This window comes from Halorubrum lacusprofundi ATCC 49239, assembly GCF_000022205.1.
GTDB lineage: Archaea > Halobacteriota > Halobacteria > Halobacteriales > Haloferacaceae > Halorubrum > Halorubrum lacusprofundi.
Genome location: NC_012030.1, coordinates 57672 through 173014, shown reverse-complemented (window position 1 = coordinate 173014; position 115343 = coordinate 57672). Strand labels below are relative to the sequence as shown.

General features: G+C 54.1%; 93 protein-coding genes, 11 pseudogenes and 1 CRISPR repeat array (2 of these 105 cut by a window edge). Of the genes and pseudogenes, 51 read left to right on the top strand and 53 right to left on the bottom strand.

The annotated features are described in order from the left end of the window. Positions 1-70: the 5' portion of a hypothetical protein gene (locus HLAC_RS16600; protein ID WP_012660143.1), read on the bottom strand. It extends 443 nt beyond the left edge of the window; 70 of the gene's 513 nt are visible here — the first part of the coding sequence; the start codon lies at positions 68-70; the stop codon falls past the left edge of the window. Positions 71-203: 133 nt separating this feature from the next. Between HLAC_RS16600 and HLAC_RS16595 the strand changes: the two genes are divergently transcribed. Next, a complete protein-coding gene (locus HLAC_RS16595; protein WP_012660142.1) occupies positions 204-797 on the top strand; it encodes a hypothetical protein in 594 nt (197 codons plus the stop codon). 272 nt (positions 798-1069) lie between these two features. Next, a complete protein-coding gene (locus HLAC_RS16585; protein WP_012660140.1) occupies positions 1070-2341 on the top strand; it encodes a PD-(D/E)XK nuclease family protein in 1272 nt (423 codons plus the stop codon). Here the strand turns inward: HLAC_RS16585 and HLAC_RS16580 are convergent. Beyond that, positions 2338-2517 (bottom strand): hypothetical protein, encoded by a 180-nt coding sequence (locus HLAC_RS16580; protein WP_012660139.1) that lies wholly within the window; start codon positions 2515-2517, stop codon positions 2338-2340. The genes HLAC_RS16585 and HLAC_RS16580 overlap by 4 nt on opposite strands. Positions 2518-2572: 55 nt before the next feature. On the opposite strand from HLAC_RS16580, the gene HLAC_RS16575 reads away from it, so the two are divergent. The 8 genes from HLAC_RS16575 to HLAC_RS16550 all read left to right on the top strand — a co-directional run bounded on the left by HLAC_RS16575 (position 2573) and on the right by HLAC_RS16550 (position 8944). Beyond that, complete coding sequence (locus HLAC_RS16575) at positions 2573-3016, top strand: SWIM zinc finger family protein (protein ID WP_241211170.1); 444 nt, start codon at positions 2573-2575, stop codon at positions 3014-3016. 68 nt (positions 3017-3084) lie between these two features. Beyond that, positions 3085-4014: a transcription initiation factor IIB gene (locus tag HLAC_RS18385; RefSeq protein WP_012660137.1), complete on the top strand. Its 930-nt coding sequence runs from the start codon at positions 3085-3087 to the stop codon at positions 4012-4014. Between the two features lie 116 nt (positions 4015-4130). Continuing rightward, entirely contained in the window at positions 4131-4604 is a 474-nt protein-coding gene (locus HLAC_RS19885) for a hypothetical protein (protein WP_321163928.1), read from the top strand. Positions 4605-5159: 555 nt separating this feature from the next. After that, entirely contained in the window at positions 5160-5447 is a 288-nt protein-coding gene (locus HLAC_RS19725; protein WP_394296237.1) for a DUF7389 domain-containing protein, read from the top strand. A 167-nt stretch (positions 5448-5614) separates the two neighbouring features. Then, positions 5615-6553, top strand: coding sequence for a transposase (locus HLAC_RS16570; protein WP_015911568.1), 939 nt, complete (start codon positions 5615-5617; stop codon positions 6551-6553). Between the two features lie 10 nt (positions 6554-6563). Continuing rightward, positions 6564-6794, top strand: a complete 231-nt coding sequence (locus HLAC_RS19720; RefSeq protein WP_012660134.1) for a DUF8129 domain-containing protein — start codon at positions 6564-6566, stop codon at positions 6792-6794. Positions 6795-6942: 148 nt separating this feature from the next. After that, on the top strand, positions 6943-7944 hold the full coding sequence (locus HLAC_RS18365) for a DUF6610 family protein (RefSeq protein WP_012660133.1): 1002 nt from the start codon (positions 6943-6945) through the stop codon (positions 7942-7944). 70 nt (positions 7945-8014) lie between these two features. Next, the gene (locus HLAC_RS16550) at positions 8015-8944 is read left to right on the top strand and encodes an ArdC-like ssDNA-binding domain-containing protein (RefSeq protein WP_012660132.1); all 930 of its coding nucleotides are present in this window, start codon (positions 8015-8017) and stop codon (positions 8942-8944) included. A 196-nt stretch (positions 8945-9140) separates the two neighbouring features. Here HLAC_RS16550 and HLAC_RS16545 read toward each other — a convergent pair whose 3' ends face one another. The 3 genes from HLAC_RS16545 to HLAC_RS16535 all read right to left on the bottom strand — a co-directional run bounded on the left by HLAC_RS16545 (position 9141) and on the right by HLAC_RS16535 (position 12037). Continuing rightward, positions 9141-9701 (bottom strand): TATA-box-binding protein, encoded by a 561-nt coding sequence (locus HLAC_RS16545; RefSeq protein WP_012660131.1) that lies wholly within the window; start codon positions 9699-9701, stop codon positions 9141-9143. 174 nt (positions 9702-9875) lie between these two features. Further along, positions 9876-11084 (bottom strand): outer membrane protein assembly factor BamB family protein, encoded by a 1209-nt coding sequence (locus HLAC_RS16540; protein WP_012660130.1) that lies wholly within the window; start codon positions 11082-11084, stop codon positions 9876-9878. Positions 11085-11140: 56 nt separating this feature from the next. Next, entirely contained in the window at positions 11141-12037 is an 897-nt protein-coding gene (locus HLAC_RS16535; RefSeq protein ID WP_241211169.1) for a hypothetical protein, read from the bottom strand. Positions 12038-12276: 239 nt separating this feature from the next. Between HLAC_RS16535 and HLAC_RS16530 the strand changes: the two genes are divergently transcribed. From HLAC_RS16530 to HLAC_RS16520, 3 genes are all read left to right on the top strand, one after another. Then, the gene (locus HLAC_RS16530) at positions 12277-13527 is read left to right on the top strand and encodes an outer membrane protein assembly factor BamB family protein (protein WP_169304939.1); all 1251 of its coding nucleotides are present in this window, start codon (positions 12277-12279) and stop codon (positions 13525-13527) included. A 448-nt stretch (positions 13528-13975) separates the two neighbouring features. After that, on the top strand, positions 13976-14437 hold the full coding sequence (locus tag HLAC_RS19030) for a hypothetical protein (RefSeq protein WP_141104814.1): 462 nt from the start codon (positions 13976-13978) through the stop codon (positions 14435-14437). Positions 14438-14652: 215 nt separating this feature from the next. After that, the gene (locus HLAC_RS16520; RefSeq protein WP_049933934.1) at positions 14653-15066 is read left to right on the top strand and encodes an adenine nucleotide alpha hydrolase family protein; all 414 of its coding nucleotides are present in this window, start codon (positions 14653-14655) and stop codon (positions 15064-15066) included. A gap of 172 nt (positions 15067-15238) precedes the next feature. On the opposite strand, the pseudogene HLAC_RS16515 reads toward HLAC_RS16520, so the two are convergent. The 5 genes and pseudogenes from HLAC_RS16515 to HLAC_RS18345 all read right to left on the bottom strand — a co-directional run. Then, positions 15239-16162, bottom strand: a pseudogene (locus HLAC_RS16515) (site-specific integrase); the annotation flags it as partial. Between the two features lie 143 nt (positions 16163-16305). Next, positions 16306-17244: a transposase gene (locus HLAC_RS16510; protein WP_015911568.1), complete on the bottom strand. Its 939-nt coding sequence runs from the start codon at positions 17242-17244 to the stop codon at positions 16306-16308. Positions 17245-17477: 233 nt separating this feature from the next. After that, positions 17478-17651 (bottom strand): hypothetical protein, encoded by a 174-nt coding sequence (locus HLAC_RS19025; protein ID WP_154018586.1) that lies wholly within the window; start codon positions 17649-17651, stop codon positions 17478-17480. A gap of 59 nt (positions 17652-17710) precedes the next feature. Continuing rightward, a complete protein-coding gene (locus HLAC_RS18355; protein WP_009488261.1) occupies positions 17711-18532 on the bottom strand; it encodes an IS5-like element ISHla2 family transposase in 822 nt (273 codons plus the stop codon). Positions 18533-18982: 450 nt separating this feature from the next. Further along, positions 18983-19456 (bottom strand): hypothetical protein, encoded by a 474-nt coding sequence (locus HLAC_RS18345; RefSeq protein WP_012660124.1) that lies wholly within the window; start codon positions 19454-19456, stop codon positions 18983-18985. A gap of 165 nt (positions 19457-19621) precedes the next feature. Between HLAC_RS18345 and HLAC_RS16500 the strand changes: the two genes are divergently transcribed. Beyond that, positions 19622-20251 (top strand): vWA domain-containing protein, encoded by a 630-nt coding sequence (locus HLAC_RS16500; RefSeq protein ID WP_012660123.1) that lies wholly within the window; start codon positions 19622-19624, stop codon positions 20249-20251. Between the two features lie 86 nt (positions 20252-20337). On the opposite strand, the gene HLAC_RS16495 is transcribed toward HLAC_RS16500, so the two are convergent. Further along, positions 20338-22713, bottom strand: coding sequence for an MBL fold metallo-hydrolase (locus tag HLAC_RS16495; protein WP_012660122.1), 2376 nt, complete (start codon positions 22711-22713; stop codon positions 20338-20340). 132 nt (positions 22714-22845) lie between these two features. Beyond that, positions 22846-23175, bottom strand: coding sequence for a hypothetical protein (locus tag HLAC_RS18340; RefSeq protein ID WP_014053128.1), 330 nt, complete (start codon positions 23173-23175; stop codon positions 22846-22848). A 900-nt stretch (positions 23176-24075) separates the two neighbouring features. Between HLAC_RS18340 and HLAC_RS16490 the strand changes: the two genes are divergently transcribed. After that, on the top strand, positions 24076-25242 hold the full coding sequence (locus HLAC_RS16490) for an ISH3-like element ISHla1 family transposase (protein WP_009486633.1): 1167 nt from the start codon (positions 24076-24078) through the stop codon (positions 25240-25242). Between the two features lie 340 nt (positions 25243-25582). Here HLAC_RS16490 and HLAC_RS16485 read toward each other — a convergent pair whose 3' ends face one another. The 16 genes and pseudogenes from HLAC_RS16485 to HLAC_RS16410 form a co-directional block, all read right to left on the bottom strand. Beyond that, the gene (locus tag HLAC_RS16485) at positions 25583-26806 is read right to left on the bottom strand and encodes an RNA-guided endonuclease InsQ/TnpB family protein (protein ID WP_012660121.1); all 1224 of its coding nucleotides are present in this window, start codon (positions 26804-26806) and stop codon (positions 25583-25585) included. Positions 26807-27133: 327 nt separating this feature from the next. Continuing rightward, positions 27134-28384, bottom strand: a complete 1251-nt coding sequence (locus HLAC_RS16480) for a phage integrase SAM-like domain-containing protein (protein ID WP_012660120.1) — start codon at positions 28382-28384, stop codon at positions 27134-27136. Between the two features lie 9 nt (positions 28385-28393). Beyond that, positions 28394-28999 (bottom strand): hypothetical protein, encoded by a 606-nt coding sequence (locus HLAC_RS16475; RefSeq protein WP_012660119.1) that lies wholly within the window; start codon positions 28997-28999, stop codon positions 28394-28396. Next, on the bottom strand, positions 29000-29311 hold the full coding sequence (locus HLAC_RS16470) for a DUF8065 family protein (RefSeq protein WP_012660118.1): 312 nt from the start codon (positions 29309-29311) through the stop codon (positions 29000-29002). Positions 29312-29406: 95 nt separating this feature from the next. After that, positions 29407-29904, bottom strand: coding sequence for a nucleotidyltransferase domain-containing protein (locus tag HLAC_RS16465; RefSeq protein ID WP_049933932.1), 498 nt, complete (start codon positions 29902-29904; stop codon positions 29407-29409). A gap of 144 nt (positions 29905-30048) precedes the next feature. Further along, positions 30049-31296, bottom strand: coding sequence for an RNA-guided endonuclease InsQ/TnpB family protein (locus tag HLAC_RS16460; RefSeq protein ID WP_012660117.1), 1248 nt, complete (start codon positions 31294-31296; stop codon positions 30049-30051). A gap of 365 nt (positions 31297-31661) precedes the next feature. Further along, a pseudogene (locus tag HLAC_RS19710) lies at positions 31662-31865 on the bottom strand (DUF7342 family protein); the annotation flags it as partial. Between the two features lie 561 nt (positions 31866-32426). Further along, positions 32427-34101 (bottom strand): annotated as a pseudogene (locus HLAC_RS16450) (transposase). 96 nt (positions 34102-34197) lie between these two features. After that, on the bottom strand, positions 34198-34626 hold the full coding sequence (locus tag HLAC_RS19705) for a DUF8036 family membrane protein (RefSeq protein WP_237583087.1): 429 nt from the start codon (positions 34624-34626) through the stop codon (positions 34198-34200). After that, positions 34613-34903 (bottom strand): ArsR/SmtB family transcription factor, encoded by a 291-nt coding sequence (locus HLAC_RS16440; RefSeq protein WP_008308706.1) that lies wholly within the window; start codon positions 34901-34903, stop codon positions 34613-34615. Before HLAC_RS16440 ends, HLAC_RS19705 begins: the two co-directional genes overlap by 14 nt. 68 nt (positions 34904-34971) lie before the next feature. Further along, positions 34972-36018, bottom strand: coding sequence for an alpha/beta hydrolase family protein (locus tag HLAC_RS16435; RefSeq protein ID WP_012660114.1), 1047 nt, complete (start codon positions 36016-36018; stop codon positions 34972-34974). A 241-nt stretch (positions 36019-36259) separates the two neighbouring features. Continuing rightward, a complete protein-coding gene (locus HLAC_RS16430; protein ID WP_012660113.1) occupies positions 36260-36610 on the bottom strand; it encodes a type II toxin-antitoxin system PemK/MazF family toxin in 351 nt (116 codons plus the stop codon). Further along, the gene (locus HLAC_RS16425) at positions 36607-36978 is read right to left on the bottom strand and encodes a MarR family transcriptional regulator (protein WP_012660112.1); all 372 of its coding nucleotides are present in this window, start codon (positions 36976-36978) and stop codon (positions 36607-36609) included. The genes HLAC_RS16430 and HLAC_RS16425 overlap by 4 nt, the downstream gene beginning before the upstream one ends. A gap of 238 nt (positions 36979-37216) precedes the next feature. Further along, positions 37217-37633 carry a DUF8160 family protein gene (locus HLAC_RS16420; RefSeq protein WP_012660111.1) on the bottom strand — a complete coding sequence of 139 codons (417 nt, stop codon included), beginning with the start codon at positions 37631-37633 and terminating at the stop codon, positions 37217-37219. Then, complete coding sequence (locus HLAC_RS16415; protein WP_012660110.1) at positions 37630-38448, bottom strand: ParA family protein; 819 nt, start codon at positions 38446-38448, stop codon at positions 37630-37632. Before HLAC_RS16415 ends, HLAC_RS16420 begins: the two co-directional genes overlap by 4 nt. A gap of 413 nt (positions 38449-38861) precedes the next feature. Beyond that, positions 38862-39587, bottom strand: coding sequence for a DUF726 domain-containing protein (locus tag HLAC_RS16410; RefSeq protein WP_049934018.1), 726 nt, complete (start codon positions 39585-39587; stop codon positions 38862-38864). A 342-nt stretch (positions 39588-39929) separates the two neighbouring features. Between HLAC_RS16410 and HLAC_RS16405 the strand changes: the two genes are divergently transcribed. The 6 genes and pseudogenes from HLAC_RS16405 to HLAC_RS20130 form a co-directional block, all read left to right on the top strand. Next, positions 39930-40376 carry an FKBP-type peptidyl-prolyl cis-trans isomerase gene (locus HLAC_RS16405; RefSeq protein WP_049933930.1) on the top strand — a complete coding sequence of 149 codons (447 nt, stop codon included), beginning with the start codon at positions 39930-39932 and terminating at the stop codon, positions 40374-40376. A 182-nt stretch (positions 40377-40558) separates the two neighbouring features. Beyond that, a complete protein-coding gene (locus HLAC_RS16400; protein WP_012660107.1) occupies positions 40559-41908 on the top strand; it encodes a bacterio-opsin activator domain-containing protein in 1350 nt (449 codons plus the stop codon). 47 nt (positions 41909-41955) lie between these two features. Next, on the top strand, positions 41956-42258 hold the full coding sequence (locus HLAC_RS16395; RefSeq protein WP_012660106.1) for a HalOD1 output domain-containing protein: 303 nt from the start codon (positions 41956-41958) through the stop codon (positions 42256-42258). 574 nt (positions 42259-42832) lie between these two features. Beyond that, a pseudogene (locus HLAC_RS19700) lies at positions 42833-43012 on the top strand (DUF8062 family protein); the annotation flags it as partial. Between the two features lie 177 nt (positions 43013-43189). After that, positions 43190-44428, top strand: coding sequence for an RNA-guided endonuclease InsQ/TnpB family protein (locus HLAC_RS16390; protein ID WP_012660103.1), 1239 nt, complete (start codon positions 43190-43192; stop codon positions 44426-44428). A gap of 215 nt (positions 44429-44643) precedes the next feature. After that, a pseudogene (locus HLAC_RS20130) lies at positions 44644-44721 on the top strand (DUF8129 domain-containing protein); the annotation flags it as partial. 135 nt (positions 44722-44856) lie between these two features. Here HLAC_RS20130 and HLAC_RS16385 read toward each other — a convergent pair. Both HLAC_RS16385 and HLAC_RS16380 read right to left on the bottom strand, forming a co-directional pair. Beyond that, positions 44857-46455, bottom strand: a complete 1599-nt coding sequence (locus HLAC_RS16385) for an aldehyde dehydrogenase family protein (protein ID WP_012660102.1) — start codon at positions 46453-46455, stop codon at positions 44857-44859. 54 nt (positions 46456-46509) lie between these two features. Beyond that, positions 46510-46725 carry a hypothetical protein gene (locus HLAC_RS16380; RefSeq protein ID WP_012660101.1) on the bottom strand — a complete coding sequence of 72 codons (216 nt, stop codon included), beginning with the start codon at positions 46723-46725 and terminating at the stop codon, positions 46510-46512. Between HLAC_RS16380 and HLAC_RS19695 the strand changes: the two are divergent. From HLAC_RS19695 to HLAC_RS16365, 4 genes and pseudogenes are all read left to right on the top strand, one after another. Then, positions 46702-46902 (top strand): annotated as a pseudogene (locus HLAC_RS19695) (DUF955 domain-containing protein); the annotation flags it as partial. The gene HLAC_RS16380 and the pseudogene HLAC_RS19695 overlap by 24 nt on opposite strands. Positions 46903-47140: 238 nt before the next feature. Then, positions 47141-47356, top strand: coding sequence for a HalOD1 output domain-containing protein (locus HLAC_RS16375; protein ID WP_237583086.1), 216 nt, complete (start codon positions 47141-47143; stop codon positions 47354-47356). 233 nt (positions 47357-47589) lie between these two features. Then, a pseudogene (locus HLAC_RS19430) lies at positions 47590-48079 on the top strand (RNA-guided endonuclease TnpB family protein); the annotation flags it as partial. Between the two features lie 1048 nt (positions 48080-49127). Then, positions 49128-50507 carry a Cdc6/Cdc18 family protein gene (locus tag HLAC_RS16365; RefSeq protein ID WP_012660098.1) on the top strand — a complete coding sequence of 460 codons (1380 nt, stop codon included), beginning with the start codon at positions 49128-49130 and terminating at the stop codon, positions 50505-50507. Between the two features lie 122 nt (positions 50508-50629). On the opposite strand, the gene HLAC_RS16360 is transcribed toward HLAC_RS16365, so the two are convergent. Both HLAC_RS16360 and tnpA read right to left on the bottom strand, forming a co-directional pair. After that, a complete protein-coding gene (locus HLAC_RS16360; RefSeq protein ID WP_012660097.1) occupies positions 50630-51865 on the bottom strand; it encodes an RNA-guided endonuclease InsQ/TnpB family protein in 1236 nt (411 codons plus the stop codon). Next, positions 51862-52251: an IS200/IS605-like element ISHla21 family transposase gene (gene tnpA, locus HLAC_RS16355; protein ID WP_012660096.1), complete on the bottom strand. Its 390-nt coding sequence runs from the start codon at positions 52249-52251 to the stop codon at positions 51862-51864. The genes HLAC_RS16360 and tnpA overlap by 4 nt, the downstream gene beginning before the upstream one ends. A 407-nt stretch (positions 52252-52658) precedes the next feature. Between tnpA and HLAC_RS16350 the strand changes: the two genes are divergently transcribed. From HLAC_RS16350 to HLAC_RS16340, 4 genes and pseudogenes are all read left to right on the top strand, one after another. Then, positions 52659-53336 (top strand): hypothetical protein, encoded by a 678-nt coding sequence (locus HLAC_RS16350; protein WP_012660095.1) that lies wholly within the window; start codon positions 52659-52661, stop codon positions 53334-53336. Between the two features lie 374 nt (positions 53337-53710). Beyond that, a complete protein-coding gene (locus tag HLAC_RS16345) occupies positions 53711-54964 on the top strand; it encodes an RNA-guided endonuclease InsQ/TnpB family protein (protein ID WP_012660094.1) in 1254 nt (417 codons plus the stop codon). A gap of 209 nt (positions 54965-55173) precedes the next feature. Then, a pseudogene (locus HLAC_RS19020) lies at positions 55174-55302 on the top strand (RNA-guided endonuclease TnpB family protein); the annotation flags it as partial. Between the two features lie 569 nt (positions 55303-55871). Continuing rightward, entirely contained in the window at positions 55872-57038 is a 1167-nt protein-coding gene (locus tag HLAC_RS16340; protein WP_009486633.1) for an ISH3-like element ISHla1 family transposase, read from the top strand. 504 nt (positions 57039-57542) lie between these two features. Here the strand turns inward: HLAC_RS16340 and HLAC_RS16335 are convergent. The 3 genes from HLAC_RS16335 to HLAC_RS16325 all read right to left on the bottom strand — a co-directional run bounded on the left by HLAC_RS16335 (position 57543) and on the right by HLAC_RS16325 (position 58614). After that, positions 57543-57761 carry a hypothetical protein gene (locus HLAC_RS16335; protein WP_012660093.1) on the bottom strand — a complete coding sequence of 73 codons (219 nt, stop codon included), beginning with the start codon at positions 57759-57761 and terminating at the stop codon, positions 57543-57545. Between the two features lie 176 nt (positions 57762-57937). Continuing rightward, entirely contained in the window at positions 57938-58345 is a 408-nt protein-coding gene (locus HLAC_RS16330) for a hypothetical protein (protein ID WP_012660092.1), read from the bottom strand. A gap of 2 nt (positions 58346-58347) precedes the next feature. Then, positions 58348-58614 (bottom strand): hypothetical protein, encoded by a 267-nt coding sequence (locus tag HLAC_RS16325; protein WP_049933928.1) that lies wholly within the window; start codon positions 58612-58614, stop codon positions 58348-58350. A 222-nt stretch (positions 58615-58836) separates the two neighbouring features. Between HLAC_RS16325 and HLAC_RS16320 the strand changes: the two genes are divergently transcribed. Next, complete coding sequence (locus HLAC_RS16320) at positions 58837-59112, top strand: PadR family transcriptional regulator (RefSeq protein WP_012660090.1); 276 nt, start codon at positions 58837-58839, stop codon at positions 59110-59112. A 143-nt stretch (positions 59113-59255) separates the two neighbouring features. Here HLAC_RS16320 and HLAC_RS20125 read toward each other — a convergent pair whose 3' ends face one another. Then, complete coding sequence (locus tag HLAC_RS20125; protein WP_012660088.1) at positions 59256-59411, bottom strand: DUF7837 family putative zinc-binding protein; 156 nt, start codon at positions 59409-59411, stop codon at positions 59256-59258. 228 nt (positions 59412-59639) lie between these two features. Between HLAC_RS20125 and HLAC_RS16315 the strand changes: the two genes are divergently transcribed. The 3 genes from HLAC_RS16315 to HLAC_RS16305 all read left to right on the top strand — a co-directional run bounded on the left by HLAC_RS16315 (position 59640) and on the right by HLAC_RS16305 (position 65346). After that, positions 59640-60776, top strand: coding sequence for a hypothetical protein (locus tag HLAC_RS16315; RefSeq protein WP_012660087.1), 1137 nt, complete (start codon positions 59640-59642; stop codon positions 60774-60776). Next, complete coding sequence (locus HLAC_RS16310) at positions 60776-62743, top strand: hypothetical protein (RefSeq protein WP_012660086.1); 1968 nt, start codon at positions 60776-60778, stop codon at positions 62741-62743. Before HLAC_RS16315 ends, HLAC_RS16310 begins: the two co-directional genes overlap by 1 nt. A gap of 74 nt (positions 62744-62817) precedes the next feature. Beyond that, the gene (locus tag HLAC_RS16305; protein WP_237583099.1) at positions 62818-65346 is read left to right on the top strand and encodes an AAA family ATPase; all 2529 of its coding nucleotides are present in this window, start codon (positions 62818-62820) and stop codon (positions 65344-65346) included. A gap of 319 nt (positions 65347-65665) precedes the next feature. On the opposite strand, the gene HLAC_RS16300 is transcribed toward HLAC_RS16305, so the two are convergent. Further along, positions 65666-66832: an ISH3-like element ISHla1 family transposase gene (locus HLAC_RS16300; protein ID WP_009486633.1), complete on the bottom strand. Its 1167-nt coding sequence runs from the start codon at positions 66830-66832 to the stop codon at positions 65666-65668. A 48-nt stretch (positions 66833-66880) separates the two neighbouring features. On the opposite strand from HLAC_RS16300, the pseudogene HLAC_RS16295 reads away from it, so the two are divergent. Next, positions 66881-68107, top strand: a pseudogene (locus tag HLAC_RS16295) (hypothetical protein); the annotation flags it as partial. Positions 68108-68119: 12 nt separating this feature from the next. Here the strand turns inward: HLAC_RS16295 and HLAC_RS16290 are convergent. The 6 genes from HLAC_RS16290 to HLAC_RS16265 form a co-directional block, all read right to left on the bottom strand. Beyond that, entirely contained in the window at positions 68120-68974 is an 855-nt protein-coding gene (locus tag HLAC_RS16290; protein WP_012660082.1) for a DNA adenine methylase, read from the bottom strand. Between the two features lie 122 nt (positions 68975-69096). Further along, a complete protein-coding gene (locus HLAC_RS16285) occupies positions 69097-69495 on the bottom strand; it encodes a DUF8076 family protein (RefSeq protein ID WP_012660081.1) in 399 nt (132 codons plus the stop codon). Positions 69496-69573: 78 nt separating this feature from the next. Continuing rightward, the gene (locus HLAC_RS16280) at positions 69574-72210 is read right to left on the bottom strand and encodes a DUF1156 domain-containing protein (protein ID WP_012660080.1); all 2637 of its coding nucleotides are present in this window, start codon (positions 72208-72210) and stop codon (positions 69574-69576) included. Positions 72211-72215: 5 nt separating this feature from the next. Further along, positions 72216-73106: a hypothetical protein gene (locus tag HLAC_RS16275; RefSeq protein ID WP_012660079.1), complete on the bottom strand. Its 891-nt coding sequence runs from the start codon at positions 73104-73106 to the stop codon at positions 72216-72218. Then, positions 73090-75594, bottom strand: coding sequence for a DUF499 domain-containing protein (locus HLAC_RS16270; RefSeq protein ID WP_012660078.1), 2505 nt, complete (start codon positions 75592-75594; stop codon positions 73090-73092). The genes HLAC_RS16275 and HLAC_RS16270 overlap by 17 nt, the downstream gene beginning before the upstream one ends. Before the next feature lie 98 nt (positions 75595-75692). Next, complete coding sequence (locus tag HLAC_RS16265; protein WP_012660077.1) at positions 75693-77117, bottom strand: argonaute/piwi family protein; 1425 nt, start codon at positions 77115-77117, stop codon at positions 75693-75695. Positions 77118-77308: 191 nt separating this feature from the next. On the opposite strand from HLAC_RS16265, the pseudogene HLAC_RS19005 reads away from it, so the two are divergent. Further along, a pseudogene (locus tag HLAC_RS19005) lies at positions 77309-77497 on the top strand (ISH3 family transposase); the annotation flags it as partial. A 718-nt stretch (positions 77498-78215) separates the two neighbouring features. Here HLAC_RS19005 and HLAC_RS19000 read toward each other — a convergent pair. Continuing rightward, positions 78216-78374 (bottom strand): annotated as a pseudogene (locus tag HLAC_RS19000) (IS1595 family transposase); the annotation flags it as partial. Between the two features lie 732 nt (positions 78375-79106). Between HLAC_RS19000 and HLAC_RS16260 the strand changes: the two are divergent. Next, complete coding sequence (locus HLAC_RS16260) at positions 79107-80411, top strand: tyrosine-type recombinase/integrase (RefSeq protein ID WP_049933923.1); 1305 nt, start codon at positions 79107-79109, stop codon at positions 80409-80411. On the opposite strand, the gene HLAC_RS18995 is transcribed toward HLAC_RS16260, so the two are convergent. From HLAC_RS18995 to HLAC_RS18990, 5 genes are all read right to left on the bottom strand, one after another. Further along, on the bottom strand, positions 80408-80851 hold the full coding sequence (locus HLAC_RS18995; protein ID WP_049933921.1) for a DUF7970 domain-containing protein: 444 nt from the start codon (positions 80849-80851) through the stop codon (positions 80408-80410). The genes HLAC_RS16260 and HLAC_RS18995 overlap by 4 nt on opposite strands. Then, positions 80851-81708, bottom strand: coding sequence for a ParA family protein (locus tag HLAC_RS16250; RefSeq protein ID WP_012660072.1), 858 nt, complete (start codon positions 81706-81708; stop codon positions 80851-80853). The genes HLAC_RS18995 and HLAC_RS16250 overlap by 1 nt, the downstream gene beginning before the upstream one ends. 271 nt (positions 81709-81979) lie before the next feature. Next, positions 81980-82549: a hypothetical protein gene (locus HLAC_RS16245; RefSeq protein WP_012660071.1), complete on the bottom strand. Its 570-nt coding sequence runs from the start codon at positions 82547-82549 to the stop codon at positions 81980-81982. After that, positions 82542-83408, bottom strand: a complete 867-nt coding sequence (locus HLAC_RS16240) for a hypothetical protein (protein ID WP_049933918.1) — start codon at positions 83406-83408, stop codon at positions 82542-82544. The genes HLAC_RS16245 and HLAC_RS16240 overlap by 8 nt, the downstream gene beginning before the upstream one ends. Before the next feature lie 378 nt (positions 83409-83786). After that, positions 83787-84107 carry a hypothetical protein gene (locus HLAC_RS18990; RefSeq protein ID WP_143054156.1) on the bottom strand — a complete coding sequence of 107 codons (321 nt, stop codon included), beginning with the start codon at positions 84105-84107 and terminating at the stop codon, positions 83787-83789. A gap of 219 nt (positions 84108-84326) precedes the next feature. Here HLAC_RS18990 and HLAC_RS18985 point away from each other — a divergent pair, with 219 nt between their 5' ends. Further along, entirely contained in the window at positions 84327-84692 is a 366-nt protein-coding gene (locus tag HLAC_RS18985; RefSeq protein WP_089672961.1) for an Ig-like domain-containing protein, read from the top strand. A gap of 125 nt (positions 84693-84817) precedes the next feature. On the opposite strand, the gene HLAC_RS18290 is transcribed toward HLAC_RS18985, so the two are convergent. Next, entirely contained in the window at positions 84818-85333 is a 516-nt protein-coding gene (locus tag HLAC_RS18290; protein WP_012660069.1) for a hypothetical protein, read from the bottom strand. 180 nt (positions 85334-85513) lie between these two features. Here HLAC_RS18290 and HLAC_RS16235 point away from each other — a divergent pair, with 180 nt between their 5' ends. The 12 genes from HLAC_RS16235 to HLAC_RS16175 all read left to right on the top strand — a co-directional run bounded on the left by HLAC_RS16235 (position 85514) and on the right by HLAC_RS16175 (position 109591). After that, positions 85514-86851: an ISH6-like element ISHla10 family transposase gene (locus HLAC_RS16235; RefSeq protein ID WP_012659191.1), complete on the top strand. Its 1338-nt coding sequence runs from the start codon at positions 85514-85516 to the stop codon at positions 86849-86851. A 347-nt stretch (positions 86852-87198) separates the two neighbouring features. Continuing rightward, on the top strand, positions 87199-87984 hold the full coding sequence (gene cas6 / locus HLAC_RS16230; protein ID WP_012660068.1) for a CRISPR-associated endoribonuclease Cas6: 786 nt from the start codon (positions 87199-87201) through the stop codon (positions 87982-87984). Continuing rightward, positions 87981-90134 (top strand): type I-B CRISPR-associated protein Cas8b/Csh1, encoded by a 2154-nt coding sequence (cas8b, locus tag HLAC_RS16225; protein ID WP_012660067.1) that lies wholly within the window; start codon positions 87981-87983, stop codon positions 90132-90134. The genes cas6 and cas8b overlap by 4 nt, the downstream gene beginning before the upstream one ends. 21 nt (positions 90135-90155) lie before the next feature. After that, positions 90156-91178 (top strand): type I-B CRISPR-associated protein Cas7/Csh2, encoded by a 1023-nt coding sequence (cas7b, locus tag HLAC_RS16220; protein WP_012660066.1) that lies wholly within the window; start codon positions 90156-90158, stop codon positions 91176-91178. A gap of 24 nt (positions 91179-91202) precedes the next feature. Then, on the top strand, positions 91203-92000 hold the full coding sequence (gene cas5b, locus HLAC_RS16215; protein WP_012660065.1) for a type I-B CRISPR-associated protein Cas5b: 798 nt from the start codon (positions 91203-91205) through the stop codon (positions 91998-92000). A gap of 22 nt (positions 92001-92022) precedes the next feature. Beyond that, positions 92023-94842: a CRISPR-associated endonuclease Cas3'' gene (locus tag HLAC_RS16210; RefSeq protein ID WP_012660064.1), complete on the top strand. Its 2820-nt coding sequence runs from the start codon at positions 92023-92025 to the stop codon at positions 94840-94842. Positions 94843-94930: 88 nt separating this feature from the next. Next, complete coding sequence (gene cas4 / locus HLAC_RS16205; protein WP_012660063.1) at positions 94931-95500, top strand: CRISPR-associated protein Cas4; 570 nt, start codon at positions 94931-94933, stop codon at positions 95498-95500. Positions 95501-95502: 2 nt separating this feature from the next. Beyond that, positions 95503-96498, top strand: a complete 996-nt coding sequence (gene cas1b / locus HLAC_RS16200) for a type I-B CRISPR-associated endonuclease Cas1b (protein WP_012660062.1) — start codon at positions 95503-95505, stop codon at positions 96496-96498. Between the two features lies 1 nt (position 96499). Next, entirely contained in the window at positions 96500-96760 is a 261-nt protein-coding gene (gene cas2 / locus HLAC_RS16195; RefSeq protein ID WP_012660061.1) for a CRISPR-associated endonuclease Cas2, read from the top strand. Positions 96761-96861: 101 nt separating this feature from the next. Next, positions 96862-105590: direct repeats of the CRISPR family, unit length 31 nt; unit sequence CTTTCAGCCGAACCCCTCGTGGGTTTGAAGC. A gap of 70 nt (positions 105591-105660) precedes the next feature. After that, entirely contained in the window at positions 105661-106827 is a 1167-nt protein-coding gene (locus HLAC_RS16190) for an ISH3-like element ISHla1 family transposase (RefSeq protein WP_009486633.1), read from the top strand. Positions 106828-107459: 632 nt separating this feature from the next. Next, the gene (locus HLAC_RS16180) at positions 107460-108482 is read left to right on the top strand and encodes a DUF7961 domain-containing protein (RefSeq protein ID WP_012660059.1); all 1023 of its coding nucleotides are present in this window, start codon (positions 107460-107462) and stop codon (positions 108480-108482) included. Positions 108483-108553: 71 nt separating this feature from the next. After that, on the top strand, positions 108554-109591 hold the full coding sequence (locus tag HLAC_RS16175) for a restriction endonuclease (protein WP_049933913.1): 1038 nt from the start codon (positions 108554-108556) through the stop codon (positions 109589-109591). A gap of 15 nt (positions 109592-109606) precedes the next feature. On the opposite strand, the gene HLAC_RS16170 is transcribed toward HLAC_RS16175, so the two are convergent. Both HLAC_RS16170 and HLAC_RS16165 read right to left on the bottom strand, forming a co-directional pair. Continuing rightward, entirely contained in the window at positions 109607-110476 is an 870-nt protein-coding gene (locus tag HLAC_RS16170; protein WP_012660058.1) for a DNA adenine methylase, read from the bottom strand. A 97-nt stretch (positions 110477-110573) separates the two neighbouring features. Beyond that, on the bottom strand, positions 110574-111842 hold the full coding sequence (locus HLAC_RS16165) for a Cdc6/Cdc18 family protein (protein WP_012660057.1): 1269 nt from the start codon (positions 111840-111842) through the stop codon (positions 110574-110576). 373 nt (positions 111843-112215) lie between these two features. Here HLAC_RS16165 and HLAC_RS16160 point away from each other — a divergent pair, with 373 nt between their 5' ends. Continuing rightward, a complete protein-coding gene (locus tag HLAC_RS16160) occupies positions 112216-113169 on the top strand; it encodes a DUF4268 domain-containing protein (RefSeq protein ID WP_012660056.1) in 954 nt (317 codons plus the stop codon). A gap of 97 nt (positions 113170-113266) precedes the next feature. Here the strand turns inward: HLAC_RS16160 and HLAC_RS16155 are convergent, their stop codons facing one another. Continuing rightward, positions 113267-114052, bottom strand: a complete 786-nt coding sequence (locus HLAC_RS16155; RefSeq protein ID WP_079892137.1) for a metallophosphoesterase family protein — start codon at positions 114050-114052, stop codon at positions 113267-113269. A gap of 329 nt (positions 114053-114381) precedes the next feature. Between HLAC_RS16155 and HLAC_RS16150 the strand changes: the two genes are divergently transcribed. Next, positions 114382-115343: the 5' portion of an ISH3-like element ISHla1 family transposase gene (locus tag HLAC_RS16150; protein ID WP_009486633.1), read on the top strand. Its footprint extends 205 nt past the window's final position; only the first 962 of its 1167 coding nucleotides appear in the window; it begins with the start codon at positions 114382-114384; the stop codon falls past the right edge of the window.

Below are 115343 nucleotides of genomic sequence, written 5' to 3'. Positions count from 1 at the left end.
TGAGGAAATATATCTGCCATGGTTTGTGGGTGCTCGCTTCGATTCGCTGGTGAATTTCGGTGAGTTTCATATACACCCTACATCACCGTTTTAACAACTATACCCGTCGCTCAGTGGCCGGTTGGGAACCGCCAAGCCAGGGTTGGCAGCCGACCACTCAAAGAGATATTTAATATTATATCAGTTCTGGTGAAGAATGACATATGACCGATACAGAACTCCCCGAGTTCATAGAACAAGATCTCTTAGTCGACATGAAAGACGTCGAAGTTCCCGATCAGGCATTCCTGAAGTGTTTCGTACAGGCGAAAAAACCGTTCCTCTCTAAATCGGCCGTCGCAGAGGTGACTGGACTTAGCGGTGAGGCGACTCGAAACCGATTAAATTCACTCGTCGACCGAGGCATCTTGTTGAGCGCAGAAGCCGGAAAGCAGACCAAAATCTACTGGCTCAACGATCCACGATCCCGGTGGCCAGTCCCAAATGATATCGAGCCCGCCGGATCTGATAGTAACGATTCGCTGGCTCAGACTATCGTTCGAATCAACCGTTTGTCGACGTTCGCAATGTTGTACGCCGTCACATTCGCCAGTCTCTATGTTCTTGAGTGGCTGAGTGGACTTGCAGTCACTGATGGCATATTCGAGGTTACGTTGAACTGGGATCTAATGGCACTCCTTGCGTTCGCACTCATGGGGGTAGTATTCTACATTGGCCTCCAGACATCTCTACTCGTGGAGAATGAGGATGCAGGCTGGCCAACCATTCGGCGAGTGTACCGACACGTTGCAGAGTAACCAATCACTCTATTTTCAACGGAATCCCCGATGACATCCGTCGACAAACTCCGTGACTGTCTGGCGAGTGTCTTGAGGCAGGTCGTTGATAAGGAAGGGCGACAGCAGGTCGACCAAGCGATTGCTTTGATCAATGAACTCTCTGGGCCCGAATTGCTGGAGTGTCTAGTGTATGGGTGCACGGGGCTGCCAGAGCGGAATCTCGACCACGATTGCCGGCGTGGGTCACCTGAGTCGACTGCACGATATCCAGACGACGATTTGCAGGCTCTGTGAACCCCTCAGAAATAGATGGCAAAGCGATTCAGTCGTTCTCTGCCTACAGCCCCAGTACTTTGTATGTTACAGTATTCGACAACACTGTGCCTGAGACCACAATAGAGGCCCACCTGCAAGAAATTGAGGAGCGACTGGCTGATGTTAACCGACCACCAGCAACCACATTAGACATTCTTGGGGAAGCCAAACGCGAACGATACTGGGAGAACCTGCTTGTCTATTTTCTTGACCCCGAAAACCCTCATGGATTCGGAACAGATGTTCTTAGAGTATTCCTACAAGCACTTGCTGAACACGAGGAGACTGTGCTTCCACTTCAACAGTCCAAGCTCGGAGAGGTCAAGGTTCAATCGCAGGTTCCTACCGGCAAGGGGCCTTTTGATATCTTCTTGTGGAGCAAAGATGCCTGGTACGTCGTTATCGAGTTGAAAGTCGCTGCAGCTGAAACGAGAACTCAAACAAAACGATATGCCCAGGCCTCAAAGCTGGGCGACCTCAACGTGAGCCGACACGATGGGACGAGTGAGTACGTTTACCTCGCCCCCCGAAGTGCAGGTGCATCGACATCTGAGACATTCGTCGATGTATCATGGGAGCACATCGTCCCCTATCTCGAAGATGTACTGACGACAAGTCATGGCCAATATCCATCGAAAAGTCACGCCCAGCTCGCTGATTACCTCGACACAATAAGACAGACACTCAATATGGACGATTTCACCACCATCTCAGAAGAGACGAAACTGTACACCGAATACTCCGATACGATTGATCGACTCGTTAAGGCCTACAAAAACGATAAAGCCAAGATTTTCAATCACCTTCAGACGGCTTTTCTCGATGCACTAGACGGCCCCAAAAAAGACTGGACAGTAAACAATCGACCGAAGACGTACATCAACTTCGCCAAAATAAACTGGGAGAACGTGGCGGGTAATGTCCGAATCGAATATGAACCCCATGTCCATCTCAACCGCGATCATCCAGAAATTCGGCTCCGCCTCGATATCGAAAATTCAGGAAATCAGCAAATAAGAGAAGAGTTCAGCGAGAAACTAGGTCAGGAAGACTGGGAAGCATTAGAAGACGCCGACTGGGAAGTCGTTGATGGTAGCTACGCGTATCTCGCAAAATCAGTTCCGTTCGATACGGAACATCCAGCGGACTCAATTCGTCGTACTATCCAAGAACTCAATGGTCTCCGTGCAATCGTTGAGCCATATATCGACGGAATCGTGCAAGAACATCAGAATAGCACCCACTAGGACCCGTCGACGAACTGCGTGATCGGTTGTCCGTCGCCGCAACCAGTGCCGTCGACGCTGCTACGCGTGAGCATATCGAGACAGCGATCACACTGGTTGAGGACCTCTCGGGACCAGACCTGTTGGAGTGTCCCGTGTGTGGGCGTGTGGGTCTCCCAGCACGGATCGTCGACCACGATTTATCTACCGCCAGAGAATTTTTTCGTGCCCCAAGGGGTGCGGACACTCATCATGAGTGTCCCATCCCAAATGACTCAAACCGCACTTGAGAGACTCAGTCCAACGAATCGCGTCCTCAAACGAGCCCAGTACGAAGCCTTCGCGTTCTCGCTGTACGACGGTGATGTCCTCATTCGTAATGAGAGCCATCTCAACCCTGCGGATCACGAATACCGTGTCACCATCGTCGACGGGATACCAACGACCTGCGAATGCCCTGCAGACAAGCGATTTGAAGGCCCGTGCAAGCACCGAACAGCAATCGCGATCCGACCAACCATCCTGGATGTGGCTACCCAGATGCAGTTGGTCGCAGACGGCGGGGTGACTACCAAGAAGGCACCACTCGAACCAGAAGACGACACTGAACTCCAGGAGTGCGACTGCCAGTACCTCAACGACGACTTTCCGTGTTGGGACTGTGTGAAGACTGGTCGACGCGAACTTCCTGAGTAGACCGCCCCGCGTATTTTTTCACCCCCTGAGGTGTGCGGGGTGTGCAGAAAGCACTTCGCGTGTTTAGGATGGCTACCAGAGAAATCTACGGACAAACGTTCGATGAGGATGTATCGAGTGATCAATCTGCTACCTGTGTTGAATGCGGTGGTCAGATACGCACAAACAGCATTGAAACGGCCTGCGAGGACTGTGGCCTCATTATCGATGAACAGCGGATTGACCACGGCCCAGACTGGCGGAGCTACAACGAGAAGACAGACTCACAAAGTCGAGTGGGGCCACCGCGTACAGTGGCGCGTCACGACAACGGCTTGTCGACCGAGATTGGCCGATGGAGAGATGGAAACGGTAACCAGCTCGCTGGATCGAAGCGCAGTCGACTCTCCAGGATGCGCCGGGAGCACAGCCGTGGCCGATTCGGGTCGAAATCAGAACGGAACCTTGCACACGGGCTCGGTGAGGTCCGTCGAATCACGAGTGTCCTTGATCTCGCTGAGTCGATCCGTAACCAAGCCTGTCAGCTCTTCCGAAGTGCTCAAAACGAGGATCTCCTTCGCGGTCGGTCAATCGAAGCGATAGCCGCAGGAAGTGTGTATAGTGCTTGCCGGTGCAACGGGCTCGGACGAACAATCGACGAGATCGCGGCGTTGGCCCGAGTGAATCAGCAGCGAGTGATGAACGCGTACAAAGTACTGAACCAGGAACTCGGACTGCCCACCCAACCCATTCGGCCAAGTGGGTTCGTCCCACGGCTTGCATCCGAACTCGGCGTTTCGGATCAGGTTCGACATCGAGCCCAGCGGTTGGCAGAACACTCGGAGACAGTCGACAAGACTGTGGGTGTCCGTCCTTCTGGGTTCGCAGCAGCGTGTCTCTACTGTGCTAGTCAGGAATACGGACATCCGCTCACACAACGGTCAGCCGCCGATGCTGCAAATGTGACGCCAACAACTGTCCGAGCACATCGAGATACGATTGAAGGACTACCTCTCTGAACGAGTTTCTGAGAGTGCGAAACTGATTCACTTCTATGCGATGTATTCGGCTACAATGAATGGGTTTGAGTCTCAAGTATATACGCGAAGACGGACCAACCACTGTCAGACTACGTATGAAGGATCATCAATCTGATTTTGAGGAGCTCCGACCGCTTGGCGAATCGACGTCGACTCCTGATGCTGAACTGGCAGAGCGTGTCGACAATGAGGTCGACGATTCTACTACCGAATACCCTCCAGGATACCCAGACGAGATCGCTCCAACCGAGTGTGAATGTGCTTCTTGTGGAACCTCGACCCCCGCTACGCAAACGAAGTGCGAATTCTGTCTCACCTATCACCTCGATGGATCTGATGACGAGCAGAACCGCTCAACAGAAGAGTCGACACTCCTCCACGTGGTCCATCTGCTCGTCGAGGCCTCAACGTTCTATGCTGCGGTGGCAAAGGGATCTGCAGCAGCAACGCTGCTTTCCAAGCCTGACAAAGACCCCGCAGTCGACGATTGCGAAATGATCTACGATCTCGATGAAGCACCTGCGGTACAGATAGCTGACCGCTGGCCCTCACTTCCCGAGGCAGTATGAATCACGTCTAAACAGGGCCAACAGTTGCTCGCTGCTGCTCGTGATCGGACCATGTGGACAAATGAACCACAGTCGCCTCGTGAGGACCGACATGGGACGTTTCTGTACGATGAGGCTGGATATGCGATCACCGAGACAAGCCAGCTCACGAGTAAGCTAGAGGATCCAGACGATCTTTGGTTAGTCCCCGCAATTGCCCTTCAGGACTCTGTCGACGACACTCACGCAGAGAGCCACCAACCGAGTGTCCCAACGAAACACCGTATGGAGTGCTGGGAGTGTGATCGAGTGACTGAACACCTCTTCAACGAGATCGAGTCCCTACCCTCTGAGGACTGGAGTGGCCAACCGATCTGGGAGTGTCGAGTATGTGGTAAACCTCGCTACGGACCACAGCCAGAATAGAACACTCGACTGGCCCAATCTTAACCTACAATAGCCGTCTCTTCTCAACGTTGTTGGTTAAGATAGTAGAACAACCACTGAGAGACTTACCGAGCCGCCTGCGAGTTTTATTACCCTCTGAGGGGTGCGAGGCCGATCAGAGAGCCTTGTATAAATTGTATGTCCAACTCGCAACACTCGGAAACTGATTCCACAAAATCGTCGACGACCCAATCCCAGCCAGACCAAATAGAGCACGTCGAGCGGAGCGACGTCGGTGTCTCACTCACTGTGCAACTCACTCGTGGGACGGGGACACGGGATCAAGACAAAATAACAGCGAAGGTGAAAGCGAAAACCTTGGAGGAGGCTCGAACCGACATGGAGACTCTTCGAGCATATATTGACGACCTTGCTGAGTCGACACGCCAGATCCAACCAGCAGAGGTACCCAAGTAGCGAGTCGACCTGATTTTTTCATCGCCTCACCAAGGGTAGAGGCGATTTAATTGAGTAAGAGGGTGTCATAGAAAGCGTCACACACGAAGACGCAGGATGTTGGAACTGTGTCTACGAGCGCCAGCATCCTGCAAGAGGAGACTTCTATCGACGAGTTCTTCAATGTAATGGCGACCGAGACGCTCGCGTTGTTCGAGCATCTTGAGTTCGACTTTCTCGAAGAATTCGATGTGTTCGCCCCCGCTCGCCGGGGGCGAACACGAGATCATCACCCACCAGCACTCTTCCGAGCGTTCCTGCACTGCTACTACAAGAACGTCTACGGCATCCGTCCAGTCACGCGAGAACTCCAGAACACGGTCGTCTGGCTCAGCTGTGGCTTCGATCGACCGCCGTCGAGAGACGCGGTCGATCGCTTCCTCACCGACCTCGAACACGTCGTCGACGAGGTCTTCGACCGCCTCGTCGAGCAGGCCGCCTGCCGCGGCCTGCTCGACTTGACCTACTCCATCGATTCCACCGACGTGAGGACGATGCCCGCCGACCAAGACGCGTCGAAAGGCTACGATCCAACCGCCGAAGAGTACTACCACGGCTACGGCTGTACGATCGTCTCGACCGGGCAAAAGATCCCGATTGCCGCGGAGTTCACCGAGAGCAAGCAAGCGCCAGAGGAGACGGCGATGCGCGTCACGTGTGACGCGCTCGCCGTCGAGAAACCGATCTGGATGCTTGGAGACAGCGCCTACGACACGCTCGGCTGGCACGACCACCTGCTGGCCGCAGGGGTCGTGCCAGTCGCTCCGTACAACGCACGAAACACCGACGATCCGAAAGACATCGAGTACAGGGTCGAAGCCCGCATCGACGAACACAGCGAGGACGTTCAGCTGAAGCAATCGACGCTAGACGAGACGTACAACCGCCGGAGTGGAGTCGAACGAACCAACGACGCCGTCAAGGACTGCGGCCTCGGGCACGTTCGCGCCCGAGGCCGCGTCCACGCACGAGCACAAGTGTTCCTCGCGCTGTGCCTTCGTCTCGTTATTGCGATCACCAACGACGAACGCGGAGACAATCCAGGAAGCACCGTCATCACGCTATGAGAACTATTCTATGACACCCTCGAGTAATTCAGCAGATCAGTCCACAGAATCGAGTGGCCTCACCCCACAACAGCGTCTCGAATCGTCGAACACTCGGCTCGTCGACGCAGGCATTGCGACGATCAAGGATATGGAGACGCTGCGGGCGTGTGTCGCCTATGAAAATGCGAACCAACGCCGGGTTCTGATTCTCCATCGTCTCAAGCGACGAGCTGACGAGATCCGGGCCGAAGTCGAATAGAAGAGCACTCACTGACTCATTCTGGGCCCACGCGATGTTAACCAACACTCAGCCGTAACGACGAATTTTGTTGGTTAAGACTGCTACTGATAACGATTTTTTTCTCCCCGAGAGGTGTGCGGGGAGCGAGTTCTCGCAATGATTCAAAATGGCATTATCAGCACGTTCGACCAGTAGCAAAGCCAGCGAGATTGTAGCAGCTCGAGAGACCGACTACGTCGCATTTCTCCACCGCGTTCCCTTCGCGTTAGATGCCTTCAACCTCGGTTTTCTCACCGGCTTTCGAGAAGACTGTACTTACCAGCAAAACCAATACACGGATTTGGAGTTGCCAGTTGGAATGCTTGACAACGACTTCCGGAATCCCGATCTCACTCGATACGTGGAGCGGTTTTTTCGGTACGAACCACAGGTCGGCGTGATCGGTGATGCCTACAGCGTCGACGAGGTCGAGGAATACGTAGCTGCTGCTCGCGATATCCAAGCAAGCTATCCAGAATCAGAGTTGGTGATCGTCCCGAAGTGCCGTGCAGCCATTCATGCAGTACCAGAGGACCTCATCGTGGGATACTCACGGGGATACGCTGACAAGCTAGCTCACGAGTTTTCGGAGCCGACTGATTGGCGTGGTCGACGTGTCCATATTCTCGGAGGGAGTCCATTGAAACAACTCAAGGTGATCCAGCAGCTCACCTGTCCAACGCTGACGGGTGATCCTCCTGCAGATATTGTCGGCCTTGACTGGAATGGCTTGCATCGAGGGGCTCAATTTGGTGAATTCTGGACCGATCGTGGCTGGGACGACAGTGGTCGTGATTCCGATCACGTGACGGTTCGGAAGATCGTACGCTATAGCCTCGGGCAGGTTCGAGAGTTCTGGCAAGCACACGGCGTCTGGCCCGAGTCGACCCTCCAGGATGTCGGTGTCGAGTACGCGTATCGTGGGCCCTCACCGAGCGATATAGAGAGCCCAGCGTGTTCTGAGTGCAGTATGAACGTTTGGTCGACCGAACGTGGACCCTATGTGGCTGAGTACGATACCGGAGACCTCTGTGGGTACTGCAGCTACGACTGTTACTTTACACACCGACATCGGAACCAGCTCGAAGAGCTAGCTGGCGAACAGAGCGTCTACTTCCCACCAGCCTAACCGCAGTATTTTTTCGCGCCCCAAGGGGTGCGGCGCGTTCTGAAGAAGCAGAACTCGTCGTGTGAAAATCATGGCTACAACGAGTGAGACATCGGTTTCCTTCGAGGAGAGCGATACCCGACACGATGAGATGCACAGTACGATCGAACAATGGGTTGATGAGCTCGTCGACCACGTCGATGATGCACAGGAAAGCAAAGAGTTTCAGGAGTGGCTCGATGTCCAGAGTCGCTTCCATGACTACTCGCATCGAAATACCCTGCTCATCAAGCTCCAGTGTCCCGAGGCAACAAGGGTTGCAGGCTACCATACCTGGCGAACCGACTTCGACCGGCATGTCCAGAAGGGCGAGCAGGCAATCTGGATCTGGGCTCCGATCATCGCCAAGCGCTGTCCCAAGTGCAAGAATGCACCCAGCTATCACGACCAAGTCGACTGTGAGTACGACGAGACACCTCCAAGAGAGTGGTCGAAAGGGCTAGTGGGGTTCAGACCTACAACCGTCTTCGATGTCTCTCAGACGGAGGGTGAGCTCCTTCCCGAGTTGGAGACTGCGGCCACTGGGAGTGCTGGTGATCTCGTGGTGAAGCTCACGGGGGTGGCTGAAGACCTCGGTGTGACCGTTCGCATTGTTGAGGGAGAGGAGTGGGAGTACGGAGAGGCGATGGGTGTCTGCAAGTACCGATGTATCCATTCGTTTCACCCCGTTATTGAAGCAAAAGCTCGTGCGAATCAGGCCGATCTCGCCGTGACGTTGATTCATGAGTATGCCCATGCACTGTTGCACTTCGGTGTCGACAGTGAACCCGAGCGGGCAAAACGTGAGGTCGAAGCCGAGGCCGTTGCGTACATCGTCGGTCGATTTTTTGACTTGGATACGAGTGGGTCTGCGTTCTACTTAGCGGCGTGGGAAAACGAGGATTCGGAGGTGATCCAGGACCGTCTCGGTCGGATTAGTTCGACTGCTCAGAAGATCATCGAGGCAGTTTCAAAAATATAGAACTACATATACTCAATTAGGTATCCTGCTTCAGTTCGTTAGAATATATTGTACGTCAACTGCAGCCATCAAATGTACCGCTAGTCGGCATTTCTAAAAATAACCCATCTAAGCCAATTTGAATTGTCACTAAATGTCGATCCCGCTATTCGCAAACGTACTAGAGCGAATCAGCTGCTACGGCTAGCCCTGAAACTTAGCCCAGTAGACCGAGATCATCGATTTTCTCAACAATATTCTCTACAGCAGCAGTCGCATCCTCAGCAAATTTACCACCCGTAATTACGATTTTACCGCTCCCAAAGAGGAGGATTACGACCCCTGGATCTTCCATTCGGTAGACGAGTCCAGGAAACTGTTCGGGTTCATACTCAACATCCTCCAACCCAAGCCCGATCGCGAGTGCATTCAAATTAAGATCATAACCGAGGTCTGCACTCGAAACAATGTTTTGGACGGTGATCTCTGGAGAGTCAGTGACTGGGATACCTAACTCACGAAGCTTCTCAAAAATTATCTCGAGGGCCTCGTGGACATCATCAACACTTGCAGCGCCGGTACAGACGATTTTCCCGGAGCGAAAAATCAGTGCTGCAGCTTTTGGATCTTGTGTCCGATCAACGAGTCCAGGAAAGTTGTCTGGGTTGAATTCGGCACCGGGAATATCGTCGACAAGTGTTTCGAGATCAAGTTCCTGATCGATTCCAGTTGATGCAACAACGTTCTGAATTTCAATTGTCTCTGTAGGTGCGGTCATAAATTAATGTAACCTAGTTACGGATATGGTATTATAAAGGGAGGACAAAATCAGTCGACCTCGGTTGGATTAATTGGATTCTCACTCTTAGGAAGTTAGCGTACCTTGATCTGGAGGAGGACACTAATTTAGTCGTGATTAAGGAGTCTGTCGATATGCTTTGTATATTCGAGATTATTTTTCGCCCAGCGCATACACATCACCAGCCTGGGTGGCAACGATCACGATGCCATTAGTGATCGCTGGCGCTCTCTGGATGCCTCCGAGACCGAAGTCACTGAAAGATCGATTACGGGTCTCAAAGGACCACCACTCTGTGCCATCAGTCAGAGAAAGTGCCCGCAATATCCGTCTATCGCCGAAATACACACCATCTCCAGCAATTACCGGTTCAGTAGCCCTTGTACTCGTGTCGACAGTCCAGTCTCTGTTTCCCGCAGTGTCGACCGCGATAAGTCCCTCACCGGTCGGCACGATAATGCGATTTTCAGCCATAGCGACTGACCGACGGACAGAGCCCGGGAGGTCAATACTCCAGTCTTTAGATCCATCCTGTAGGTCCAGCGAGTACAGCGTTCCGGCCTGCGTACCGACCACAACACGATTGTCCGCAATAGTAGGTGCCGCTGTCGTCTCACCATCGGTATCGAACTGCCAGAGTCGTTCGCCCGAAACGGCGTCGTAGCTGACGACCTGAGGGGTTCCCGCTCCGTAGACGACTGTCTCACCGGTCACCGCTGGCGTCGAAGCGTACTCACCAAGGGTGTGACGCCATCGCTCAGTACCGTCGTGATCGAACGCCGCCACAGATGTGGTCCCGAGGCCCCCACCAACCAAGACACCGTCTTCGGTCACAGCTGGTGAGCTGTTTATGTCGGCATCTGTGAGGGCTCGCCATGTGATATCACCGCTGTCGGCGTCGACTGCCGCCAGTCCCCGGTCTTCGTTCTCCCCGCCGTTCCAAACTGTGACGTAAACCGTCCCGTCGTACACTGCTGGTGTCGAAGAACCGTCGTGGCCGACATCAGTGATCCATTGGCGCTGCCCTGTCGCACGGTCAAGTTGGACGAGTTTTCCCCCGAAGGAGACATACACCCGGTCATCAACAACGACCGGTTGGGAGTGGTCGTATCGATGGGGTGTCCGACGCCAGTATGTCGTCACTCCATCCGTCGGCCCTGTTGCATCGAGATTTCCTGTATGTTCGGGAGAGCCCTGAAATTGCGGAATCACACCGCCAATATCGCCACCAATCGGAACCTCACGGTTCATGATCGGTGTCGTGGCGGGTTTGGCTCCGTCGTTTCCGCTGTCCCCGAGACAGCCCGCAATCCCAGTGAGGCTGGTGCTTGCGAGGACTCCAAGGACAGACCGTCTGTTCATAGCTTCAGAAACTGTTGTACGTGGTAAATGTCTTCTGTAGGGTCATATCGCTCCACTTAGTTGGTATTGATGTACAGGCCATACCGGTAGAATTCGTCGTTGTACCAGAGTTGTTTGCCATTCTCTGCTGTGTCGACCGCTCCAAGTCCGAGAAGATCAAGCAGCCTCTCAAATGCCTCAGTTATTGGAGCCTCTTCTGTGTAGGTCTCTTCGGCAATCGCCTGCTCGAGGATCTCTTGTGGTTCTGCTGGCAACGCATCTGGAGAGAGTTCCGTATCGATCCGAGAGCCGAAGACAACCTTGCGGAAGTCGCTCTGGGAGCTTGCCACCTCAACAGCAAAGGCGGTATGAGCGGTTTCTGTGAGTTGCTCCGTCGTGATGTCGACACGGTAGGCCCACGCCCCGCTATCGGTCATGGTCACGACTTGTTCATTTAATTCACCGCTTGCGAGTCGACTCTCACGTTCGCTCGGCCACCGTAACACATACCCGTCGTCTCGAAGCAACTCTGCAGTGCCTGATTCTCCACCACTCACAGTATATGAGTGCAGTATTTTTATGATTCGAGCACTCGGTCGGTCTAGCGTCTCAACCAGAATCGAATCATCAGGTACCTGCTCTTGTGGGACGGTCTCAACGCGAACTATCTGTCGCTCTATCTGCTGTCGACCAGTGACGACGTATTTGGTCTGATAATACGATCCCTCGTACTCTACGTAGGCGTCGGTCGGCAATGGTTCAAAGCCATACGTCGTGTGTCGTCCCTCTGGGAGAATATTCTCAAGGGCAGTTTGTGCAGGCCCGCCGAACAAGGAGCTATTATCTGGTTCGTAGAGGGCATACTCGACAGGTGAGCTCTCAATCCGATCAATATCGAGGGTATACTCCTTAGTTGTGCCTTGAGATCCAAAATTGGTATCGTTCAGACAACCTGTGAGAGTCGTGAGAGCCACAGTCCCAGTTGCTTGGAGTGTACGTCGACGAGTGAGAGTCATACCAAAACGAGCAGCGACTGCTATTTTGTTCTGTTGGAAATGTTGGGTTTTATTTTTAAAGTATGAGTCGACGTTGAAGCTGGGATATCGACCAGTCGACGCGGCGTTGAACCCGTGTTCTTGCTGCAATGTGATTGAGTACTTACTTGTATGATGACTCGGGACAGTTTATGATGAAACGGCGACAACTTTCGAAAATGGCAGCAGGGGCCACTGTCATCGGATCATCACTGCTGTCTGGATGCCTAGGTATGTTGCAGGGATCCGACGACGATTCCAACACAGACGCTCCTAGCCTATACCGAACCAAGTACGATTGGTGTGTTCCAGGAGATCTGGAAGTCGACAGTGTGGTAGGGGATACAGTACTCGGTCGGAGAGATATTACCGAACGCAGATCGGAGACGAGGGAAGCTATCGCCCTGAGTGCTGAGACCGGATCGATTACATGGAGCTATGAAACCGAACGAGACGTTGATCACTTTACTGCCGTCACAGTTGACGATGGAATATACCTCACCCGGGGTGGCCCCCAAGACGGCAACGGAGTGGTTGCTCTCAATATGGACGGCACGAAGCGCTGGATCGTGAACACTGCAGTCGGTTACGAGCGTCCACGTGTAGCCAACGACACAGTCTACGTCGCCGACAGCCGGGTGTACGCATTTGATGTAGCTTCAGGAGATCTACGCTGGGAGTACAACCTACAGGGTAGTAGATTGTCGCCGACAATCGTCGACGTCACCGACACTGTCGTTGTCGAAACGGGCTACACAGTCCTCGGACTCGATCCGACTGCGGGAACCGTGCGGTGGGAGTTCGAAACCGGCGATCAAGTGATAGGGGAAGTTCAGCTCTCGGACGGAATCAGTTACGTTATGACCAGTGATCGGATCGCTGCGAGTTCGGACGGTGCCGAGCAGTGGCGCACAGAATTCGACACTACTACTGCACAAACAGGCGAGAGTATTGTCGGGACCACGTCTGATCGTGTGTTCGTCTTTACAAGCGGTGATGACGGAGACGCCCACCAACTCCAGGCTTTCGAGGTTGCAACCGGCGAGCGATCCTGGACCTCCGAGCCGATCCAACCGATTGTCCAACCAGATTTTGAATGGACTCCGAGGACAACTGTATACGGAGACATCGCCTATCTCGGTGGCGAGACGCTCCGTGCAATAGACGCGACAACTGGAGACGAACTCTGGCAGGCGTCAGTCGGCGATGGGCCGATCAAAACGCTGACCGTCATCAATAACGGCGCTGAGGCCGATCACACCGTGTTCGTTCAAGGGGGCGAGACACAGCTCGCAACGTTCACCCCAGACGGCGAGCAGACGTGGAGCCACTCGGTCAACGCCCCTGATCGGGTCTCTGCGATAGGGGAGTACGTGTTCGTTGGGACGGACAACGAGATCTGCTCGCTGAATCGACTGGAAAAGTCGTAATTCACTGTTGGTTAGGCACGGTTGTCTCTACCTTGTCGATATAATTACAGTGACTATCGCCACTTGAGTTCAGTTTAGAATTCTACTTACAGGATCTACCCGAATGCCTCATCTGTGTTTTTCAGACGACCCATTCCCCAATCTGTATACGGTACCACTCACCATTGTACTGGACGTACTCTACTTGATCACTGGAGGTATTGGTCTCAAGCAAAGACAGTGTGGTTCTGAGTTCGTCGACTGCTGTGCGCTGGTGGGGTGGTGCAACGTTCTCATCTGAGCCACTCAGACAGATATCTGTTTCACCACCGTTTGTTTTCGTCATCTAAAGGAGTTTCGTGGCGTTCTCACTAAGTTCGGGAGTCGAGCACCGTTCTCCTTGAGGATGTAGTCGACAAAGTTCCAATCTTAGGAGAAAATATATACTCATGGACATCAATTCATTTTCATGAAGAGACGAACTCTCGTTGGTCTCACTGTTGGGGTCTCGACTGGATTCAGTGGATGTCTGTCTCAGGTGCTTGGTGGCTGCCCTGGGGTCGGTGAGATTGAAGTATTTGTTGCAGGTGATGTGCCAAAAGGTGTAGACGTTCTCGATGGAGCATCAGAGCAATTTGTTGATTCTAAATATCTTTCTCAAGCACTTTCAGAAGCCGAAGAAAATTATGAACCAGAAATGGCAGGTGTCAGTACTAGTATCAATACCTCAAATGAGACAAATCATAGCGAAGTTGATGACGGTCTTGATGATCAATCGTTTCGAGATCCTGATGCACGGGTAGCGAGAGTCTCAAGCCAAGAAATGTATTCGGACGGTACAGTGGAAGGAGTCATTGGGTTTAGGGAAGAGACGTATGTGAGATACAACAATCGCACCTACATAATGACGTATGGAGAAATTGTCTGCTGAGATGTGCGTGTTGACTATTTAGCTGAAAGTGGCGCTAAACCCCTTTTCGTCGACCAGTGAGACCGACACCCTCCGCTAAGAGTTCGTGTGATCGTAGTGTAGCGTCATGGTCGGCAATGACATCCTAGATCATAACGTGGTACTTCATCTACGCCCTCGGAGAGACATACCATCAGGGATATCTTGGTCAGTACATCCTAGACCGTTCAGAGGAAATGCCGGATGCGACCGTCTCAGCCGCGTCGACCGTCCAGCCGGATAACAGCGATTACCGGGTGATGTTGCCGCTGTCGAACCCCCGGACCGAGAAGAACCTGATCAAACTCGGGAGCCTGCTGGCGAAAGCTAAAGGCGGCAATGTGGTCGCCACACACATCGTCCAATTGCCTGACCAGACGCCTCTTCACGGAGGTTCAGAACATGTCGACCGGATCGACGCTGATCGTAGGTCAAATTTGTCGCTGCTCTATCTTGTAGACAACCCCCTACCGAGCGGGAAGACGGTGAAACGTTCCTCGCTGAGTAGGCCGCAGATCATAATCTCGATGATGCAAGCCAGATCGTCGATGATTCCGGCGATGTCGAGGATGCAATTGCCCGCCATGCCGAGGACCACTCGATGGTTATGATCGGGGCCGCACAGGAGGGGCTACTTTCGCGGTTAGTCCATGGCTCGCTGGCCTTCAAGGTACTCAACGACGTCGAATCGTCAGTTCTGTTGGCCGACCGGCCACAATCTCGCTCGTTGGCTGACTGATTGTTCGGGCGCTAACTGGACCTACCCAATAGCCCTCATCGATTTTACCTACGATTCAGAGAATCAACCTCGTTGAGGGCTTCTGTAGCAACATCACCTAACTCCCCAGCCTCAATATGTGAATACCGCTCACGGACCATCTCCTCTGAATTGTCGAGATACCGGGCAGCGACTGTATACCCGAACGTGCGAACGAGGACCTCACCCATACCACGCCGGCCACCGTGGGGCGCGAGGTAGTCGTGTTTCGGATGGTCGATATCAATCTTTGCAGCCTCTGAAAGCCGCTGAAGAATCGACCGTGCACCGTCAGTCGTGATCGACGGTGGCCGAATATCATTATCGAGCGCCAGCAGTAGGTCGCGAGCGTACTTCTGTCGACACTCAGTAATTGCTTTCGAGCGTTCCCCTCGGTCAGTTAGCTCATCCTGGACGAGCCCTGCGAGTGTCCGTTGGTCGAACGTCGGAAACACCGGCCAACGCTCTGTCGGCGGGTCCATCAGCTGGCGATAGCTCCGCAGCGGCGTAATAACCGGGTCGGGGAGACTCGCGGCGTCCCACTGCTGTTTCTTCCGGTAGACGTCCATACTCCCGTCGTCGAGCGAAAGTTCCTCCCAGCGGACGCCACGTCGACGCGGATCGTTCGGGTCCCGAAGAAGTTCCCCGACCCGAACGGCGGTGTATGCTAGGACGAACACCAAGGCTCGGTCTCGGGCAGCTCTCAGGGCAGTATATCTAGCTTGTTGCTTCTCACGTGGGTCGACATCCTCTGAGAGTGTAGTGAGTGCCTCGATGGCATTACGGGCTTGTTCGTCGACGTGACGGGTAAGTGCGTGACGCTGCTCGGAGGTCCAAGCCTGCTGGTCACCGGGCTTGCGACCGTCGTCATCAGGGAGTGGCGCGGTCGCACTGGCCCGCTGGGCGTAGTGTGCTTCAAGATAGCCTTCGTTGACACACCAGCCGCACCACGTCAAGTTACGAACGACACAAAACGTTCACGGCCTCTCTTCACCCGGTATATTCCTGTATCAAATTTTCAGCTGATGTTACACTGTCTTAGACCTATTCGATGGGTTTGATTGTTTTACTCGAGGGTGTCATAGAATAGTTCTCATAGCGTGATGACGGTGCTTCCTGGATTGTCTCCGCGTTCGTCGTTGGTGATCGCAATAACGAGACGAAGGCACAGCGCGAGGAACACTTGTGCTCGTGCGTGGACGCGGCCTCGGGCGCGAACGTGCCCGAGGCCGCAGTCCTTGACGGCGTCGTTGGTTCGTTCGACTCCACTCCGGCGGTTGTACGTCTCGTCTAGCGTCGATTGCTTCAGCTGAACGTCCTCGCTGTGTTCGTCGATGCGGGCTTCGACCCTGTACTCGATGTCTTTCGGATCGTCGGTGTTTCGTGCGTTGTACGGAGCGACTGGCACGACCCCTGCGGCCAGCAGGTGGTCGTGCCAGCCGAGCGTGTCGTAGGCGCTGTCTCCAAGCATCCAGATCGGTTTCTCGACGGCGAGCGCGTCACACGTGACGCGCATCGCCGTCTCCTCTGGCGCTTGCTTGCTCTCGGTGAACTCCGCGGCAATCGGGATCTTTTGCCCGGTCGAGACGATCGTACAGCCGTAGCCGTGGTAGTACTCTTCGGCGGTTGGATCGTAGCCTTTCGACGCGTCTTGGTCGGCGGGCATCGTCCTCACGTCGGTGGAATCGATGGAGTAGGTCAAGTCGAGCAGGCCGCGGCAGGCGGCCTGCTCGACGAGGCGGTCGAAGACCTCGTCGACGACGTGTTCGAGGTCGGTGAGGAAGCGATCGACCGCGTCTCTCGACGGCGGTCGATCGAAGCCACAGCTGAGCCAGACGACCGTGTTCTGGAGTTCTCGCGTGACTGGACGGATGCCGTAGACGTTCTTGTAGTAGCAGTGCAGGAACGCTCGGAAGAGTGCTGGTGGGTGATGATCTCGTGTTCGCCCCCGGCGAGCGGGGGCGAACACATCGAATTCTTCGAGAAAGTCGAACTCAAGATGCTCGAACAACGCGAGCGTCTCGGTCGCCATTACATTGAAGAACTCGTCGATAGAAGTCTCCTCTTGCAGGATGCTGGCGCTCGTAGACACAGTTCCAACATCCTGCGTCTTCGTGTGTGACGCTTTCTATGACACCCTCTAGTATACCAATCCAAAATAGCCAGTTTAAGGTACATAGGCTTTGTTGAAATCCTATTGAACTAACACTTTTAGCAGTGACACAGCTGCTACGTAGATGTGGGAATTGGCTGTTTCTTGAGCGATTACTCACTTACAACCCGTTTTTTATAGACTAGATATGCTAATGGAAGCATTAGAACATAGATGACGGTAGTCATGGCTAAAAATAGCTCACTAGAATCTACTGCTAAACTGTAGAATAGACCGAGTCCAACGAGACCATATGCTACAGCAAGTGTCCAAATTACTTTTGACATACATAATGGGTTAATGCCTGATGAGATAACGATTGTGGGACCTTTGCTCTGTACTGATCTTAGAGGGCTCGGTCGATATTGTGGACAAGACATCTAAGAACGAGTTCACGGAACTGTTTCCACCATTGTCGGGAGCGAACGAAGGCACCGTACTTTCGTTTGAGCGTTGAGTTGACCGTCTCTGATTGACTTCTCTGTCCGTAGAGATCAGCGTCTAAGCGTGCGTTCCATGCCTTGTGGAGAGATGTGAACTCACGATGCTTAATCAGTGGCCGAACCTCGTGGTGACGGGCAAGTCGTCTGATCTTCTGGTCGTCGTAGCCTTTGTCACCGAGCAGAATGTCGATGGTCTCGGGGTTGCGTTTGACCAACGATGGAGCGATCTGACTATCGTGTTTTCGTGTCGTCGTCACGTGCAGATCGAGAATTGCGTTCACTTTCGTATCTACCAACAGCGTCACTTTGAGCTGCTGAATCGTGAGTTCAGCCCGTTTCGTGTAATGTTTTGAGGCGTGACTGCGGTCGAACCCTGACGCATCAACTCCAACGATTCCACTCGTCGGAAGTAGCGTCGCTGAGAGAGTCAATACAACACGCCATACAGCCATATCAAGCCGATTGAACGCCTTACAGAGCGTTGATGGCGTAGGTAGTTCAGTTAATCCAAGAGCTTGACGAATGCGTGGCATCTCGATCAGTTCGTCAAGCAGACCACGATAGGTCGTGTTCTTCCGAACTTTGAGACACAGTAGAACAACGTGCTGCGGGAGTGTATAGCGGTGTTTAGAAAACTTCGAGGAGTATCGAGAGACTGCTCGGCGTGCTAGGTGGATCGCCTTCTCAGTAAAACGGAGAATCTGCGACTTCGGGAGGGTCTTCATCTCATGGAATTACACGACAAACATGTAAATCTTCAAGGATTTCAACAGAGCCATATTATCGTATTCACTACGCAGATCCAAATACGGGATTTAATTGTGGCTGGCATCGTGATGACGATCATCCCGATCTAGGACCCGTCCATTTTCAATATAAGCACCCCGGAGTGAATAAAAGAGAGTACAACCGCGCTCAATTCAACAAGTCGATCCCAACCGAAATCCTTTGGACTGCTCTTGATAGACTATTTGAAGACCATATTCCGACTCTCACAAGCAAACACTAACTCGTGCGAACCTCGATCAGAGAGAATAACGACGTTCTTGATCAACTCCTCTGTGACGCTGACCGCGAGGACCTCTCAGAGCATCTTCCAGATGACGACTCCGGCGGCAACCGACGACCTGTTGTTTTCTACTCGTAATCCTTGTTCAGCTCTTAATTGTGGCGAGTTACTGACCGCCTCTTTCAGTTACAGAGAGGTACAATGCATAATTGCCAGTATACCGCTTTGTATCTCGGATTTTTGTTCGCTGAAGATTCAATTCAACACGTGTCTCATCGTTTTCAAGATCAAGAATCGGTTTGAGAAGCCCTGCAATGGTCTCAATGAACTGTGCATCACCGGTAACACGAATATTTGAAATGTCTGTTTCGAACGTGCTACCTTCGAACCTAGCCGGTTTCGGGAGCATCGACCGCTTCAATTCTGACGAGCTAGGCCTCTCACAGTTTCGAAGCCACTTCACTGCATTCTTTTTTCGGATAGCACCGCTCTTCGTCGAAGAGAGTTTCTCAAGCTCGGTTCCAACCGTCTCTGCTTGACGAGAGAGAATTGGTGCCCCGCCTGTCGGGTTGCAATCCGTACACTGCTCACCATCTGCACCAGGTACTACAAGAACACCACACTCCTCACAAAAATTCATGTATCCACTACATATTCTAAACAGGTAATAAAACTATCAATGAAAGCAAAATACAACTATATATAGCAAATCAGCTGCGTTCCAAACGAGCATCGGGATCTATATCGACCATATCAGTCACGGTTGAGACAGTGTTATCAGGCTGACTAGTCTTTATATTAACGTATGGATACGCACATCACCTTCGTGCTTGACTCTTCAGGGTCAATGGACGCAATCGCTGACGACACCAGAGGCGGATTCAACACGTTTCTCAAAGACCAGCGCAACGAAGAAGGGACAGCGACGGTCACGTTGTACGACTTCAACACCACCGTCGACCAAATCTACGAAACGTATCCCGTTGCCGACGCCCCGGAGCTCACCGACGAGAACTACAAGTCTCGCGGGCGGACAGCGTTGCACGACGCCATCGCTCGGGCAGTCGACGAAACCGCCGAAGACATTGCGGCAGTTGACCAAGCCGAACAACCTGACAACGTTATCATCGTCGTGTTGACTGATGGCAAGGAAAACGCTTCTGAGACACCCAAAGATGCTGTACGAGGCCGTATAGAGACCCGGCAAGAAGCCGATGGCTGGGAGTTCCTCTTTATTGGTGCGAATCAAGATGCAGTGCTAACCGCCGAAGGAATGGGTATTGAACAAGATCGCTCACTAACCATGGCTCACGACGGCGAGGGAACCAGAGACGCCTACAAATCAACATCCGAAACCATCAGTGAAGCCCGTGTAGACGGCTCTATGAGCGGATATAACGACGAAGATCGCCAGCGACAGGAACGCGACACCTAACGCCAGCTTCTAACTCGCTGGACAGAGACCTGCTTTTCTGATCTTAATCGTGCGTCAATGACTGATCGTAATTGAGTTGACTCCGATTATGACTCGTTGTTCGAAGAGACGTACCAAGCAATAGCTGCTTCGACGACTGGTTCGTAGCTATCGAAGACATAGTCGTCATTAGCTAGTATCGAATCCAGATACCGATAGTGACTCTCTAAAACGTTAATCTCTCGGGAGACCGAATTGTCGCTTGAAATCGCAGCTGCAATCCCTTCGGCAGCAAGCGCTGATAGGGACTCTACCTCGTCATCAACGACAGCTCTCAGAGCACCTTCGGCTGCCGGGCTCCCCTGGAAATCAATTTCAAACAGTTCCTCTTCGGTACCAGCAGCGTCACCAGCCAAGAGGGCAGCAACATACTCGCTGACAGCCGTTGAAATCACCATCGTGATCGTTTCAGCCTCCGAACCGGCCGCAAGAGCCTGGTCAGCCAACGCGACAGCAGCTGGATTAAGCTGAAGCGTCTCCATCGCTGGCGACTTAGCTTCCTCAGGCCCACTCACAGTTGACTCACCAGTGTCTTCGGCATTTGCTTTTTGCTGTGGAGATTGCTCGTGATCTTCATCAGTAGTATCGTTCGTAGTAGTTGCATCCTGAACCTCTGATCTACCGTCAGCATGTTCGGCATCGGTTGTCGTGGTGGACGTCCCAGCAGATGATTCTACTTCGTCTGGTGAGTCGTCGACGTCTACCTCCGTGTCACTCTCACCGCTCTCTTCTTCACCTGAAGACGATGTCTTCGCATCAGTTGAAGATTCGGCTTCAGTCGGCGGTATCTCTGTATCCTGTGCTTTCTCAGCGGCTTGCTTTTGTGCAGCTATGACTTTCGATATCTCAGCTTCCGTCAGGCTACCGTCGTCAAGAGCAGCCTGCAGCTGCGGATCAATTTCATCAAAACCATCAGGACCTGTTGTACGTATCAACCCGTGTGAAGGGGTCTCCGATGCGTCAGCGCCGTCTGAGTTCGTATTGTTACTCGGCATTGTTTGCGTCGTGGAGTACGTTGGTTCACCAACGGAGGCAGTGCTACCCGTGTCAAGGATGTCCGAATCTCTGCCAGCCCCCTGACTCTGGTGTAACATCGAAGCTAACCGATCTGCAATGAGTCCCTCCGCGTCAAGATCGGGAGTCGAATGGCGATCAAGTGACGGCACAGAAAACGACAACATGAGCTCGGACCCAGCGAACTGCTGGAGATTACGACCCGCATCACGAGGCACAGTACCGCCACCCATCCACGGCGGGAAACGCCACTGTGAGCCGTCATAGAGAATGTGTTCATCAGTATCCCCCGATCCCCATACGACACCAGACAGATCATTGAACTCCTCTTTTGCGCCGTGATGCCTGTGTGTAATCACCGTCTCCGTCGGATCAATCGCCTCATGCACCTCAACAAGCGTCTCGCGCGTAGGGTGATTCGAAAGCGTATGCGTATGAATCGTACACTGACCGGTTGTCCGCGGTGTTTTCCCCGATCCAATAAGTTGGACGACACACGCGTTCGGATCCTCCTGAAGCACGCCGAAGAGCCGCCCACTACTCTGTTCACGGGGAACATCTGGCCCAGCAATCGTAATAACGCCGGATTCTAAACACTCGTCGGTATGACCGAACTCAGGGATAGAGGTTACGTGGTCGCACTCGTAGTCTAATTCGTCATAGAGTTTTGCTACCTGGCCGACAACACGAATCGGAACGTGCAGATCATACTCAGCGGTAATTGCTGTGAGCAAATACGCAATCTGTGGGCCAACAAGCCCGCTCGCAGTTACGAGGGTCCGAGAGCCACTATGGGCGTGGGAAATGGCAGTCCCCAACGCCTCTGTAATGGCTGATTCGAACTTGTCGTTCGTCGCACCCGTTAAAAAGAGTACGTCGACGTCGATGAACCCGTCTGAGTCAAAGCCAGGGAATCCTCCCGCTCGACGGGACGTGAAATCACCCGTAGCTAATATGTGATGCGTGTCATCGTCATCTGTCACTCGGAACAAGAACCCGACTGCTCCCGGTACATGACCTGCTGGCACTGGATGGATTTCGATGTCGGGAACAACATCTGTCCAGTCATCAATTGGGGTTATGGCAGACGTGACCGCTTCAGAGGCAGTGATATCGTATTTATTGGTGGCAACATCAAACACATCATCCAAGATGGTCGCTGTGGCCGGAGACGTGTATATTGGGACGTCACCACGATGTGCCGCGGTTAATTCCGCATAGTGGTCGACGTGTGCATGAGTGAGACAAATCGCTACCAACTTATCACTCGGACTCAGCAACGAATCAAGATCGACACCGTCACCAGCATCAACGAGAATGCATGCCGTCTCCGCGCCGCCAGTCCCAAATCGAAGGAGGAATGACTCATTACCGTTGTTTGGATTGGCATGATTGAACGAGAGACGCACGTATAACCAAAACGATAGTAAGCGTCATATAATTTTGGTTGATAGGTTCAGTATCACCTGAAATGTCTAAATTGATTTCTTGCTAAATTCACACAGTAGCTCAAAAGAATAGACAAGCTTTGAGTACACTATCTAGTACAGAGAATCATCGTCCTGACGGACCCACTCTTGTTCCTCTGTGAAGTGACGTTTCGGTTCATAAGAGTCGAAATCGTTTTCTTTTTTCCAATTTCCAGAATCTCCTTTAATAAGCCCCTCTTTTCTGAGATGTCCAAGGTGTTCAAGTATGATTTCAGAGCCTACATCAAACATCTCTGCAAGTTCATCCTCGTTAAAAGAATCTACTTCTGAAGTTTCTTCTAAAATAGCGACACTCAACGATTTGTATTGCCCCTGATTATCTCTCACTCGATACGAGCCGTCACGAAACGAACCCTCAATGTGCCACCGATCATCTGCCATTGAACTATAATTCTACTTTGACCGTCTTAGTTTTATTTGAAACAAAACAGATAACACCTTTATTCAGTTCTTATTTGAGTTCTCTGTCTGATCGTAACCATACACTTCGTATATTTCGTTGTTGAAGTCAGTGGTGATCGCATCGGGCTCGGACTCAAATGTGACATTAAAAATAGCCAGCTGTATCTATAACTCACCAATGATGTTGATTTGTGCTTGAGAATCACTTAGTATATAGGTAGATCTGCAACAATTATTTCAGTATCGTCAGACAACACAACGTTTCTGGAAAGCTGAGCAACCTTCCTCTACACACATACCACATAGATGTCCTCCAGAATCAATTCGTGAGCCGCAGCACTTACAAGTCTTTTTCATTGTACGATATGTCAAATTCAACTGTATTAACTTATGCTTTGTGTACGTATCTGACAAACATTTAAGCGACAGTATGTATTATTTAGATACCTAAGACCGATTCATGAATAATCTACTAACTCAGGCGGTAACACAGTTTCAACCATCGGATTTTCAACTTGCAACATTCTCTCAACAAAAATTATTGAAAACAAACAATTGGGAGACGGAACATGGCGTAGACATAAGTTGGTTGAAATCAAACGCAATGTCTGCCGAGTTGCTTGTTGGAGGCGTACTTCATATCCCCCTACACGAACCAAATAGTGCAGAATTAACTGGAGAATATATTGAATTCAAAGACACAAAGTTTGGGGAATATTTCATATATGAGGATCCGTCAAGAGGTCGCTCTCGTTTATCGGTGAGCAGCTTTTCAAACACAGCTATTGCAAGCCAAGTTCGGTATTGGACAAACGATTACCAACCACAGTCTCAGTACTTCACAAAGCCGCTTAGTTAGAACGTCTGCTTGCTGAAGGTGTGTCTAAAACCAAACAAGCAGACGGTGAGATCCACGAGGACCAGCTTCTTAACTTTCTCGTCAACCGCCTTGACGAGGAAGTTTCGCTCTCGTTAGCCAATAACGCTGAAATCACTGCTGAAGACATCTATGAGGTCCTCGTCGGCGCTTGCGCCGACGGGACCTCTGTCTCTACGCTCTGTGCGTCGAGCCAGAACTCACCCGCTGGGAACACGGTCCTCTACCATCTTCGGACGAAGTTCGAGCCGGAACGGCTCGAACGAGTCGCTAACACGCTCCTGCGAAAGGATCTCGATGAATTGCTCCCCGAACAGGTGGAGGTCTGCGCAGACCTCCACCTGCGGCCCTACTACGGTGACGAAGACGACACAGACGGCCTCTATCACTCGGTAGCGAAGCGTGGAACCACTGCGTTCCACGCCTATGCCACACTCTACGCGCGTGTGAAGAACAAACGCTACACGCTGGCGGTACGCCGTCTCAAAGACGGCGATACCGCAAGTAGTGTCCTCGCTGAGTTCTTCGGTGTCCTCGACGGCCTTGACGCCGGGGTCAAGGCCGTCTACCTTGATCGCGGATTCTACGACAGTAAGTGTCTCACGCTGCTTCAGGCGCACAATTACGCGTACGTGATCCCGATCATCCGGTGGGGTGAGGCGATTCAGCAAGAGCTCTCGGAAGGATGGAGTCGCGTCATTCAGCATGATCTGACGGGGAAACTCGACGGTCACAGCTGGACCGTCGATTTTCCCGTCTACATCGACTGTACGTACCTAAATGGGAAGTATGACGAGAACGGTGTGGCGCGTCACGGCTACGCCGCTGACGCGCCGTTCATCGACTCACCACGGGACGCTCGATACCACTACTCGAAACGCTTCGGTATCGAGTCAAGCTATCGCTTGTTTGAGCAAGCGATAGCGACAACGACAACACGAGATCCAACGGTACGGCTGCTGTACGTGGTGGTGAGTCTCCTCTTACAGAACGTCTGGCGGTACCTTCACTACGAGTATGTGGCGACGCCCCGCCGAGGCGGGCGTCGCCTCTGGTGGTGGCCGTACAAGGAGTTCGTCAATATGATTCGACGAGCTGCGTGGACGGCCCTCGCGGTGCGTCGGGCCGTCCCCGCGAATCGGCCACCTGACGACCGATTCCACCGCTAACCACCGACCGAGCAAGCCAGCGGAGTGAGTGGCGACGCTGTCGCGTCGGCGGCTGACCGCCGCCGACAGCGACAGCTCTCCGTCGATCCGTCCGTAATTCTCTCGTCGAGACCGTCAGTACAACCGCTTCGACACAGAACTCAGGCCGCAGAAACAGCTAGCCGAGGATGCTTTGTGAGGTACTGAGTCTTGGTCTCTTGTATTGACCAGTCCGGTGATGTTCGGTATTGACCGCGACTACGTCGAAATATATCACTTGCTGAGGATTTCAACAGAGCCAAACACCTGATACTACGCTCCGTGACCACACGAGTTCGATTCCACCGTGAACTACCCCACCCTACCGCTCGCCTGACGGCTCGCGCTTGAGGGTGGGGCTTCCTGTTTCCACGACGCGCTTTGCAGATACCGAGGTATCCACAGGGAGCGCAGTCTCCACAGGCGTTGATTCGGAGCGTCCCGCTCCTAACCGCTTTGTGATACCGCGAGAAAGAATGTTCCACGCCGCGTTCGCGTCTCTATCCGCCTCGAAACCACACGCCGGACAGGAATGCTCCCGCACCCACAGCGGCTTCTCCGTCGAAGCGTCGCAGGACGCACACTCTTTCGTCGTCCCACGAGGATTCACCGCGATAAAATACGTTCCTTCCCGTTCGCACTTGTATTCGAGCATCCGTAGGAACGTTCCCCACGCCGCTCCCGCTCGGTTCCGCGAGTTGCCAGGCAGTTCGATCAAGCCCTTTACGTCCAAGTCCTCCACGGCCACGAAGTCGTATTCGCGGGCGTAGTAGTTCGAGAGCTTGTGGAGGAAGTCCCGTCGCTTGTTCTTCAACTCGGCGTGACGCTCGGCCACGACACGGCGCTGTTTCTCCCAATTTGTGGAACCGTGTTCCTTCCGCGAGAGGTCGCGTTGGGCGCGTTCCAACCGCTCACGTTCATCGGATAGATCGAACGATTCGACAGCTGTTCCGTCGGTGTCGTGGGCGTACTTGAGAATCCCTACGTCGATGCCAACGCACTTCTCGGGAGTCTCCGGTTTCGCGGGCGGGTCGTCCGGGGTTTCGACGCCGAGGATGGCGTACCACTTCCCGGTCGGTTCCTGTTTGACTGTGACCGTCTTGATTTCGGCGTCGTCGGGGAGGGCGCGGTGGAAGGTGAGCGGGATTTCTCCGAGCTTCGAGAGCCACAGCCGAGTCCGACCGCTCGTGTTCTTGAGCTTGAAGCCGGATTGACCGTAGGTGAAACTGCGGTACTCGCTCGGTGCCTTCCACTTGAGCGTCCCGACGTGGTAGCCATTCTCTTTACGACCACGAAGCGTTGAGAGGTTGTCGTACAGCCGTTGTACGACTTTCTGAAGGACTTTCGAGTGAACGTGTTTCAGGTCGTTCCACCACTTCTTGAGGCTCGGCAGGAGTTTCTGCTCGCTGTATGCCGAGGTGTCGTCAGTGCGGTTGAGCCGGTGGAGGAAGTGGTTGTATACCTGTCTACAGGTATCGACAGTCCACGCTAACTGTTGTTCGAGAGCGTCGGACGGTCGGAGTCGATACCTGTAGTTGTAGTTCACGAGCGTTCTTCGATGAGTTCGTCAAGTTGTCCGCGAACGAACGACGAGAGGTTGAGGTGGTTCTCCTCGATCCACTCGGCTTGGTCTTCGCGGATGGTGATGTTTTTCCGTCTCACTATGTACGCATTGTGCGCACTTATACGTATGGTTGTTGCGGTTGCGTGGGCCTGTGGGCCGAGCGTCAAACGTGTTTGTTACTCGTGCGGCGCTAAGGCCCCTCCCTACTCGCTCCCTTCGGTCGCTCGTTGAGGAAGGGGCCTTAGCGCCTCAGTTCAGGTAAACTGGAAGCCAGTCACTCATTCGAGTTCGACTGGTCTGCTCGTATGCTTACAGATTCATAGGATCAATCTCGTTGAGTGCTTCCGTTGCGACATCGCCCAATTCACCGGCCTCAATATGCGAATACCGTTCACGAACCATTTCCTCCGAGTTATCGAGATACCGGGCTGCAACCGTATATCCGAACGCCCGGACAAGGACTTCCCCCATCCCACGCCGGCCACCGTGGGGGGCGAGATAGTCATGTTTCGGATGGCCGATGTCGATTTCCGCCGCCTCTGAGAGCCGCTGGAGAATCGATCGTGCTCCATCTGTCGTGATCGACGGCGGCCGAATGTCTTCGTCGAGCGCCAGCAACAGGTCGCGAGCGTACTCGCTACGCTTCTCATTGATTGCCTCCGGGCGTTCCCCTCGATCGGCCAGTTCGTCCCGCACAAGCCCCGACAGAGTCCGGTGGTCGAACGTCGGAAACACTGGCCACCGCTCCGTTAGTGGGTCCATTAGCCGGCGGTAGCTCCGCAGCGGAGAAATCACCGGATCAGGGAGACTCGCGGCGTCCCACTGCTGTTTCTTCCGGTAAACGTCCATACTCCCGTCGTCGAGAGAGATCTCCTCCCATCGGACGCCGCGCCGGCGCGGGTCGTTCGGATCTCGGAGCAGTTCCCCGACACGGACAGCTGTGTACGCGAGGACGAACACCAAAGCCCGGTCACGAGCCGCCTTCAGCGCCGCATAGCGCGCTCGCTGCTTGTCGAGGGGATCAGTATCCACCGGAAGTGTCGTGTACGCTTCGACGGCATCGCGAGCCCGTTCGTCGACGTGGCGGGTGAGGGCATGGCGTTGTTCGGACGTCCAAGCCTGCTGGTCGCCGGGCTTGCGGCCGTCGTCCTCCGGCAGCGGCGCCATCGCGCTCGCCCGCTGCGCGTAGTGCGCTTCGAGATACCCCTCATTGACGCACCAGCCACACCACGCAGAGATATAGCGATAATAGGTTTGGACGGTGTTCTGTTTGAGGCCACGGTCACCAGCGAGATGCCGGGCGTACTCACGGAAGACACGTTCGTCGAGGTCCCCGAAGGTGGGGTCGCGGTTGGCGTCGTCGGGGACGATCCCGGTCCAGCCGTCGTTGCCGCGGCCGCCAGCAGCCCACTCGGCGAACCAATCGAGCTCGCGCGCCGCGTTGCGCCGGTAATTTCCGCCGTCGCCACCGCGACCTTTCCCCTTGTCCTGTAGGTAGCGGTCGAAGGAACTCGTGAGCGGTGTCGTACCATCGCGTGCCGAGGGGGTGTTCTGATTCATACGGGTTCGTCACGGGAGCAGGCGGTCGTCCAAAATATCGCTACAATCAATCGGAATTCCCTCCCACGCAGCCTTTACGGCGCTGTATCCGGTCCAGCCCTCGCGTTCCAACAGCTCTCCGCACGCTTCACAGAACTCACGACGCGAAATGAGCTCGTTGTCGTAGAGGATATAGAACAGAAACGGCGGTGTTACAACACGAATATCTCCGTCTTGGTCGTCGACAGCGCGGCGAATCGAACGCCGGCCAGCTGCGTCCATCAAGACGACGTAGTCGATAGTCTCGGGATTCTGTACGACTTCCTGTCGGAGCGATTCCTCGCCGGCGTCTGCTCCGTGGGGCCGGGGGACGCTCGTCACTTGGGTAAGCGGTGTTTCGTCATCCTCGAGCGCATCGAGCGCGGTACGGCTTCCGTAATGAAGCCGGTATGGACGGCTGCCCTCTGGTGCAGTCTCGCGCGTGTTTTCGACGTGCCGATTGAGTTCCTGTTTACAGACGTTCGTCGTCGTGAGACCGACGTGTGACGTTATTCGGGTCCACAAGGAGCTATTCGCAACAGCGATCAGCGTGTCCGTATCGACGAGGATTGGATACCGTGTGTCGGCGCTAGCCATTTAGACGAGATAGTCGCTGGTGTCGTCTGTGGCAGCCTCACGGAAGGCGTCAATATCCTCTTCGAGGAGGTCGAGCTCGTCACCGAGAAGCACTCGAGCAGCGTCTTCCGAGAGGTCACCTGCAGAATAGCGCTCGTAAATCGCGATTTTGTCGTCGTCTGTCATCGATCGCTGAAGCATCTGCGTAAGCCCCTCACGTGCGAGTTCGCTGATATTGATGCCACCCAGATGGACGGAATCCAGTTCGGTTGCCGCTTCTTTAAGCGGACCAGCACGGAATTTGATCGTATCGTCGAGCGATTCCTGACTCATAACAGGAGAGACACAGCCCAGTTTGATAAATTGTTCCCCTATGTGTGAACACAGGGGTACAAATCTACACGGGCACAGTAGCTGTCGACACGTCGCTATTCATCAGCAGTTCCTTCCTCCAAGAGGAGGTTCTCGACGATTTCGAAGTCACTCGTTTTGAGGATCGGAATCCCTGAAACGACGATCTCTCGGATGTCTTCGGTGTACGCCGGGATCGCCTGGACAGCCTCGACATCGATATCGTAGGCGTATCGGTCACCATCGAACGCCGTGTCTTCGAGATCACGGGCAATGGCGTTCGCTTCTCGTTGGCTTGCGGTCCGCCCAGACCGGGTTAGCACCCAGAGATCGATATCGCTCCGTCGGTCAGCCTCGCCCCGAGCCACACTCCCATACAGAATGATGCCCACGACGTCGTTGATGTTCTCACGGAGCTCCGAAACCGCGGCTTTGACGGGTTGGTGATACTCTGGTTGGGGGATCCGGAGGATCGGATCGTCTGGAATCGACAGGCGCTGTCTGTTGATCTGGACGGGTCGCCGGTTGCTTTCGGGTGATTCGACGACCAGGTCGTTCGCGCTGAGAACGTTCACTGCCGCCGGACGGACTGGTGTGAGTGACCGATCTGTGTCGCGAGTTCTCGCAGTGAGAAGTCAGTAAACTACCCTACCCTACTTCGCTCACCCCATACGGGGTTCGCTCGTTGAGGGTAGGGCTTTGATGTGGACTCCCGGCAATCAGTCGCCAGCAATAGGCTGGTGACTCCCGCCGTTCAACGTTCCACCATTTATACGCACGTCTACTTGTGCGTCTCCGTTCCCCGACTTGGGCGAGGAACGGAGTCTGTGTGTCCGCTTTCGAGCGTACCGGAGCCCGATGTTCTTCGCCGCGTTGTAATCCGCGTTCACTTCGTACCCGCACTTCTGGCACTCAAAGTGTTCTCCCTGGCGGTTGTTCGGGTGCGTAAACCCACAGTCTGTCCGAGAACAACGTTGGGACGTGTGGTTCGGCTCGACCTGTTCCACGGAGACACCCTGTTCAGGGGCTTTGTACGAGACATACTCAAACAGGCGTCGGAACGCCCAGACGTGGTGCCATTTAGCTTGCGGAAGCCCCTCTCGAATGTCATTCAAGTCCTCGAACGCGATCACATCGCAGTCGTGTTCGATGGCTTCCGAGACGAGTTCGTTTGCGATCGTGTGGATGTACTGTTTCCGCCATGCTTCTTCACGCTTCCCGAGGCGAAGCAGAGCCTTGTGTGCGGCTTGCGTCCCACAGTGTTGCATCTCACCACGCCTCTTCTCGAACTCACGACACCAGTGGTCGTAGTCGTCTCCCTGCCAGAACGTCCCGGTTGAGGACACAGCGAGGCTATTGACGCCGAGGTCGATACCGAGGACCGTTTGATCGGGGTGCCCGGTATCTTCCGAAACCTCATCGTCACCGTCTGTCCGCCGCATCGAAATGTTGAGATAGAACTCGTCAGTGGCCGCGTCGTACCGAAGCGTACTCTCGCGGAACTCGTAGTTCTCAGAGAGTACGTACCGCTCGTAGGGCGTCGGACTGTCTGCCGGGAGAACGAACGACGGTTCGACTCGTCCCTCAACAGTTGCCAGCGACACCTTGTTCCGGTAGAAGGTCGCGCTGCGCGTGTCGTAGTCCATCGTTTCGGCGGTGAACGTCGGTTGAGAGACGCGCTGTCCATTTTTCCATCGTTCGACACACGCTTTGACAGCTTCAACAGCGCGTTTGATGGCGGCTTGAACAAGCTGGGCCTGTAGGTCTGTCTCCTCTCGAAGTTTGGAGTAGAGCGCGTCACGCACCTCTCGCTTGTTGGTCTTACACTCGGTGTAAGAGGTGTCGGACCAACAGTAATCAGCGGTTCGGTTCGCGCAGTACAGGTATTGCTCGGCGGTTCGGTGGAGTGCGTCGCGTTGCTCGTCGGAAACGGTGAGTTTCACGACGGCAGTTCGACGCACATCCATGTTTTCAGAGAGTACCCGACGGTACTTATAGACTTGAGAGTCGGTTGGTCGCAGTGTGGCAGTTGTGTCGTCCCATGTCGGTTTCCTCCCCGACCTACTCGCTCACTCCGTTCGCTCCTTGAGGTCGGGGGCTCCACCTCGAAAATGTTAAAAAGAGAAGGACGTCGCTCGTCGCCTTGTGTTTGAATAAAGTCGGATCTGAAGGGGGTATTAAAACAGAAATCGCTGTCTCAGACGAATTCGTACTATCCGTCTCGCGGTTCATATGCCGTATCACGGATCACTACGATAAAAACCATATATATAATTCGGAATAGGCATAAATATTCATCTGCTAGCACCGGACGTGCGGAGAACGAGGTCCGTCATTTCCGGGCCCCACCACGTTCGGTCGCGGGGGCTAGAAAGTTCCACTCTCGGATGGCAAAACCCACAATTTCGATTCGCCGCTGGAGCTGTTCCCACTCACGCGCAATCTCTCGGCGACAGTCCTTTTCGGTGACGTCGAGTACCTGGTCAGTAATCGTCCCGCGAAGTTGGTTCGGTGACTCGACAGCGAACTCGTTCTCTATCGGGTCCTCGGAGCTCGATTCACCTCCAGTCATAGAACACCGTTCGTGCGTGCCATAAAATAGGTCACAGGCATCTAGTCTCTCACGAGGACTGTCCTCGCCATCTCCACGGACTCCGCTGAGGCGACCCAGAGAAATCTCGAACCCCGTTCGTGGCGGCTCTACCCGGGGGAAGCGTCTTTCTGAGCCGGTTGTACCATTCGTGCTTCACCGACGGCGTCGGGGTACTTCAAAGTGGTCGTGATTATTGGGGTAATCAGTACCACGTTCTATATTGTCTGAAATGGAGAATTCGTATGTTAGAAGGGTTGATACCCCTGAACATATATTTATATATTATATATCGCTATACTAAAATTGGGAAGTTGGAAGTTGAGACTACAGCGGGTATAGCGGGGCTGTGATGCGTGGCTTCGGCCGATTCAGTGAGCGGAAGCTGACTCAGATTTCTCTCCAAACCGCCACTCTTGTTGAGATTTCAATCATATACGCGATTTTCGGCGACTGCCGGCAGCGTAGCCACTCAAACGCCGCTCTACCACGGGGTGAGTTTTGTTACTATCCGATTCCGGTTTTCTTCTTCAACAGCGTCAGCGTGTTGTCGGCTGTCACAATGGGCGAATGCTCGTACTCACCGGTCAATTCGACCTGTACGAGTAGATCGACCGCTCGCCAGATTGAGTACAGTAGGCATGCGAACGCGAAGTAAAAGAATCGCAGTCCAAAATTCTTCGAGGTCGTGGCGGCCATGAACCGTTTGATCGACTTGTAGCCGCTCTCAATCTCCCAGCGATACCCGTACTCCGTGAGGTGGCCACTCCCGCAATTCGTCATGAACACCGAGTACTGTCGGTGGTCGTCGTGATCTGAGTCCTCTTTCCGCCGATAGATCAGCGTCGTTTCGTGCCACTCGTTCTTCCCGAGATGGAGTTTGCGGTTAGTCTCGTACCGGTCTTGATCGCGCTGGAGCAACCGCTTGGCCTGGGCTTTCTCGCTAGTCTGCATCCGCTTCGGGACGACGTAGGAGAGCCCACGCTGGCTAATCATCTCCAGGACGTGCTGGCTATCGAACTCCCGGTCCATCAGCACGTTATCGACGTGAACGAGGTCCTCAGCTGAATCGAGCAGGTCCTCGACGATTTCCAGTCGTGTCTCCCCCTTTCGGACGGGGCGCGTCCAGCACGATCGGGACGGCATTGCCGACCAGCTGGACCGTCGCCCACTGATAGGCGTACTCGTCAGTCGTCTCCTTTGTTCCGATGATCTCGTCCTCGTGACCGGTTCTATCGCCGGTGAATGGGTCAGCTTCAGTAATGTCGATCGCGAGGATTCCGGCTCGAAAGAACTGCTCTGTCTCCGCAACTTCGTTTAGGAGCCGAGTGGTGGCCTGCTGGTACATCGCTCGAACCTGTTCAATCGAGAGGTCTCGAATCTGCTCCCGATGGGCGTGCCCCAGCGGTGTCCGATCCCGAGTCGACTCGTAGAGGAAACTACGAGCACCTTCGTTTGCAGCCAGCCGCTCGCGAAGTCCGAGATATGTCTGCAGGCCCCAGTAGGCGTTCTCGTGGATCTCACAGCCCTCGCCACGGTCCAGAGAGAACGCCGGAAAGACGACACGGCTGACGTGCTCGGTGACTCTATCGGCGTTGTCCAGAATGGCTCGGTCGTCTGGAACCGATTCGTCCACGTCATCGCCACGAGCCGGGAGGATCTGCTCCGATTCGCGCGGGACAGTGACGTCGGCGTTCTGCGCTTTGATGAGAATCGTTCGAGCTGCTTTCTTGACCGTCTTCCGAAGAGTATTCGTGAAGCGTGTGTGCCAACTGCGCCAGAGTGTCGATTGCTCAGGAACTGTCTCCAGCCCAAGCCGCTCGCAAAGTTCCGGATGGCTTTCGAGGTACTCGTAGAGTGCTGTTTCGTGCTCCCATCCGTGGAGTTCCTTCAGGACGAATAATCGAAATAGTGTGTCAATCTCGTAGCGAGTGGGTCCCTCGTAGCAGTCGTGTACGTTGAACTGAAAATACGCTAGCGGGAGTGAGCAAACGAACTTCTCAACTGACTCGTGGTGGACGTGATTGAACCAGGCTCCTGCGACGCCGCGAATATCTGACTCTAATCCCGCAAGTGAAGCGCGGTCATACAGCGGGCTTGAAGTATAGACTGGCCACTCGATAGTCGGTTGGCAAGCAATTCGACGGAAGACAGTCCGGCGTGACTCACGCGTCACACCCACATCAGGAGATAGCTGGAGAGGCAAAAGAGTCCGTCTAATCGGTGAACGAAATCAGTCTATGAAATCCTTCTCAGAGATCTGAAAAATGATGCGAACTCAGGTCTGGCTCTGATAGAGAAGAACCAGGATGGCAAGTCCGATGAAGAAGTCCGGGAGAAACACGAACGCGCCGATATTTGGGCGAGGGTGGAAGCCGAAGACGTTGTGTACTACTGGATTTGACGTACCCGCGTATAGGAGCAGCGCGAGACTTAGCACAAGCAGGCTTGCTGTGTACTTGTTCGGAAGATCGCGATAAAGCTGTACGTAGATGGCTGCGAGTGTCACCAGCAACACGAGGTTCAGGGTTGTAAAGAAAACCTCCATCCGAATGAGCAGTTCAACCTGTGAGGACAGCGCCCTCGACGGAGGGCCATGGGACGGAACTGATGTGAAGAGTGCGACTAAGAGTGCGATACCACTCGCGATGGTCGCACTCGCTACTGTCGTTCCAAGTGGACTCTCGATCCAGTTACGAATCATCATCAACTCCGGCCTGTTCCGCCACGTCTTCCATGATATCGAGGTTGTTCATCATTCTGTCTGAGAGGAAGTACATCTGCCCGTAATTGTCGCCCTCCGTGGTCACGATATTGCTCTCTTCGAGGACTTCGAGGTGGTGCTGCACTGTTTTGTAGTTCAAATCTAGGTCATTCGACAATTGATTGGTGTTTCGTGGCTGGTCGTTGAGTGCGCGGAGGATACGAAGCCGATTGCGGCCTCCACGAGACCCACCAATGAGCCACCAAAGCAACTGCCGCATCTATCGAGTATTCATTTGGTCGGTCCAAATACATTCTGTCTCGGTGCGAACGATGCTACTCCCCCGAATCAGTCTCCAATCCAGGTGAGAATTCGATCAGCGATTTCGCCGTTATTGTCGTCCTGCATCATGAGATGTGTATTTCCGGATATCCCTTCGTCTGGGAGGCTAAGCAGCGTCGATGCGGGACTTGCCTCTCCTGCGAGCTCTGCAGTTGTCTGGGTCGCCTCCTTGCGACCAGTCTGTTCACGCTCGTCGACGTAATCGCCATAGACACCCATAAACGGAGCATCACCACCCATCTCCGCCACGGTTGGCGGGTCAGTCGGCGCACCGACCGGCTCGACTGCGACGATCCGTTCAACGAGGTCTGGCACAGTCTGTGCGACCGCGAATCCGGATCCACCACCTGCTGAATGGACGAGCAACACTGACGGACCGATACGATTGAAGAGTGCCTCTAGAGCGGCAGTCTCCTGCGGTGATGCGAACCGACTCCCGCCGCCACCTCCGCTGGTGCTGACGTATGCAGGGAATGACGCAACGAGTTGGTCTACCGATTCGACCGGGTATCGAACGTCCTCGTACGGGTCACCGACTTCAGGTCCGAACCCCCACGTCGGCCATGCTCGATCAATAGACCATCGCGAGAGTGACGCAGAGTCAGAGTTCTGGAGGGCACCAGTATCTAACCCGCCTGAATCAACGTTCCGAGGGGGATTGAATACATACACTGGATGGCCAGCTTCGGCGAAGTACTCCATCCAGCCCCGTCGACCGTCAGGTGTCGTCCGGTAAATGTACGGTGACAACCCGAGGCCGGGCACCATTACGACGGGTAACTTGTCGGTAGCCGTATCAGGCCGTGTATATACGACTTCAGCACGTCCGTCGATGATTGTACTACTGCTTATATTTGCGTTGCCGACGTAGAAATTTCCGAACGTCGGAGAGTCGTTATTCTGCTGCTCGGATTGCTGAGAGTCCTCAGGGGAGGTCTGTGTACCTGTATTCGATCCGTCGTTGTCAGCTATGCTATTACACCCTGCAATGGTCGCAGCAAGTGCGACTCCGGTTGCACGAAGAAACGCTTTCCGAGAGATACCTGATGACATACAGATCGTACTGGCCAGGGAACTGACTTAGTCGATTGCCGAAATCGGCCACAGGTTAGGCACAAATTCATTCCAGTTCATACAGAACGCCCGATATTGACAGACAATAGTAATTTCAGGTAACTACTGTGTCGCTCAGAGCGTATGCATTGAGAGCACCGGTCTCAACTTCTGTGGGAACTGTGGCTGCCATCTAACAGCTGTCTCACTAAATCTCTTGTTGAACGAAACCTCTGAGAAACTATTGTAGTTCTTTGACGAGGGCAGCCACCGCCTGGTCAACAAAATCTCTGTCGAGACGGCCTTGCCAGAAGTCGATATCCTCCTGGTCAATCGACTGGACGGCCCAAGGAACGATCCGACTCTTGTCCGGAGTCCCACCACGAACCCAACTCTCCTCCGGAGCCTCAATCAGGCCGTCCATCCAGGATTTCGAGGTCAACGTGAGTGCGATATACTGGTCGCCGTGGAACGGATGGCCTTCGTGATTCGAGAGAATGAGCCAGGGCCGAGCGTCCTCCTCACCTTTGAATGGGTCATCTCCATAGACGACGTCTCCACGCTCGAAGATCGGTGTCTCTTCGTCAGTCACTGCTCGTCCTCGACACTCGGGTGTGGTTCCCCGGGGGCGTACTCGCGCCACGCCTCCTTGTCCTCTGTACCGAGTTGGTTGTTGAACAGTGCGGTTGCCCGCTCGTAGCCGCTGTATCCGTCGAGTCGCTCGGCGTCGTCGGTTATCGCCCAGTATGTCGCCTTGTGTTCAACTAGGTCACGATCCTTCAATCGCGAGAGAGCGGTGCTGACTGCGCCCTCGTCGGCGCCGATCTGGGACGCGATTTCGCGCGCCTTGAACGCCCGATCCTCGTTGACGGCGAGATACCCCAGTACCTGATCCGGGACGGAAAGATCCGCGAGCTCGTCCTCGCTCGTGTTCTTGAATGTGTCTCGATCGATGGACATCGTTGAAAGGAGTACTTCATCTGCGGTAAAGAGTGTTAGGTGTGAAAGCTACGAAAACACTGAAGGCGAATCACTGTCCATCGCGAAGAGTTCGAGAACCGTACACATTGGGACGACCGGTCTCAACTTCTGTGAGTCGGGGGAATTCACAGTTTCGGAGAATGAGTTGAGCGGCTCTGAGGGCTATTATACGGAGTACGAGCCGTAGCGTATGACCGTAATCCCGGCGCTCACCGCGCTACTCGTCGCCGAGTTTGGAAAGTCGAGTCTGGATTTCACCAGCATCGGCCTCAGAGAGCGCCTCAAGCCCAAACTGCACGAGAAGCGGGTAGAAATGACGATTCTTCTTGAACTCGTTCTGGCCCGCTTTTCGCAACGTCAGTTGAGATTCAAGGTACGTATCCTCCATATCATCGAGGATACCGTCTGGAACGTAGATCGTCCGCCCGTTCCATTCATCCTTGATATTTGTCTTCGTTTCGTTCGTTTTGCTCGTTCGGTTCGTTTTGCTCGTTCCACTCGATTCGCGCGTTCCAGTCGATGAAGTTGGCTCCGCTGTTTCGCCCATCTCGCTCACTTCGCTGGAATCGATCTCGCTATCCTCGCCTTCGTAGTTCCCCTCAATACCGGAGGCATCTCCCCAGCCGTCGGTCATGCTTCCACCTCTTCCGGCGCTGTCTTCTCAAACGTCTCGTCGAACAGGTCGGCGATCTCGTTAAACAACTTGCGAGCATCTTCGACACGCTTGTTCTCCTTGCCGAAACCGAAGACGGACACGCCCTCCCCGATCGACTGTGAGAGATCGGTGCGCTTCGGAATCTCGAAGACGGGGAGCGAGTACGCCGATTTGATCTCCTCGATGGTGTCTCGGTGCTCGCTGTTCTGCTCAACACGGTTACACATAATCGCGAGACGGTTGATGTCACCGTACGCCGGTTCGAGAGAGGTCAGCTGCTTCGCGAAAATCTGGAGGCTGTTAGCGTTGAGTTTCTCGGGAATAACGGGGATAACGACGTTGCCGGTCGCGACGAGAGCGTTATCGGTGAGGACGTTTAGAGAAGGCGGCGTGTCGACGATGATGTAGTCATAGTCTCTGTCAAGTGCGTCGAGAGTCATCTCCAGTCGCTCTCGGCTCTTTGGCGCTTCCAGCAGCGTCTGGATATTCTTGTTGTTCGCAAGCTTCTCGCTCGCGGGGAGGATGTCAAACTCTTCGTGCTCGACGATGATGTTGTTCACCGACTCCATCTGATCGAAATCAAGCACGTCGAACAGCGTTGTGCGGTCAGTGTCGTAATACAGATCGTCGTAGCCGAGCGAGCAGGTGAGTCCTCCGTGATAGTCGATGTCAACTAAAAGGACATCGTGTCCCCGGGCAGCAAGCGCCCCGCCAGCATGAATGACGTCAGTCGTTTTCCCCGCTCCTCCCTTCTGATTCGCCACGGTGATTCGTGCGGTGTTGGTGTCGGTCATATCTTTCGTTCCGTTCAGTTAATTCGTTTTGTTCGTTTTGCTCGAGTCGTTCGTTTGGTTCGGTGCGTTCGGTGCGTTCGGTGCGTTCGGTGCGTTCGGTGAGGCTGCTTCACTCGGCGAGAGGAGTAGTACGATATTAAAACCAACTGTGCGTTCCATTCGTTGAAGTAAACACGCTCGTTCTCATCATCGTATTCGTTATGTTCGTTTTTATCGTTTCATTCAACGAACGCAGGTCTAGTCTATCCAGCAGCGATCAGTTCGTTCCTCCGAATGCGTTCATCGCACTCATTTCACTCATTATGTTCGTTTAGTTCGTTCACATCATTATGTTCGTTTTAATCATTTCATCGAGAGCCTTACTGCCTCCGAGACGAATTCTGTTAAAAAGACTGCACACCACTTCGGTCACGTTACCGACAACATCCAATTCGGTCGACCACTCGCGGTAGACACCCTTCTCCCGGCTGGAAGTACGAGTAGTGGTCCGCGACCAGGTCGGTAACGTCGACATCCGCATAGCCGGTCGGCGCAGTCGATGACGCCGCGAGCCCCCCGTGACCGACTGCGCGAGTCCGATCCGAGACGCGATACACCCAGCCGAGGACGTGATCGGTCCGACTGTGGAAGTTAAACACGGGGGCATCGACCGCCGCGATAGCCGGCCCGTATCGCCCATCGGCCGCGACGCTGTCGTTCGGAATCGCGCCGCCGAACAGCGACACCGAGGCGAGGACGTCTGTCCGCTCACGGTCAGCGAGCTCGCGGAGCGTCGCTCCTGTCACGCGGGCGCCGAGCGAGTGGGCGAACAGGTGGACTGGTCGCCCGTCGTCGTCCGCCCACGCCGACAGCCAGTCAGCGAGTGGGGCGACATTGGCGTCCGCGGTCTGCTTCGCCGGCCCCCAGTCGACGTTCGACGCCCACGAGTAGCCGATCACCGGCGGGCCGTCGGTTTCCGTGGTGGCGTCTGTCGCCGCTGCGAGCCCCAATCGGGCGGTGTACGCCTGATCGCGGCCCGACTCGGCGTCCGCACCGAGACCGTGGACGAACAGGACCACCGCGTCGGCTCCGTCGAAGTCCCAGGAGCCCGATCGCTCCGGCGGCTTGTTCGCGTCGAGCCGCCCTCGCGTCGTCACCATCGGCTGCGTCTCCGGCGCGTCATACCCGCCGAAGTCGCCGCTTAGCGATCGTGTGACGTAGAGCCCGCCGCCCCCGAGGAGTCCGACGCCGCCCGCGACGCCGAGAAGGAGTCGACGGCGAGTGACGAGCCTGTCGGAGGCGGCGTTTGCGTGGTCCGCGTCTGCTTCCCCCCTTGGGGTGTCCGGTGCATCCGGGTCGTCCACAGAGGTATCCGATGTGATATCGGAGTATCGACCCGAGCGATCAAATATCTGACGCGGCGGCGATGGCCCTCTCTCGATGCAATAGACTTTCCGTGTGGCACTTTTTGTATTCGTATGACGATAGCTACTGGCGATTCTGTGACGCTTGAGTACACGGGACGACTTGACGATGAGACAGTGTTCGACACGTCCCGAAAATCCGTCGCCGAAGAAACGGGCCTCGCCGAGGCCCAGCCCGACCGAGAGTACGCGCCGCTGACGGTCGAAATTGGTGACGAACAGATTATCGAGGGGATGGAGGAGGGACTGATCGGGTTAGAGGCTGGGGAGACGGAAACCCTGACGATCCCGCCGGAGAAGGCCTACGGCGAGCCTAGCGACGAGAATATTCAGGAGTTCGAAACCGAGGAGCTCCGAGAGATGCTCGGCGGCCAGACGCCTGAAGAGGGGTCTTACCTTGAGGCCCAGAACGGCAGCCAAGGCGAGGTTATCCACGTCGACGAGGAGGTTGTCCGGGTGGATTTCAATCCTCGTCTCGCCGGCGAAACGCTGACGTTCGACGTCGAAATCATCGACGTCAACTGAGATAGAACCCAGAGGCTCTGTTGAAATCCTCCAAGCCTGACAAGAGCTGGGTGCTGAATAGAACACGCGTATCTCCCATTAAGAAGATCGACAACACTCTCTAGGGAGTGACCCGGGTGAAGCTACAGTTCCGTAGTGCCATCGACGGAACCGCTATACGCGTGCCTTGCCTTAGGACGTGTATGTCATCATCGGGTTCTTTGGGGGATGTCTATGCCGAAACGCTGGCCGTCTTCGACCGGCGCGACGACCCCTCTGAGCCACTCACAACTCCAGAGGTGGCAAACTCGCTCGACGCGGCTCGACGTACCGTCTACAAACGTCTAGAGAAGCTGGCGAGCAGTGGTGAGTTGAAAACCAAGAAGGTAGGTGCCAACGCCCGGGTCTGGTGGCGATCGCATCCGGATGAAGGATCGTCCGTAAACGCGACCAATACCCACGCGACGCCGACGCTGAGCAACGCCGAGCGCACGGTCATCGAGAAAATCCTTGAAGCCAGTCCGATCAGCATCGTGGTGGTCGAGCCGTCCGGGCAGATCTCCCTCGCGAACGAACGGGCTGAAGAAATGCTTGAACTGGAGCGTGACGAGATTACCTCTCGAACCTACCGCCAACCGGAGTGGAAGATCTATTACGACGACGGCACGCCTGTCAGCGAGGACGAGCACCCCGTGACTCGCGTCCTGGAGACAAAAGAACCCGATTACGGCTTCGAACACTGGATCGACCTCCCGAACGGAACCGAACGCTGGCTGTCGAGCAATTCGGCACCTGTATTGAGTGAAGATGAAGAAGTTGAATATGTTGTCGTGGGATTCGAAGATACAACCCGGTTGAAAGAGCGCGAGGACAAGCTGACGAGCGATAAACGCCGGGTGCTCGAACTCTATTCCAAGCAGTTATTCAGCCCGCTGCTCGACGTAGTTGACGGTGACATGCGCATCGACGTTGACGAAGTCGTTCGCCTCCAAGACGGGTCGGTCCTCCAGTACATCACCGGGAGGGGCATTTCGGCAAAAGAGTTGATCGACGTGTTCGACCAGGCGTACGGTGTTGACGATACCCGGCTGCTTCAGTCGAGCGCCGATAAGTGCCGGGTTGAGGTCCACGTCGAGGCGCCGACCGTGTCGCTAGTCTTTGCAGAGTTGGGGGGACAGGTGAAATCCTTGTTTCAGACCAACGGTGACGCAGGCCCTCTCCTCACGGCTGAAGTGCCAGGAGATGTGGAAGCGAGGACGGCCGTACAGGCCGTCCGGAAGGTGTATCCAGATATCCGATTAGAGTCACAGGAACTCCAGTACTCGCCGCGGCTCCTCTACGACATCGTCGAAGACGTGCTTACCGAACGGCAGTTCACGTCATTGCAGACGGCATATTATGGCGGGTATTTCGAGACGCCCCGGAAGAGCATCGGTGACGAACTCGCCGAGCGGCTGGGGATCACCCGTCAAACCTTCAATCGACACCTTCGACTGGCCGAGAATACCGTCTTAGAGCAGTTGTTCGAGGGGTCGGGAAAGGCCGTACGCTGACCAGTCAGCCCGACTCCTTAGGCCGTCGGTGCTCCTGTCCCGAAGTAATGACCTCGAGTACGATACTGACCGACAGCACGGACCGTTTCGGCTACGACACGATCGCGGAGACGTACCACGCCCAGTACGACTGGACGAGCGATAGCCCGCTCTCGATAACGGTTGTCGGGGTGGTTGCCGCGGTAATCGGTGAGGAACCCACGGAGATGGAACCCCTCCACTCGGTGATCGATCCGGATGCTCTTGATACGCTCCTATCTTCGGGGACGGAGGCGGGTATCCAGGTCGAGTTCGAGTACGAGGAGCAGCCGGTGACGGTCACGGGGTACGGGGAAGTCATCGTTGGATAGGTAGTATGGGTGACAAGGAGGCCGAGTGATTCCAAGTGTGTGCCTATTGTGGAACTCCGTTAGATGTGGGCGAATCTCATTCAGTCCATGTGGAGCGAGATGATGATTGTGACCGTCGACTCTATTCGTTTTGCGATGAAGAGTGTAAGGAGAGCTGACTCACCGACCGGAAGGGTTCAGGAACGCGATGATACCCTATACCATGTATTGTTCGAACTGCTAGAAGGCGCGTGTGGGTCGATTGAAGAACGGTGAGATCAGTCCCTTCAAAGAGCGGTGTCCAGATTGCGGCCACGATGAGTTTGAAGTTCCTACTGGAGACCCAAATGGTGATACTGATGCTCTGTAACTCCGTGTTGATGCGATTGTTAACTACGTCCGCTCTATCATTTTCCGTGAGTTTCGATTGCGAGTTACATCCTCTATATTCAGCACGACCACGAGAACATATCACTCACTGAGGATTTCAACAGAGCCAATGATTACCCAGTCTGCACAGCCACCATTGCCCTTCTTGACTGCTGGTGAAGGACCACCAGAGACAGCGCGTTTGGCCAGTGTTACGAGACGATCTGTAAGTCCGTGGATCGTTCGGTGCCAGCGCTGCCCGGACGGCGAACAGTTTCTCTCAGAGCGACCCGCACGGCGCTGGGCAGAGACTCACGCGAGGCATACACGTCACGCCGTTCGTATCGAAGCACCGACGGGGACCGATGACGTCGTTTCGGGTGAAAACGACCAGAGCCACTCGTAGGAGTTGCCGCTCCTTTCACTACGTCTCTCGATGTCATAGATATTCAAGGCGGATACCCGCGACTTTAGGCGCGGGAGGAAGCCGACAACAGGGACACAAACTACGTTCAATAGCAGGCTAACTCCCCCACGCTAATCCAAATTGTTATAAATACAGGCTTCTACATATGAAACACAGATGGTGGGGGATTCAAGCACTCGAACCGTACCCATCAAACTCGATGTGGACGAGAGTGCCGCTAACCTTCTCCACCAGACGACCGACCACTTCCTCGACGCCGCCAACTACGTCGTAGACGTAGCGTGGAAACCCGACTGGAAAATCACCAGCAAACAGAAACTCCACGACCAAACGTACTACGATGTTCGAGACGAATCACCGCTCCCGGCCAACCTCGTGCAAGCCGCACGCAACCGAGCCGCAGAAGCCGTCAAAGGCTGTGTCGAACGCTGGAAGAAAGGCAAGAAAGCCTCGAAACCACACTTCACGTCACGGTTCGCCAGCTACGACGCAAGAACCGGCACGGTCAACGACGACCACGCCACGCTCGCCACCATCGACGGGCGAGTCACCGCCGATTTCATCCTCCCTGATGAACGGCGTGACACGCCACATTCGGCGTACTTGTTCAACGACGATTACGACGTGAACGGAGCCACGCTCCACTACGATGAGGTTGAGGACTGTTTCTATCTTCATGTGCGGACAAAGCCCGCCGTGGAGAACGATGAGGCCGAACAAGGCGATGCCAAGCACGTCTCCGTCCTTGGTGTTGACCTCGGAATCACAAACATCGCAACCACCTCAACCGGACGCTTCTGGAGTGGCGGCGAACTCAACCACTGGCATCGAGAGTACGAGAAGCGCCGGGGCGACCTCCAACAAACCGGGACTCGATGGGCACACGAGAATGTTCAGCGGGTCGGTCGCAAGCAAACTGGGCGCTTCGAGCAGTTTCTTCACACGATCTCGAACGAACTTGTGAAGGAAGCTCTTGAAAACGACTGTACGCACATCGTGTTCGAGCAACTCAAAGGTGTCCGAGAACGCCTTCCTCACGCGAAGGCTGTTCACAAGTGGGCGTTCCACCGACTCTACGAGTACGTCACGTACAAAGCCGAGTCTAAAGGGGTTGAAGTGAAGCAGATTAATCCGGAGTACACGAGTCAGCGTTGCTCGAAGTGCGGGTTCACCCACGAGGATAATCGCCCGCACAACAATAGGCAGGATGAGTTTGAGTGTTTGAAGTGTGGGTACGAGGTTCACGCGGATTATAATGCGGCAAAGAATATCGGTCTAAAATATCTCCGCGACCAGCAAAAGTCTGGACGTGGAGGCGCACCCGTAGGCGTGCGCTTGAACAGCGGGACGTTGAACGTGAATGGCGAGTATTCGCCTGCCCCTTTGACGGGTTAGAACGGGAGTTCACGCTGAATGCCACGGCCTTCAGGCCGTGGTAGCTTACTCCCGTTCATTCTGTCTTCCGCGATCCTCTCGAATTCCAACCGGCCAATATCTCCGACCATAACCAGACATGGGGGACCGGGCGCTCGATCTCCCCACCACATCGTCCTTGTGGACGCTATCGCCCCCACAAAGGGCGAGTAGTCACCACACCGCAAAAATCCACACCCGAAAAGCGCCTCGAAGCACCGAATTATCGATTGGTCGAGGCCGGTATTGCGACGATTCCAGATATGGAGACCCTTTAGGAGTGTGTTTCCTACGAGGTATCGAGTTCTCGAGTCGGAGAAGTATCAGAGACAGTTTCTCGGCGTTCAGTCGGGAATGTTGCGCAGTCTCACGGTGGGGCGGAGATCGGTCCGGCGGTTGCTGTGGCGATCTCAGGGCTGTCCGACGTCGCCGACCACAGTCCGACTCTGCTGACGCATGAACTGCTGGAGGTACCACGGACCGCCCGCGAATTTCCCGGTCGTCCCGGAGTACTTCCAGCCGCCGAACGGTTGGGCCTCGACGAGCGCACCGGTCGTCGCGCTCTGCTCGCGGTTCACGTAGCACATCCCGGACTCGATCCGGTCGAACCACGTGTCGATCTCGTCCTCGTCCTCGGAGAAGAGGCCAGCACAGAGTCCGTAATCGCTGTCGTTGGCCTTCGTAATCCCTTCCTCGAGGCTCGAGACGGGGTGGATAGTAACGAACGGGAGGAAGTGCTCGTCCGTCGCGAGCGCGTGATCGTGCGGAATGTCCGTGACCACGGTCGGCTCGACGTACCGGCCGGTCGGGAGGTTTTCTCGGTCGATGCGGCTCCCGCCGGTCAGGACCGTGCCGTCCGCGGCCGCCGTTTCACAGATATCGTCGTAGCGCTCGATCGCGCTGTCGTCGATCAGGGGAGAGACGACCGTCTCCCGGTTCTCGGGCTTGCCGATGGAGAGGTCGTTCGTCTCCTCGACGAGTTGCTCCGTGAACTCGTCGGCGATGTCCTCGTGGACGTATACGCGGGAGGTCGCAGAGCACTTCTGACCGCTGAACGAAAACGCACCAAACTTCACGCCAGAGACGGCCTTCGAGACATCGGCGCTGTCGGAGACGATGACCGGGTTCTTCCCGCCGAGCTCCGCGACGACTGGCCCGCGTTTGCCCAGCTCGTCGAAGGTCCGCTGGATCTCGAGTCCGACCTCGCGAGAGCCCGTAAACACGAATCCGGCGACGTCCTCGTGTTCGATCATCGGTTGACCGACCGCCCGCCCGCCACCCGTGACCAGGTTGACGACGCCGTCCGGAATGCCCGCCTCCGCGAGGGCGTCGTAGAACGCGTGCGCCGTCAGCGGCGTGGTGCTCGCCGGCTTCACGACTGCGGTGTTTCCGGTGATCAGCGCGCCGGTTGTCATTCCGACGGTGATCGCGAACGGAAAATTGAACGGGGCCACAACGCCGAAGACGCCGTACGGCTGGAGGTCGCTGACGCAGCGCTGGCCAGGTGTTGGCTCATGTGTGTCGGCGGTGTATCCCTCGTTCCGTTCCAGTTCACTGCTGTAGTACCGGAGGAAGTCGATCGCCTCGTCGACCTCCGCAATCGCCTCGTTCCGTGTTTTTGCATTTTCGTAGGCCATCAACGCTGTGATCTCGAGTTTGCGGTCCTGGATGACGTCCGCGGCGTCGCGAAATATCGCGACGCGCTCCTCCCAGGACGTCTCCTTCCACTCGTCGAAGGCGTCGCTCGCGGCCGCGACGGCCTCGTCGACGTGCGTCTCATCTCCCGCTGCGAACTCCCCGAGGACCTGGTCCGTGTCTCCCGGATTCGTGACGGTGAATGTCTCTCCGGTCTCGACCGCGTCGCCGTCGATCCGGAGAGGGTGAGTCGCCCCGAAATCGGAGCGGATGTCGTCGACTTCGGCCTCGTAGGCACGGTGAAACTCGTCCAGCGTCCCCGCCTGCGTGTGCTCGTGAATCGTAAGTTCGTTCTCGAATTGACTGAGTGTCATTACCTCACAATGTGTTCTGCGCGGGGTATAACTGTGCCGAACAGAATTCTGCGGTCAGTCGGTCGGAATCAGATCCACTCCTCGATCCTGTCGAAGGCCTCCTCGACCCGCGCCGTCGAGTTGGGATACGTTATCCGAACGCGCCACCTTCGATGAACCGAATACCAAGTCGGGAACGAGCGACACGTCGGCCTCGGGAAGGAGAGAAAAGACGAACGCCGCGTCGTCCTCGTAGCCGTCAAACTCGACGTCGATGACGACACCGAGCACTTGAAACGTGAGGTCGAAGCCATCGCGTACGTCGTCGGCAGGTACTGCAGACTCGACACTACCGTGTCAGTATTCTACTTGTCCGCGTGGGAAACAGACGACCCAGAGGTCGTTCGCGACTGGCTTGGCCGAATCAGTCGGACGACAAAATTGATCATTAGCGTTCCCGAAGACTGACCAGCAGGGTGCACTACATAAAAATGGGTTCTAAGACCCCTTCCTCAAGGAACGAACTAAGCGAGCAAATGGGGAGAGGCAGCCTTCACAAGAGGTTGCTTCCGTGCACAAACAAGACGTGTAGACGCTTCAAATAACTGTAAGTAATTCCATTTATATTAAATACTAACTGTTCTAGATGCTAAATGTTACCATGGGTCGCTTATCAGGAAATAAGTCAGGAGTATCGTCTGATCTTTTGATCGATATCATCGAGACGCTCGAAGCACAGGGGCTGGATCGAGAGAAATCCCAACTGTACGATTACATCGACGTCGATGCACTCGAACAGCTTTTGTACTCGTCGAATGGGAATGTGGAAGTACAGTTTGCGGTAGAAGAAATCCGGCTCACGGTGACACCGGAGGGTGTCGACGTTCTAGATGATAAAGCTCCCTGCCCAGCGGACGAGTAGGGAGATTGGTGTCACGCTCGGGTGGACCCGATCCAGGTAGCTACCTGAATACGTTCGATGACGATTCAGCATAATTCGAGGTGGAGCCTCTGGCCTCAAGGAGCGAGCTTCGGAGAAGCAAGCGAGTAGCCGGAGAGGAAACTGAGAAAAGACGACACAACCGCACGACGGTAGTTACCCGACTCCCAAATGTCCATGTACCGTCCATGTACCGTTAGATAGTACTCTGAAACATGGAGGTTCGTCGAACCGCGCCGGTCAAACGCATTGTTCCCGACGAGCGCCGCAACAATCTCCACGAATCCGCCCGACAGTTACCTCCACGAATCCGCCCGACAGTTTCTTGACTGTGTGAACCGCGCCGCCGAATTCTGTTGGTCCGACGATTCATACACAGAGTGCGTCACAGCCAACTCAACCGCACGAGACGCGCTCTACGACGAACTCCGCGATGAAACAGACCTCATCGCGAACCTCGTTCAAGAAGCCATCCGACGCGCCGTCCAAGCCACGAAAGGGTGCGTCGAACGATGGAAACAGGGCAAGCGAGTGAGCCAACCGGAGTTCACGTCACGGAGTATGCTGTACGACAAGCGGAGCGCGACCTTTTACCGCGACCGCGTGTCCCTCTCGACCGTCAACGGACGCGTCAAGGGCGACTTTGAACTACCGGCAGACAGCCTAACACCATACGAACGGTACGTGCTGTCCGAGGATGTGGAACAGGACGTCATCTGGACAGTCCCCCACCCCCGGGGATGTCCGCAATTGTACGGGACGTAGTGACAAACCACGTCGTTGGGCCTGTATCTCGGTAATCTCGTCTGCGATCGGTTACTCTCTCGTCGGGCTTGACATCCTCCCCGCGCTGAAGCGCGAGGCTTTCTCCTCGATTCTCCGTAAAGAGACCCCCAGGGTCGTCCGTAATTCGACCAGCAAATGAGTTAGGAAGAATGATCGGCCAAGTCTTAACCAACAAAGAATTCGTACATGGAGTTGCGTTGGTTAACGGACAAGTCTCTCGTACCGATGAGCCGTGACTCCGCTCAGTGAAGCTTTCTGGAGTCGGGCGTCGACGACTAGGACACTGCCGATAATGATAGTCGAGCTGATCGACTAGACAGCACCCCCACCCCCGGGGTTGTCCGCAATTCATCAACGTAGAGTAGGGGAGAAGACTCACGAACGACGTGGTCGACAGGAATTGCTCGAAACTGGCAACAAGCCGCCGATGACCGAGAACAACCTTTTGGGATGCTCTAGTCACCTCTTTCCGCGTTGGTGTTGTCTAATAGAGTGCGTTCAGTCCAGCAACGAGAAGGAGGCGGCTATTCCAACCCCCGCCCCCGGGGATGTCTGCAATTCTATCGTAGGGGTGTATGGAGACTAAAGCGGTAGAGTAGCTGTAGTACTTAAGTACTTGTAGTCAGCGATAGAAAATGCCGAATTAGCTCCTCTATCTACTACTTACTTATTCTAATGAAAAGGTTTATTATATACGTTACCAAGCAACCACGGTAGTCACGCTGAATCGATGATCTCTCTGGAAATCGACCCAGTTGAACCGACTTCCCCACCCCTACCGCTTGCCGGATAATTGCGGACAACCCCGGGGGCCCGGGTGGGGTTCTCGCCCACAGGTGAAACTGTGTAGAATAATCCGTGTGTCGCCGGAACGACGGTAATTCCGGACGAGGTGGGGGGTTATTCGGACAAGTCGGACATTACGGACACGGGGGTTTATGTGAGTTGAATACACGAAGTATGCACGATGGACTCGTCCCCGTACTCGACGACCTCAGAAATCTTTGCGGTCGGCGGCGAGGACTACCTCAAAGAGGGTCACACCCCAACGACGCTACCGGAGCGGCAAGACGAGATCTTGAAGCTTCGACGGTCGTTGAAGCCCGCAGCCCGTGGTGCCGGCGCCGAGAACACGTTCCTTTCGGGGAAGGCTGGCCAGGGGAAGACGGCGGCCGCGAAGGCAGAGTTGGCCGAACTGGAGGCGTTTGCTGACGCTCAGGATCTCGATCTGACAACGGTATTCTTCTCCTGTGAGGGAATCTCCTCGAGCTACACGCTCGCGTGTGGGCTCTGTGAGGAACTCGGTGGCGAGAACCCCAATGGGCATCCGATGCAGAAGGTCCTCGACCACCTCTGGGACGCGATGAACGATATCGGTGGGACTATCATCATCGTCCTCGACGAGATTGACAACCTCGGCACAGACGACAAGATTCTCTACTCGCTCCCTCGTGCGCGCGATAAGGATTACGTTAACGACGACGTCTATCCGTCGATCATCGGCATTAGCAACGACCTTCAATGGCGTGACAACCTCGACCCTGCCGCGAAAGACAGCCTCTACGACGACTCGATTTTCTTTGCGCCCTACGATGCGAACGAACTCCGCGATATCCTTTCCCGCCGTGCAAGCAAGGCGTTCCGTAACACCTCGCTCGTGTATGAGACATCCGAGGGCGAGGCGTTTGAGATCAACATCGATTTGGATGACGACGATGGTTCGCTTGCCAAGGCCTTCAACGAAATAGACGCCGACCGAACCGATTGCACGCTCCTCCGTATCAATTCGGGCGTCCTGTCCGACGACGTGATTCCGCTCTGTGCCGCGTACGCTGCACAGGACAAAGGGAGCGCTCGTCAGGCGATCAAGTACCTCCGAAAAGCTGCCGCAATCGCCGAATCCGAGGGTGATGTACGTGTCGAAGAAGAGCATGTCCGAACCGCTCAGGGCGAAGCTGAGCGAGAGCTCATCATCGAGGGGATGGAACAGCTCACGACGCAGGGTCACCTCGCGCTGGCAGCGGTGACGATTCTCGAACTCGGGGGTCACTCCGGGATTCGGACTCGTGACGTCTATGATGTCTATACGTCCCTTTCAGATTACATTGACGCCGACCGCCTGGCTCAACGTCGGATGCGTGATCATCTCATCGAGCTCGACATGCTGAGTATCATTCGTGCGCGGAAATCTGCCTCCGGATCCGTCGGAGGTGAGGCCTACACGTTTGAACTCCGCGTCGAGCCGTCGACGGCCATCGAAGTGCTTGAGGCTGTCTCTCGATTCGACTCGGTTGATTTCGATGAGCTTGTGAAGAACTGGCTGAACGAACAGCAGACGCTGAGGTAGCGACAGTCGGATCGTCAGTAGTTCGTTACTCACCCCCGGGTGTGTCCGCATTGACCTCCTCCCGCGCCTGAAGACGCGGGAATCCCACCACGGGATTTCAGGCCGAGCGTGGCCCTACGGTTTCAAGACGCATACGTTCCAAGCGTCTCTTGCTTGGTAGCATCGGCTTGGCTGTCTTGTGGGGCGGTCAAACGCCCCCCATCCTCAGCCGAGTCATCGTCGTTCTCGTGTTCTCTGAAACGACTCTCTCCGCTGAGGTAGCGGTCTGCGATGTTCACCGCTCCGTTCACGTCCGCTTGGTACTCGCCCATCCAGCACGCATCGTTCGTACACTTGAACGTCGCCTGTTGTGGGCGGTATCCTACCTCACCGCACGCATGACACTCTTTCGAGGTGTTGCGAGGGTTCACCGTCTTGACGGGGATACCCTTCTCGACGGCTTTGTATCGTATCTGCGCGTGGAGTTTGGCGAATCCCCATCCGTGGAGACGGCGGTTCATGTACTCGCCGTAGTCCATCGACTCCCGTATGTACGTCAGGTTTTCCAGAACAAGAACGGGATTCTTGACAGACTCGGCGTAGTCCACGACTTCGCGGGTGACGCGGTGGAACACGTCGTCTATCTGGTTCCACAGGTCGTCACCGAAGGACTCCGCGATACGTTCGCTACCGCGTGTCTGAAGTCGCCTCGTGGCGGTGAAGTAGGTCTTGCGGAGCCGACGAACGGTCTTCCCTTCGTCGGCCCATAGTTCGGGAGCGGTCGGGCAACCGTGGTCGTCACGGTGACACACCGTGACGAGCGACGCTTCCCCAATATCGACACCGATGGGTGTCCGTTCTTCGTCGGACACCTCGGAACCGCCCTCTGCGTCGCGGGTTGCGGTGACGTGAAGATACCACGTTCCGTCCCGCTCGAATAGCCGACTCTCGCCCATCGTGGCGTCTCCCGCGTTCAACGCTTCCAACCAGTCCCGTTGTTCGGGATTCGGTTGTGCTGGCATCCAGAGGTGATAGTCCTCGTGGTGCGGGATTTTGACGTACCACTCGATAGCGTTCTCGGGCTTGTGGTCGAGTCGTAGCCCTTCGTTCGTGAAACGGACGGGGTGGGCATCGTGAAGTTCGCCTGCGTTGTACGTCGTCGTGAGTTGCGGGACGTACTTCTTGAGCGCATTCTTTGCGTATCCACTCAGCTTGTAGTTGACCACCACGTCGTTCGCTTCGGTCTGTGTGGTACAGCCAGCGTCGAAGGCGTCGTGAAGCGCCTGTTGGTACGCCTCTCGCGTCTCGCGGAGTTTTCTCCGCTTGTGCGCGTTCGGCTCTACCAGTTTCAGTTCCAGCGTCTTCGTGAGCGTGGTCACGACTCGTCCTCCTCGTGACGCTGGATGTAGTTCTTGACCGTCTCGCTCGATACGTGCCCTGCTGTCCCTGCGTAGTAGCCTCTCACCCATCCGATTTTCTCGCCGTCGTGGTCGGCGTAGCGGTGGTTGTACTTCCGAGAGCTGATACCTTTGAACCAGTTGGCGAGAAGGGATGGTGCGTGTTTCGGTGGGCTACTGACGAATAGGTGGACGTGATCGGGTTGTACGGTCAGGTCAAGTATTTCGAGGCCCTTGTCGTCGGCTATTTCGTGGAGGATGGTCCGCACACGGTCTGCGACCTCGTTGACGAGTACCGAGTTGCGGTACTTCGGCAACCACACAAGGTGGTAGTTGAGGTTGTAGGTCGCGTGCCGTGTGGTCTTCATCCGTGTTGTACACTATGAGACAATGTATATTAATACTGATGGTGAATCGGTGGGAAATCCAGCCATAGCGTCGTCGGTGGGGATGTACGCTATTGTCCGCTTGACCCCCGCCTAAAGACGGGGGTATGCGCTCGTGACTCTATCACCTTCCGAAACTCGCGTCTGCTAATATTCTCGAATTCGATTCAGCTGCGAATACAGTTCGGTACTGCGATGATGAACTTGCTGAATCCCTTCTCGCTCCGATTTCTGACTAAGGGTTTGGGTTCGTTTCTTGAACTGTTCCGATGACACATTCTCGTGATAGTTTTCAGTTGAAATGTCCCCGGGCAAAAGGTCAAAATTAAATAGATAACCCGTGTTTAACGCAGTGTACTCGGAGATGGCGGTTCAGAAACGCAGATACAATGTCAGTATCCTTCACAGCAAACCCATTCAGTGCATCGCCTGACTTCCAATTCCACAGTTCAGACGACGTCGACTCCCAACCCAAATCAAGCGCCAAGGAAGCAACTCACGATCCATATCACCCGGAGAATTTCGATCTCGTAGCATTCACTCCGTCTCCGAGGGATTACGATGCCTCTTCGAATTTCTTGGATCAGAACCGTGATCCACGGAAAGCGAAAGGTGTGTTCAAGAGTCGCGTTATCAAAGCTTGTTTCGATGGGAAGCCCAGATTAGTTGAGAATTATAATTTCGGGAAGCCGGAGTATGAACAGCCTCGAAGCGCGCCGGAGCAGCTCCCGTCGCATTTGGTGATGATGGTGAACGAGATCGCGGACGCAGACACGTTCTTTGGGTTGTTACTGGATCCCTTGAACAAGACGGTGGTGTCGGGGCATGTTCTCCAGGTATCTGTTGTACAGGCAACGCAAGTCACTGAGGAAGGCCGGTCGCTTCGTTTGTGGAATCAATCCGAGATTGACCGCATGACCAGTATTGTGAAAGAACACGAAGGCCGGGTTCGGAATGCGTTCATCGATCCATATGAGGGGCAATCAGATCACTGGGTGGACGACCGTGACTACGATCATCCCTCGCTCCGATTCGATCTTCCGAAAAGTATTGAAAACCAATTGTGAAAATAGTTCTCTGTTTTCTAATCTACAGGGATTGAAGCGAGTACACAGATTATTTCTATTGAATATGTTCTGTGTGGTGTAGCTACTGATTCTACTTCGCCTATCCCGCATTTTTGTTCTTTTCTGACTTGCTCACCTACTCCACCTATTTCACCTATTATGTCTATTGCGACTGTTTCAGTGACTTTGTCTATTGTTCTTCAGTTCACTGAATCCCTCCGCCCTACTTCTGCTATCTTTTCACAAGGAGAGAATCCCGCCGTTTACGGCGGGCGTGGATCCGACACTTGCTGACCAGTCCACCGATGACACTCTGGCCGGATATTCCACGGTAATCCACAACTATTAAGTAACTGGTTCTACATAGGCTATGTATGGCGAATCTCACCGTCACGCGCACCTACGTTGGTTCTATCCAGAACCACCAACAGATCTGTGATGGTCTGGATTCGCTCGGGGATTCCGCCTCGAAAATCTGGAACGTCGCACGATGGACAGCCGACCGTATCTGGGACGCAACCGGTGAGATCCCGAACGGTAGTGTTCTGAAATCGTGTATGAAGAATCAGTCGTGCTGGAAAGATTTGAACGCGCAATCCAGTCAGAAAGTCATTGAAGAACTTTCTGACGCTTTCCAGTCGTGGTTCGACTTACGGCACAAGTCCAGTGAGGCGAATCCGCCCGGCTACCGCAAACACGGTGACACCCGACCGCGTTCCACGGTGACATTCAAAGAAGACGGATTCAAACACGACCCCGAGAACAACCGCGTCCGGCTCTCGAAAGGCTCGAACCTGAAAGAATACTGGTCGGACTTCCTGCTCTGCGAGTACCAGACGCGCCCTGACATTGACCTCTCTGAAGTCAACCGAGTGCAGAACGTTCGCGCCGTCTGGAACGGCGACGAGTGGGAACTGCACTTCGTCTGCAAAGTCGAACTCGAAACGAACGACTCCGCAGGCGACGAAGTGGCGGGGATTGACCTTGGCATCAAGAACATCGCCACGGTCGCGTTCCCGGACGAATACGTTCTCTACCCCGGTAACTCGCTCAAAGAAGACAAGCACTACTTCAAACGAGCCGAGTACGACACCGAAGGTGAGAACGGCCCCTCGGAGAAGTCGATGTGGGCGCGTCGGAAACTCGCTGACCGCGAAACACACTTCTACCACGTCCTCTCAGACACCATCATCACAGAGTGTGTCGAACGCGGTGTTGGTACACTCGCGGTGAGTTGGCCTGAAGAGGTGCGAGAGTCCGACTGGGGCAAAACTGGGAACAAGAAGTTACACTCGTGGGCGTTCGACCGCATCTACCAGTACCTCGCGTACAAAGGCGAGATTCACGGTGTCGAGGTGTTGAAGGAGAACGAGTGGAACACCTCAAAGACCTGCTCGAACTGTGGTGACGACACGAAGGAGAACCGTGTCGAGCGTGGGTTGTACGTCTGCTCGTCGTGCGGTTTGGTTGGGAACGCGGATTGCAACGGGGCGGAGAACATGCGGCAGAAGATAACTCCGAGTCCTCACGGTGAGGATAGGAGTAACGGCTGTGTGGCACAGCCATCGACATACTTGTTCGACCGCGAGAGCGGGACGTTTCACACGAGAGAACAAGCCGTGTCGTAGACCAGCAAATATCCCACCTGCGGTACGGGAAGCCCCGGCGTTCACGCCGGGGAGGATGTCACTAGGAAATCTATCTTTTCACAAGGAGAGAATCCCGCCGTTTACGGCGGGCGTGAATCCGACACTTGCTGACCAGTCCACCGATGACACTCTGGCCGGATATTCCACGGTAATCGACATTATTAAGTAACTGGTTCTACATAGGCTATATGCGGCAGAAGATAACTCCGAGTCCTCACGGCGAGGATAGGAGTAACGGCTGTGTGGCACAGCCATCGGTACACTTGTTCGACCGCGAGAGCGGGACGGTTCGCCCGAGAGAACAGGTTGTATCGTAAACCAGTAAATATCCCACCTGCGGTACGGGAAGCCCCGGCGTTTACGCCGGGGAGGATGTCACGTGCTGTAAGTCTCTTATGCCGAATCTGGGTATCTCACCCGGTTTGCCTATTTTATCTATTACGCCTATTATGCCTATCGCCGAAATTTCTTCTATTTCACATATCACACCAATTCTTTCTATTTCACCTACTCACACTATTCCACCGAAAAACAGGGTTAGGCCATCTCTATCCGGTGATTGGGACAGAGTTTTATGTTCCTCATTCGTATGAAGGATTGCACCTCGCGAAGGTGAAGTCTGGATTCGAGTGTTTGGTGGATCCCTCAAGGAAGTATCAGGGTTGCTGGCCGCTCAGTGAACAACTGGCCACGTGATCTGAGGCCTTCGATACTCCCCCGGATTCATAATTTTGAATCCACCCGTTCACTACGTGTCGTTTTCCTCGATGAGTGCGTCTTGTAGAAGAGATAGGATTTCCCAAACAAGACGAGTCGGATTGTGTGTTGGGAACGAATATCAGTACTTCACAAAGCCGCTTAGTTAGAACGTCTGCTTGCTGAAGGTGTGTCTAAAACCAAACAAGCAGACGGTGAGATCCACGAGGACCAGCTTCTTAACTTTCTCGTCAACCGCCTTGACGAGGAAGTTTCGCTCTCGTTAGCCAATAACGCTGAAATCACTGCTGAAGACATCTATGAGGTCCTCGTCGGCGCTTGCGCCGACGGGACCTCTGTCTCTACGCTCTGTGCGTCGAGCCAGAACTCACCCGCTGGGAACACGGTCCTCTACCATCTTCGGACGAAGTTCGAGCCGGAACGGCTCGAACGAGTCGCTAACACGCTCCTGCGAAAGGATCTCGATGAATTGCTCCCCGAACAGGTGGAGGTCTGCGCAGACCTCCACCTGCGGCCCTACTACGGTGACGAAGACGACACAGACGGCCTCTATCACTCGGTAGCGAAGCGTGGAACCACTGCGTTCCACGCCTATGCCACACTCTACGCGCGTGTGAAGAACAAACGCTACACGCTGGCGGTACGCCGTCTCAAAGACGGCGATACCGCAAGTAGTGTCCTCGCTGAGTTCTTCGGTGTCCTCGACGGCCTTGACGCCGGGGTCAAGGCCGTCTACCTTGATCGCGGATTCTACGACAGTAAGTGTCTCACGCTGCTTCAGGCGCACAATTACGCGTACGTGATCCCGATCATCCGGTGGGGTGAGGCGATTCAGCAAGAGCTCTCGGAAGGATGGAGTCGCGTCATTCAGCATGATCTGACGGGGAAACTCGACGGTCACAGCTGGACCGTCGATTTTCCCGTCTACATCGACTGTACGTACCTAAATGGGAAGTATGACGAGAACGGTGTGGCGCGTCACGGCTACGCCGCTGACGCGCCGTTCATCGACTCACCACGGGACGCTCGATACCACTACTCGAAACGCTTCGGTATCGAGTCAAGCTATCGCTTGTTTGAGCAAGCGATAGCGACAACGACAACACGAGATCCAACGGTACGGCTGCTGTACGTGGTGGTGAGTCTCCTCTTACAGAACGTCTGGCGGTACCTTCACTACGAGTATGTGGCGACGCCCCGCCGAGGCGGGCGTCGCCTCTGGTGGTGGCCGTACAAGGAGTTCGTCAATATGATTCGACGAGCTGCGTGGACGGCCCTCGCGGTGCGTCGGGCCGTCCCCGCGAATCGGCCACCTGACGACCGATTCCACCGCTAACCACCGACCGAGCAAGCCAGCGGAGTGAGTGGCGACGCTGTCGCGTCGGCGGCTGACCGCCGCCGACAGCGACAGCTCTCCGTCGATCCGTCCGTAATTCTCTCGTCGAGACCGTCAGTACAACCGCTTCGACACAGAACTCAGGCCGCAGAAACAGCTAGCCGAGGATGCTTTGTGAGGTACTGAATCTGGCTTCTCAACGGCTTCCAATACGCCACACAGCAAGTCACACAGCACCCGATACCCGTTATACTCTACACAGCCGTCCTGATCGGCCTCGTACCCTTCTACAGGAAAAACGACGAACTAATCACACAGTTCATCTACCAGATCGGGTGGTCCGGAGCAATACTGCTCGTACCAGCAGCCTCCACATTCCTATACTACACTTTCAATCCGCCGACCACAGGAATAGGTCAGATCACACTCACAATCTCAAAAATACTGGCCGCAGGAACCACTGTCACGCTACTTGCAGCTATCCTCTATACCCAGAAACCCTCTTCAGAAAATTGAGTCGAGATCGTACTCCGGATGGTACAGTTCTGACTCCTCAAATCGTTCCTCGAAGACACGGGTCCAGGTCGGAAATTCGACCGTCAGAAACGTCTCAGAACTCAATCCCTCAAAACCGACGACAGTGTCGAACTTATATTCTGTACTCTGCTCCGGATCACGCAACGTCTCCACATCCCTGGCATGGATATGCGCTTCCCAGTACATCTCATCCTCATCCAGAAGATCGTCTTCGTAGATATTCTCGTGCTCTTTGTACCACGGAGCCAGAACAATTCCAAGATCCTCGTAATCGATATCACCCAGCTCCGCGTAGTGATCAACACGGTCAGCTGCTTGGCTGGCGAACGGTGAATCATATTCCTTCAGCAGAAATCACCCTTCTAAAACCGGTCCATGTTTTCCACTATCTCGGTTTTTGCGTAGTCTATGATCTCGTCAGGATTTCTACCGATAGCATCCAGAACCATCCTCTGCTCACTGGACTCATACCGGTCCTCCTTCTCAATCACTTGAAGGAACACGAATACTCCACCCTCCTCGGTATCTACCAGTATCAGTATTCCACGGTAATTTCTCCGCTCAGCTTGAAAGGCAGCCTCTGCAATCGTCACATCGCTATGAGTGAACAAGTTGTAGAACCGGCTTCCTGCCTGATCACGACGATCAACCCACTCCAGTTCACTCTGCTTCTTCTCCAAACGTTTCTCAAGCCGTTCTAATACTGTCTCACCGTGGTTGTCCTTCACCTCTTCCTGGTGATCATCAGTAAACAAGATCTCAAAATCCACTCCTACGGCTTCACCTCCACAGGGATCACTTCACGACCTTCAGAAGAACTACTGCCAGAATCGATCTGCTCCTCAAACAACTCAACGATATCCTGGTACTCGAGAAATGCAATATAACCCATTACAACTGCAGCAATAGCAGAAGCCGCTCTCAAATACCAGCTGAACGAAGAAACCAGTGATCCAGCAAAGTAGAAACCGGTAATCCCGGAAAACGCTGAAAAGTAGAAAAGACTCTTCCTCAGCTTACCCTTCTCAATCCTGCTCACTGCTGGTGTTCGACCCCTTGCTCGAAGCTGCCTTCAACAACGTAATCCTCCCCCAGAGGCAGATAACTCGGATTTATACCGTATCTCGTAAAACCGTCGTCAGTATCGACCTTACACGTCAAACTGTTCGTTCACCTACCAAAGAATGGGCGAAATCTGTTTAAATAGATTCGCCAGAAACATCGAACGTTCTAAGAACCAGAGAAATCAACGGCACAGACAATGTACGACCTCACCGGCTTCCAACGCGACCTCCTCACCGTCACAGCAGGTATCGAAGAACCACACGGCCTCGCCATCAAAGACGAACTTGAGGATTACTATGAGAAGGAGATCCACCACGGACGCCTCTACCCCAACCTCGACACACTCGTCGAAAAAGGACTGGTAGAAAAAGGAGAGAAAGACCGCCGTACCAACGTCTACACCGTCACCAAGAGAGGGCAGCGAGAAATCGAAGCACGCCGCAAATGGGAAAACCAGTACATCGACCTATAACTTGTACTGGGCAATATCCTCACAGCCACAATCAGGACACTTCTCGGACTCTTTCTCTAAGGTCTTTCCACAATGTCTGCATTCGTATAAGTCGCTGTCAGCAGGCTTCAGAAACTGTTTCACTTCCTGCAGCAGAGATGAGCTCATTGTGGGTGGACGACTTTTCGGCATCCGGGACACTCTGTCCAGGCTTCCTCCTCTCCTGATTGGGTTTCGTACTGGATCAGGATGTGCCGTGAAAGTATCTCTTCACTGCAGGACGGGCAAACGCCGAGACGCGAGCGTTCCTGAGCAGCCATATGAATTTATTACCTTCTTGGAAAGCAGAGGGGGGAAGGGGATTGGGAGCGTGTGACTGAGGGTCTGAAACATTGCCCTCTACCAAGGCTTGAGAACGGGAACCCTCAAATAAGTCAGGCAACCACAGTGAAAGTAAAGAGACACAACTTCCCTCGGAACAAGCCCGGAAGATTGAGGACGGAACACCCATGCTTTAGACAATGGATTGAATCATTCCTCTAAAGAGAATGGTATCCGGAAGACAAATATCCATCAGGAACAAGCGATCACTGGCTACATCGGTGATCCGCTTCGGGGCCATCGCTATAATCGTATCTGCCCTGTTTGTCTTCCTAAACCAGATCCTGGACGTGAGCTGGCAGATCCTCACAATAGCCGCAACTGTGGTGATTCTCCTGATCTTAGGAGGGATGTGGAAACGAGGCTTCTTCCTATCTCCTTGGTCACTGCAACTGAGGTCGCTTTACCAGAAATACAGTTACTCCGGGTTTTTACCGCTTCTTAGAGTTTTCAAATCTCGAGAGCGTCGGAGAGTGGAAATTCTGAAAGGGCTTTTCCTAGTTGCTGCTGCCGTAATCGTGGGAGCCTCGATCTATCTCCTCCATTCTGCCCTGCTAAATGAGTTCACAGTCAAAGTCCAAAGCGGTATACTCGGAACAGCCTGGCAGGTACACGCCGTGATTATCGGGTTTAGCTTCGTTGCTTTGACTTTTGTCTGGGAAGAGATCTACAGCAACTCTTTGAGCGACGAATTAACAAGACTGTTCGTAGAGGACATTGGCTCAATCTGGACAGTTACCTTTGTCTTTGGCTCCAACCTACTTCTTGGAGTCATAGCCTTCACACAATCTTCAGCAGAAAATGCAGGTCTTCTAGCGGTCTACATTACTGCTGTACTATTCGTCTCATCTATAGCATCCGTAGCCGGACGGTTCTTAGACGCATTAGATCTCCTGTTCTACACAGATATAGACGAAGAGGTGAAAGAATACGCAAAGGCGGATTTAGATAAAGAGCTCATAAGAGAAAGTTCCACCCCGAATAAAGTCCTCTCGGAGGCTATACGCAGCTTCGAACAGGTATCTATAGGTATGCCAAACTTCGGACTGGAACAGACCACAATCTCTTCAAGAGATATCGAGAAACGAGGGGTAATCACAGATCTCAACTTGAAAAGGATGGAAAATATCTCTGAGATTGTTGACCGGGAACGCGCGGTCAGTATAAGCAAGAACCCGACCGTAGGCATGTCTCTCGCTGAAGATACGACAGTTCTCTCTTTAGAAGGAGACATCGCTGATGAGACAGTACAAGAGCTCACGGAACAACTGCGTCGGGGACTGCGAACACGTAGGGAAAACTGATGCCCAACTACGAAGACTATCTAGAGCACTTCTTTGACAACGCAGAGGCCTCTATCCGAGAAGGAAAAGGCCAGGAGCTCTCAGACAATCTTTCTCACATCGCAGAGCTGATTCATGAACTAATCGACAAGGAGGTGGATTCAAAAAGACAGTTCCGGTCGAACTACGCTTTCTGCAGACGACAGTACATCCAGCTGTACGATACAGTGCTTGAGAACGGAGCTGACGAAGATCTAAGAACAAGCATTATCGACTCGATATCAGCTATCACCAATTACTCCCGCCAAGCAAATGATATAGAGGCCTTCGACCAACTGCTTAACTCCATCACAAGCTGCTATAGACAGTCATACCCCCAACCCGGATTTGACGACGCTGTAGGGAATATTTTCGAGAGATACAGTCATATCCAGCACGGAGTAACACAGAACTTCGAAGACGTAGACAGTGTCGACAGATTAGCCAAAAGCCAGGAAATCATCGACACCCTTCTCCAGTACTACCGTGAACTCTGGCGGTGGTCTATTGAAAACGGATGTAAGGAGTCTATCAAAAGACTGCATCACAATCTGGATGACGTAAGAGCATTTGAACGAGCCCAATACTTGCCGATAGGAACCCCAGAGAGCGAATACAACGAAGACTTCCTTGATCAAAAGCAGGAGATCGCTAACACCTTCCGGAAGCGAATCCAGATACAGAAATTTGCCGGCTACTCCTGGGGATACAACCTCTACGTAAAGGGGATAATATCTGAGGAAGAGTTTATCGAGGAACTGCTTCAGAAATACGCCGAGCAGAACTTTTCCTCCATTAGCTCTCTTACAGAGACCTACTTCGAGATTCAATCCATTCTCGGTGAGGTACCTTACTGGGAAGAGTGGGAGACAAACAGACAACTACAGCAGTCACTCGGCCCAGTCATGACTTCTATGGGGACAAACAGTTGGATTCCCTCTTTCTACCTAGCGTTTTCACTGTATCTCTTCGACGAAGACACTCAAGAGAACTTCTCAAACTCAACTCCTGAAGAACTGCCTTTCCCCACAGGAAGCAAGGAACGTATTGAGATCAACAGTCTACGGGATGCGATTGAAGGATTTGAAGACGACTATCCTCTGGACTTCCTTCTAGACGACCAGACGGACATAAATGACAGAATCGAGAAACTGTCTGAAATCCTCAATCGAGCGCATTCCTACGCTGAGAAACAGGATATAATGCGGATGCGGAATCATCCCATCGAATCAGAGTACGTCGACTCTTGGGAAAAAGAGGTCAACGACCAATTCGATAGCTCATGTCTGTTGAGACAAGCGCTGAAAGAAATCGGGTTGCTGAAGCAGAAACCGTTCCCCCCGGATCTTGACGGTATCAAGGTCTCAGTTGGATATCCGCGTAAGCGAAACTTCGTGCCGGAAGAAGCAGTACACAAATCTCCAACAGGCAACTTCCGAAGTATCTTAGACGATTATCGAGAGTATGTTTTGAGGCGGCTGACCTTAGAGGAGCACACCGTAGACACTGTTGACGAGTTACTCGATGAAATCGAGGATCAAGTGGAGAGACGAGATCCGTCAGTGATTCTCTTCAAGACTGGAGAGCACCGCAGAAAGCTTTTAGAAGATGACCGGTTCACACATGGAAGCGATTTCCCTAACTCCCATCACACGTTCTTGGACATCCCTGTTCTCACTGAACCCACTGAAACGTACAACGCTCTCCTGCTTCTAGAGAACGAAAGTCACGGTGTAGAGTTCGTTGAAGACGATATCGTATTCAATCTGGAAGCTACGCCAGGAGAGGAAGCCGAGGTAATTGATATGCCGAACAAGCCTCTGGAGTCAATTCCATATACTAACGCACCTCATGACTTTGTAGAGATGGAAGTCCGGCTCCGAGGATACATACAGACTGAGGAGCTCGATGGGGTACGCTTCCAAATCAACTCTGAGGTTCCAGAATAGAACACCAGCTGGATTTCGAAGGTGGGTGGAAGTGGCATACACTTATTCCATATCGCTTGGAACTCACCTGATAAATGTCTGGAGTTGAGATGAGAAGCAGTGATCTCGACTTATCCGAGATCCGTGAAATACTGGTAGAATCACTTGGCGACTCCGTCAAGTGGCACAGTGACTTTGAAGACAAACCGCTCGAACTCCATCTGAAGAATCCGCTCCCGTCGAAAGTCAGACTGTACCTGGTGAATCTGGTTCCTTCTGGACGAGCAGAGGAGTTTAAGGTCAACGTCCGTCTTCCTAACCACGAAGGAGGAGAAGAAGACCATGCTGCTCCTGACCGATCAGGAGGATATCTCACAATGCTCGGCGGCTATCACGAGCATCATGAAGTCTTCGCATTTTGGGACGATGACCTCCACGAGGAATACGGATCTGTATCCCCTCTCCAAGTCCAAGCTGAAACAATTGGTAAGGCCATGTCCGAAGGCCTGGCAACGCAGCAACGGGCTACGGCAGGTCTTGGCGGTGAAACAGTTATCGTGGCTAAACCGGGCCGGGTAGCTGAAGCCCTCCAAATGCGTGACCGGCTAATTCAGATTCGCAGCCTTCTGAACACGCATCTCCCAGAAGGGTGGCGGGAGAATGGTTCCAGAGCGCAGACCATTGAGAGAGTGGTAGACGTATTCCTTGAGGATACTCCTCGAGATCTACCTACCACAGAACGCAGAGAGAAATCCCAGGAAATCGTAGCTGAAGAGCTCGATATCACTGTGGGAACAGTTGAAGGCAAATTCCGGGGGGATCTGTGGGAGGACAGAGAACAACCCAGTGAAGGCTACCAGAAAGGATATCTTGACCCGATACTGGAAGAGATTGAGACGGAATGGAGAGATGACCGGGAAAACGAAGTTGAGGACTTGTTGGATGAAGAAGGACCGGACCATCCTCTCCTGAACTATATTAGGGAAAATGAGTCCTCGATCTCTATCTCTACTTACTCCGCACCACCGGAACACTGGCTGACATCCACTAGATACAACGCCATTGCTTTTGCGGATGATGATCAGGATCTCTATGATGAGCTCTCATCTGGAGATGTTATCTTGTTCTATTCGGAGGCAGAGCCGGCTTCTGAGGAACTAGAGGAACAACCTGCTGGCCTGATCGGTGCCGCCATAATCGATGACAAGTACACGAAAGAAGAGGACTGGTGGTGGAAGGAATACGAGGGCGATGAAGATCTTCCATTAGTCGCAGCGTTTGATCGTGTGTTCTACACCGGTGCAATCGATGATCTTGATTTTGACCTTGAAAACCCTATAACGGAGAAGGATGACTCGGAGCTCAGAGAGGATCTTGGTTCGCTGACTGCAGGCCTTCTTGATATTTCCACGGCGCACAGTATCTGTCACGACGCTCTCGATGAGCGAATGCCTGTAGAAGACACGTTAGCCCACTTCACTGACATCGATGGCTCAAGTGAAGTAATTCGTCCACTGGCTCTGATCGCGGAGATGGCTTCTAACCTCCGAGAAGCTCCACCAGTCAATATTCACACCGAGTTCTACGGGTCCATAGATGATGATCTACTTGAAGGCCTGCATTTTCCCGATGGAGAGCAGGAGATACTTGATCAAATCGAGGCAGCGCTGCACGCCGGAAAAAACATTATTCTCACAGGACCGCCAGGAACAGGGAAGACGGAGATAGCTCAGCGAGTCACCAACAAACTTGCTCAGAAGTATCCGTGGCTGTATTCGGATTCGGAGATGACGACTGCAACCTCTGACTGGTCTACTTTCGACACAGTGGGCGGATATATGCCGGACCAGGACGAAGAAACAGATGGAAACCTGTCTTTCTCGTCAGGAATCGTTCTGAACCGGTACAAGGACAGAAAGACGGAAAAACAGGTAAACGAACCGTTGGTGATCGACGAGCTCAACCGGGCAGATATCGACAAGGCATTCGGCCAGCTTTTCACGGTTCTTTCAGGTCAGTCAGTCCAGCTACCGTACACAAAGGACAACGAAGAGGTTGAGATCACCTCCGCCAACGCTCTTGACGATCTTCCGCGATCTCACCAGTACGTCGTTCCTGAGTCATGGGTCATCTTTGCTACAATGAACACCTATGACAAGACCTCACTGTATGAGATGAGCTACGCCTTCATGCGGCGTTTCTCGTTTATCCCTATCGACGTGCCAGAGCTTCCAGAGGCAGACGACCCGGATGAGGAGGACAAACTGCTGGAGCTGATGAACGAGTATCTGTCCTCATGGGATGGAATCGAAGCAGAGGATGAGGAACTGATAGCAGTCGCTCGTGTCTGGAGAAACACCAACAATCCCGTCGATGCACGGGCAATAGGCCCTGCAATCGTAAAAGACATTCTCAGCACGATAACGCAGTACCCTGGATCGGATACAAACTTAGAGACTCGTCTTACCAACGCAGTGATTAGCTACATCTTCCCACAGCTAGAAGGTGTCCCAGAGCGGCGGAAAATAGTCAACAGCATCAAGGCCTCTCCAGAGGTTACTGAGGAGAAAATCAAGGAGGCAGGGAAAGAAATTCTCCAGATCAACTTCGAGGACGATGAATAGAGAAGCAATTATCGACCAACTCAGCCAGGATATCATTTCCTATGTAATGGCTGGGTCGTTCGAAGAGCATCAAGTTGCTCGTGAAATAAAGCCTGAAGATCTCGACGAACGGTTCGAGGACTACAGACTATTACCAGTACCTCACAAAGCATCCTCGGCTAGCTGTTTCTGCGGCCTGAGTTCTGTGTCGAAGCGGTTGTACTGACGGTCTCGACGAGAGAATTACGGACGGATCGACGGAGAGCTGTCGCTGTCGGCGGCGGTCAGCCGCCGACGCGACAGCGTCGCCACTCACTCCGCTGGCTTGCTCGGTCGGTGGTTAGCGGTGGAATCGGTCGTCAGGTGGCCGATTCGCGGGGACGGCCCGACGCACCGCGAGGGCCGTCCACGCAGCTCGTCGAATCATATTGACGAACTCCTTGTACGGCCACCACCAGAGGCGACGCCCGCCTCGGCGGGGCGTCGCCACATACTCGTAGTGAAGGTACCGCCAGACGTTCTGTAAGAGGAGACTCACCACCACGTACAGCAGCCGTACCGTTGGATCTCGTGTTGTCGTTGTCGCTATCGCTTGCTCAAACAAGCGATAGCTTGACTCGATACCGAAGCGTTTCGAGTAGTGGTATCGAGCGTCCCGTGGTGAGTCGATGAACGGCGCGTCAGCGGCGTAGCCGTGACGCGCCACACCGTTCTCGTCATACTTCCCATTTAGGTACGTACAGTCGATGTAGACGGGAAAATCGACGGTCCAGCTGTGACCGTCGAGTTTCCCCGTCAGATCATGCTGAATGACGCGACTCCATCCTTCCGAGAGCTCTTGCTGAATCGCCTCACCCCACCGGATGATCGGGATCACGTACGCGTAATTGTGCGCCTGAAGCAGCGTGAGACACTTACTGTCGTAGAATCCGCGATCAAGGTAGACGGCCTTGACCCCGGCGTCAAGGCCGTCGAGGACACCGAAGAACTCAGCGAGGACACTACTTGCGGTATCGCCGTCTTTGAGACGGCGTACCGCCAGCGTGTAGCGTTTGTTCTTCACACGCGCGTAGAGTGTGGCATAGGCGTGGAACGCAGTGGTTCCACGCTTCGCTACCGAGTGATAGAGGCCGTCTGTGTCGTCTTCGTCACCGTAGTAGGGCCGCAGGTGGAGGTCTGCGCAGACCTCCACCTGTTCGGGGAGCAATTCATCGAGATCCTTTCGCAGGAGCGTGTTAGCGACTCGTTCGAGCCGTTCCGGCTCGAACTTCGTCCGAAGATGGTAGAGGACCGTGTTCCCAGCGGGTGAGTTCTGGCTCGACGCACAGAGCGTAGAGACAGAGGTCCCGTCGGCGCAAGCGCCGACGAGGACCTCATAGATGTCTTCAGCAGTGATTTCAGCGTTATTGGCTAACGAGAGCGAAACTTCCTCGTCAAGGCGGTTGACGAGAAAGTTAAGAAGCTGGTCCTCGTGGATCTCACCGTCTGCTTGTTTGGTTTTAGACACACCTTCAGCAAGCAGACGTTCTTACTAAGCGGCTTTGTGAAGTACTGATTACTTGATCTGCACTTCATTCTGAAGAATGACGTCGTCAATTTCGTTAGAGAGCTCCCGAAACGTCTGAGAAGCATAAGTACTGAAACGAAAACGGTCTCCCGCACACGGAGAGGAACCGTCGATGGCCACATCAACTGGGGTGCAACGATGAAGAAGCGGTACTCTCAGAACCCAGCAGACACATCACTATTCGTCTGCGATAACCGATCTGAGGACTACGATACCCCGGAAAACCTGGTTTTGAAGCGGTTGATCTCGATTATCTACGAAACAATAGACCAGGCAGAGGAGTACATTAAGCAGGAGTATGGCTGGGCGCAGGATACGTGGCGGGGAGAAGAGGAGTTGATTGATGAGTTAAAGCAGATCGTCGAACGGAACGTCCACGTCCGCAGGATTCGCTCTCCGGAGACATACGAACCAACAGAGAGAATGATGATTGCTGCAGAAAGCTCTCGGCAACCTATCTATCAGGAAGCCGCATCTCTACTTCGTACCCGGGCAAAGCTGTTCGATGGGGATCACGGAGAGATCAAAGATCTGCTGAACAATACGGCGATCACACCCGATGATGACGAAACCCTGTTCGAACTGTACGTACTCTTCCGTTTCGTCTCTGTCTTAGAATCTGTCCGTGATCAGCAGGCACAGTTCAAGCCGATACAGGCAGGAAGAAATGAGATAGCAAAATTCGCTGGCGAACCGGAACTGGTGCTTTACTACGATCAAGCAGCTACGGACCGTGATCTCTCATTTGTCACAGAGGAGAAAATCACCGAACGGTCTCTGTCCCGGAGTGAGAAGGTGCAGGAGGTTGCCCACGATATTTCGAACCAGTACTTCGATAAGGAGTTTCAGAACTACACTAATCGGCCTGACGTCATAGTCCTCGAAATCCGTGACCCAGATACCCAGACCTACGAATACCTCATCACGGAGGTCAAAAACAGCACGAACACCGGGACTATCAGAACCGGGATCAAGGAAGCTCTCGAGTATCTAGCCTTCCTCAGAGTCGATGAAGAGTTTGTCTTCGGTGGTGAGGACACCGAAGAGGACTATTTCGGGAGCGGGTGGAACGGGCTTCTCGTCGTCCAAGATCTGGACAGGCAAACTACTTCGCTCGAAGAGCAGTCAGAATCTGAAATCAAGATCTTGCAGGCTTCGGAGCTGGAGGATGGACTTGAAAAAATGCTTGATAGAGCCGATTTGAACGTGGAATAAGAATCTGGGTTTTCACTTATCGTCATTGAGGCCTTCCAGCGTAGTCTGCTGGGTGTCATCGATTTCGAATTTTCCGGCTTCATCGAGATCGTAGTTGAGGATGAGTCGCTCCGTAACCTCGGTTGAACGGGTCTCGTCGTCGTGCTGTTTGTTCATAAACTGTGAACGGCCTTTCTCCACGATGATGTAGTCTTGCAGGCCTTCCGGGACTCGCTGGTAGGAGACAGCCCACTTGCCTTCGGTTTCGGTCAAGGTGTCGACAAACCGTTCGTGGTCAAAGTCTCCCTCGTGCCGGTACAGAGCGTCCCCCTCATCCAGGTAGGGAGGATCGCAGTAGAAGAACGTATCCTCGCTGTCGTACCGGTCGATCACCTCGGCGTAATCAAGATTCTCGATCTGAACGTTCTTGAATCGGTCTGCAAATTCGTGGAGTTTCTCTGTGGCGTTTCTCAGTTTCCGGGCCTTGTTTCTCTGATGAGCACCCGCGAATCCGGAAGCTGTCCGGTATTTTGAAGCGTACTGAGAGTACCGAAGGTAGAAGAATCGACCTGCACGTTCTATCGGGTCGTCAGGCCTTTCGCCGGAGTAGAAGTCTTCTTTCCATTCCTGATGCTGTTCCCTTGCGTACGGCGTCAGGTTCAGCCACTCGACGAGCTCCTCTTCTCTCTCCCGTAGTACCTCGAAGAACTGAACCAGATCCCCGTCTAGGTCGTTGTAGACTTCGGTATGGCTCTCAGGTTTGTTCACTAGGACAGCACCGCTACCGCCAAAGACCTCCACGTAGCATTTGTGCTCCGGGAAGTGCTCGATGATCCAGGGAGCTAGATAGGATTTGCCTCCCGGGAACGGAAACACAGACTCTGTCACGACCAGAGCGTAGACGATGATTCACCATAATACTTCCTTCATAGCCGTTTCCCCCGACGATAGCCTGAAAATTGAGGCGCGAACAGCAGCAAAAACCGCTGTAAATGGGTAAGGTCCAGGTTCTACGAGGTCACATTAAGATTGCTGGAGTACCAGCCCGGGCCAACCTGTTCGAGACTGCCACGGAAAATCGTATTCAGCTCTATTCTTTCGTCACCATCAGGTAAAACGGGCTCATCCCAGTACTCCACGTTGTCGACAACGAACTGCACCCGAGGATTATTCGCCAGCAGAAAGTTCACGCGCTCGGATAGGATATCGTGGATGAACTCGCTGATCTCTTCGGGATCTTCGGCACCTCGAAGATAGCTGTCAAGACCGACGACCGAGATATCGTAAGGCAGATCGTCCATATCGTCGACACAGCGAAGAAACTCGACTACACTCATACGCTCATCAAATTCATCACCGTCTTCTAAGGCCTCTTCACTGACGACGTGATAGCCGATATCGAAGTTCATCAGATTCTAGCAGCCCGTAATCTGGCAAATGGTATAAAAGTAATCGGAAATCCAGGCCTTTGCCTAGCCAATGATCACTCAGCTGAAGTCCTCGATCTCCAGCTGGGTGTCCGATTGCTCCTTCACGTACTTCGCGATATCATCATAGTCATCGTCTCCCTCTATTTCCGAGAGCCTGCGGAGGGCGTTAATCGCTCCTTCATCCGTCCATTTCCCGAACTTCTTCGCTAACTGGTCGGTCTCAAAGAGGTAGTACAGGTAGTGAGCCTTGTCAATCGACAGTGGCTTGTTTTTGTTCTCCAAGCGGTCAGCCCGTTCAAGAGGATCTAGGATGACCAGGTCGTCTCCTTCCTGCTCTAACAGATCTTCGTGGACCAGTTCGGCTACGTCGACCCCTCTCTGCCGGAGATCCTTGTTCAAAGCGTTGAACGATAACTCCTCACCCCGGCCTAAGATATGGGTCAGGTAGACTGCGCTGAGAGGATCCATCTCCTCGCTCAAGATCTGGAACCGTTCTTCAAGCAGCTGCTCGTCGACAATCTCTTTGATGGCATCAACTGCCTCAACCACGTCCATCTGTTCTCCGTCACGGGTGACATTCGGGTAGTGTTTCGAGAAAATTTCCAGGCATTTCCCCATCGCCACTACGAAGATATCTCCCCCGGTCAGACGGCGACCTGCTTGTTCCAGACGATCGATCTCATCCTCTGCCCGGAAGTAGATATCGTCCTCAAGTGACTTCCAAGAGACCTCTTCTGGGTCTTCTTGGCGTTTCCTGCAGACGATGATAGTATCGTAGTCGACGGTTGCTCTGCCGTGCCTGGTACCTCCTCGAGTCTCGCTATTCACAGGGTAGAGAGCACTGATGTAGAAGTCAGCATCGAGAACGGATTGAAGGGTTGAACCCCAGGCCTCTGTCTCCTTGTGGTGGAATGTGAAGGCCATAATACCGTCGTCCGCCAGTTTCCGACGGGATTCGTTGAAGACGTTGGTCAGTGTCTCAATGTAGTGCTCTTCGGTTCTCTTGTCCTCAACGTCCTTCGCCGGGTCAACAACAGCCTCGCTCTTCTTCGGCGTACGTTCTCCTTGGAAGTGGTCGTAGGTGTCGCTGAGAACCTCGTGAAGCCAGACGTAATAGAAGTCCGAGAGCTCAGCATACATCTCGTTGTCGTAGTACGGAGGATCTGTGATGATCGCATCTACTGATTTGTCTTCGATAGGCAGGTACTCAGAGGTCCCACAGCGTAGGAAGGCATTCCCCTCCTCTCCGAGGGCAGAGGCATCATCCACAAGGACACCATCTACCGGAGTCTGCATCTGCTTATCCTGAGAGTTCCCGTCCTCGTCGATGTATTTCTCGACCGGGCTCTGACACCATTCCTTCGCGGCCTTCGTCTTATCGAACATCCCCTTGAACGTGCCACGACCGTACTCACTGCCCCATATATTACCTTCAACAGGTGTGTGGCGGGCGATAATCGTGTTATAGTTATAAATGGGCTCAAGCTTGTTCGCCACCCGGTTGTACATGCAGAACATGTTGTTCGACTCCAGCATAGCGGAGAACGTGGTGAGCAGGAACTCCTTCACGTTCTGATCCTCGATGTCGTCGATCTCGTTGAGGAGCCGGCCCAGCAGCAACAGTTGCCGGTCGTTGAACATCTCGTGGTACTTGTGGTAGCCGTGGTTCCAGGCTCGGTCACTGCTACCCTGGTACCGGTCCTGCTCTGGGATGGGCAGTTCGTCCCATTCTTCCTCTAATTCCTTGCCAGCGCTCTCGTAGAGCTCTAAATCGTGGTCAGTGGGGTCTTTGTATCCTTTATCGTCACAGGAACTGCAGTAGTACTCGACCGCATACATCTGGGAGTCAGGTTTCCCGAAGCGTTTCGTAGCGTCAATGATTTTGCTCCGGACACCGCAATCAGGACAGGTATAGTTCTGGCCTGAAGCAGTCCCTTCCTTCGGCATGAACTTATTCCCGCAGCTGTCGTCCACGCACGTTGTCTCCGTAGTATGGTCGTCTGTCTGCTGGACAGTCCAGCAGTCCGGGCAGAGAACATTCTTGTAGCTGTCGTTGGAGGAACGGGAGTTAGCGAAGTAATAGCCCTTGAACAGAGGGACATCGTGGCCGCAGTTCAGGCACTCGATCTCCTTAACCCAGAAATAGTACATCGCATCCGCCATGTTATCGCAGTCCGGACACGGAGTCTGGTAGTACTCGAGGATTTCCTCACCTACAGATTCGTAAATTTCGTCGTAGGCCTCCTGCAGATCATCGATATCCACGGATTCGATCTCCTTCTTCACCGTGAACCAGGCGACAGGATTTAGATCGCTGCCGATGACGTTGCAGCCCATCCGTAGGGCCTCAACAATCGTGGTTCCTCCGCCCATGAAGGGGTCGAGAACAGTTTTATCTCCGAAGTCGACGTCTTCCAAGTAGTAGTCCCACAGGGCCTCTGGATTGTCCCAATCGACATCCGGCAGCTCCTCGAAACTCTCCTGACCGTTCTCCTTGATATGGATCTCATCCTCCGCAAGGGAATACAGGAGCATGGTGCGGAAGACCGAGCCCAGACGCCTGGCCCAGTACTTGTGCATCGTGTAGACAGGCCTGTAGTACCGTTTAGCGTGGCCCTCTTTCGACGCAATTTCGTTTACTTCCTCGATCGGGAACGAGATCTCGATAGGTCGACGACTATTATCCTTACTCATGTTTTTTAGAGAGTGACTTTGATTCGGGGAGTAACGCATTCCGATACGCTGAGGCCGCCGTGCTGGAAGTTGGAGTACTTTCCTCCTGCAGGCCAAGTGTAGCGTCCGAGAGGCATGTAGTATCCATCTGCCTCCACAACAAGGCCTTCTTCTACGAGATCGTAGGCATTGACTTCTCCAACACTTTCGAACCGGCCACTGAAGGTTTCCTGTAGCCTGGTCTTCTGCCGATCTGAAATCTGGAAGGTGTGGCCGGAGTCCAAGCGGGCGTACCCGTGGTCCGAGGTAATCACCAAGGAGTCCGTATCCAGCTGGTCGATAATGTTACGGAGTGCTGTCTCTGACTTCTCATACATCTCCTCGATCGAGGACAATTTGGTCCTTCCTTCCTGAATATTCTCAAGGAGTGCGTCAGGGTACCGGCTCCAGATTATCCGCTCGTCACCATCCAGAGATGGCTCTTGACTCTGCACGCGGGCAGTTTTGTACTCTTTCTTCAGATCGGAGTACCCCACTCGGTCCCGGAAAGGCATCGTCTCCGAAGGAACAGTAGAATACGAGTAACCGACTGACAATTCACTCGCCTTGTCCTCCAAGAACTGTACGAAGAGTGAGGCCTCTCGGACACTCATCGAGTCCATCATAATCAGTGCTCCTTCCTCGGGAACGTTCATTGAGGCCTGGTTTACACACCTGTCCGTCAGTGTCTCAGTATAGAACTCACTGTAGACATCGAGAAGCAGGCGTTCATATTCCACCATTTCCGGCTCCCGACTATAGTGCGAGGCGATATCATCTCCTGCCGGAGCCCATATATTCCAGACAGCCTCCCAGACCGGATCAACAGGATCCTCGGCGTCGACCAAGCTGGTGAGGACCTCAGTCTTGAACTTCACTTTCGATCACCACCTGAGCGTCGATATGATTTGCACTTGGTAGTTCTTCCAGGAACTCGATCAGCTCATCCTTCGACAGATCGTCCAAATCGTAGGAGAGATCGATATGTGTTGCAGTGTCCGCGTCTCCGTTAACCCGTGACTCCGCTACACTTCGCAGAACACGGGCGCTGTTGCCCTCTAACTGAACCGTCTTGGTCTCGGTCTGTTTGCTAACTGTTTCTCCTTCCTCTCCAGTCCCTGACCCTGTATGACCGACAGTCGTCGTGGTTCCCTCGCCTGTACCGATACTGCTTCCAGTCGTACCTCCTCCCGAACCAGTAGTGCCCGCTTCGGGCTCGGGTTCTGGCTCCGTCTCAGTGTAAACCGACTCATCAAGATTTTCTGGGTGATGGATGGTCAGTTCATCGTTTAGATCCGGCAATGGATCGCCCTTCTGAGTCGCATAGAACTTCGCACGGTCACTTTCCAAGATAATCTTCCCATCTCGGTAGAGCTGGCCGAGAGCAGAGTAAAACGCACTATCCTCAAGGACCACCGGCATCCTGCGGAACTGGCGGAAATCATTGAGCATCGAACCTACGTTAACCCCGTTCTCTGCATCCTGGACCTCTTCGACGATCTTCTCTCCAATATAGGTCTTATCACGGCCGACCTTGCTCTTCACATCCTCAATGTCAGGACTGACCGACTTCTTTCTCATCCGAAGGCCTCCACCGGAATCAGTCCATTTGACCCAGCTACCGTAGTTGTCCTCAAGCTCGTTTCTGAGCTCACGGCGTTCGTCTCGGATTATCTTCTCCAGTTCACCTTGCTCGTCGTCAACCTTGCCCCTCAGGTTCTCCGCTCCCAGTACGCGGGCCGCCTTGCTGATCAAGTCATCATCTTGGCGGATCTTCTGGTTGGGCGTGACGAAGAGAACCGTGTTCTGGTAGGTCCGGCCCTCAAAGAAACTGTCCAACTTCTTCTCCAAAGCACCGTTTGACAGGTAATCCAGCATCACAACAACCGAGATATCCCGTGAGTCAGAGACATCGTCTTCTGGATAGACTACTACGTCTCCTTTCCAAACATCGTCGCGGACGACCTCAGCCAGTTTCTCTTCGATCGCATCTCTTTCTCCCTCTAACACTCGTTCCTGTTCACGGGTTACGAGTGCGGTGAGCTTGGGGTCCTCGGTGATGTAGTAATTGTCTTTCTGGCCGTCCCGATCCAGGTAGTGAGCCGTGCCATACAGGTTCTGCAGGGACATATCCAGCTTCGACACCGAGTTTTTCTCCGGCTTGTACGTCCCCACTAAGCACTCAGTGACAGAGGCCATCTGTGACCGCTCGTCCAGAGTGTATAGAAGAATCGTTTTCAGCAACTCCTGACCATAATCGATATCCTCCACAGAATCTAGGTCAGAAACGTACCGGTTGAACAGGGTCTGATTGATTCCTCGGAACGCAGCTACTTCGATATCACTAGTAATGATGAGATCCGTTTCCTCGTAGAGCCTGCGCACAGTATCAGCAAGAACGTTCATCGCCCCCCGGACGTTCTGACGTTCCTTCCCGCCCTCATACAAGTTGTCGAGCAGATCTAGGAGCTCAGGATGGAACGGGTAGGTCTCCACCATCCGGTTCTCGTAGCGCTTCTCCTCCTCGATCTCGATAGGGTAGTTGTAATTCTCGACGTAGTTCTGGACGATATCCCTGACCTTGTTTTCGTTCAGTTCCTTGCGGCGGGTCTCGAAAAGGCGGTGGAGTATAATCCGTTCCCGGTCACCTGTAGCATTCAGGTCAACGGCGTAGGGGTTAGTCCTGTTGAGGATTCGTTTGAAGTCGTCGCTCTTGTCCAAGAGGGTGATGAAGACGAACAAGTCCTCACTGGGGTCGTTCGCTACTTCCAGCAGGTTTTGGATGAAGAACTCGTTACGTTCCACCAGTTCCTCATCTTCCGAGTCGCTGAATGACTCCCACCACGTTTCGATCTCATCGAAGAAGATGGCGACGGGCTTGTCAGCGCAGAGATCCTCGATGTGGTCAGTCGTGACGTAGCGCTTGACGTCTTCAGAGATGTCTTCTCTACCTAGGTCTTCGAAGACTGGCTCCCAGATGTGGTCTGCGTCTGTCTCACTGGTAGAGAGTATTGTCGCATCTGCAGAGTCAGGGAGATCTAAACCGAGCTCCCAATCATCGAGCCATTCCTGGCCCATCTCTGGACTGTTGAAGAGGTGGTACAGAGTCAGCAGGCCGTGCGATTTACCGGCCCCGTATGGCCCTGTAAGCGTAATCCCTCCTTGACTATCTCTGCCCCTTAGTTTGTTGTCGACGTGGTCGAACGCGGTTTCCAGAGCGTTCGACGGATACGTCATGGAGAGAAGACGAGAAGGATCATTTTCAAGCCGGTCTTCAGACCCACCTACCTTGTGTGCTTGGAGAACTCCCTGAAATCTCCCCTTTCGGACTTCCTCGCGGGGAGTCAGAAGCTCGGAAATTGTCATGCTCTTATGTTCTAACCGTGGCCTACTTGATGGTTTTCCAAAAAACGGAGATGGACGTTGGCCTGAATGTTTCGTAGACTCCTGATCTTCAACACCTGTTACATATAGTAGTAGTACTGAGGCTTGACCTTGATATTCCGTTTCTCTGCCTCCGCTAAGATCGCACCAACAGCTCTGGCGACCTTGATTGTAACCGGCTTCTTTTTCGCAAAGTCAGAGGTATTCCAGTCCAATTTCGTGAATGAGAGAATCTCCTTGCAAATTTCCTCATATGAGCTATGACACTCCTCTGGGTCAGGCTCAACGGTTATCGGAGTCGGAATCCGAGGACCAGGATACGTCTGGACTGCTGGCGTATACCCCTGTGTGTACAGGAAGTGCTTGTCTTCTCCTCGGGGAGTCATCACTGTCCCTCGAAGCGGAGGATAATTTCCAGAAGCATACAACCGGATTGGATCGCCCTCCCGAATCGTTACGAAGTCCAGTTTGTCGATATCTCCAGCACCCTCTTTGAAACCCTCTCGCTCCTCAGGATCGAAACGAGACGTCTTATGCAGAACAAACCGGCTTGGCTCAGCACCACGTCGTTTGAACCTGTACTGCTCAAGAATTTGCTCCACAATATCTTTTGCACTGTCTCGGGTGAGATGGTTATTACCAGATCCATCATCTTTGACCGCAGGATCTCCTCTGAGGACAAAACTCTCCCCAGTACCGAGAAACACTTGGGCTAACGAGGCATGGGTCCGGCTTCGATCACCGTGACGCTCCTTGTAAAATGAGATCCCAGCGTAACAGGTATCATTCTCTAAGTGGCCGAGTTTCCAGGGATGCCCCTCTTTCGACTTGTAAAGCATTGCTACGGCTAAATTCCAGGCTACCTCTGCCTTCTCCTGACCATCATCGTTCTTCCCGAAACGAAGAGAGCTGGGCCGGATCAACTGCGTGGGAACATCATACTCCAATCCGAACGTTTTGATCCGGTCATGGAAATCCGTATTTCCTGCCTTCATTTTCGGACGGCTCTTATCCGGATGAGTACAGGCATCCACGATTTCCGGTGGTAGAGAAATGACAATCACATTCGGCGGAGGATCATCCTCTGCCAGATTCTTGATATACTTCTCCATCAAATCCAGCAGCATCTGTACACTTCCATCAGTAGTCGGTTCATCCACAATCAGATCGACATCCGTCTGCGGAATCTCCCACTTCCACCGATCCAACATTACAAAGCTGGCCTCGAACGGAGAGTTTGCACCGAGGCCTGGGAACGGAGGTTTGTTCCTTTCAGGCTCCTCAGCTTCTCGGGGAATAGATGTCTCCATTTGCTTGAACAGGCTCTTGACGGCGCTGATAGACTGGCTGGTACCGAGGAAACCAACGTAGATATCCGTGCTACTGTTTCCATCACCTGGACTCCAAGGCCCGTACTGCAGCAGGCCTGCACGAGGATCCTTTGCCTCCCCATCTCCAAATTTCAGTGATGGCTCACCCAGCCACTTTGCATCAAAATCAGTCATAGCTCTCTCCGAGTTTACGCTGCTTCGTATCGGTATCCCGTGTCTCGATCTTTTCTTTAGTTTCTGCAGGCCGCTTTCCTATTGAGATGTCTGTCAATTGCTGGAACCCGATTTTCTGTCCTGGATTATCTACCGCCCTATTATCAGTACTTCACAAAGCCGCTTAGTTAGAACGTCTGCTTGCTGAAGGTGTGTCTAAAACCAAACAAGCAGACGGTGAGATCCGCGAGGACCAGCTTCTTAACTTTCTCGTCAACCGCCTTGACGAGGAAGTTTCGCTCTCGTTAGCCAATAACGCTGAAATCACTGCTGAAGACATCTATGAGGTCCTCGTCGGCGCTTGCGCCGACGGGACCTCTGTCGCGTCGGCGGCTGACCGCCGCCGACAGCGACAGCTCTCCGTCGATCCGTCCGTAATTCTCTCGTCGAGACCGTCAGTACAACCGCTTCGACACAGAACTCAGGCCGCAGAAACAGCTAGCCGAGGATGCTTTGTGAGGTACTGAGACTAGACTATTTTGTGTCTGACCTAATCCCCGTGTTCGTCAACAAGTGCAGTGTGAACAACACGAAGATGATTATTTCGCCGCTGATTAACCTAGTGTTGGATAGTATGCCGAGTGTGACGAGGATGCAAAAACCAATTCCATCGGCATCTTCAGAAGCTTCCGGGAAATATCTCTCGGCAAAGCGAAACGGTGTGAAGCAACAAATATAACTAGTTCACTTTTTAATCGCCTTCTCTCGTCTATCTGGAAGACCTCGCATCCAGAGTCGACGAAGAGTTCGCATCTCACAGGCAGTCTGACGAGTTCAAAACGATCTCACTCGTGATTGATTCTAGTAGTTCTGAGCGTCCCACGTTGATCGTCCATGTCGACGGGGAGCAAGCCAGCTCGTTAGCTGACCGTGTCGAAGAATTTCTTAGTGAACACGGTGCACATGTTCAACGCGAATACTATTCTGAAACTGATATCCGAGTATTGGCAACAGTCGAGTGAGATCTCCTGCACAACACATCGATAGAGGGGTGTAGTCGACCAATGAAGTCCACTTCTCACGCACCCGGATCAAAATATTGACCGAACCACTTCGCTCTTATGTAGAACTGTGGAGTCCCCCTACAGCAAGGCAGTCGACGAGGAATTCGAACGATGCGCCAGCGAGATTCACCGATCGGAAGATACCAAAAGTATGAGCGGCCTGCTCCAAGCCGTGCTTGGAGAGGCCGCGAAACTTCCGCAGCCACGGCTTTAACCAACAGATTTGATACTAAAAGGTTAGTTTGTTGGTTAAGATGTATCACAGTCATCTCTCAGGCGGGCCACACATCTTAGTCGCCAGCTCCAAACAGTCGCCGACCTGTTTGAGACACAGACACTCGCTCAGATTCTTGCAATATGGTCCGGCTATAGTCTCCAAAATCTTCGATGAATTCGACATTCCACAAGTAACTACCTACGATTGCACCCAAGAACCCTCTACCTAGGTACGTTGATAGAAACTAGTCCGTACTTACGTAATCCTCGATTTGCATATAATATTTTTATTGTGATATCCGTGTGATGGCATACGAACCGTGAAGCGTAGAATGAATATCTCATGAACCTTCTATTCTGATTTGGTTTCTACACCCTTCAAAGACGAACGCAATGGAGAATCTCAATGATACGTTCGAGTGCCACCTCCAAAGCAAGGAAAAAACCGTGATGACGAGGTCGAAAACTATCAGCGGAACGCTGCTCACGAGTATAAAATCTGTATAGCGTTATATGATTTATTCATATGGTGCATTATTTCACCAAATATATCGTGGGTTTAGCAGACTCTCGTAGTCAGCGTAACCCATAAATTTATAATTAATCCTACTGAATGACTGAACAACCAGAATATGGGACTCTTAGAATTACCACACGAGGCAGCGAGCAGGCTTCTACTTCGAAATCTGTTCTCAGAACCTCATCCAGACAACAGCCGGGGCATAACCCAATGAGTCACCCTGAGTCCGATCAGGAAAGCGAGCTCGAACCACAGCAGCCTTCGTTCGACGATGTCCGGTGGTCGGCCTGTTCACTCGAAGACTTCACACAGCTCTACTGGGAGCAGGTTGCTCCGTGTCTCGAAGCAGAAGGCCTTGATCCTACGGCGGAGAAACCAACCCACCAGTGGTTCAGTGATCACGGTGTGCGGTCATTTCTCGCGGCCTTTCGTCGACACCACGACCGATCTTTCGGAGAGTTCTGGAGTGAAGATCTCGGACTTGGTGACGACGATGACGGCTACACTTGGGCAACTTCCGATGAGCAAACAGTCGACGCACTCGAGCGATTCTTGGATCGTCGACAGTCGCGGTACGGTCTTTCGACGTCTTCTGTCGACACCCTCCGAACGCGGCTGAACCTCTATGTCCGGGCGTACTCTGAGGCAAACGACACGGATGATCTCCTCTCGCCAATTCAACGTGATCGAGACGCACCCGCATACGAAGCTGTCGATGCATGCTATGGTGCATTTGACTGGCTGAATGAGGGGGCCGAACGCGAGTACAGTGCTCAGACCCTCCAACGGGTGCGACGCATCGTCGACGCTTGGTATCAGCATCTGGTCGGTCGACGAATCGCTTCGATGAATCCCGCCAGCGGATTGTATGAAGAATTCAAGTGGGAAACCAAAGACTCGCCGACCCCATCACTGTCAGCGGCCCATATTCGCCAGCTGATGGAGATGGAAACGACCTCACGAGACCAACTATTGGTGGTTGCCCTCGCTGGGTGGGGACTCCGAGCAGGCGAGGTCGCGGCACTCCACATTTCGCAGTTCAATCGCGATGTTCCCGACGACGACGTCCCCCATATCGCATTCGAGAGCCGTAAGAACGGTCCTGGAGAAGTATCGGTACTGTTCGGTCTAGATATCCTGGACTCCCGAATTGATGAACTTGGAGAAGATGAGACGTGGGACGGATACTTGTTCCCCTCACCGCAGGGCCAAATCCCACACGTAACGCGGGACACAATCCGTAATTGGTTCCAAAAGCTTGCTTCAGAAGCCGATCTTCCAGATCGGATCGAAGGCGAGCGTCCGAGTCCGCAGCTCTGTCGACGGTTCTGGTATGATACCTATACTGCAGTTCTCGAAGGAGTCCTCGAAGGCGTCGAAGAAATAGCTGCAGAGCAGGGTAGTAGCGATCCACAGGTCGTTATGCAGAATTACCTCTCCGACTCACGATCTCGCCAGTTACGTCGCGAATTCATGCGTGAGCAACTGATGGGAATCTTCAGGGGTGAGAGTTAGATTTCATCTAGGTCGTAACCCCACTCCCGGAGTACCTCTGCAATGAGCTCTGGATTCCGCTGTGCGACGACCATCGAAGCCTCTCGGTAATCAGATTTGTACACCTTTTCACCGAGCAGCTCTTCGAGCGTATCCTGGAGTTCGTCCTCGGCTTCAAGCACACCTTCACGAAGGAAGTAGGGAACCTGTTCGCGGCCTTCGTTTACTTTGTCTCGCCGTAACTTGTACGGGATCGAGTCCATTGTCGGTCGTTGAGATTCTGTTTCAGAGGAGGTCGACGATGGCGTACTCTCGTGTTCGTCCTTTATTTCGGTTGATGATGGATCGGCGTCTTCTTCGCTCTCTGTCTGGGGTGTATTTCGTTCCTTCTCAGTAGATTGGTCGACGTCGCTTTCGGAGTCGTCGAGGCCAGCATCTCGTGAACCGGATTTGAGTCCCATTATGCAGTCACCTCTGGAATCTCAAGCCCTGCTTCCCGTTCTAGATGACGAGCCAGCTCGTCAAACTGGTTGAGTGTCTCAGTTTCGTAGTCGCGCTTCCGGCTCCGATGCTCCTCAACGTACCTGTACGGGCTACACTGCTGTTTCCAGCACCCTTCCATCAGCGACCCTCGTTCGCCAATAACAACGGGAACTGAGAATCCACTCCCACGGAGATCTGCCAGAATTTCTTTCTGGTCACGTGTGTCCTTATACCCAATCGGGAGGACTGCAAGCACTCCCACGTCAATATCAATACTTTCCTCTAGGCCATCGACGAGATCGTCGAGACCTTCAATCGATTCTTGACCCTTTGCAGTTGCCTCAAATGGAATAACGACGTTCCTGACTGCAACCAATGCATTGTACAGAATTGGACCTGCCTTACCTGCAGAATCTACGATGACGACGTCGTATTTATCGCGAACGTTTGCCTCACTGAGAACACGATGGAGTTGATGGTACATACTGTAGGACTCACCGAAATTCTCAGCCTGATTTTTTTCGTTCAGTAGGAACTCGTGGAGGTCCTCGAGCATATTGTGAGATGGTATTAGGTCAATCCCTTCTTCGACCTCAATAGCAAGATCGTGGAATTCTCCTTTTGGACGCCCTACGAGATGTCGGACCAGATTGTCGACGTTTGGATCTCCACGGTCGTAATCTGGACCGAAGAAATAGGTGAGACTGCCGTTCTGTGTGTCCATGTCGATTACGAGGACCTCATGTCCCGCGCGTGCGTGACTCGCTGCAAGTGTCGCTGCAGTGGTCGTCTTTCCGACCCCTCCAGCCTCTGAAACGGGTGCATAAGTGAGCATTATAGGTAATAGTAGGAAGCTATGAATATAAATCTAAGTCAGACATTGTAGCTACATCATCCAGCTATATGATGTAACTATACATTCTAACTATACCGTTCAGCTATAGTCAATAGCTGCGCCTTATATCGAGAGACGCCATTATAGTATAGCTATAAAGTATAGTTGAACAGTATAGCTATAGTTGATAGCTATCTTTTTGGGGGAGATATCCGCTGGAATATTGGTTGAGCAAGTCGACCTTCCACAAGTAGGATTCGATCCCTCTACCTTACTCGACCATTTGCTGAACAAACGTCGTACAGTGATCTCCAAGGACAGACAGCCCCTCCTCAATATCATCACCATCAACGATCGGCACGTAGAAAATACCCGGTGCAACTCGCTGTCCCGAATCCCATTGTTCGTCACCGACGCTTATTGCATCCCACTCATTTGACTCCCGAGTTGCTGCTGAGACCGCCTGAAATGGTTCGGTGGGTGCGTATTTAATTTTGTAATAGACATAGCACAACAATGGCTCGGGCCACTCGTCGCGGCCCTGGGTTTCTGGCTCGACCCACTCGAGACCAATATTCAATTTGAGATTGTTTCCATCGCTGTTGGTCTGCATCATGGTTCCCTCGAACCGTAAGGTCCCATACGTCGGCCCTGGGGTCGGGTTGTGTCCCTTGTCGTAGTCCAAATTATTGTCGAACAATCCCTCTTGCTCACTCGTCATAATATCGTCGAGTGTATCCTTGATCCTATCGTAGACCTCATCCTCGAAATCGTCGACCAACCGGACGGCCTTCACGTAGCGATCGTTCGTCAATCCATCCGTGAGTGTGTCGTTAGTCACGAGGGTCACCTCCCAAAGAGGCTCTCAGATACTTGATCTGGTCGTCAATGTCGACACCACGTACACTAGCAAGATCGGGCACGTCCCCTCCGGCGGTGATCTGTTCGATCGCCGACTGCGAGTGGAATTGCATAATCTTCTGTTCGATCAACGTAATAAAGAGGTACGCACTCGCCTGCCAATTTTCGTTGATTTCCGCTGTAATTGCACGCCGGAGTGCCGCTGCAACGTCGTTCCACCACAGGATCTCTACGTCAACAAAGGCCTCAGAGTAGATTGTTGGAGTGCCCGCACCGGATAGATCGATATTATCTCCAAACGCATCCACAACGGCTGGTTGTTTCAGTTCGGGAACCAAGAGATAGTGTGTCCACGGCTTGTCGTGGTCAGTGTTTGCCTCTGCGAGGTAGGCTGCCTCTGAGGATTTTTCGTAATGTTCGTCGCCTTTCTTCAATTCGATTGAAAACGACAGCTCCGGAAACTCGACAATGATGTCGACTCGTCGGTCGTGGTGTTCTTGACTGGACATGTGGATTTCCCTGTCGACCGACGTCGTCGACTGTTCTGGTACTCCAAACAGCTCGTGGGAAAACCGACCGTCTGAGGACCGAATCAAATGCGCAAGCCACTGTGACCAGTTTTCCTCTTGGTTTGTGCGTAAGGGCCCAGACATTGGCGATTGTGGCTCCCAACTCTCGCACAGAGGATCCTGAGTGAAAATGCTCTCGTTGGCTGCCCACTGTAAATTCGATTGCTCGATCAGCTTGCTGACCACCTCGAGACCATGGCCGTGGTACTCGACGTGGTTGTCCCACCACCCGTCGATGTCCGCCCACTGTTTGGTAATCACCGATGACACAGTTGCAGGTAGATACACCAACTAATGAAGATTCGGTCAAGTACCCAGCCACAGGTCTACTTCCGATCGTCGAAGCACTGTCCCGCCACGCTCATTGCATCGAAGATGAAAACACATCAATCTCACCCCTTCCAGGACAGCCACCAAGAACCTGAGACAAACATCCACTAAAGCCAGTTAAGATTCCAACAGACAGACCGACAACAGCTCGTCTATTCATGTATACAAATAAACAAACTTAAAATAAATATCTTTTCCAAGGATAACTGCATAAACAACACATGACTACCTAAAGGCTACTACAAGACTGCGAGCGCAAGTGACCTAGTTTCTATAGAAGGTTGGGGAAGTCAAATAGACTGAAACTCATAAAGCGAGTTAAAATACTTTCTTAACGACTTGACTTGCCACCTTCTCAGCGACTACCATTCCAAGTAGAAATGCAATGGCGACTAGCGTAATACCTGCAGCAGAGGAAACAAACCATCCAACACCGAGAGTACTGAATATCCCTACAAGAAGCACGTACGCAGTATACATAATTGGAAATCCTATACCAAGGACAGAAGCAAAGTACACTATGCCAGCCTTGACTAGTGGTTTATTAGAGGATGATGTTTTCACGGACATGATAGATAATTCACTTTCTCCGACAATATAACTTCCCCTTGCGAACACGGACATATCTGATTCGTCCACAGAGGTCCTGAAAGAGCGTAGTTCTGAGTATAACCGCTCATATGTGCCGGGATAGACATCATTCTCCGACAAGCAAACCAACCTGTTGTTCGTGTGTTCAAACAGGAGAGGTGTGTAGTACTGCGAGCGCAAATATTGTGTCACTAGACTGCGAAATTTCTAAAATGTGTTGACACATACAGAAAGTATATAATTACAGTTTGATTATTTCTAAATAGTATGTTTCGACGTGGGTTCATTGGAGTGGTTTTTTCTTCCCTTCTTAGTGGATGTATAGCCTTCTCTGGAGGTGGTGACGGATTCATCGACATACACAATCGAACCGATTCTGTACGGGATGTTACTGTAACGTTGGTCCAGCAAGAATCCCAAGAAACAGTTCTTGATGAAACTTACCACGTTGAGCCTAACTCCGACCAGCGTATTGACGACGCATTTAATGACGGTGTTTTTGAGGCAGAAGTCATAGTCGATAACGAGAGAAGCGAGGAATTCGAGTTAGGTGTCGGTCGATGTCCCGGAACTCGGTTTTTCATTGGAGTGGAAATAGATGAGATAATCCTTGATCAGAGCGTTTGTGACTGAACAGAGTCTGCAGTACCTATTCTCTCAGCTGTGCAGCTAAGTTCCATTATTATAGATCTGAGGTCAGTTAGTAGAAACTCACCCCCTGACGGGATGAAATCCCCATATCCGACACTATGGGTAGGTTATTGGAATGACGGTCCTAGATTATCGGTTGTCGAAATTTGCCACGATAGTTCTCCACCGTCCGATACGTTACCGCCTAATATCTGACCAGTAGTTTCGTCGCTCGAAGAGTTTGGATGGAATACAGTCCTTCCGAGGTCCTCCCCCGAGTACTCGTCGTCGAGTGTGAATCGAACGTCATACCAGACTCGTGACTCGAACACGGATTCATAGGTCTGTGTTTGTCCGGGTTCAACGATAGTTGTCGCAGTGAGATTTCGTTGGGGGACTGCAGTGTCGGGAGTTCCGGTAACGGTATCGTGTCCGTCTCTTCGTTCACCTTTCGAAGTTCCCACATTGAGAACCTCAATAGAGATCTCATGTGGGACGGTATGATCGTTGTCAAATTTCAGGCTTCCTGCAGGAAGATCCTCAGAAGAATCCATCAAGCCGATTCCAGAACAGCCTGCTAATGACGTGCTCACTCCGATAATTCCTGCTACTCTCAGAAATGAACGGCGATGGGTGGAGGCCATGCAGTATCGTTAAAGTCGATTGTCAATAATTTTTCTATACGCAGTCGTAGTGATCAGCGGTGTCAAAAAACAAAACCTAGAAATAAAGTTCTTGGTCGTGTCGCAAAGTCCTCTAGAGTTCAGTAGTAACTGACTCCCGTGAAGGCGGGGTTGCCTCTGGTGTCCAAACCGAGGTACCCCATGCACGCCACAATCGACGTGCGGTTCGAACTGAGTATCGACGACGACAAAACGCTACCGCTCGCCACGCTTGCCGAGGCCGTCACTGACCAGAACCTCGAAGCAGTCCTTCTCGAATCGCTGGTCGAGAGCCTCGACGCCGCCAGCGTCGAGGCGCTCTGTGGTGAGAAACACGCACATGGCAACGGTGACCAGCGCTTCCAACGCGCCGGCACCGACACCCGCACAGCTGTCACAACTGCCGGAGAACACGAGTTCTCTCTCCACTACGTCGAAGATACAGCCGCTTCCCCAGACGAATCCAGCTACTTCCGGCCCGTCGAAGACGTTCTCGACTTCGACGGGCAGAACCGCTATCAGCAGGACATCGCCGCCAAAAGCGTCGATCTCGCTACCTCGCTCAGCTATCGAGACGCTGCCAATCACGGCGACAGCTTCGTCTCGATGCCGTCGCCGACCACCATCAACCGCCGTGCCAAGAAATACGGCCACAAGCTCAAACAGTTCCTTCCAGACTGTGTCGCTGGCACAGACGCTGACGCCGTCATTCCTGACGGGACAAAGTGCCACAGCCAAGACGACGACCGCTCGTCCCACTCCGTCCAAGCAACGCTCGGCGAAGACACCGCCGAAGAGTCACGCTCCCTGCTGGATCTGTCGGTCAACGCTGACTGGGACGAAACTGCCGCCGAACTCGATGATATCGGCGCAGTCACTGACGACGCGACGGTCGTCAGTGACGCTGATAGCGGCATCGTCACAGCCTTTACCGACGAAAACCGTGACCACCAGCTCGATCTCGTCCACGTCGGCCGAACGCTGGGTTACACCCTCTGGGACGATGGCGTCTTCTCCTTGGACCGTCGGAAGGAGATCGTTTCGGAGGTGATCGACGAGGTGTTCCATCTGAAGAACTCTGTGGCGAAGCATCGTCCAGCGGAGGAGTTCGCGGCGATCCGCTCGCGGATCGCGCGAACGAGAGAGCGATTAGAGAAGACAGCGTGGCAACTGGAGCAGTTCGGGTCAGCAAAGGCTGCAGGGTATCTTCGGCGGTGGCTGCCGTCGATTGTGACGTTCGCCGAGCACGCTGTCGAGGGGTTCGAGGTTCCGTGGACCTCGAACCCCGTCGAACGACTGATGGGCGAGGTCAGCAAGCGGTGCAAGAACCAGTGGATGCGCTGGACAGCAGAGGGATTGGAAGCGATACTCCAACTTCGGTTGGTGAAGTACGCCGACCCCGAGTACTACCAAGCGTTCCTCGACGAACTGCTCCAACGTTCGACCAAAACAGCAATCAACTGTGACCTCTCAATTGAGAGTACCAGCGGCAAAGTCTAGACCGCTTTGCAACACGACCTGTCGTTCAGTCGTAGACAATAGTATACCTCGATTTTCGATATCATATTATAATCAGAAATAGATCGCCTTCACTTTGAGCTAACCAACAAAGCAGGTCTAAGGTGGAGATTTTGTTGGTTAGCTTTAGAACTGGTTGAATTTGGTTCATCCACCGAGGGTTGCTATAACAACTAGGTGGGAATTTAGTATGTTGTAGTCGAAGTCTCAGCTTCACAGAGTTTCACATCACATCCACCCTACAGGAGAATCCTTTTTATATTGTCATTGTATGTGATTATTTGGATGATATCCCCCAACTATAGAGGTGAGTCAGAAAGGTGCGAATAATGGCTCATCTGTCAGCACGGGCAGACACTGCCTACCAAGATGACTACCATCACAAACTTCGTGGTCGACTCTGGAATGCTCTCGATGGAACCGAATACGGCGAACGGCATGATTCCGGTGAGCCACCAGGATTCGCGTATTCAAATCCGTTCCCCCCACACGACATGCAGGAGGGTGACGAGCGAAAACTGATTGTTTCCTCGGTGGAAGATGGGCTCCTTGCGCACGTCGCGGCAGACCTGCTTGAAGAGCCGGAGTTCAATATCGGCGAGATGCCGTTTCACGTCGACGACGTGACCTCATTTACGCCAGATGTCGGCGAACCAGGCACGCAGGGAATCATCGAAAGCGGCACGGGCTTGTTGATCCGAATTCCTCCTTGGCGGTGCGAGGAGTACGGAATCGACCATCCCGGGGGCGACACTGCTGTCTTCTGGCAGCCCGAACACACCACCGAACCGCTGATCACCCAACTGCGGGCTAACCTCGACAAGAAACACGGACTGTTCTGTCCCGACTACTTGCCGGGACCGAGCGAGCGAGACACAGAACTGTTCGACTCCTACGAGTTGATCAAGACCTTCTCGATCCCGGTGACTGTGACCGAGGGTACGCAGATGACTTACGTCCTCAGTAAGTGGCGATTCGGGTATACGGTCCAAGACGACCACCACCGTCGACACCTCAACCTCGCGCTGGATACAGGGTTAGGTGAGCGGAACTCCCTCGGCTTGGGATTCATCAATATTACGGACAAAACGGCACCGTGGGAAGTCTCATCATGAGCGGCCCGACACGGGAAGACTTCGCAGCAGCCATCGATGACTACTGGCATGGTCGACCACCGACCAGCCTCGAAGACGTGATGTCACTGTACGGTGTACTTGCAGTTGCCGAATCCGGAGGCTCGCTGTACGGTACGCCAAGTACGCTTGACCCCTTTATCGACGACGGGCGTTTGGTCGTTATTGATCTCGATTTGACTGGCGACGAGCCAACATACGAACAAGGAGGCGCAGGTATCAGCGTCGATACCCTCCGCACCGATGATATAGCAAAGCTCGCGTACTCACACAAGTCCTCCGGCCGGGGAGCGAAGTACAGTCTCACGCAGATCGGATCGAAAAACGGAAACGACGCCTCGGGTGTTGCTGGGACGATCCTGAGGCGTGTTCGTTCATGGACTAATCAAGATAGCGTCCAGAGTATTACTGGTGACAACGGACACCCTGATGCGTGGGTTATCGAAACGTTAGACAAGGTATTCACGAAAGACGGCGAGACACTCGAACGAATTCAATCAGATATAGAGTCACTACTACCCACAGACGATTCAGTCCCGACTGTACTGACTGTCCGCTGTCGGATCAACGACACAGATCTCAGCACTACTGACAATGATGACACAGACTGGTTTTGGCCCGCCGATCTCGATGTACTCAACCGAGCAATGCGACGCTACGCGACGGCCAACGCCACTGACAAGAATATTAGTTCTGGCCCTGCTTCCGAAGGCGAGGCAGTCGGTGTTGTGACCGATCAGGTGGGTCGTGTAGTCGGGACACCTGAAAGCCCGCTGGAAGTTTTTTCAGTCAAACATCCGGATGCTCAGCCCGGCCTCCGACGTGACCAATCGTGGCGAAACTATCCGGTGAGTGCCGACGTTGCGATGCTGTTCAGTAAAGGTCAGGACCTTATCGAGCGCTGTGTGCTTCGCCGAGGCGGGGTTGAGACGTACACACTCCCGTACTTCGCTGGCGAACTCACCGAATTAAAAGCTGAAACACTATATCGGGCGATCCATTCACTCGATTCAGAAAGCGAGTACACGGACAGTTCACATGCCCCGATGGCGAGAGTTACCTACGAGATCCAAGAAAACGACGATCCAGCAGTTCGGGCACTGAAAGACGAAATCCGATTCTATGTCGTCTCATTACCAATCAGTGACGACAAAAACATCATCGCCGAAGAACCCTCGGCGGGTATCTATTGGGTCTCCGAACTCGCAAAGTCGCTTGTCGACACGGTCCAAGGGCCGACACTCTCGCCCGAATCGGGAGGATTCAGAACCTACGATAACTGGGACCTCCTTGATTTTCCCGACGAGACGGGTCAGGCTCGAAACGTCGCGTTCGGCAAAATCGTCGGCCACACATTCACCGACGCCGTGTTTGCCTACCGTGACGAGGAGGGGGACGACTTCCGACGAATCGTCGACCACCGACTCATCGCCGGAGTACCACTTGACGCCTCGATGCTCTTTTCAGAGTACATGCAGCGCTGGGGTGACGAGTTCGATGGCGACGACCCGGTTCCACAACAGGTCATCGCCCAACAGCTCGTGCATCTCGAATCGCTGTCGCGTGCCGGACTCCTAACAGGACTCGACGCGGCGGTCGAACCAACGGACACAGAGACTATGACAGCAATCGAAGACACAGACACTGACCTTTCGAACCTCGCGGCGATCCGTAAGTACCGACTCGAATCGTTCCTCGACCGACCCATGTTCACCGAGAACGCCGAGCGAAAGGCAACCGCCCTCGCTGGCGTTCTCGTCGGACAAATAAGTTGGCATCAAGCAGACGAGCGCGATCTCGGTCGACCGCTCGACTCGAAAACGCGTGGCGATCAGCTCACGAAAAACGGGCTCGAACAAGCGGTGAAAACAGCCTTAGAAAAGGCAAAAGTGTACGCACACGACTCAAAACAGTACGCTGACCGAGATATTCTGTTCCCTGAAACAGTCGACCTGCTTCTTGAAACGACGGAGCAGATGCCGACCAAATGGGAGATCGACAAACGTGATCTCCAGTTTGCCTACGTGCTCGGACACGCCCACGGTCGACGGTCGATGCCGAACGCGTTCGATCTGTACAAAAAAGACGACGCAAGCGAGGAGAGCGAAGCAGCCGAATCGCCCGCAAACTGATCAATAAAACACCATATACCAATGACACTCAACCGATCCGAAATACTGTTCATTTACGACGCACAGGACTGCAACCCGAACGGCAACCCTATCGGCGACAACCGCCCCCGACGCGATCCTGACACCGGACAGGGAATCATTACCGATGTCCGTCTCAAGCGGTATCTCCGCGACCAACTGCTCGACGACGGGTTCGATATTTACGTCAAAAAGCTCGATGGAGATGCACGGCCGCGTACAACTCTCGCGTTGGATGTGCTCGAAGATATCGACGACGTAGACGACATCGAAGAGATCGAAGACGTCGGTGAACGATTCCTTGCGGCCGCCACTGACGTTCGGTACTTCGGCGCAACGATGAGTTTCGAGTCAAGTGACGATGAAGAGGACGAAAAACTCCGACAAGCCCTCGGGAGTGCGCTTCCGAACCAGTATCAGGGGCCGGTTCAGTTCCTGCCAGCGAAATCGTTGAACGAGGTTGAAGACAACGAGGAGTACGATTCTCTCACGAGCGTCATCTCTACGGGCGATGGGAACCGGCAGGGTGGATTCGATCTCGACGACAAGAGAATCAAATACGGGATCTTTCCCTTCTGGGGGTTGGTCGACAACCACGGCGCAGAGTCGACGAATCTGTCCGAGACAGATGTCAAACGTCTCGATTCGCTCTGCTGGCGTGCGTTGAAGAACCAGACGACATCCCGGTCAAAACTGGGCCAAGAGCCACGGCTCTACGTTCGACCGGAGTACAAACCTGATAATTATCACATCGGTGGACTTCACAACCATGTCACGCTGTCCGATGAAAACGACAAACCGCTCCGTTCGATCAACGATGTCGTCTTGGATGTCTCGAATCTCGTTACGGCGTTGGATCGCGCCGAGGATCGGATCGAGACCGTCCACGTCGTGGGAAGTGACTATCTGACACTGACAACCGGTGATAAGACGATCCCGGCGAGCGAGTTCGGCGACCATCTCGAATCGGAAGGCCACTCAGTCCACCAGATCGACGTTCTCGAAGAGCGTGATTTCGCGGAGTAAGCCCACCGGCATATCACAACTTCAATGACACCATCCATCAACGCCAGCGGCGTGCCTGATACTTGCCTTTCGTTGACCGTCCGGTCGACATGGGGGCATTTCAAGCGCGTCGGGCGTAGTGTTACGAAACAAACCTATCGGATACCACCACGGACTACTGTCGCTGGGATGCTCGCAGCTATCGTCGGCAGCGACCGAGACTCGTACTACGATGTCTTTGGAGCTGATACATCCGCTATCGCCATCACGCCGTTATTTGATATCCGAACCGTCAATGTTCCAACAACCGGGTTAGGGACGGATCCAAAACAGGCAGTGACGAAGACAGCAGGGAGTCGACGGAGTTACGCACTCACATATCAGGATACGGAGGGCGACCGACAAATACACGCGTACGAGCTGCTCACCGATCCGGTATATCGTATCGACGTAGCTGTTGAAGACGAAGCCTACTACGAGAAACTCGAACGTCGACTCGATAACGAGGAGTCCTACTACCCGCCGAGCCTTGGCAAGTCCGAGTATCTCTGTACGGTTGAAGACGTCGAGACCGACGTTTCGCCAACGGAGCTTGCTGAGGCCGAGCAGTACGATGTCGACTCGGTCGTTCCGGGTTCACTGTCCGAGGTAATCCCACAACAGGGAGTTACCTACGACATCGAACGCTCACCGGCAGTCATGGAGGCGACCCTTGGCGGACGGAAAACGACACGTTTCGACGACTACGTGTATACACGCTCAGCTGATACGCCCGTTCGAGTTGGCTCTACGGCAGATGTAACACCGGTGTCGGTCGGTGATCGAACAGTCGTCTTCCGGTAATCAAAAAATCCAATTCCCCTATATGGAACTCCCACTCATTTCGCATCCGAGAGAGACCGATAAGAACCGGCAACATCCAGCAGACCAGACAACTGAGGAAGGTCACCTACTACTGACAGCACACAGCACTAGTGTTCCCGAACGAGCGACGACACTGTTTGCTGGCCCAACTGAACGAGAACTGTGGCTGTGGGTCGCAGCAACGCTCCACGACTTCGGGAAAGCAACGCCGCAGTTCCAAGAACACGTGCGTCCAGACGAGGAATACGAAGGACCTGATGCAGAAAAGAACCACGCACGGCTTGGAGCACTCGCAACGTGGTTCGTCCTCAATCGGGCCAGTGCCTCCGACCGCGATTGTCTTGCTGCAACGCTCGCGGTTGCACGACATCACCAAGCGTTGCCTAACGCCGCAGAGTATACAGCAAACACACTAATCGAGGCGTTTGATGAGGCTGTGATTCAGGCACAACTTGATCGTATTGACGACACATGGCCCGAAGCCGCAGACGAGTTCTTTGCGATGGCAGGCCAGCAGTTCGATACCGTCGACACGGTCTCTTGGGAGGCGTTCTACAAATGGGCAAGCAACGGTGAAATCATCCCGGGCCTACAAGCACTGAGTACCGAAGCAGAACTCACCGGCCGACGCAAGTCGAATAAAAACCTCCCAGAAGCACTGTATGACCGAACGATACACTACTGGGCATCGCTCACGCTTGCCGACAAGAGCCATGCGATGACGATCTCGGACAACGAACTGTTCGGTTTCGACACGCTTGATTTGTCGACGCTTGAACAGTATATTGCAGGGTTGCGAGCGACACCACCTGACGACGAACACGAAGCAGCATTAAATGACGAACGTGAGCGAGCACGCCGTCAGGCTGTTTGTGGTGTCCACGAGTGGCTCGACAACGATGAGTCGGCCATCGCAACACTCACACTCCCGACAGGACTGGGAAAAACGTTCACGGGTCTTTCAGCTGGGTTCGAAACACGAGATATTCTGGATGGACGTAATGACAGAGACCATCCACGACCACTCGTGTACGCACTTCCGTATACGAGTATTATCGAACAGACTCGTGAGTTATTCGAGAATCCGGAGCTGTGGGGCGTCGACCCGACACGGTCCGCACTTACCGTCCATCATTATCTCAGCGAGACCGTCGTCATTCACGGGGATCACGACGATTCAGATGTCGACATAACCGATGCGGATCAGGCTGGATTACTCGGCGAGTCGTGGCGTGATGGAACGATTCTGACAACCTTCGTACAACTGTTTGAGAGTCTCACAGGACCCTCAAACCGGCAAGGGTTGAAACTCCCTGCGCTCGATTCGGGGATCGTAATTCTCGATGAGCCACAGGCACTTCCGAAAGACTGGTGGGACGCGATTCCACGCCTGCTTTCGACGCTGACCGACGAGTTCGATACCCACATTATTTCGATGACCGCTACCCAGCCCTCGGTGCTCCGAGAGGTCAACACCGTCTCATTGCTTGAGGACGGACAGACACACAACGTAACAGCGTGTGAAGCGTGCAGTCAACGGCCAGCATACGAGACTGACCTCCCACCGGCGAATGAAGAACGCTATTTCGACCAGGCCGAACGAGTCCAGTACACGCTTGATAAGACTGCATTAACTCACCAGATCAACAGCGACAATGGATTTATCGGGTACGAGGAGGCCGCAACGCGGATCATCGACCGTACAGAAACCGGCGAGTCGACGCTTACGGTGTGTAATACTATCGCCAGCTCGGCAGAACTCACCGATATAATTTGTGAGAACGAGACAGTTGCCCATCTCGGTGTTGCTGTTCGGGAGTATCTGACGAGCAACAATATCAGTGCAATCGATCCGGAGCAATCTCCAAAAGAGATTGCCTATGAGGTGCTCGCCTCACATCGACTTATCCCTCCAGTTGATAAAACCGGGTCGTGGTCGACACCTGAATCCAGCTCGCTGTTCGTGTTGACATTCAACTCACGATATCGGCCGTTCGACCGCCGGATACTCATTCATCTATTGACGATGCTCTCGACAGCACCCGTTCGGTTCGTTTGTGTGTCGACACAGGCCATCGAGGCCGGTGTCGATGTAAGTTTCAAAACGGTGTTCCGCGATATCGCACCGATAGACAGTATTGTTCAAGCGGCAGGACGGTGCAACCGCTCGTACGAGTGGGGAAAAAACGGTGGTCGGGTCATCGTGTGGACCATAGCTGATCCGGACGAAGAAACACCAGCCGAACCGACGGAGAAACCGCCTGCAGGGTACGTGTATGAACGAGGCTCAAATGAGGCCGGTGTTCGCGGGCATCTTCGGCTCATCTCTGATGTGCTTGCAGATATCGGAGAGACCGAGCAGATTCCCGATGTATCCATTTCGCTTCACGCTGTCGAAGCGTATTTCGAGCAGATACATACGACCAAATCCGTCGCAAACACCGACATCCGAGATCATATCGAAAACGCGGAAGCACGGTGGCTTGCTCGTCAATCACTCATCGGCGGATACGAAACGGTCGACGTCCTCGTTGCAGTAACCGAAGCTGATAAGAAGACTCTCGAAAAGATCACTGAGGCGTTCTGCGCAAACGACAGTTTTGGGTTCAAGAAACTCGATGAAGCTTCACAATTACGCGTATCGCTTCCGGTTCGGACGATGGAAGACGCACCGAAGATCCAACGAATTGATCACCGAGATCGTGGCGACGAGGGGGCACAGGTCTTTGAGTATCGAGGTGGGAGTGGTCTCGAATACGGGTTCGACTCTGGTGGACTCCAAGGTGTCGAAGACACTATTTTAGGGCGGTTCTCGGTATGATTTGCTCCCGATCACACTCACTGTGTAATTGTGAGTGGTACCGAACGAGCGTCCTACTAGTCGACACAGACAAACAGAGGACTATTCGATGACTCAGAATCACGATCCCGGCAGCGAGGAACTGATATCGGAGTTTATTGAGCGTGAACGTGCACCACATCGTGAGCCTCGTGTTCGGGTAACTGGGCTGCTAGTCCAGTACTATCACGTCTGTAAACGCGAACTCTGGTTTACCTCGCGGGGAATCGATATCGACCGCAGCGCAGCGAACATCCGACGCGGAACACACATCGATGAGACCAGCTATCGTGATAACCGCCGGTCATTCCAAATAAACGGTCGAATCGCACTCGATATGCTCGATTCCGGTGAGGTGATGGAGGTCAAAGCCTCGTCGACGCTGGAAAAACCTGCGCGGATGCAGTTGCTTTACTACCTCTGGTATCTCGACCGAATCCTCGACATCCAACGGGACGGTGTACTGGCGTATCCTGCCGAACGAACACGCGAGGAGGTCAGCCTCACCGAGGACAACGCAGCCGCCGTCGAGGAAACGATCCGTGGCATCATCGACGTAGTCGAGAGCGATAGTCCACCGACACTCGACAAAAAACCATACTGCGATTCCTGTTTGTACCAAGACATCTGTTGGCTCTAATCATGACGAAACCCAATCATCACGTATTCACCGACGGCGAACTGTCGCGAAGTGAAGACACACTCAGAATCGACACCCTCGATGGGGAGGTGGAACACCTACCGGTCGAAAGTATCGACACGCTGTATCTGCACGGGCAGATCGATTTCAATACCCGAGCACTCGGCCTGCTCAACGATCACGGAGTTCCTGCGCACGTGTTCGGATGGAAGGACTATTACAAAGGGTCATATCTCCCGAAACGGAGCCATCTCTCGGGAAACACCGTCGTCGAGCAGGTACGCGCGTATGATGATCCGGATCGTCGACTCGGGATTGCCACGTTGATGATCGAAGCGAGTATCCATAATATGCGGGCAAATCTTGTCTATTATAATGCCCGCGACTGTTCGTTCGACTCAGAAATCGATCGGCTCGAATCACTCAAGACGAAAGCAAGCACAGCCGAAAGCATTGACGGACTTCGTGGGACCGAAGCAACCGCACGCAAAACCTATTATTCGTGTTTCAGTGAGATTCTGCGTGACCCGTTCGCCCTAGATCGGCGTGAATACAATCCACCGACCAACGAGACGAACGCGCTCATTTCGTTCCTGAACGCGATGGTTTATACGGCCTGTGTCTCTGCGATCCGCAAGACAGCACTTGATCCAACAGTCGGGTTCATGCATGAACCGGGTGATCGCCGATTTACGCTCTCGCTCGATATCGCGGATATTTATAAACCGATACTCGCGGATCGTGTGCTGTTTCGGCTCGTAAACCGTCGACAGATCAGCCCTGATGAGTTCGAATCGGATCTCGATGGCTGTCTGCTTACTGAAGACGGTCGACTGACAGTGCTTGCCGAGTATGAGGAAACGCTTGATAAAACAGTCGAGCATCCCCGACTAAAGCGAAACGTGAGCTACAAAACACTCGTGCAAACGGATGTGTACAGTTTGAAGAAGCACATACTGACCGGCGAGCCGTACCGGCCGACCGAACGGTGGTGGTAAGATGTTCGTTCTTGTGACATACGATGTTCCCGCCGAACGAACCCACATCTACCGAAAACTCCTCCGGAAGCGGCTGGAACATCTCCAGCAGTCCGTGTTTTATGGGGACATCACAGAGGGGCAGCTCGTAGGAATCAAACAGGACATCAAGTCGGAGCTGATCGATGAGGACTCGATCTATATTTTCGAAGCGGAGGTCTCAGCTGCGGTTCAACACACTGTCTTAGGTGCTGGCGACGACCCCGGGAGTCGATTTACGTAGTTTTCCGTCGACCCCCTAGGGTTTGGCCAGAATTGGAGGTCGACGAAAGTTCTAAATCATAGACCACGTATATGAGCCTTGTGTGGCCTATATTGGCACATCTTTCAGCCGAACCCCTCGTGGGTTTGAAGCGACAGCCCGTCGATGTGGATGTTGAGCTTGCGTGTCTGTTCGTCTTTCAGCCGAACCCCTCGTGGGTTTGAAGCGGGATCGTCACGCTCGCGACGCTCGGCCTGCCGGCCTTTCAGCCGAACCCCTCGTGGGTTTGAAGCACCATTTATGACTGAACAAATCGAAGCAGAAGCCGACTTTCAGCCGAACCCCTCGTGGGTTTGAAGCACCATTTATGACTGAACAAATCGAAGCAGAAGCCGACTTTCAGCCGAACCCCTCGTGGGTTTGAAGCCGAACACCTCAGCGCAGTCGACAACACCGACGATCCTTTCAGCCGAACCCCTCGTGGGTTTGAAGCGTCTCGGATTCCGACGAGATCGAGGAGTTGCCGACTTTCAGCCGAACCCCTCGTGGGTTTGAAGCACGGTTCGAATCCGAAAACGACGAGCCACTCAACTTTCAGCCGAACCCCTCGTGGGTTTGAAGCGATCTCGTCGAGCATGATCACGACCACGCGCTCGTGCTTTCAGCCGAACCCCTCGTGGGTTTGAAGCGGGAAGATCGTGGTCGAGGGAACCGGGTCGATAATGCTTTCAGCCGAACCCCTCGTGGGTTTGAAGCGCCCGTGAAGCCCTGTCCCTGCCGAAGTCGAACCCTTTCAGCCGAACCCCTCGTGGGTTTGAAGCTTGTCGTACGTTACGACGGCAGTGAACGAACCGCCCTTTCAGCCGAACCCCTCGTGGGTTTGAAGCGCCTTCGTCGACGGTGATGACGTCCGCGATCCCGCTTTCAGCCGAACCCCTCGTGGGTTTGAAGCGTCCGGATCGACCGGGAGGTGTGCGGTGCGATCCACCTTTCAGCCGAACCCCTCGTGGGTTTGAAGCGTCGCCATCGCGGGAGAGTGCCTCAATCGTGGGGCTTTCAGCCGAACCCCTCGTGGGTTTGAAGCCGTTCGAAAAAGCGACTGTGACCCTGTCTTGCGCCACTTTCAGCCGAACCCCTCGTGGGTTTGAAGCCACAGGTAAACGCGCCGAACGGGTGGACAATCTCGTCTTTCAGCCGAACCCCTCGTGGGTTTGAAGCTCGTATCTCGCTCTGCCAGCCGATTCCCAGCCATCCTTTCAGCCGAACCCCTCGTGGGTTTGAAGCATCTGGTCGTCGTAGTCCCCGCTGGTCGGCCGCGACTTTCAGCCGAACCCCTCGTGGGTTTGAAGCCCCCGGTTTGAGCCAGCGATAGCGACACGAGGAGGCTTTCAGCCGAACCCCTCGTGGGTTTGAAGCTATCATCCGTGGGCTGGCGACAACGCCGATTCAGACTTTCAGCCGAACCCCTCGTGGGTTTGAAGCATCGAGGCGCTCGGAGGGACCTACTGGATAGACGGCCTTTCAGCCGAACCCCTCGTGGGTTTGAAGCAAGGACTTCACCGACTCAAACGGGAACAGCCTACTTTCAGCCGAACCCCTCGTGGGTTTGAAGCGGCGTGTTGTCCGTCGCGTCGACGAACGTGTACTCCTTTCAGCCGAACCCCTCGTGGGTTTGAAGCTTCCGCCACGTATCGTCGCCCTCAGGCTTCGCGTTCTTTCAGCCGAACCCCTCGTGGGTTTGAAGCGACCTCGCCGGCGGCCTGGGCGCGGTCGGACTCCGCCTTTCAGCCGAACCCCTCGTGGGTTTGAAGCGTCGCCCTTGCGGGAGAGTGCCTCAATCGTGGGGCTTTCAGCCGAACCCCTCGTGGGTTTGAAGCCGAGTCGTTCGGAAGCGTCGCGAAGACGAAGATACTTTCAGCCGAACCCCTCGTGGGTTTGAAGCCCGTATCCGTGGGAACTTGAGGGCGCCGGCGTCGCCTTTCAGCCGAACCCCTCGTGGGTTTGAAGCGCGTCTTCGACGAAGGTTCGGGCGTTGGTCGGGCCGCCTTTCAGCCGAACCCCTCGTGGGTTTGAAGCTTGAGTTGAACCGACCGCTTTTCCTCGGGAATGCCTTTCAGCCGAACCCCTCGTGGGTTTGAAGCGACGACTCGGGTGACGCCGCGCAGCTGCCGGCGTCTTTCAGCCGAACCCCTCGTGGGTTTGAAGCGAGGACATGTTGGTTCTGCCGACGATCCGAGCGCCCTTTCAGCCGAACCCCTCGTGGGTTTGAAGCAACTCAGACGAGGGTGTGTACGAGCCTCGCGGTGAGCTTTCAGCCGAACCCCTCGTGGGTTTGAAGCCAAGCGTGGGCCGACGCGGTCGGGGCCTCGGAGTCCTTTCAGCCGAACCCCTCGTGGGTTTGAAGCATCGACGCCGTCCAGCCGGTCGAGAACGACATCGACTTTCAGCCGAACCCCTCGTGGGTTTGAAGCTACTGAAGGGTTACTACTGAAGGTATCAACCCAGACTTTCAGCCGAACCCCTCGTGGGTTTGAAGCACTATCTAGGAATCGCTCTTCTCGACCGTCGCCTTTCAGCCGAACCCCTCGTGGGTTTGAAGCGGGCAGACGGCATGGTGTCGTCTAAGGCACTCGCCACTTTCAGCCGAACCCCTCGTGGGTTTGAAGCAGTAACACAACAGTACAGCAACGCACCGCACAGCAACTTTCAGCCGAACCCCTCGTGGGTTTGAAGCGAGCCGTACTTCTACGTTCCGGCTGATGAGACGGACTTTCAGCCGAACCCCTCGTGGGTTTGAAGCGGGCAGACGGCATGGTGTCGTCTAAGGCACTCGCCACCTTTCAGCCGAACCCCTCGTGGGTTTGAAGCGATCTCAGTTACAGCAACGTCAAACTGGTCGACACCCTTTCAGCCGAACCCCTCGTGGGTTTGAAGCGGCCAAGGGGCCGAAGTGGCGTCGACGGCGTTCCGCTTTCAGCCGAACCCCTCGTGGGTTTGAAGCTGTCCCCCTTTCCGTCCTCGATTATCAACATATGCTTTCAGCCGAACCCCTCGTGGGTTTGAAGCAGTCACTCTGTTCAGCGACGGGATCAACACACGCGCTTTCAGCCGAACCCCTCGTGGGTTTGAAGCGCCAAGCTAAAAGACCTAGAACGCGGGGTACAGGCCCTTTCAGCCGAACCCCTCGTGGGTTTGAAGCCAGCTCGGCGAGACGATGGTCGAGAACAGTGACGGCGCTTTCAGCCGAACCCCTCGTGGGTTTGAAGCTTCCGCGTTCGTCGGATCTGCCGAGTTGTTGATCGTCTTTCAGCCGAACCCCTCGTGGGTTTGAAGCATTCTGTATTCAGCAATTTCACCGTCCAAATTCCTCCTTTCAGCCGAACCCCTCGTGGGTTTGAAGCTTCACCAACCCCGACGTCCAGCAGGATCGTGCACAAGCTTTCAGCCGAACCCCTCGTGGGTTTGAAGCTGTTGTTTTTGGCACTTACCCAGCTAACCGCTAAACTTTCAGCCGAACCCCTCGTGGGTTTGAAGCGAGCGTGCGTTCGAGACTTCGTTTAAGGTTCCACAGCTTTCAGCCGAACCCCTCGTGGGTTTGAAGCTACTACGTGCCAGTTCCGCAACCTCGTCCTCGGTCTTTCAGCCGAACCCCTCGTGGGTTTGAAGCATCCCAATTAGTCTTAGTTCGAGCAGAGAGAACGCTCTTTCAGCCGAACCCCTCGTGGGTTTGAAGCAGGTGCGGATCGGCTCGGCAGGCCAAGACTCGACCTTTCAGCCGAACCCCTCGTGGGTTTGAAGCGAATGGAACCACGAGGTTGCTCGCGAGTTGACTGACCTTTCAGCCGAACCCCTCGTGGGTTTGAAGCACTGATACCCAAATGCAAAACCTGATAGCTCAGTGCTTTCAGCCGAACCCCTCGTGGGTTTGAAGCGACGAACTGCGGGATCTCGCCACCGAGGCCGATACTTTCAGCCGAACCCCTCGTGGGTTTGAAGCGACGAAAACGGGAACGTCGATGGGTCGATCCGCGACTTTCAGCCGAACCCCTCGTGGGTTTGAAGCTGGGTGATCGCGCCGTTCCACGAGATCGGGCGATCCTTTCAGCCGAACCCCTCGTGGGTTTGAAGCAGCCTGTCTGCCCGGCAATCACGAAAACGCCCCCTCTTTCAGCCGAACCCCTCGTGGGTTTGAAGCCTTGACGAGTCGTATAATGTGGGCGATATCGCAGTCTTTCAGCCGAACCCCTCGTGGGTTTGAAGCACATCAAGATGTGCAACTCGGAACACACTGGGCAACCTTTCAGCCGAACCCCTCGTGGGTTTGAAGCCGGAACCGACCCGGATCCGCCTCCACGACGTCGACCTTTCAGCCGAACCCCTCGTGGGTTTGAAGCTTCCGGAACCCCTCGCCGATCACGATCCCCGTCCTTTCAGCCGAACCCCTCGTGGGTTTGAAGCTTTTCGACGTTCTCGCGGCGGACGCGGAGGTGCGGGCTTTCAGCCGAACCCCTCGTGGGTTTGAAGCGTCTACCACGTCCTCGACGGAGTTCCTCGAGTTCGTCCTTTCAGCCGAACCCCTCGTGGGTTTGAAGCGAGTTCCCAGAGCTGTTTCCGCGAGACGAGGACGGCCTTTCAGCCGAACCCCTCGTGGGTTTGAAGCACGAGTGAGGATGGTCAGCAAACGACCACGACTGACTTTCAGCCGAACCCCTCGTGGGTTTGAAGCCTCGCCCTTGCGGGAGAATGCCTCAATCACGAGGCGCTTTCAGCCGAACCCCTCGTGGGTTTGAAGCACAATCGGCCGAGTGCTGATCGACGTCGCGCCCGGCCTTTCAGCCGAACCCCTCGTGGGTTTGAAGCGTCGACATCCCGCTGCAGTCACACCTCGATTCGTCCTTTCAGCCGAACCCCTCGTGGGTTTGAAGCTGGTTGTTCATCGGCGCGTTGCCCATTCCGACGACCTTTCAGCCGAACCCCTCGTGGGTTTGAAGCATTTAAGTCGGTTTGACGACACTCTCAGCGAAATCACTTTCAGCCGAACCCCTCGTGGGTTTGAAGCCGGCTCCGAGTGCGATCGCCAAAACGAGCATTGGTACTTTCAGCCGAACCCCTCGTGGGTTTGAAGCCAATGATTCCGAGATCGTCGGCGCTGGGGATCGAGCTTTCAGCCGAACCCCTCGTGGGTTTGAAGCGGTCTCTCTCGCCGTCCTCGTCGTCTTGGGCTGACTTTCAGCCGAACCCCTCGTGGGTTTGAAGCACGTCCGAGCCGTTGGTCCCGTTGACGGTGACCTCCTTTCAGCCGAACCCCTCGTGGGTTTGAAGCCACGGAACGGCAACGATCGAGATCCGGAACGGACTCTTTCAGCCGAACCCCTCGTGGGTTTGAAGCAGAATCCGTTTCGCCGGAGTGACTTGAGTTCGCCACTTTCAGCCGAACCCCTCGTGGGTTTGAAGCGAAAAACTCCGACGTCGACTCATCCTCGCGTTTGACTTTCAGCCGAACCCCTCGTGGGTTTGAAGCTCGGCTTGCAGCTGCTCGACCGCCGAGGGACCGGCTTTCAGCCGAACCCCTCGTGGGTTTGAAGCTGTTCACTGTGGCAGGACGACGGCGAGAACTTCTTCTTTCAGCCGAACCCCTCGTGGGTTTGAAGCGACGACAGCGGCGACGCCCAACCCAAGCGGTTGGCTTTCAGCCGAACCCCTCGTGGGTTTGAAGCCGCCGGAGGCGATTTTCGGATGATCGACGCCTACGCTTTCAGCCGAACCCCTCGTGGGTTTGAAGCAATGAGTTATAATCCTCTATAACAACCTATAAGTACTTTCAGCCGAACCCCTCGTGGGTTTGAAGCAGGTTCGCCCGTCCCGTCTGAATGGCGGTAGACGCTTTCAGCCGAACCCCTCGTGGGTTTGAAGCAGTATCACTCACGATTTTGTCCGTATCAACGTTAATCTTTCAGCCGAACCCCTCGTGGGTTTGAAGCGGCGGGCAGTTCGCCCTCCCATTCGTCGGCCAGTTCTTTCAGCCGAACCCCTCGTGGGTTTGAAGCGTCCCGTCGGACTCGTCGGGCAACCCGAAGACTCGCTTTCAGCCGAACCCCTCGTGGGTTTGAAGCGACGACCGCTGGATCGTCGAGGACAACTACGCGAACCTTTCAGCCGAACCCCTCGTGGGTTTGAAGCAGTATCAACCACGCCGAGCCCGGCGCGGAGATCGCCTTTCAGCCGAACCCCTCGTGGGTTTGAAGCGATCGCGATCTCCCATTCAACCCGCTTCCCAAGGACGCTTTCAGCCGAACCCCTCGTGGGTTTGAAGCTGGTGGGATTCGGTCGTCCGGCCGGGGCTGTTGGAGCCTTTCAGCCGAACCCCTCGTGGGTTTGAAGCTCACTCGTGGTGATGGGTCTGTATGCCCTGTCAAGACTTTCAGCCGAACCCCTCGTGGGTTTGAAGCACGCTGTAGGCCCCCACAGAATACGTCTCAGTGAACGCTTTCAGCCGAACCCCTCGTGGGTTTGAAGCATCAAGTACGACCTCAAGGAAGACGCCATCGAGAACTTTCAGCCGAACCCCTCGTGGGTTTGAAGCTGGGCTCGTCGGTCGCTGCGCCGCCGTCAGTGGCCGCCTTTCAGCCGAACCCCTCGTGGGTTTGAAGCACCCGGCTTCGTGACAACGTCCGCACGATCGGCCTGTCTTTCAGCCGAACCCCTCGTGGGTTTGAAGCTCCCACAAGGCCCGTCAGCAGCAAGCGATGACGGACGCTTTCAGCCGAACCCCTCGTGGGTTTGAAGCTGGCCCGACGACATCGCGATGCTCATCAACCCCGACTTTCAGCCGAACCCCTCGTGGGTTTGAAGCCTCGACGACTCACAATTCTCATCGCTCCCCGATGAGCTTTCAGCCGAACCCCTCGTGGGTTTGAAGCATCGAGACCGAGAGTGGCGACCGAATCCACAACCACCTTTCAGCCGAACCCCTCGTGGGTTTGAAGCTCGTCGCGTAACCGACGCCATTGCCTGCCGCCCGCCCTTTCAGCCGAACCCCTCGTGGGTTTGAAGCCTCGACCTTCAGCGGACGTTCTTCGAACAGGATAGGCTTTCAGCCGAACCCCTCGTGGGTTTGAAGCGTGGTAGTTGGTGATGGCTTTGAGGACGGATCCATGCTTTCAGCCGAACCCCTCGTGGGTTTGAAGCAATCGTATTCTCACCGGGATACAGCGGTTCGCCCGGCTTTCAGCCGAACCCCTCGTGGGTTTGAAGCCTACGGCAGGTTATCGGTCGGCCAAAAGAGCGCGTGCTTTCAGCCGAACCCCTCGTGGGTTTGAAGCAGTATGGTTTGGCAACCAGCGACCAGACGGCAGTACTTTCAGCCGAACCCCTCGTGGGTTTGAAGCGGCCCCTCTTTTGGGCTAATAGGCTCCTCGCTGGTGCTTTCAGCCGAACCCCTCGTGGGTTTGAAGCTCTTTCAGTGATTTCATGGTTTCAGCACCGTAGGAAGGCTTTCAGCCGAACCCCTCGTGGGTTTGAAGCTATGACCCGACTCGTTCCAGCCGCCGCGCTCGTCTTTCAGCCGAACCCCTCGTGGGTTTGAAGCGAATAACGGTCCGTGTGTGTGGGGTGGGGGTGTGCTTTCAGCCGAACCCCTCGTGGGTTTGAAGCGAGCAACTAACGGATCGTTGGCCCATAAGTTTTTCTTTCAGCCGAACCCCTCGTGGGTTTGAAGCGGGCTCGTTGCTTTCGCGGGTGTGGCGACCCTACTCTTTCAGCCGAACCCCTCGTGGGTTTGAAGCGAGTCTCCCGACCACGTGCCGGTCGAGATCGAGCTCTTTCAGCCGAACCCCTCGTGGGTTTGAAGCGCCCAGCCCTCGCGGCGAGGGTGGCGAAGGCGACGACTTTCAGCCGAACCCCTCGTGGGTTTGAAGCGACTACACCTGTGATCGTTGCGATCACGAAGGAGACTTTCAGCCGAACCCCTCGTGGGTTTGAAGCCGAACGAGCGTCGACGATGTCCTCGGTGGCGGCTTCTTTCAGCCGAACCCCTCGTGGGTTTGAAGCTTCGCCGTGTCGGTGATCGAGAACGCCCTCACGTCGCCTTTCAGCCGAACCCCTCGTGGGTTTGAAGCTGACGACGAAAAGTAGAGCGGAGCGGGCTTACCGACTTTCAGCCGAACCCCTCGTGGGTTTGAAGCTGAACAGGCAGCGGATCGGAGCCGAATCAGTTAATCCTTTCAGCCGAACCCCTCGTGGGTTTGAAGCAGATCTACGCTGGTGACGACCGATGAAGAGATACCACTTTCAGCCGAACCCCTCGTGGGTTTGAAGCGAGAATCGAAGTGCTTTCGATTATCCCCGAACAGGTCTTTCAGCCGAACCCCTCGTGGGTTTGAAGCCTATCGGCGTCTCTGTAACGTCCTCGGGCGTCACCTGCTTTCAGCCGAACCCCTCGTGGGTTTGAAGCAGGCTGTTATCGTCGCTGCCGACGTAGACCGTCCCCTTTCAGCCGAACCCCTCGTGGGTTTGAAGCCACACGCTGATTCATACCTCTCTAGTCATTTCTCTCCTTTCAGCCGAACCCCTCGTGGGTTTGAAGCGGCCGTCGCGCCTTCTTTGAGGCGGTGGTTCGATGACTTTCAGCCGAACCCCTCGTGGGTTTGAAGCCATTTCAGTCTCCGACGAACTGGCCGATGAGCTCCACTTTCAGCCGAACCCCTCGTGGGTTTGAAGCGACGACCTCCTTGTCGAGCCCGAAGGAAAACAGCGACTTTCAGCCGAACCCCTCGTGGGTTTGAAGCAGCACTGCGCCGCGCTCGATCGGGTAGTCGCAGTCTTTCAGCCGAACCCCTCGTGGGTTTGAAGCAAATGCAGGTTCATTCAGAAAATCAGTACTTCACAAAGCCGCTTAGTTAGAACGTCTGCTTGCTGAAGGTGTGTCTAAAACCAAACAAGCAGACGGTGAGATCCACGAGGACCAGCTTCTTAACTTTCTCGTCAACCGCCTTGACGAGGAAGTTTCGCTCTCGTTAGCCAATAACGCTGAAATCACTGCTGAAGACATCTATGAGGTCCTCGTCGGCGCTTGCGCCGACGGGACCTCTGTCTCTACGCTCTGTGCGTCGAGCCAGAACTCACCCGCTGGGAACACGGTCCTCTACCATCTTCGGACGAAGTTCGAGCCGGAACGGCTCGAACGAGTCGCTAACACGCTCCTGCGAAAGGATCTCGATGAATTGCTCCCCGAACAGGTGGAGGTCTGCGCAGACCTCCACCTGCGGCCCTACTACGGTGACGAAGACGACACAGACGGCCTCTATCACTCGGTAGCGAAGCGTGGAACCACTGCGTTCCACGCCTATGCCACACTCTACGCGCGTGTGAAGAACAAACGCTACACGCTGGCGGTACGCCGTCTCAAAGACGGCGATACCGCAAGTAGTGTCCTCGCTGAGTTCTTCGGTGTCCTCGACGGCCTTGACGCCGGGGTCAAGGCCGTCTACCTTGATCGCGGATTCTACGACAGTAAGTGTCTCACGCTGCTTCAGGCGCACAATTACGCGTACGTGATCCCGATCATCCGGTGGGGTGAGGCGATTCAGCAAGAGCTCTCGGAAGGATGGAGTCGCGTCATTCAGCATGATCTGACGGGGAAACTCGACGGTCACAGCTGGACCGTCGATTTTCCCGTCTACATCGACTGTACGTACCTAAATGGGAAGTATGACGAGAACGGTGTGGCGCGTCACGGCTACGCCGCTGACGCGCCGTTCATCGACTCACCACGGGACGCTCGATACCACTACTCGAAACGCTTCGGTATCGAGTCAAGCTATCGCTTGTTTGAGCAAGCGATAGCGACAACGACAACACGAGATCCAACGGTACGGCTGCTGTACGTGGTGGTGAGTCTCCTCTTACAGAACGTCTGGCGGTACCTTCACTACGAGTATGTGGCGACGCCCCGCCGAGGCGGGCGTCGCCTCTGGTGGTGGCCGTACAAGGAGTTCGTCAATATGATTCGACGAGCTGCGTGGACGGCCCTCGCGGTGCGTCGGGCCGTCCCCGCGAATCGGCCACCTGACGACCGATTCCACCGCTAACCACCGACCGAGCAAGCCAGCGGAGTGAGTGGCGACGCTGTCGCGTCGGCGGCTGACCGCCGCCGACAGCGACAGCTCTCCGTCGATCCGTCCGTAATTCTCTCGTCGAGACCGTCAGTACAACCGCTTCGACACAGAACTCAGGCCGCAGAAACAGCTAGCCGAGGATGCTTTGTGAGGTACTGAGGTTCCGTTCTATCAGCCAGTAATGGAACGAGATGTGGAGCCCCGCCGTAACGGCCATCGGTACGAGGTCGCGTCGGTAAACGACGAGGTGCTCGGTTCCCGTCAAGGTTTCCCGGCATCGGAGGCCGGCTAGACGCTCGATAGCGTGCTCGATATTGCGGGGCCGGATCTGATGGACGAGGTGGCAGCCTCGATCAAGGACCACATCCGGACACACTAAGAACGCCCTACCAACCAAGCTGTCCGGAAGGACGCACGAAAGATCGTCTCGAAGGCCGGGTATCCACCCGACGACTACCTCAACGCGGCGTAGGTCTGGGAGGAGCCACGCACCGAATCAGAGGTAGTCGCCGGAGGTCCGGATCTCACGCTCCTTCGCCCCTCTCTTTCTTTGATTTGATATCTTATACTGAAAATATATCTGTCCGGTGTCTGATACTCAAATAATGTATCGGTTCACCCCGGACGAAATCGATCACGAGCGAGCCCACCACCAAGCGGTCATTCAGGGGGCCGACGACCTGGATGTCAAGCGGATCGGTAACCTCGGCGAGCTCGCGTTTGAGCAGTTCTGTCGCGAGTACCTTCCCGTCGAGATGTGGGAGTGGGAAAACGAGGAAGCGATCCGGCGATGTAATCCCGAGAGCTTCTCCGGGCATGACTTCGAGGTGTTCGGCTACACGGTCGATGTGAAGTCCTCACGGGACGTCTCTGCCTTTCTTCCCGAGTCCTTGGTCGAGCGGGACCCCGACGACGACATCGTGGTGATGGTCTGGCACCGGGACAACGAGGACAGTCTGATGCTGCTCGGATGGGAGCGCCTCGAGACGCTAAAGTCGAAGGTAGAAACGGAGGCGGCCTTCTCCGGGGACTCTCCGGAGAAACTCGACCACCTCGCGGCCCGACCGATGAACGAGCTGCTTGATCTCGGGCCCAATACCGCCCACATGAATCAGAAGCCGGAGAATCCGTTCTCACCGGGGGATCGAGTGGTGAAAGCCGGCGACTCAGAGCCGTCGGTTGGGATCGTCATCGAGGTACTGCCCCCGGAGCAGAACACCGGAGCGTTTGGGCACGAAATGGACGGGGAAGCGGTGCGGGTCGCGTTCCCGAGTTCGCTCGACGAAGGACCGGGTGCGTGGCGCGACTATCACCCCGCGATCCTCGCGTCGTATTGTGACGACCAAGACATCAAGCTCTGGACGTACAAACACGAGAATCTCGCCTTCGCAGAGAATCCATATGTGATGGGTGACAAGGTAATCAAAACCAGCCACAACGATCCGAACGTAGCCGTCGTGGTCGAAGGCTCCGAGAAGCGCAGCGATAACAACGTGACAGTCGCATTCTTGGGTGATTTCGAGGCGGAGGACATCTCGTCGGGAAAGCTTGCGAAGCACTGTGAGGAGAATGGGGTCAAGTGCTACACGTACGAGTATTCGGAGCTAGATCTCTCAACACAAGACTGATCCAACCGCTGTAACATACTGGTTGCTCTGGCGAAAGGATTTTTATCCAGCCGTGAAAACTTCGATCTTGAATGAGAGTATCGACGGCAAAAGAGGAACTGCTTGATAGGGGGTTACAGATCGATCACGAGCAGTTTGAACAGCTCTGTAAAATGGTGATCGAGCGGGCAGAGCCAACTCGTGAACTCGAGCTAACACCGTTCCGTGGCGATGGTGGTATCGATATTCACGCGGTCATCGATCGAGAACTGTTCCACGCACGGCTCGGCGTACAAGCAAAACAATACACTACCGGTAACACCGTCGGCGCCCGTACCCTCCGCGGATTTAAAGGTGCACTCTCAGAACAACAGTATCATATCGGAACGGTGATCACGACATCCTCGTTCACGTCCGGAGCAGAGACAAGCGCAAACCAAGATTTCATCCGGCTGATCGACGGTGACCGGCTCACGGACATCATGATCGAGAGCAGTATCGGCGTCGTTACAGACGACGAATCGTACGAACTGGATCCCACGTTCTGGAGTGCGTTCGAGAAGCCGGAGCGAACCGACTCAATCCCGCCGCTAGAGGTCCCACAAGCGGACAATTTTGACGTAATACGCACTGTCATCCGAGCGGTTGGAACGGGTTCTGACATCAACCCCGATATCGCAGAATACGTTCGGAGACAGACGGATACAGACACGTTCGATCCGCGGCAAGCGGATTATTACGGTATTGCCGCGTGGCTTCTTCAGTTTCTTCACAAAGACCAGGAGATCGAAATCGACAACCATACGATCCGTCATTGGGGGCTCACTCGGCTCGGTGAGGAATACCTCACGTACCTCGATCGTGGCAATCGAGAATCCGCGGATAGCCTCCTCACACAGCAGATCCGTGATGTCGAGATCATCTCCCGTGTATACACTCAACTAGAAGAAGACGGTACTCTCTCCCGACGTGATATTACGGAGATCCTCGCAGCCGAAACAGATCTCTCGGATTCAACCACTCGTCGACGTGCCCGAACCGTTGGACAGTGGCTTGTCCGCCTCCCTGAAATCACGACGAGCGGTCGAGGATCCGAGCAACAATACGTTCTAGCCTCAACGCCACGTTGAGCGATCTTCGACAGTTCATTCAGTAAAGTCGGAGAGAGTCTTTCGCCGCTGCTCATCTGCCGGAACGTTCGTAATGAGTACTTCCGAGACCTCCCCCCGACTACCGGCATCGCTATTTATTGCACGAGTGGCGTCTACGTATCTGATCGAGAACACATCGTGGCCTTCGTATAATTCCGTGACCGGCGGCGAATTAGAGAGAATCACGGAAACATCCATTTCCGTGAGTTCTATCACGACATCACGAAGTCGGCGTTGGTCCTCTCGGTCAAATCCGCCCGCCTGATATGAATTGAAATCCGCGGTTTTCGACACCGGTTCGTACGGGGGATCAAAATACACAAGATCGCCACTAGAGGCCTCATCGACGACGTAGCTGAAATCCGTATTGAACACTGCCGTGTCTTGGAGAACGCGTGATGCCTTCCGAATTCGCTGTTCTTGTATCCAATCTGGATTCGAATACCGTCCGAAAGAGACGTTGAATTCGCCATTACTGTTCTCCCGATACAATCCGTTGAAACATGTCCGATTCAAATATAAAAGTAAGCTCGCCTCGCGGACTCGCTCGTCCTGTGTTGGAGTCGACTGTGTAAGGAGCGTATTGAACTCCGAGCGAGCGTTATAGTAGTATTCTTCCGTATGCTCGTGTGTCTTGTTCTCGGCAATAAGGGCGTCCGGTTGGTCTCGAACGATCTCATAAAAAGTAGTTAACCGCGTGTTCAGATCGTTGATCGTTCCATTATCAGGATCCTGATCAAAAAAGACAGCACCACCTCCCACGAACGGTTCGTGATACGCCTCATATGTGGTCGGAAACAGCGCCGTGATTTCTGAGAGAAGCTGGCGCTTCCCACCCGCCCATTTTAAGATCGGCTCCACCATTCAATGTAGATATCCTCGGTATTAGCAAAAAGCTGTCTCGTTAGAGTAGCAGTCTATCTCGGTACTTGATCAACCTTGTTGAGATGGCGCTTGGGAGTTAGTTACCCGCAACACCACCTTGTTCTCGGAGAATCTTTGCAACATCCCCGAGACGCTCCGATTCCTTCGGGAGGTTCTCGAGCGCCGTATCAAGGTCGACCGCCAGCGAATACTGGTTTTCGTCTCCACGACCCCGACCCTGCCGCTTATTGAGCACGTTCGTATCGGCGAGATCGTTGAGCCGGTCACGGAATCGCCGGTTCGAGAGGACGTTCACGTCCACGTACTCACAGAAGGTCTTGTACTGGGTGTAGATGGGCGTCGTCGTCACAGGTGTGTCGCCGTGTATCCCGTGATACGTGACCGCCATGAGCGCGAGCATTCGCTGGTTCGGGAGCGTCTGAATCCCCGACTCGATGGCCTTTGTCTCAAGGAAATTCCGTGCTTCACGCACGTGCTCCTCTGTGACGGTGCTCTCTCCCCTATCGTCGGCAAACCGGGTCGCACGGAACAGCAGGCGGATCGCCTCACGAGCGTCTCCCGTATCCTGTGCACCTAACGCCGCGGCAAGCGGGATCGTGTCGTCACTCAGAATCTCGCTTCGGAGATACTGATAGTCCTCGATATTGTCCTCGAAATACGTGTCACGGAGGGCACCGACGGCACGTCGTGCGAGGATGTTGCGAAGCTGATCAGCATCGTACGGCTCGAAGCGGACCTCGTCTTCGCCGAGGCTTGACCGGACATCGGCGTCGAGGTTCTCGCGGAACTGGAGATCGTTCGTGATCCCGATGAGCGAGAGACGGACACCGTCCGGATTCGACCGCGGGAGTTCGTAGAGGATGTAGTCGTCGTCACCGATGGCGTCGATCTCGTCGAGGACAACGATGACCGTCCCGCCGATCTTCTCCAGATTCTCGATCACCATGTTGAGGAGAGTCTTCCGCTGGTGACCGCTCGGGAGCTCCTCACCGGGTCCAAATCGCTTCTCACGGAGTCTCTTGACGAGGTGTGTCAGGACGTGGTAGGAGCCGTCCATGCCCTTACAACGAATGTGAACCACAGTGAGGTCCATCTCGGAGCCATCGGCGTACTCCTGAAGTTGGTCGGTCTTGAGACGGATTCCGACTGTCTTCCCTTGACCAGATTGACCGTATACGATCAAGTTGAGCGGCGTCGAGCCCATCGTCGCTGGACGGAGGGCAGAGTGGATCTGATCGAGTTCGACCTCGCGCTCCGGCAGCGACTCGGGCTGGTACGTCTGCTCGTTGGGGTTGAGGACGTCCATGTCCTCGAAGATCGTGTCCTCGTCACCGAACGCCTTCATACGCTTCCGTTTTCATGTGTTGTATATAAAACCCCCATGTCCTACATGTCTTCCGGTCTAGTAGACGGGGTAGTGTCTAGAATGTCGATGTTGGTTCCCCTGTGATTCTACTGTGCCTCGGGTAGAAGACAGGGACAGAGGGGGGTGCGTCCAGCAAATCATTGAGATACTAGACGGTAAGTTGAATCCCGTAACAACGAGATACAGACGATCCTAGGGCTGTCTCCGCAGGGGAACAGTGATCAAATTCACCGCCTTCAGATCAATCTCCCCTGGGGTAGGGGGGATGCGTCCGGCAACGAGTCGCAATGAACCGCACTCTAGGAGTACACGCCTCACGGCGTTTTATCAGATCCCCCTGAGAAGGGTGCTCATGGATCGGAATATCTCGCGAATCCAAGAACACGGACTCCGTTCGGTCTGGGAAAACGAGGAGCGAGATTTCACAAGATGGTTGACGGAGAACATCGACCTGCTCGCGTCGGAGTTGGGAATAGAGATCGAGGACGCACGAGCAGAGGAAGCTGTCGGCGATTTCTCGGCTGATATCGTTGCACGAGAGATGAACACAGGTGAGACCGTCGTTATCGAGAACCAATACAACAGGACAGACCATGATCACTTGGGTAAGCTCTTGACGTACTCATCTGGGAAGAACGCCGGGTTCACGATGTGGCTCGCCGAAGAGTTCCGACCGGAGCACCGGAGCGTGCTCGAATGGTTGAACGAATCCGGGCCGAAAGGTGCGAAATTCTTCGCGATCAAACCTCGCGTCGTGAGTATCGAGGGGGCCGAGGAGCGTGGCTTCGAGTTCGAAGTCGTCGTTGAGCCCAACGAATGGGAACGAGAAGTTAGTACCGAGTCTCTTTCCGACTCCGAGCGCAGCTATCGTCAGTTCTTCACCGAGATGGTGGAGGCGTACTCTCAGAGACGTCCAAACTGGTACAAACTCAAGCCGGGAGCTCGGAGCTATCTAACGTTCAGCGCTGGTATTTCGAGGGTTCGATTTGGATGGGCGTTCCATCAGGGACCGGAATTCTCCGTTGAACTCTACATCTCCACACCGGATAAGGAACGTAACGAGGAGATATTCGAGGCGTTGAAACAAGAACAAACAGATATTGAGACGAATTTAGGCGTCGAGTTAGAGTGGGAACGCTTGCCCGAGAAACAAGCCTCTCGAATTAAACAGCCGAAGGATCTCGACGGGACGATCACCGAACTGACTACTGACCAGCGAAACCATCTGATTGAGTGGGGTGTAGATGCGATGGACGAATTCGAAAAAGAGTTCGAGCCCCGAATTTCCGCTCTCGGGTCCAGCTGACAACTGATTTTGACGATGTAACGACCTGCTACGTAGCGCCCTACACTCTATCGTCTTGTCGGACGCACCCCCTCCCCCTCCAAGTAGTCGCGTTAGATCATGCCAGTTCCGTCCGCTCAATCTGGACATCTCCCTCCGAAATCGTCAATAGCCAAGTCGAGGGATGATTCTCCTGAGTCGACGTGCTGATCTCCGCAGTCGGGCCAGTAACGAGTAGTGGCGTATCGTAGCCAGCTATCGAAGCGCGACTCCCGACGTGCATGTGCCCCGAAACGATCAGGTCTAGCCACTCATCAGCTCGGTCGAGAAACTCTCTGAGGTCGAGGTGGTTCGGATCGTTTCGGTAGATGGGTGACCCGCTCTCGTCGACCGCCGGATAGGGCGTATTGTGGAGGACAAGGATCGAGGTCAAGAGGTCCTCGTCAACGACAACCTCCGGCAGTGGTCCCAAGAACTCTCCAGCCCCGTAATCGAGCCCCGATATTCGGACGGTACCCTGTTCGAGAGTTATCGTTTGACCGCCCAGATGGATCCCGGGTCCTCGACGTAACGTCTCGTTACCGGCTTCGTTGTCGTGGTTCCCGTGGATGAAGTAGAAGGGAATCCCTGCGTCGTGGGTTCGCTGGATCTCCTCGTGAACGTGGTCTGTGTCCGCCTGAGTGATCTCGTGGTCGAACACGTCGCCAGCGTGGACGACAGTGTCGATGCCAAGGTCTCGAGCACGGGTGAGGCACCGACTGAACGTCCGTCTGTTGTCGACCGCTTGGGCCCACGGTGGCTTCGTGCTCGATGGCCGGTGCCGATACCCGACGTGTGTATCCCCGACGACGAGAAGCTGTAACGGACCTGAATCGGGTGTAACCCGTTGAACATCAAAATCCACGTTGCTATGGATACGCAGTTCGGGGCCGGAGGCGTCGCTGTATCGCTTGGCTCGTCCGCCCGTGATCGCGTACGTGGCACCGACCTCCCACTCGACCGTTACATCGTGTTTCTTCTAGGTAACGATCCGTAGCTCCACCCCCTCAGCATCGGTTGCGATGAGTTCTACGTCTCGAGGAGACACTGGATCGGTTTCGACCTCGCGGACTGTCACTTCTAACGGACCGGTTACGGACTGATTGTGCCGAAGGCCGCTACTGGTCCCCACAGATCATGCCATTCTCAGTACTTCACAAAGCCGCTTAGTTAGAACGTCTGCTTGCTGAAGGTGTGTCTAAAACCAAACAAGCAGACGGTGAGATCCACGAGGACCAGCTTCTTAACTTTCTCGTCAACCGCCTTGACGAGGAAGTTTCGCTCTCGTTAGCCAATAACGCTGAAATCACTGCTGAAGACATCTATGAGGTCCTCGTCGGCGCTTGCGCCGACGGGACCTCTGTCTCTACGCTCTGTGCGTCGAGCCAGAACTCACCCGCTGGGAACACGGTCCTCTACCATCTTCGGACGAAGTTCGAGCCGGAACGGCTCGAACGAGTCGCTAACACGCTCCTGCGAAAGGATCTCGATGAATTGCTCCCCGAACAGGTGGAGGTCTGCGCAGACCTCCACCTGCGGCCCTACTACGGTGACGAAGACGACACAGACGGCCTCTATCACTCGGTAGCGAAGCGTGGAACCACTGCGTTCCACGCCTATGCCACACTCTACGCGCGTGTGAAGAACAAACGCTACACGCTGGCGGTACGCCGTCTCAAAGACGGCGATACCGCAAGTAGTGTCCTCGCTGAGTTCTTCGGTGTCCTCGACGGCCTTGACGCCGGGGTCAAGGCCGTCTACCTTGATCGCGGATTCTACGACAGTAAGTGTCTCACGCTGCTTCAGGCGCACAATTACGCGTACGTGATCCCGATCATCCGGTGGGGTGAGGCGATTCAGCAAGAGCTCTCGGAAGGATGGAGTCGCGTCATTCAGCATGATCTGACGGGGAAACTCGACGGTCACAGCTGGACCGTCGATTTTCCCGTCTACATCGACTGTACGTACCTAAATGGGAAGTATGACGAGAACGGTGTGGCGCGTCACGGCTACGCCGCTGACGCGCCGTTCATCGACTCACCACGGGACGCTCGATACCACTACTCGAAACGCTTCGGTATCGAGTCAAGCTATCGCTTGTTTGAGCAAGCGATAGCGACAACGACAACACGAGATCCAACGGTACGGCTGCTGTA

Coding starts and splice junctions, on each gene's coding strand:
- HLAC_RS16260 (WP_049933923.1), top strand. CDS start 79,107: ATGAGTCACCCTGAGTCCGATCAGGAAAGCGAGCTCGAACCACAGCAG.
- HLAC_RS16440 (WP_008308706.1), bottom strand. CDS start 34,903: ATGCGGCAGTTGCTTTGGTGGCTCATTGGTGGGTCTCGTGGAGGCCGC.
- HLAC_RS16310 (WP_012660086.1), top strand. CDS start 60,776: ATGCCCAACTACGAAGACTATCTAGAGCACTTCTTTGACAACGCAGAG.
- HLAC_RS16335 (WP_012660093.1), bottom strand. CDS start 57,761: ATGTACTGGGAAGCGCATATCCATGCCAGGGATGTGGAGACGTTGCGT.
- HLAC_RS16575 (WP_241211170.1), top strand. CDS start 2,573: ATGAGTGTCCCATCCCAAATGACTCAAACCGCACTTGAGAGACTCAGT.
- HLAC_RS16540 (WP_012660130.1), bottom strand. CDS start 11,084: ATGAACAGACGGTCTGTCCTTGGAGTCCTCGCAAGCACCAGCCTCACT.
- HLAC_RS16315 (WP_012660087.1), top strand. CDS start 59,640: ATGGTATCCGGAAGACAAATATCCATCAGGAACAAGCGATCACTGGCT.
- HLAC_RS16480 (WP_012660120.1), bottom strand. CDS start 28,384: ATGAATCAGAACACCCCCTCGGCACGCGATGGTACGACACCGCTCACG.
- HLAC_RS16345 (WP_012660094.1), top strand. CDS start 53,711: ATGGCGAATCTCACCGTCACGCGCACCTACGTTGGTTCTATCCAGAAC.
- HLAC_RS16395 (WP_012660106.1), top strand. CDS start 41,956: ATGACCTCGAGTACGATACTGACCGACAGCACGGACCGTTTCGGCTAC.
- HLAC_RS16420 (WP_012660111.1), bottom strand. CDS start 37,633: ATGACCGACGGCTGGGGAGATGCCTCCGGTATTGAGGGGAACTACGAA.
- HLAC_RS16435 (WP_012660114.1), bottom strand. CDS start 36,018: ATGTCATCAGGTATCTCTCGGAAAGCGTTTCTTCGTGCAACCGGAGTC.
- HLAC_RS16415 (WP_012660110.1), bottom strand. CDS start 38,448: ATGACCGACACCAACACCGCACGAATCACCGTGGCGAATCAGAAGGGA.
- HLAC_RS16165 (WP_012660057.1), bottom strand. CDS start 111,842: ATGAAGGCGTTCGGTGACGAGGACACGATCTTCGAGGACATGGACGTC.
- HLAC_RS19025 (WP_154018586.1), bottom strand. CDS start 17,651: ATGTCAAAAGTAATTTGGACACTTGCTGTAGCATATGGTCTCGTTGGA.
- HLAC_RS16545 (WP_012660131.1), bottom strand. CDS start 9,701: ATGACCGCACCTACAGAGACAATTGAAATTCAGAACGTTGTTGCATCA.
- HLAC_RS18365 (WP_012660133.1), top strand. CDS start 6,943: ATGGCATTATCAGCACGTTCGACCAGTAGCAAAGCCAGCGAGATTGTA.
- HLAC_RS16410 (WP_049934018.1), bottom strand. CDS start 39,587: ATGGTGACGACGCGAGGGCGGCTCGACGCGAACAAGCCGCCGGAGCGA.
- cas1b (WP_012660062.1), top strand. CDS start 95,503: ATGACGAAACCCAATCATCACGTATTCACCGACGGCGAACTGTCGCGA.
- HLAC_RS19705 (WP_237583087.1), bottom strand. CDS start 34,626: ATGATGATTCGTAACTGGATCGAGAGTCCACTTGGAACGACAGTAGCG.
- cas7b (WP_012660066.1), top strand. CDS start 90,156: ATGACACTCAACCGATCCGAAATACTGTTCATTTACGACGCACAGGAC.
- cas4 (WP_012660063.1), top strand. CDS start 94,931: ATGACTCAGAATCACGATCCCGGCAGCGAGGAACTGATATCGGAGTTT.
- HLAC_RS16520 (WP_049933934.1), top strand. CDS start 14,653: ATGCCGGATGCGACCGTCTCAGCCGCGTCGACCGTCCAGCCGGATAAC.
- HLAC_RS16175 (WP_049933913.1), top strand. CDS start 108,554: ATGAGAGTATCGACGGCAAAAGAGGAACTGCTTGATAGGGGGTTACAG.
- HLAC_RS18355 (WP_009488261.1), bottom strand. CDS start 18,532: ATGAAGACCCTCCCGAAGTCGCAGATTCTCCGTTTTACTGAGAAGGCG.
- HLAC_RS16460 (WP_012660117.1), bottom strand. CDS start 31,296: ATGGATGTGCGTCGAACTGCCGTCGTGAAACTCACCGTTTCCGACGAG.
- HLAC_RS16350 (WP_012660095.1), top strand. CDS start 52,659: ATGTCAGTATCCTTCACAGCAAACCCATTCAGTGCATCGCCTGACTTC.
- HLAC_RS16250 (WP_012660072.1), bottom strand. CDS start 81,708: ATGCTCACTTATGCACCCGTTTCAGAGGCTGGAGGGGTCGGAAAGACG.
- cas5b (WP_012660065.1), top strand. CDS start 91,203: ATGACACCATCCATCAACGCCAGCGGCGTGCCTGATACTTGCCTTTCG.
- HLAC_RS18290 (WP_012660069.1), bottom strand. CDS start 85,333: ATGGCCTCCACCCATCGCCGTTCATTTCTGAGAGTAGCAGGAATTATC.
- HLAC_RS20125 (WP_012660088.1), bottom strand. CDS start 59,411: ATGGCTGCTCAGGAACGCTCGCGTCTCGGCGTTTGCCCGTCCTGCAGT.
- HLAC_RS16210 (WP_012660064.1), top strand. CDS start 92,023: ATGGAACTCCCACTCATTTCGCATCCGAGAGAGACCGATAAGAACCGG.
- HLAC_RS16500 (WP_012660123.1), top strand. CDS start 19,622: ATGGATACGCACATCACCTTCGTGCTTGACTCTTCAGGGTCAATGGAC.
- HLAC_RS19720 (WP_012660134.1), top strand. CDS start 6,564: ATGACACCCTCGAGTAATTCAGCAGATCAGTCCACAGAATCGAGTGGC.
- HLAC_RS16425 (WP_012660112.1), bottom strand. CDS start 36,978: ATGTCCATCGATCGAGACACATTCAAGAACACGAGCGAGGACGAGCTC.
- HLAC_RS16305 (WP_237583099.1), top strand. CDS start 62,818: ATGTCTGGAGTTGAGATGAGAAGCAGTGATCTCGACTTATCCGAGATC.
- HLAC_RS16320 (WP_012660090.1), top strand. CDS start 58,837: ATGTACGACCTCACCGGCTTCCAACGCGACCTCCTCACCGTCACAGCA.
- HLAC_RS16550 (WP_012660132.1), top strand. CDS start 8,015: ATGGCTACAACGAGTGAGACATCGGTTTCCTTCGAGGAGAGCGATACC.
- HLAC_RS16385 (WP_012660102.1), bottom strand. CDS start 46,455: ATGACACTCAGTCAATTCGAGAACGAACTTACGATTCACGAGCACACG.
- HLAC_RS16170 (WP_012660058.1), bottom strand. CDS start 110,476: ATGGTGGAGCCGATCTTAAAATGGGCGGGTGGGAAGCGCCAGCTTCTC.
- HLAC_RS19030 (WP_141104814.1), top strand. CDS start 13,976: ATGAAGAGACGAACTCTCGTTGGTCTCACTGTTGGGGTCTCGACTGGA.
- HLAC_RS16475 (WP_012660119.1), bottom strand. CDS start 28,999: ATGGCTAGCGCCGACACACGGTATCCAATCCTCGTCGATACGGACACG.
- HLAC_RS19885 (WP_321163928.1), top strand. CDS start 4,131: ATGAAGGATCATCAATCTGATTTTGAGGAGCTCCGACCGCTTGGCGAA.
- HLAC_RS16530 (WP_169304939.1), top strand. CDS start 12,277: ATGGCAGCAGGGGCCACTGTCATCGGATCATCACTGCTGTCTGGATGC.
- HLAC_RS16390 (WP_012660103.1), top strand. CDS start 43,190: ATGGTGGGGGATTCAAGCACTCGAACCGTACCCATCAAACTCGATGTG.
- HLAC_RS18985 (WP_089672961.1), top strand. CDS start 84,327: ATGTTTCGACGTGGGTTCATTGGAGTGGTTTTTTCTTCCCTTCTTAGT.
- HLAC_RS16595 (WP_012660142.1), top strand. CDS start 204: ATGACCGATACAGAACTCCCCGAGTTCATAGAACAAGATCTCTTAGTC.
- HLAC_RS16270 (WP_012660078.1), bottom strand. CDS start 75,594: ATGACAATTTCCGAGCTTCTGACTCCCCGCGAGGAAGTCCGAAAGGGG.
- HLAC_RS16470 (WP_012660118.1), bottom strand. CDS start 29,311: ATGAGTCAGGAATCGCTCGACGATACGATCAAATTCCGTGCTGGTCCG.
- HLAC_RS16180 (WP_012660059.1), top strand. CDS start 107,460: ATGTATCGGTTCACCCCGGACGAAATCGATCACGAGCGAGCCCACCAC.
- HLAC_RS16570 (WP_015911568.1), top strand. CDS start 5,615: ATGGCGACCGAGACGCTCGCGTTGTTCGAGCATCTTGAGTTCGACTTT.
- HLAC_RS16365 (WP_012660098.1), top strand. CDS start 49,128: ATGGACTCGTCCCCGTACTCGACGACCTCAGAAATCTTTGCGGTCGGC.
- HLAC_RS16510 (WP_015911568.1), bottom strand. CDS start 17,244: ATGGCGACCGAGACGCTCGCGTTGTTCGAGCATCTTGAGTTCGACTTT.
- HLAC_RS16160 (WP_012660056.1), top strand. CDS start 112,216: ATGGATCGGAATATCTCGCGAATCCAAGAACACGGACTCCGTTCGGTC.
- HLAC_RS18340 (WP_014053128.1), bottom strand. CDS start 23,175: ATGGCAGATGATCGGTGGCACATTGAGGGTTCGTTTCGTGACGGCTCG.
- cas2 (WP_012660061.1), top strand. CDS start 96,500: ATGTTCGTTCTTGTGACATACGATGTTCCCGCCGAACGAACCCACATC.
- HLAC_RS16265 (WP_012660077.1), bottom strand. CDS start 77,117: ATGACTGATTTTGATGCAAAGTGGCTGGGTGAGCCATCACTGAAATTT.
- HLAC_RS16235 (WP_012659191.1), top strand. CDS start 85,514: ATGCACGCCACAATCGACGTGCGGTTCGAACTGAGTATCGACGACGAC.
- HLAC_RS16280 (WP_012660080.1), bottom strand. CDS start 72,210: ATGAGTAAGGATAATAGTCGTCGACCTATCGAGATCTCGTTCCCGATC.
- HLAC_RS18345 (WP_012660124.1), bottom strand. CDS start 19,456: ATGAATTTTTGTGAGGAGTGTGGTGTTCTTGTAGTACCTGGTGCAGAT.
- HLAC_RS16400 (WP_012660107.1), top strand. CDS start 40,559: ATGTCATCATCGGGTTCTTTGGGGGATGTCTATGCCGAAACGCTGGCC.
- tnpA (WP_012660096.1), bottom strand. CDS start 52,251: ATGAAGACCACACGGCACGCGACCTACAACCTCAACTACCACCTTGTG.
- HLAC_RS18385 (WP_012660137.1), top strand. CDS start 3,085: ATGGCTACCAGAGAAATCTACGGACAAACGTTCGATGAGGATGTATCG.
- HLAC_RS18995 (WP_049933921.1), bottom strand. CDS start 80,851: ATGGGACTCAAATCCGGTTCACGAGATGCTGGCCTCGACGACTCCGAA.
- HLAC_RS16285 (WP_012660081.1), bottom strand. CDS start 69,495: ATGAACTTCGATATCGGCTATCACGTCGTCAGTGAAGAGGCCTTAGAA.
- cas6 (WP_012660068.1), top strand. CDS start 87,199: ATGGCTCATCTGTCAGCACGGGCAGACACTGCCTACCAAGATGACTAC.
- cas8b (WP_012660067.1), top strand. CDS start 87,981: ATGAGCGGCCCGACACGGGAAGACTTCGCAGCAGCCATCGATGACTAC.